Annotated in this window: 102 protein-coding genes and 2 other RNA genes (1 of these 104 running past the window's edge); 60 read left to right on the top strand and 44 right to left on the bottom strand. The window is 57.0% G+C overall.

What is annotated here, in order from left to right:
• A protein-coding gene (hmpA, locus tag ACCW71_RS13605) for an NO-inducible flavohemoprotein (RefSeq protein ID WP_436372161.1) crosses the window boundary here: on the bottom strand, window positions 1-879 show its 5' portion. Its footprint begins 306 nt before the window's first position; the window shows 879 of its 1,185 coding nt (coding positions 1-879); its start codon is at window positions 877-879; the stop codon falls past the left edge of the window.
• A gap of 306 nt (window positions 880-1,185) precedes the next feature.
• On the opposite strand from hmpA, the gene glyA reads away from it, so the two are divergent.
• Both glyA and ACCW71_RS13595 read left to right on the top strand, forming a co-directional pair.
• Window positions 1,186-2,439 carry a serine hydroxymethyltransferase gene (gene glyA / locus ACCW71_RS13600; protein ID WP_436372159.1) on the top strand — a complete coding sequence of 418 codons (1,254 nt, stop codon included), beginning with the start codon at window positions 1,186-1,188 and terminating at the stop codon, window positions 2,437-2,439.
• Between the two features lie 128 nt (window positions 2,440-2,567).
• Window positions 2,568-3,716: a 3-phenylpropionate MFS transporter gene (locus ACCW71_RS13595; protein ID WP_436372157.1), complete on the top strand. Its 1,149-nt coding sequence runs from the start codon at window positions 2,568-2,570 to the stop codon at window positions 3,714-3,716.
• On the opposite strand, the gene csiE is transcribed toward ACCW71_RS13595, so the two are convergent.
• A complete protein-coding gene (gene csiE, locus ACCW71_RS13590; protein ID WP_436372155.1) occupies window positions 3,698-4,966 on the bottom strand; it encodes a stationary phase inducible protein CsiE in 1,269 nt (422 codons plus the stop codon). The two genes, ACCW71_RS13595 and csiE, sit on opposite strands and share 19 nt — an antisense overlap.
• A gap of 155 nt (window positions 4,967-5,121) precedes the next feature.
• Between csiE and ACCW71_RS13585 the strand changes: the two genes are divergently transcribed.
• From ACCW71_RS13585 to ACCW71_RS13575, 3 genes are all read left to right on the top strand, one after another.
• On the top strand, window positions 5,122-5,748 hold the full coding sequence (locus ACCW71_RS13585) for a DUF1007 family protein (protein WP_436372153.1): 627 nt from the start codon (window positions 5,122-5,124) through the stop codon (window positions 5,746-5,748).
• Window positions 5,739-6,725, top strand: a complete 987-nt coding sequence (locus tag ACCW71_RS13580; RefSeq protein ID WP_436372151.1) for a nickel/cobalt transporter — start codon at window positions 5,739-5,741, stop codon at window positions 6,723-6,725. The genes ACCW71_RS13585 and ACCW71_RS13580 overlap by 10 nt, the downstream gene beginning before the upstream one ends.
• 204 nt (window positions 6,726-6,929) lie before the next feature.
• Entirely contained in the window at window positions 6,930-7,943 is a 1,014-nt protein-coding gene (locus ACCW71_RS13575; protein WP_436372149.1) for a TIGR04086 family membrane protein, read from the top strand.
• A 63-nt stretch (window positions 7,944-8,006) separates the two neighbouring features.
• Here the strand turns inward: ACCW71_RS13575 and suhB are convergent, their stop codons facing one another.
• A complete protein-coding gene (gene suhB / locus ACCW71_RS13570) occupies window positions 8,007-8,810 on the bottom strand; it encodes an inositol-1-monophosphatase (RefSeq protein ID WP_436372148.1) in 804 nt (267 codons plus the stop codon).
• 132 nt (window positions 8,811-8,942) lie between these two features.
• Here suhB and trmJ point away from each other — a divergent pair, with 132 nt between their 5' ends.
• The 5 genes from trmJ to sseB all read left to right on the top strand — a co-directional run bounded on the left by trmJ (window position 8,943) and on the right by sseB (window position 13,834).
• Window positions 8,943-9,695, top strand: coding sequence for a tRNA (cytosine(32)/uridine(32)-2'-O)-methyltransferase TrmJ (trmJ, locus tag ACCW71_RS13565; protein WP_436372146.1), 753 nt, complete (start codon window positions 8,943-8,945; stop codon window positions 9,693-9,695).
• 130 nt (window positions 9,696-9,825) lie between these two features.
• Complete coding sequence (iscR, locus tag ACCW71_RS13560; protein ID WP_436372145.1) at window positions 9,826-10,323, top strand: Fe-S cluster assembly transcriptional regulator IscR; 498 nt, start codon at window positions 9,826-9,828, stop codon at window positions 10,321-10,323.
• Between the two features lie 89 nt (window positions 10,324-10,412).
• A complete protein-coding gene (locus ACCW71_RS13555) occupies window positions 10,413-11,573 on the top strand; it encodes an IscS subfamily cysteine desulfurase (protein WP_436372143.1) in 1,161 nt (386 codons plus the stop codon).
• A 163-nt stretch (window positions 11,574-11,736) separates the two neighbouring features.
• Complete coding sequence (gene pepB, locus ACCW71_RS13550) at window positions 11,737-13,023, top strand: aminopeptidase PepB (RefSeq protein ID WP_436372142.1); 1,287 nt, start codon at window positions 11,737-11,739, stop codon at window positions 13,021-13,023.
• 46 nt (window positions 13,024-13,069) lie between these two features.
• The gene (gene sseB, locus ACCW71_RS13545) at window positions 13,070-13,834 is read left to right on the top strand and encodes an enhanced serine sensitivity protein SseB (RefSeq protein ID WP_436372140.1); all 765 of its coding nucleotides are present in this window, start codon (window positions 13,070-13,072) and stop codon (window positions 13,832-13,834) included.
• 41 nt (window positions 13,835-13,875) lie between these two features.
• Here the strand turns inward: sseB and sseA are convergent, their stop codons facing one another.
• Complete coding sequence (gene sseA / locus ACCW71_RS13540; protein ID WP_436372138.1) at window positions 13,876-14,718, bottom strand: 3-mercaptopyruvate sulfurtransferase; 843 nt, start codon at window positions 14,716-14,718, stop codon at window positions 13,876-13,878.
• 389 nt (window positions 14,719-15,107) lie between these two features.
• Between sseA and ndk the strand changes: the two genes are divergently transcribed.
• The 11 genes from ndk (at window position 15,108) to ACCW71_RS13485 (ending at window position 27,802) form a co-directional block, all read left to right on the top strand.
• A complete protein-coding gene (gene ndk, locus ACCW71_RS13535) occupies window positions 15,108-15,539 on the top strand; it encodes a nucleoside-diphosphate kinase (protein ID WP_003848684.1) in 432 nt (143 codons plus the stop codon).
• Window positions 15,540-15,725: 186 nt separating this feature from the next.
• Window positions 15,726-16,895, top strand: coding sequence for a bifunctional tRNA (adenosine(37)-C2)-methyltransferase TrmG/ribosomal RNA large subunit methyltransferase RlmN (locus ACCW71_RS13530; protein WP_436372135.1), 1,170 nt, complete (start codon window positions 15,726-15,728; stop codon window positions 16,893-16,895).
• Window positions 16,896-16,975: 80 nt separating this feature from the next.
• On the top strand, window positions 16,976-17,710 hold the full coding sequence (pilW, locus tag ACCW71_RS13525) for a type IV pilus biogenesis/stability protein PilW (RefSeq protein WP_436372133.1): 735 nt from the start codon (window positions 16,976-16,978) through the stop codon (window positions 17,708-17,710).
• Window positions 17,700-18,716, top strand: a complete 1,017-nt coding sequence (gene rodZ, locus ACCW71_RS13520; RefSeq protein WP_436372131.1) for a cytoskeleton protein RodZ — start codon at window positions 17,700-17,702, stop codon at window positions 18,714-18,716. Before pilW ends, rodZ begins: the two co-directional genes overlap by 11 nt.
• A 37-nt stretch (window positions 18,717-18,753) precedes the next feature.
• On the top strand, window positions 18,754-19,875 hold the full coding sequence (gene ispG / locus ACCW71_RS13515; protein ID WP_436372129.1) for a flavodoxin-dependent (E)-4-hydroxy-3-methylbut-2-enyl-diphosphate synthase: 1,122 nt from the start codon (window positions 18,754-18,756) through the stop codon (window positions 19,873-19,875).
• A 105-nt stretch (window positions 19,876-19,980) separates the two neighbouring features.
• Window positions 19,981-21,255 (top strand): histidine--tRNA ligase, encoded by a 1,275-nt coding sequence (hisS, locus tag ACCW71_RS13510; protein ID WP_436372127.1) that lies wholly within the window; start codon window positions 19,981-19,983, stop codon window positions 21,253-21,255.
• 39 nt (window positions 21,256-21,294) lie between these two features.
• Window positions 21,295-21,912 (top strand): YfgM family protein, encoded by a 618-nt coding sequence (locus tag ACCW71_RS13505; RefSeq protein ID WP_436372125.1) that lies wholly within the window; start codon window positions 21,295-21,297, stop codon window positions 21,910-21,912.
• 19 nt (window positions 21,913-21,931) lie between these two features.
• The gene (bamB, locus tag ACCW71_RS13500; protein WP_436372123.1) at window positions 21,932-23,113 is read left to right on the top strand and encodes an outer membrane protein assembly factor BamB; all 1,182 of its coding nucleotides are present in this window, start codon (window positions 21,932-21,934) and stop codon (window positions 23,111-23,113) included.
• Window positions 23,114-23,287: 174 nt separating this feature from the next.
• Window positions 23,288-24,778 carry a ribosome biogenesis GTPase Der gene (gene der, locus ACCW71_RS13495; protein ID WP_436372121.1) on the top strand — a complete coding sequence of 497 codons (1,491 nt, stop codon included), beginning with the start codon at window positions 23,288-23,290 and terminating at the stop codon, window positions 24,776-24,778.
• A gap of 62 nt (window positions 24,779-24,840) precedes the next feature.
• A complete protein-coding gene (locus ACCW71_RS13490; protein ID WP_436372298.1) occupies window positions 24,841-25,062 on the top strand; it encodes a zinc ribbon domain-containing protein in 222 nt (73 codons plus the stop codon).
• Window positions 25,063-25,360: 298 nt separating this feature from the next.
• Window positions 25,361-27,802 carry a glucose/quinate/shikimate family membrane-bound PQQ-dependent dehydrogenase gene (locus tag ACCW71_RS13485; protein ID WP_436372119.1) on the top strand — a complete coding sequence of 814 codons (2,442 nt, stop codon included), beginning with the start codon at window positions 25,361-25,363 and terminating at the stop codon, window positions 27,800-27,802.
• Between the two features lie 44 nt (window positions 27,803-27,846).
• On the opposite strand, the gene ACCW71_RS13480 is transcribed toward ACCW71_RS13485, so the two are convergent.
• From ACCW71_RS13480 to xseA, 3 genes are all read right to left on the bottom strand, one after another.
• Window positions 27,847-28,179 (bottom strand): protealysin inhibitor emfourin, encoded by a 333-nt coding sequence (locus ACCW71_RS13480; protein WP_436372117.1) that lies wholly within the window; start codon window positions 28,177-28,179, stop codon window positions 27,847-27,849.
• Window positions 28,176-29,189 carry a M4 family metallopeptidase gene (locus ACCW71_RS13475; protein ID WP_436372115.1) on the bottom strand — a complete coding sequence of 338 codons (1,014 nt, stop codon included), beginning with the start codon at window positions 29,187-29,189 and terminating at the stop codon, window positions 28,176-28,178. The genes ACCW71_RS13480 and ACCW71_RS13475 overlap by 4 nt, the downstream gene beginning before the upstream one ends.
• A gap of 114 nt (window positions 29,190-29,303) precedes the next feature.
• Complete coding sequence (gene xseA, locus ACCW71_RS13470; protein WP_436372296.1) at window positions 29,304-30,677, bottom strand: exodeoxyribonuclease VII large subunit; 1,374 nt, start codon at window positions 30,675-30,677, stop codon at window positions 29,304-29,306.
• A gap of 168 nt (window positions 30,678-30,845) precedes the next feature.
• Between xseA and guaB the strand changes: the two genes are divergently transcribed.
• The 3 genes from guaB to ACCW71_RS13455 all read left to right on the top strand — a co-directional run bounded on the left by guaB (window position 30,846) and on the right by ACCW71_RS13455 (window position 35,044).
• Complete coding sequence (gene guaB, locus ACCW71_RS13465; RefSeq protein ID WP_436372113.1) at window positions 30,846-32,312, top strand: IMP dehydrogenase; 1,467 nt, start codon at window positions 30,846-30,848, stop codon at window positions 32,310-32,312.
• Window positions 32,313-32,380: 68 nt separating this feature from the next.
• Window positions 32,381-33,961, top strand: a complete 1,581-nt coding sequence (gene guaA / locus ACCW71_RS13460) for a glutamine-hydrolyzing GMP synthase (protein ID WP_436372111.1) — start codon at window positions 32,381-32,383, stop codon at window positions 33,959-33,961.
• 309 nt (window positions 33,962-34,270) lie between these two features.
• Window positions 34,271-35,044: a DUF3750 domain-containing protein gene (locus tag ACCW71_RS13455; protein ID WP_436372109.1), complete on the top strand. Its 774-nt coding sequence runs from the start codon at window positions 34,271-34,273 to the stop codon at window positions 35,042-35,044.
• A 32-nt stretch (window positions 35,045-35,076) separates the two neighbouring features.
• Here the strand turns inward: ACCW71_RS13455 and ACCW71_RS13450 are convergent, their stop codons facing one another.
• Window positions 35,077-35,256 (bottom strand): DUF2158 domain-containing protein, encoded by a 180-nt coding sequence (locus tag ACCW71_RS13450; RefSeq protein ID WP_436372108.1) that lies wholly within the window; start codon window positions 35,254-35,256, stop codon window positions 35,077-35,079.
• Window positions 35,257-35,449: 193 nt separating this feature from the next.
• Between ACCW71_RS13450 and ACCW71_RS13445 the strand changes: the two genes are divergently transcribed.
• The gene (locus tag ACCW71_RS13445) at window positions 35,450-35,695 is read left to right on the top strand and encodes a hypothetical protein (RefSeq protein ID WP_436372106.1); all 246 of its coding nucleotides are present in this window, start codon (window positions 35,450-35,452) and stop codon (window positions 35,693-35,695) included.
• 20 nt (window positions 35,696-35,715) lie between these two features.
• Window positions 35,716-36,213: a helix-turn-helix transcriptional regulator gene (locus tag ACCW71_RS13440; RefSeq protein WP_436372104.1), complete on the top strand. Its 498-nt coding sequence runs from the start codon at window positions 35,716-35,718 to the stop codon at window positions 36,211-36,213.
• A 3-nt stretch (window positions 36,214-36,216) separates the two neighbouring features.
• Here the strand turns inward: ACCW71_RS13440 and mgtE are convergent, their stop codons facing one another.
• The 5 genes from mgtE to ppk1 all read right to left on the bottom strand — a co-directional run bounded on the left by mgtE (window position 36,217) and on the right by ppk1 (window position 42,299).
• A complete protein-coding gene (gene mgtE, locus ACCW71_RS13435; RefSeq protein WP_436372102.1) occupies window positions 36,217-37,650 on the bottom strand; it encodes a magnesium transporter in 1,434 nt (477 codons plus the stop codon).
• Window positions 37,651-37,771: 121 nt separating this feature from the next.
• Window positions 37,772-37,957, bottom strand: coding sequence for a YfgG family protein (locus tag ACCW71_RS13430; protein ID WP_436372101.1), 186 nt, complete (start codon window positions 37,955-37,957; stop codon window positions 37,772-37,774).
• 99 nt (window positions 37,958-38,056) lie between these two features.
• Window positions 38,057-38,674, bottom strand: coding sequence for a tellurite resistance methyltransferase TehB (tehB, locus tag ACCW71_RS13425; RefSeq protein ID WP_436372099.1), 618 nt, complete (start codon window positions 38,672-38,674; stop codon window positions 38,057-38,059).
• A 35-nt stretch (window positions 38,675-38,709) separates the two neighbouring features.
• The gene (ppx, locus tag ACCW71_RS13420; protein WP_436372097.1) at window positions 38,710-40,233 is read right to left on the bottom strand and encodes an exopolyphosphatase; all 1,524 of its coding nucleotides are present in this window, start codon (window positions 40,231-40,233) and stop codon (window positions 38,710-38,712) included.
• A gap of 5 nt (window positions 40,234-40,238) precedes the next feature.
• Window positions 40,239-42,299, bottom strand: a complete 2,061-nt coding sequence (ppk1, locus tag ACCW71_RS13415; protein WP_436372095.1) for a polyphosphate kinase 1 — start codon at window positions 42,297-42,299, stop codon at window positions 40,239-40,241.
• Window positions 42,300-42,449: 150 nt separating this feature from the next.
• On the opposite strand from ppk1, the gene ACCW71_RS13410 reads away from it, so the two are divergent.
• From ACCW71_RS13410 to pstB, 3 genes are read left to right on the top strand one after another with little or no spacing between them, the layout of a single operon-like run.
• The gene (locus tag ACCW71_RS13410) at window positions 42,450-44,537 is read left to right on the top strand and encodes an ABC transporter permease subunit (protein WP_436372094.1); all 2,088 of its coding nucleotides are present in this window, start codon (window positions 42,450-42,452) and stop codon (window positions 44,535-44,537) included.
• Window positions 44,534-46,168, top strand: coding sequence for a phosphate ABC transporter permease PstA (gene pstA, locus ACCW71_RS13405; protein WP_436372093.1), 1,635 nt, complete (start codon window positions 44,534-44,536; stop codon window positions 46,166-46,168). Before ACCW71_RS13410 ends, pstA begins: the two co-directional genes overlap by 4 nt.
• Before the next feature lie 12 nt (window positions 46,169-46,180).
• A complete protein-coding gene (gene pstB / locus ACCW71_RS13400; RefSeq protein ID WP_436372091.1) occupies window positions 46,181-46,948 on the top strand; it encodes a phosphate ABC transporter ATP-binding protein PstB in 768 nt (255 codons plus the stop codon).
• 99 nt (window positions 46,949-47,047) lie between these two features.
• Here pstB and purN read toward each other — a convergent pair whose 3' ends face one another.
• Window positions 47,048-47,686: a phosphoribosylglycinamide formyltransferase gene (gene purN, locus ACCW71_RS13395; protein WP_436372090.1), complete on the bottom strand. Its 639-nt coding sequence runs from the start codon at window positions 47,684-47,686 to the stop codon at window positions 47,048-47,050.
• Window positions 47,683-48,723: a phosphoribosylformylglycinamidine cyclo-ligase gene (purM, locus tag ACCW71_RS13390; protein WP_436372088.1), complete on the bottom strand. Its 1,041-nt coding sequence runs from the start codon at window positions 48,721-48,723 to the stop codon at window positions 47,683-47,685. Before purM ends, purN begins: the two co-directional genes overlap by 4 nt.
• 231 nt (window positions 48,724-48,954) lie before the next feature.
• Here purM and upp point away from each other — a divergent pair, with 231 nt between their 5' ends.
• The 3 genes from upp to hda all read left to right on the top strand — a co-directional run bounded on the left by upp (window position 48,955) and on the right by hda (window position 51,824).
• Entirely contained in the window at window positions 48,955-49,581 is a 627-nt protein-coding gene (gene upp, locus ACCW71_RS13385; protein ID WP_111139322.1) for a uracil phosphoribosyltransferase, read from the top strand.
• 150 nt (window positions 49,582-49,731) lie between these two features.
• Entirely contained in the window at window positions 49,732-51,030 is a 1,299-nt protein-coding gene (gene uraA, locus ACCW71_RS13380) for a uracil permease (RefSeq protein ID WP_436372294.1), read from the top strand.
• A 92-nt stretch (window positions 51,031-51,122) separates the two neighbouring features.
• The gene (hda, locus tag ACCW71_RS13375) at window positions 51,123-51,824 is read left to right on the top strand and encodes a DnaA inactivator Hda (RefSeq protein WP_436372293.1); all 702 of its coding nucleotides are present in this window, start codon (window positions 51,123-51,125) and stop codon (window positions 51,822-51,824) included.
• Here the strand turns inward: hda and arsC are convergent.
• Window positions 51,821-52,168: an arsenate reductase (glutaredoxin) gene (gene arsC, locus ACCW71_RS13370; RefSeq protein ID WP_436372291.1), complete on the bottom strand. Its 348-nt coding sequence runs from the start codon at window positions 52,166-52,168 to the stop codon at window positions 51,821-51,823. The two genes, hda and arsC, sit on opposite strands and share 4 nt — an antisense overlap.
• Window positions 52,169-52,200: 32 nt before the next feature.
• Window positions 52,201-53,664 carry a beta-barrel assembly-enhancing protease gene (locus ACCW71_RS13365; protein ID WP_436372086.1) on the bottom strand — a complete coding sequence of 488 codons (1,464 nt, stop codon included), beginning with the start codon at window positions 53,662-53,664 and terminating at the stop codon, window positions 52,201-52,203.
• Between the two features lie 754 nt (window positions 53,665-54,418).
• Here ACCW71_RS13365 and ACCW71_RS13360 point away from each other — a divergent pair.
• The 3 genes from ACCW71_RS13360 to ACCW71_RS13350 all read left to right on the top strand — a co-directional run bounded on the left by ACCW71_RS13360 (window position 54,419) and on the right by ACCW71_RS13350 (window position 57,657).
• Window positions 54,419-55,024, top strand: a complete 606-nt coding sequence (locus ACCW71_RS13360; RefSeq protein ID WP_436372084.1) for a DsrE family protein — start codon at window positions 54,419-54,421, stop codon at window positions 55,022-55,024.
• 30 nt (window positions 55,025-55,054) lie between these two features.
• Window positions 55,055-55,663 (top strand): DsrE family protein, encoded by a 609-nt coding sequence (locus ACCW71_RS13355; protein WP_436372082.1) that lies wholly within the window; start codon window positions 55,055-55,057, stop codon window positions 55,661-55,663.
• Between the two features lie 425 nt (window positions 55,664-56,088).
• Window positions 56,089-57,657: a sensor domain-containing diguanylate cyclase gene (locus ACCW71_RS13350; protein ID WP_436372080.1), complete on the top strand. Its 1,569-nt coding sequence runs from the start codon at window positions 56,089-56,091 to the stop codon at window positions 57,655-57,657.
• 105 nt (window positions 57,658-57,762) lie between these two features.
• Here the strand turns inward: ACCW71_RS13350 and bcp are convergent, their stop codons facing one another.
• Together bcp and ACCW71_RS13340 are read right to left on the bottom strand one after the other, a co-directional pair.
• Entirely contained in the window at window positions 57,763-58,230 is a 468-nt protein-coding gene (gene bcp / locus ACCW71_RS13345) for a thioredoxin-dependent thiol peroxidase (RefSeq protein WP_436372079.1), read from the bottom strand.
• Between the two features lie 150 nt (window positions 58,231-58,380).
• Window positions 58,381-58,962 (bottom strand): glycine cleavage system transcriptional repressor, encoded by a 582-nt coding sequence (locus ACCW71_RS13340; RefSeq protein WP_436372077.1) that lies wholly within the window; start codon window positions 58,960-58,962, stop codon window positions 58,381-58,383.
• 143 nt (window positions 58,963-59,105) lie between these two features.
• Here ACCW71_RS13340 and dapA point away from each other — a divergent pair, with 143 nt between their 5' ends.
• The 6 genes from dapA (at window position 59,106) to ypfH (ending at window position 65,592) form a co-directional block, all read left to right on the top strand.
• The gene (gene dapA, locus ACCW71_RS13335; RefSeq protein WP_436372076.1) at window positions 59,106-59,984 is read left to right on the top strand and encodes a 4-hydroxy-tetrahydrodipicolinate synthase; all 879 of its coding nucleotides are present in this window, start codon (window positions 59,106-59,108) and stop codon (window positions 59,982-59,984) included.
• A 14-nt stretch (window positions 59,985-59,998) separates the two neighbouring features.
• On the top strand, window positions 59,999-61,030 hold the full coding sequence (gene bamC, locus ACCW71_RS13330) for an outer membrane protein assembly factor BamC (protein WP_436372074.1): 1,032 nt from the start codon (window positions 59,999-60,001) through the stop codon (window positions 61,028-61,030).
• A 144-nt stretch (window positions 61,031-61,174) separates the two neighbouring features.
• Entirely contained in the window at window positions 61,175-61,888 is a 714-nt protein-coding gene (purC, locus tag ACCW71_RS13325; RefSeq protein WP_436372072.1) for a phosphoribosylaminoimidazolesuccinocarboxamide synthase, read from the top strand.
• A 125-nt stretch (window positions 61,889-62,013) separates the two neighbouring features.
• Complete coding sequence (ypfJ, locus tag ACCW71_RS13320) at window positions 62,014-62,880, top strand: KPN_02809 family neutral zinc metallopeptidase (protein ID WP_436372070.1); 867 nt, start codon at window positions 62,014-62,016, stop codon at window positions 62,878-62,880.
• Window positions 62,880-64,838, top strand: a complete 1,959-nt coding sequence (locus tag ACCW71_RS13315) for a tRNA(Met) cytidine acetyltransferase TmcA (RefSeq protein WP_436372289.1) — start codon at window positions 62,880-62,882, stop codon at window positions 64,836-64,838. Before ypfJ ends, ACCW71_RS13315 begins: the two co-directional genes overlap by 1 nt.
• A gap of 73 nt (window positions 64,839-64,911) precedes the next feature.
• Window positions 64,912-65,592, top strand: a complete 681-nt coding sequence (gene ypfH / locus ACCW71_RS13310) for an esterase (RefSeq protein ID WP_436372069.1) — start codon at window positions 64,912-64,914, stop codon at window positions 65,590-65,592.
• A gap of 42 nt (window positions 65,593-65,634) precedes the next feature.
• Here ypfH and ACCW71_RS13305 read toward each other — a convergent pair whose 3' ends face one another.
• The 6 genes from ACCW71_RS13305 to narQ all read right to left on the bottom strand — a co-directional run bounded on the left by ACCW71_RS13305 (window position 65,635) and on the right by narQ (window position 73,646).
• Entirely contained in the window at window positions 65,635-65,823 is a 189-nt protein-coding gene (locus ACCW71_RS13305) for a YpfN family protein (RefSeq protein WP_436372067.1), read from the bottom strand.
• Window positions 65,824-65,845: 22 nt separating this feature from the next.
• Window positions 65,846-66,973 (bottom strand): succinyl-diaminopimelate desuccinylase, encoded by a 1,128-nt coding sequence (dapE, locus tag ACCW71_RS13300; RefSeq protein ID WP_436372066.1) that lies wholly within the window; start codon window positions 66,971-66,973, stop codon window positions 65,846-65,848.
• 1 nt (window position 66,974) lies between these two features.
• Window positions 66,975-67,343 (bottom strand): ArsC family reductase, encoded by a 369-nt coding sequence (locus ACCW71_RS13295; RefSeq protein WP_436372064.1) that lies wholly within the window; start codon window positions 67,341-67,343, stop codon window positions 66,975-66,977.
• 578 nt (window positions 67,344-67,921) lie between these two features.
• On the bottom strand, window positions 67,922-71,038 hold the full coding sequence (gene acrD, locus ACCW71_RS13290) for a multidrug efflux RND transporter permease AcrD (protein WP_436372063.1): 3,117 nt from the start codon (window positions 71,036-71,038) through the stop codon (window positions 67,922-67,924).
• A gap of 168 nt (window positions 71,039-71,206) precedes the next feature.
• A complete protein-coding gene (locus ACCW71_RS13285; protein ID WP_436372061.1) occupies window positions 71,207-71,833 on the bottom strand; it encodes a response regulator in 627 nt (208 codons plus the stop codon).
• Between the two features lie 124 nt (window positions 71,834-71,957).
• Window positions 71,958-73,646 carry a nitrate/nitrite two-component system sensor histidine kinase NarQ gene (gene narQ / locus ACCW71_RS13280; RefSeq protein WP_436372059.1) on the bottom strand — a complete coding sequence of 563 codons (1,689 nt, stop codon included), beginning with the start codon at window positions 73,644-73,646 and terminating at the stop codon, window positions 71,958-71,960.
• Between the two features lie 253 nt (window positions 73,647-73,899).
• On the opposite strand from narQ, the gene ACCW71_RS13275 reads away from it, so the two are divergent.
• From ACCW71_RS13275 to ACCW71_RS13260, 4 genes are all read left to right on the top strand, one after another.
• Window positions 73,900-74,172: a DUF1471 domain-containing protein gene (locus ACCW71_RS13275; protein WP_436372057.1), complete on the top strand. Its 273-nt coding sequence runs from the start codon at window positions 73,900-73,902 to the stop codon at window positions 74,170-74,172.
• 280 nt (window positions 74,173-74,452) lie between these two features.
• On the top strand, window positions 74,453-75,949 hold the full coding sequence (gene ansP, locus ACCW71_RS13270) for an L-asparagine permease (RefSeq protein WP_436372055.1): 1,497 nt from the start codon (window positions 74,453-74,455) through the stop codon (window positions 75,947-75,949).
• Window positions 75,950-76,093: 144 nt separating this feature from the next.
• Entirely contained in the window at window positions 76,094-76,672 is a 579-nt protein-coding gene (nudK, locus tag ACCW71_RS13265) for a GDP-mannose pyrophosphatase NudK (protein WP_436372053.1), read from the top strand.
• A 167-nt stretch (window positions 76,673-76,839) separates the two neighbouring features.
• Window positions 76,840-77,913: a DUF1176 domain-containing protein gene (locus ACCW71_RS13260; protein ID WP_436372051.1), complete on the top strand. Its 1,074-nt coding sequence runs from the start codon at window positions 76,840-76,842 to the stop codon at window positions 77,911-77,913.
• On the opposite strand, the gene ampH is transcribed toward ACCW71_RS13260, so the two are convergent.
• The 5 genes from ampH to amiA all read right to left on the bottom strand — a co-directional run bounded on the left by ampH (window position 77,910) and on the right by amiA (window position 84,536).
• Complete coding sequence (gene ampH / locus ACCW71_RS13255; RefSeq protein WP_436372049.1) at window positions 77,910-79,073, bottom strand: D-alanyl-D-alanine-carboxypeptidase/endopeptidase AmpH; 1,164 nt, start codon at window positions 79,071-79,073, stop codon at window positions 77,910-77,912. The genes ACCW71_RS13260 and ampH overlap by 4 nt on opposite strands.
• 259 nt (window positions 79,074-79,332) lie before the next feature.
• On the bottom strand, window positions 79,333-81,333 hold the full coding sequence (tkt, locus tag ACCW71_RS13250) for a transketolase (protein WP_436372048.1): 2,001 nt from the start codon (window positions 81,331-81,333) through the stop codon (window positions 79,333-79,335).
• 58 nt (window positions 81,334-81,391) lie between these two features.
• Window positions 81,392-82,342, bottom strand: coding sequence for a transaldolase (gene tal, locus ACCW71_RS13245; protein WP_436372046.1), 951 nt, complete (start codon window positions 82,340-82,342; stop codon window positions 81,392-81,394).
• 342 nt (window positions 82,343-82,684) lie between these two features.
• Complete coding sequence (hemF, locus tag ACCW71_RS13240) at window positions 82,685-83,599, bottom strand: oxygen-dependent coproporphyrinogen oxidase (protein WP_436372044.1); 915 nt, start codon at window positions 83,597-83,599, stop codon at window positions 82,685-82,687.
• An 85-nt stretch (window positions 83,600-83,684) separates the two neighbouring features.
• Window positions 83,685-84,536, bottom strand: a complete 852-nt coding sequence (amiA, locus tag ACCW71_RS13235; RefSeq protein ID WP_436372042.1) for an N-acetylmuramoyl-L-alanine amidase AmiA — start codon at window positions 84,534-84,536, stop codon at window positions 83,685-83,687.
• Window positions 84,537-84,744: 208 nt separating this feature from the next.
• Between amiA and ACCW71_RS13230 the strand changes: the two genes are divergently transcribed.
• The 10 genes from ACCW71_RS13230 to ACCW71_RS13185 all read left to right on the top strand — a co-directional run bounded on the left by ACCW71_RS13230 (window position 84,745) and on the right by ACCW71_RS13185 (window position 93,524).
• Complete coding sequence (locus ACCW71_RS13230) at window positions 84,745-85,170, top strand: GNAT family acetyltransferase (RefSeq protein ID WP_046102342.1); 426 nt, start codon at window positions 84,745-84,747, stop codon at window positions 85,168-85,170.
• Window positions 85,160-85,627 (top strand): DUF2919 family protein, encoded by a 468-nt coding sequence (locus ACCW71_RS13225; RefSeq protein ID WP_436372040.1) that lies wholly within the window; start codon window positions 85,160-85,162, stop codon window positions 85,625-85,627. The genes ACCW71_RS13230 and ACCW71_RS13225 overlap by 11 nt, the downstream gene beginning before the upstream one ends.
• Before the next feature lie 65 nt (window positions 85,628-85,692).
• A complete protein-coding gene (locus ACCW71_RS13220; protein ID WP_436372038.1) occupies window positions 85,693-86,310 on the top strand; it encodes an RpoE-regulated lipoprotein in 618 nt (205 codons plus the stop codon).
• Window positions 86,311-86,562: 252 nt separating this feature from the next.
• Complete coding sequence (locus tag ACCW71_RS13215) at window positions 86,563-87,579, top strand: sulfate ABC transporter substrate-binding protein (RefSeq protein ID WP_436372036.1); 1,017 nt, start codon at window positions 86,563-86,565, stop codon at window positions 87,577-87,579.
• Window positions 87,579-88,412: a sulfate/thiosulfate ABC transporter permease CysT gene (gene cysT, locus ACCW71_RS13210; RefSeq protein ID WP_090958872.1), complete on the top strand. Its 834-nt coding sequence runs from the start codon at window positions 87,579-87,581 to the stop codon at window positions 88,410-88,412. Before ACCW71_RS13215 ends, cysT begins: the two co-directional genes overlap by 1 nt.
• Window positions 88,412-89,287 (top strand): sulfate/thiosulfate ABC transporter permease CysW, encoded by an 876-nt coding sequence (gene cysW / locus ACCW71_RS13205; protein WP_436372034.1) that lies wholly within the window; start codon window positions 88,412-88,414, stop codon window positions 89,285-89,287. The genes cysT and cysW overlap by 1 nt, the downstream gene beginning before the upstream one ends.
• Complete coding sequence (gene cysA, locus ACCW71_RS13200) at window positions 89,277-90,365, top strand: sulfate/thiosulfate ABC transporter ATP-binding protein CysA (protein WP_436372032.1); 1,089 nt, start codon at window positions 89,277-89,279, stop codon at window positions 90,363-90,365. The genes cysW and cysA overlap by 11 nt, the downstream gene beginning before the upstream one ends.
• A gap of 79 nt (window positions 90,366-90,444) precedes the next feature.
• Window positions 90,445-91,329, top strand: a complete 885-nt coding sequence (gene cysM, locus ACCW71_RS13195; RefSeq protein WP_436372030.1) for a cysteine synthase CysM — start codon at window positions 90,445-90,447, stop codon at window positions 91,327-91,329.
• A 171-nt stretch (window positions 91,330-91,500) separates the two neighbouring features.
• The gene (locus ACCW71_RS13190; RefSeq protein WP_436372028.1) at window positions 91,501-92,181 is read left to right on the top strand and encodes a response regulator transcription factor; all 681 of its coding nucleotides are present in this window, start codon (window positions 91,501-91,503) and stop codon (window positions 92,179-92,181) included.
• A complete protein-coding gene (locus ACCW71_RS13185) occupies window positions 92,178-93,524 on the top strand; it encodes an ATP-binding protein (protein WP_436372026.1) in 1,347 nt (448 codons plus the stop codon). The genes ACCW71_RS13190 and ACCW71_RS13185 overlap by 4 nt, the downstream gene beginning before the upstream one ends.
• Window positions 93,525-93,577: 53 nt before the next feature.
• Here ACCW71_RS13185 and crr read toward each other — a convergent pair whose 3' ends face one another.
• The 5 genes from crr to cysZ form a co-directional block, all read right to left on the bottom strand.
• Entirely contained in the window at window positions 93,578-94,078 is a 501-nt protein-coding gene (crr, locus tag ACCW71_RS13180; RefSeq protein WP_436372024.1) for a PTS glucose transporter subunit IIA, read from the bottom strand.
• 42 nt (window positions 94,079-94,120) lie between these two features.
• Window positions 94,121-95,848 (bottom strand): phosphoenolpyruvate-protein phosphotransferase PtsI, encoded by a 1,728-nt coding sequence (gene ptsI, locus ACCW71_RS13175; protein ID WP_436372022.1) that lies wholly within the window; start codon window positions 95,846-95,848, stop codon window positions 94,121-94,123.
• Window positions 95,849-96,009: 161 nt separating this feature from the next.
• On the bottom strand, window positions 96,010-96,267 hold the full coding sequence (ptsH, locus tag ACCW71_RS13170) for a phosphocarrier protein Hpr (RefSeq protein WP_003848868.1): 258 nt from the start codon (window positions 96,265-96,267) through the stop codon (window positions 96,010-96,012).
• A 390-nt stretch (window positions 96,268-96,657) separates the two neighbouring features.
• A complete protein-coding gene (gene cysK / locus ACCW71_RS13165) occupies window positions 96,658-97,626 on the bottom strand; it encodes a cysteine synthase A (RefSeq protein ID WP_436372020.1) in 969 nt (322 codons plus the stop codon).
• A gap of 145 nt (window positions 97,627-97,771) precedes the next feature.
• Window positions 97,772-98,539: a sulfate transporter CysZ gene (gene cysZ, locus ACCW71_RS13160; RefSeq protein WP_436372018.1), complete on the bottom strand. Its 768-nt coding sequence runs from the start codon at window positions 98,537-98,539 to the stop codon at window positions 97,772-97,774.
• Between the two features lie 218 nt (window positions 98,540-98,757).
• Between cysZ and zipA the strand changes: the two genes are divergently transcribed.
• From zipA to ACCW71_RS13145, 3 genes are all read left to right on the top strand, one after another.
• Window positions 98,758-99,762, top strand: coding sequence for a cell division protein ZipA (gene zipA / locus ACCW71_RS13155; RefSeq protein WP_436372017.1), 1,005 nt, complete (start codon window positions 98,758-98,760; stop codon window positions 99,760-99,762).
• 75 nt (window positions 99,763-99,837) lie between these two features.
• Window positions 99,838-101,856 (top strand): NAD-dependent DNA ligase LigA, encoded by a 2,019-nt coding sequence (gene ligA, locus ACCW71_RS13150; RefSeq protein WP_436372015.1) that lies wholly within the window; start codon window positions 99,838-99,840, stop codon window positions 101,854-101,856.
• A gap of 1 nt (window position 101,857) precedes the next feature.
• Window positions 101,858-102,076 (top strand): DUF3820 family protein, encoded by a 219-nt coding sequence (locus ACCW71_RS13145; RefSeq protein ID WP_436372013.1) that lies wholly within the window; start codon window positions 101,858-101,860, stop codon window positions 102,074-102,076.
• Between the two features lie 27 nt (window positions 102,077-102,103).
• Here ACCW71_RS13145 and ACCW71_RS13140 read toward each other — a convergent pair whose 3' ends face one another.
• A complete protein-coding gene (locus tag ACCW71_RS13140; RefSeq protein WP_436372012.1) occupies window positions 102,104-103,114 on the bottom strand; it encodes a bile acid:sodium symporter family protein in 1,011 nt (336 codons plus the stop codon).
• A 95-nt stretch (window positions 103,115-103,209) separates the two neighbouring features.
• On the opposite strand from ACCW71_RS13140, the gene ACCW71_RS13135 reads away from it, so the two are divergent.
• Window positions 103,210-104,130 (top strand): LysR family transcriptional regulator, encoded by a 921-nt coding sequence (locus ACCW71_RS13135; protein ID WP_436372010.1) that lies wholly within the window; start codon window positions 103,210-103,212, stop codon window positions 104,128-104,130.
• On the opposite strand, the gene ACCW71_RS13130 is transcribed toward ACCW71_RS13135, so the two are convergent.
• Window positions 104,127-104,471: a FlxA-like family protein gene (locus ACCW71_RS13130; RefSeq protein ID WP_436372008.1), complete on the bottom strand. Its 345-nt coding sequence runs from the start codon at window positions 104,469-104,471 to the stop codon at window positions 104,127-104,129. The genes ACCW71_RS13135 and ACCW71_RS13130 overlap by 4 nt on opposite strands.
• Window positions 104,472-104,760: 289 nt before the next feature.
• Window positions 104,761-106,461: a sulfatase family protein gene (locus ACCW71_RS13125; RefSeq protein ID WP_436372006.1), complete on the bottom strand. Its 1,701-nt coding sequence runs from the start codon at window positions 106,459-106,461 to the stop codon at window positions 104,761-104,763.
• Between the two features lie 452 nt (window positions 106,462-106,913).
• Between ACCW71_RS13125 and ACCW71_RS13120 the strand changes: the two genes are divergently transcribed.
• Complete coding sequence (locus ACCW71_RS13120; RefSeq protein ID WP_436372004.1) at window positions 106,914-108,155, top strand: anaerobic sulfatase maturase; 1,242 nt, start codon at window positions 106,914-106,916, stop codon at window positions 108,153-108,155.
• A gap of 48 nt (window positions 108,156-108,203) precedes the next feature.
• On the opposite strand, the gene ACCW71_RS13115 is transcribed toward ACCW71_RS13120, so the two are convergent.
• The 6 genes from ACCW71_RS13115 to ACCW71_RS13090 form a co-directional block, all read right to left on the bottom strand.
• The gene (locus tag ACCW71_RS13115) at window positions 108,204-109,829 is read right to left on the bottom strand and encodes a carbohydrate porin (RefSeq protein WP_436372003.1); all 1,626 of its coding nucleotides are present in this window, start codon (window positions 109,827-109,829) and stop codon (window positions 108,204-108,206) included.
• A gap of 254 nt (window positions 109,830-110,083) precedes the next feature.
• A complete protein-coding gene (locus tag ACCW71_RS13110) occupies window positions 110,084-111,484 on the bottom strand; it encodes a glycoside hydrolase family 1 protein (protein WP_436372001.1) in 1,401 nt (466 codons plus the stop codon).
• A 29-nt stretch (window positions 111,485-111,513) separates the two neighbouring features.
• Complete coding sequence (gene bglF / locus ACCW71_RS13105) at window positions 111,514-113,400, bottom strand: PTS beta-glucoside transporter subunit IIABC (RefSeq protein ID WP_436371999.1); 1,887 nt, start codon at window positions 113,398-113,400, stop codon at window positions 111,514-111,516.
• A 262-nt stretch (window positions 113,401-113,662) separates the two neighbouring features.
• Complete coding sequence (gene licT / locus ACCW71_RS13100; RefSeq protein WP_436371997.1) at window positions 113,663-114,514, bottom strand: BglG family transcription antiterminator LicT; 852 nt, start codon at window positions 114,512-114,514, stop codon at window positions 113,663-113,665.
• A 403-nt stretch (window positions 114,515-114,917) separates the two neighbouring features.
• Window positions 114,918-115,051: non-coding RNA, RtT sRNA (locus tag ACCW71_RS13095), on the bottom strand.
• A 43-nt stretch (window positions 115,052-115,094) separates the two neighbouring features.
• Window positions 115,095-115,228, bottom strand: a non-coding RNA gene (locus tag ACCW71_RS13090) — RtT sRNA.
• Between the last annotated feature and the right edge of the window lie 115 nt (window positions 115,229-115,343).

Raw genomic sequence — 115,343 nt, 5'->3', positions numbered from 1 at the left:
CAGCCAGCTGACCGGCGCAGGATGATGGCGGGCCGCCAGCGCATGCAGCATCGCCAGCATCGGCGTCTGGCCTACACCGGCGGAGATCAGCGCCACCGGGGTGGCGGGCTCAACCTGCATGAAAAAGTCGCCGTGCGGAGCGGCCAGTTGCAGCTCATCGCCCACCTTGCCGTGCTGATGCAGCCAGCCGGAGACGGTGCCCTGCGGCTCACGCTTCACCGCGATGCGATAATCCCGGCCGTTGCTGAGCTGTGTAAGCGAATACTGACGGATCTGATGATATTCGAAGTCAGCGGGTTGCAGATGCACCGTCAGATACTGACCCGGCTCAAACGCCGCCACCGGACCGCCATCCACCGGCGTGAAGGTAAAACTTTTGATCACCTCGCTCTGCTGTTCAATGGCGCTGATGCGGAAAGTGCGGGTGTCACGCCAGCCGCCGGTTTGCTGCTCTGACGCCTGATAAATCTCCTCTTCCCGCTGGATAAAAATATCCGCCAGCAGCCCGTAGGCGCGTCCCCAGGCGGCCAGCACCTCTTCGCCCGGATCCAGTAACTCTTTAATGGTCGCCAGCAGATTTTCACCGACGATGGCGTACTGCGCCGGCTGAATATTCAGGCTGGTGTGCTTCTGCGCGATTTTTTCCACCGCCGGCAGCAGCACCGCCAGATTCTCCAGATTCGCGCCATAGGCACAAATCGCATTGAACAGCGCCTCACGCTGGTTGCCGTTGCGCTGGTTATTCATGTTGAAGACATTTTTCAGTTCAGGATGGTGCGACAGCATGCGGTTGTAAAAGTGAGCGGTAAGATTGGGACCGCAGGCCGCAATAGCGGGAAGGGTAGATTTCACCGTGGCGATAGTGTGTGCATCAAGCATAAAAGCGACCTCGTGTTTAAAGTTGTATTTTAAATACATCTTATAGCCGTCCTGCTAACGATGTAAACAGCCTGATAAAGTTTGTGGTTGTCTGAGTGGCAACTTTTCGCGGCAGCCTGAAGAAAAATCCTGGCGGCGCAAGGGGATAAAAAGCGTAAAAAAGCCGTGCCAGCAGCCAGCCAAACGTTTGCGTAAAAAGAGGCGGTTCACCCTACCTTCACCTGTTAAAACGGTTTACACTGTGGGCCTTCGCCCCTGAAGGGGGGTAAAATACCGTTTGAAAGTTAGCTGAGTCAGGAGATGCGGATGTTAAAGCGTGATATGAACATTGCCGATTATGATGCCGAGTTGTGGCAGGCGATGGAGCAGGAGAAAGTGCGTCAGGAAGAGCACATCGAACTGATTGCTTCTGAAAACTACACCAGCCCGCGCGTTATGCAGGCGCAGGGTTCTCAGCTCACCAATAAATACGCTGAAGGCTATCCGGGCAAACGCTATTACGGCGGCTGCGAACATGTGGATGTCGTTGAACAGTTAGCTATCGATCGCGCCAAAGCGCTGTTTGGTGCTGACTACGCCAACGTGCAGCCGCACTCTGGCTCTCAGGCAAACTTTGCTGTCTATACCGCGCTGCTGCAACCGGGTGACACTATCCTCGGTATGAACCTGGCGCACGGCGGACACCTGACTCACGGCTCACCGGTTAACCTGTCCGGCAAACTCTATAACGTGGTCGCTTACGGTATCGATGAAACCGGCAAAATTGACTATGACGAGCTGGCTGAACTGGCGAAAACCCATAAGCCGAAGATGATCGTCGGCGGCTTCTCCGCTTACTCCGGCGTCTGCGACTGGGCGAAGATGCGTGAAATCGCCGATAGCGTCGGTGCCTGGCTGTTTGTGGATATGGCGCACGTGGCTGGTCTGGTGGCCGCAGAGGTCTATCCAAGCCCGATTCCGCACGCGCACATCGTGACCTCAACCACCCACAAAACCCTGGCGGGTCCGCGTGGCGGGATTATCCTGGCGAAAAACGGCGACGAAGATTTCTATAAGAAACTCAACTCCGCGGTCTTCCCTGGCGGGCAGGGCGGTCCTCTGATGCACGTTATCGCCGGTAAAGCGGTCGCTTTCAAAGAGGCGATGGAGCCGGAATTCAAAACCTACCAGCAGCAGGTGGCAAAAAACGCCAAAGCGATGGTCGAGGTGCTGATCGCGCGCGGCTACAACATCGTTTCAGGCGGAACGCACAACCATCTGTTCCTGATCGATCTGGTGAACAAAAACCTGACCGGTAAAGAAGCGGATGCGGCGCTGGGCCGTGCCAACATCACGGTCAACAAAAACAGCGTGCCGAACGATCCAAAAAGCCCGTTTGTCACCTCCGGTATTCGTATCGGTACGCCATCGGTTACGCGCCGCGGCTTCAGTGAAGCGGACGTGCGTGAACTGGCCGGCTGGATCGCCGATGTGCTGGATAACATCAACGACGAAGCGACCATCGAGCGCACCAAACAGAAAGTGCTGGAGATCTGCGCCCGTCTGCCGGTCTATGCTTAAGCATTAACCGGTTGTGCAACAGCAGAAAAAGGATGGCATCCGCCATCCTTTTTTATTGTCTGGCCTGCGGCACTCTGCCAGAGTAGCGGCCACTTAAGCTGTTATGCAGCGCACTTGCTGGAGGGAATATGGCAATCGGCTCCGCCAGATGGCTCGGACTGGGTTACTTCACTTACTTCTTCTGTTACGGCATCTATCTGCCCTTCTGGGGCGTGTGGCTGAAAGGCACCGGCCTGGATGCGGAGAAGATTGGCCTGTTACTCGGCTGTGGCATGGTGGCGCGCTTTGTCGGCAGCCTGCTTATCGCCTCCCAGGTGAAAAATCCCGCTCGTCTGATTACGGCGCTGCGTCTGCTGGCGTTGATGAGCGGTCTGTTCGCCCTCGGTTACTGGGTCGGTGAGCAGTGGATGTGGCTGCTTGCCGTGATGATTGGCTTTAACCTCTTCTTCTCGCCGCTGGTTCCGCTCAGCGATGCGCTGGCCGCCACCTGGACCCAACAGATTGGGCTGGCCTATGGTCCGGTGCGGCTCTGGGGGTCGCTGGCGTTTGTTATCAGCTCCGCCTTAACCGGCGTGCTGGTGAGTGCCTGGTCGTCGCAGGCGATTCTGCTGCTGCTGTCGCTGGGGGTTATCAGTATGCTGGCTGGCATGATGCTGACGCCCGCCACCCAGCCACAGGGTCATGAGCGGCAGGGTGCGGCGGGCGGCGGCTGGGCGGTCTGGCGTGACCTGCTGCGTGAGAATGCGGTGTGGCGCTTTATGCTGTGCGTGACCCTGCTACAGGGCGCGCATGCGGCCTATTACGGCTTCAGTGCTATCTGGTGGCAGGAGAGCGGCTACTCCGCTTCCACGGTGGGCTATCTCTGGTCGCTGGGCGTGGTGGCGGAGATCCTGGTGTTTGCCCTGAGCAACCGCCTGTTCCGCCGCTGGAGTGCGCGCGATCTGCTGCTGCTTTCCGGCATCTGCGCGCTGATCCGCTGGGGCCTGCTGGGGGCCAGCACCGCGCTGCCGCTGCTGATTGTGGCGCAGATCCTGCACTGCGGCAGCTTCACCGTCTGCCATCTGGCGGCGATGCGCTTTATCGCTGCGCGTCAGGGGGCGGAAGTGATCCGGCTGCAATCGCTCTACTCGGCGCTGGCGATGGGCGGCGGTATTGCGGTAATGACCATGATCTGCGGCGTGCTGTTTACCCATTTGCAGGGACATCTGTTCTGGGTGATGGCGCTGGTGGCGCTGCCCGCGCTGTTTCTGCGCCCGCGCTATGACTCCAGCAGATAACGAATGCGCTGCTGATGGTGCAATGTCAGCGGCAGTTCGGCATGCACCAGCGGCGGCGAGAACAGCGGCAGTGAGGTGGCGTAGGGCGAAATGATAATATCCACGTCGCGCGGTGCGCCATCCCGCTGAAAGGTCTTCACATCCTGATAGGTGATATTGATTGGCAGCAGCGTGATCTCGCGGATCTGCTGCTCCACATCCTGCTCCAGCTGCGCATCCTCTCCGGTCAGGATCAGCACCTGCTTCTCCTGAAGGGCATTCCCCTGCATCAGCCAGGCACCAAAAATGATGGTAATTAAGCTCACCTCCTCTGGGGTAAAAGTGAGCTGGTAGTGCTGCTCAAACCGCGCCAGCGCCTGCCGGGTGGTGCGCAGCAGCCGTGGATAGAGGCGGCTGACATCCAGCGCCACGCTGTTGTCGATGCCGATGCGGAAATGGGTGCGCTCCAGCGCCTGCGCCAGATGGGGATAGAGCTGGCAGAGCAGCTCGTCGCGGTCGGCGAACGTCACCCCGGCGCACTGCTCGAAGTCGTCGATCAGCTGCTGGGTCGCGGCCAGTAACTGCTGCTCGGTGGGATGATAAATCGCCTCGACGACCGGCGTATGCAGCTGGCTGAACAGCAGGGTCCAGAAGTCCGTTTCACTTTCCGGTGGCGCAGGGTGGCAGCGTTTGCGCCAGTGATGAATCACATCTTCCGCCGCCTGCCGTTCAGGTTTATGTTGCAGCCAGCTGCGCTGCGCCTCGCTGAACAGCACCGGCTGACGCTGACATAAGCCATACTTCATATAGATCTGTAAAAAGAGCCGGTCGCGCTCGCTGAAATTCCGCCGCAGTCGCAGACTGCAATGCTGGATCAGCGCCTGGAGATTGGTCTCATCACACAGCGCTTTCTCAATCTTCATTACCCTGAGCCGCTGACGCAGCGGCGCGGCGAAGTGCTCACAGACAAACGCCTGCGATAACCGCAGACTGCGTCGCAGGTTGTGCAGCAGGCAGAGACGCCGATCCAGCTCGGTGCCATGAAGGCGAAAGCTGCCATCCACCATCTGGTGCAACTCCAGCTGGTGATACCGCTCTATCTCATTGCCGACTTCCGCAATATCCTGTCGGGCGACGGCAGGATCAACACCATTTAACTGACAGATTTTTTCCAGCGTAAGCACGGGTGTCGGCAGAAACAGCAGCAATAAAAGATGGCACTGACGCTGTGAACGGGAGAAGAGTGGTGCCAAAGGGGTAGCAGAACTCATCAATCAGATTTCCAGCAGGCTAATTTGAGCTAAGAATAGTCAACCCCGCCCACGCCTGGGCGGTTTACGCGGTTTTTTTAGCGGAGGTTTAAGGCGGGTCACAAAATTTTGTTACCCTTGTATTCTTTTTACCAGGAATGTTACTTTATAACATTATGAAACGCGCATGCTTTCTGTTACTGATGGTGCTGAGTCCGGCTGCGCTGGCGCATCCTCACAGCTTTATTGATATGAAAACCGAGCTGGTGGCGCAGGGCGATACCTTCACCGGTTTAAAGATGATCTGGACCATGGATGAGATTACCTCTGCCGATCTGCTGTATGACGCGGGGGAGGCGAAGCCGGGCAGCGTGGTGTGGAAAAAGCTGGCGGCGGGCGTGATGGCCAACGTGCTGGGCCAGCACTACTTTTCTGAAATCTGGCACAACCAACAGCGGGTAAAGTTTTTGAATCTGCCAACCGAATATAACCTTTCACGCAGCGGCCACAAAGCGGTGCTGGAGTTCATTCTGCCGCTGGCGGAACCGCCCGTGCTGACCGGTCAGCGTTTTGAGATCCTCACCTTTGATCCGACCTATTTCGTCGATATGTTCTACGACAACGCCAGCGCTCTGACGCTGCCGCCTGCGTTGCAGGCGCGTTGCCGGTTTACGCTCAACACGCCAAAGCCCAATGATTCGCTGAAGCAGTATGCGCTGTCGCTGGACAAAGCTGACGCACCGGCGGAGGAGCTTGATTTAGGTCGTCAGTTCGCGCAGACGGTGGTCCTGACATGTCACTAATTTCAGCCCCGGCACGGCGCGCGTCTCTCTGGCCCCTGTGGCTGCTGGCAATCTTATTTGTCAGCGGCGGGCTGCTGATCTGGCTCTACTGGTCGCAGATTCTGCTCCAGAGCGTGCTGTGGCAGAAAGATCTGCACCGCCAGATGACGCAGCTGTTGCAGCAGGTGGCGGAGCAGCCTCATCAGGCTGGTCTGTCGCTGGTGCTGTTCAGCCTGCTGTATGGCGTGCTGCATGCGCTCGGTCCGGGCCACGGTAAAGTGGTGATCACCACCTTTCTGGCAACCCATCCCAGCAGAGTAAAAACCAGTATCAGACTGACGCTGCTCGCCTCGCTGTTGCAGGGCTCGGTGGCGATTGGGCTGGTGACGGTGATGCTGCAACTGCTGAAAACCTCGTCGCGCCAGCTGCATCTCAGCAGTTTCTGGCTGGAGAAGGGCAGTTATCTGCTGGTGATCGGGCTGGGCGTGGTGATCGGTTTCCGCGCGCTGCGTGCGCTGTGGCAGGCGCTGCGTCCGCGTCCGGGGCTCACCTTCCGGGCGCTGCATCCTCATCCTCAGCATCAGCACACGGCAGATTGCGGCTGCGGACATGCCCATCTTCCGACTCCGCAGCAGATAAACGGTGATGTGAATATTAAAACCCAGTTGCTGGTGGTGGTGTCGATGGGTTTACGTCCCTGCTCCGGGGCGATAATGATGCTGCTGTTTGCCAAAGTGATTGGCGTCTACGGCTGGGGTGTGCTCTCCGCGGCGGTGATGGCGCTGGGCACGGCGTTAACCATCTCAGCGATTGGCCTGCTGGTTCAGCGGGCGCGCGCGGTCGCCCGGCAGCTGGCGCAGCCACGGTCCACGCCGGGGATCACCCGGCTGTTACTGCCAATAGTGGCATTAGCCGGCAGCCTGATTTTAATTGTCGTGGGGGTCGCATTATGGCAGTCGGCACAGTTCACGCTGGGCGGCGGCATTCGGCCTTTCTGACTAAAAACGCAGCGGGAATAAAATTTCCCTTGTTATTCTTACCTCGCTAATTATCTCTGAATTCATCCCTTTATTTTTTTCTCTGGGTAGTTTAGTGGAGAAATGACTATTCCCTGTCTACGCTGTTAATACCAAAACGGCATGTCGCCGTCGGGATGATAAAAGATCAAGGCCGCTTTCTGTTTATTGCGAGGAGTATATTTCATGGCTGATACCCGTATTAATAATGGCTACACCGAAACGCTGGCAACCGGGCCGGCAGGATTACCGTTAAAACGTATTTCATGGAGCGCGGTCTTTGCCGGTGTTATCTGTGCGTTAATCGTTCATATCATTCTGACGCTGCTGGGAACAGCCATTGGTGCCACCACCATTGATCCGATGAAAGAACAGAATCCGCTGGATGGCCTGGGCACCGGCGCACTGGTCTGGACCGCGATTGAAATGCTGGTCGCGATGGCGGCAGGTAGCTATGTCGCGGGTCGCCTGGCGCAGCGTGAAGGCGCGCTGCACGGTTTACTGATGTTCGGCCTTAGCACAATTTTCACGATTTACCTGGCGATTGCGCTGGCAAGTAGCGTAATGAGCGGTGCGATGAATATTGTCGGTTCAGGTTTCCAGGCGTTAGGTAGCGGTATTTCCGCCGCTGCGCCATCGGTGACGCAAATGGCAAAAGATAAATTGCAGGAAAATAATATCAATTTAGATAACCTGCAAAATGAACTGGAAACCACACTGCGTCAGACTGGTAAGCCAGAATTACAGCCAGAGAATTTAAAGCAGGATGCGAATAAAGAAGCGCAGAATGCAGAAAACCAGGCTAACAACACTGCGAATCATCCGCAAACTGCCGATACCGATCTGGCTAACTGGCTAAAAGGTGTGATGGATCGTCATTCCGATACATTACAGGCCGCCGATCGTGACGCATTGAAAAATATCATCAAAGCGCGTACCGGTAAAAGCGATCAGGAAGTGGATCAGATTGTCGCGCAAACCGAGCAGAGCTATCAGCAGGCGGTTCAGAAGTATCAGGAACTGAAACAGCAGGCAGAACAGAAAGCGCGTGAAGCGGGTGAAAAAGCCGCCGCTGCCACTGCGAAAGCCAGCTGGTATGCCCTGATTCTGCTGATCATCGAAGCCGTACTGGCAGGTGTGATGGGTATGGTCGGTCGTCGTACTCAGCCTCGTCAGGTGCTGGCACACGAACGTCGTTAATCGTTACTGAACGACAGGCAATAAAAAAGGCGGCTGAGAAGCCGCCTTTTTCTGTGCTGAAACTTAGCGTTTTAACGCTTCGCTCAGCTCATCACGCATGGTTGAGAGCATCGCTTTCACCACGCGCGGATTACCGGCAACCAGATTACCGGAGAGCAGGTAGCCGTGGTTTCCGGTGAAGTCAGTGACCAGACCGCCCGCTTCACGCACCAGCAGTTCACCCGCGGCAAAATCCCACGGCTTCAGGCCAATCTCAAAATAGCCATCCACGCGGCCAGCGGCCACATAGGCCAGATCCAGCGCAGCCGAACCGGTGCGGCGGAAGTCAGCACACTGGGTAAAGAGTTTGGTCATGATGTTCATGTAAGCCGGCGCATGCTGCTTCATTTTGAACGGGAAGCCGGTGGCCAGAATGGTGCCATCCAGATCGCGGGCAATGCTGCCACGCAGGCGATAGCCATTGAGCTGAGCGCCCTGGCCGCGTGATGAACTGAACAGTTCGTTACGCATCGGATCGTAAACCACCGCGACTTCTGTGCGGCCTTTGATGCGCACGGCGATAGAGACAGCAAAGTGGGGTAAACGTTTGATGAAGTTGGTGGTGCCATCCAGCGGATCGATAACCCATTGAACGTCCTGATCTTCGCCCGCCAGCTCACCGCTTTCTTCAGTGATGATGGTATGTTTCGGGTAAGATTTACGAATGATTTCGATAATCAGGCGTTCTGCTTCGCGGTCAACATTGGTTACGAAGTCGTTGCTGCCTTTCTGGCTGGCTTCGACGGCGTCCGGGGTTTCATAATACTTGGCAATTAAATTTCCGGCCTTGCGCGCTGCGCGCACGGCAATGTTGAGCATTGGATGCATCGGTATCTCTCGCTGGATGTTAAAGAACGGGGAAAACGGCGCGGAGTATAGCAGTCTGTTCGGTAAATGTCCTGCTTTATGTTAGGATTCTCTCTACTGATTTTACTGACCCGTTTCTGAGTATCCTCAATAATGTTGCAAAATATTCGTATCGTGCTGGTCGAGACCTCTCACACCGGCAACATGGGCTCCGTTGCGCGCGCCATGAAAACCATGGGCTTAACCAACCTCTATCTGGTCAACCCGCTGGTAAAACCTGACTCCCAGGCGATCTCGCTGGCGGCCGGGGCCAGTGATGTCATCGGGGATGCCCGTATCGTCGACACCCTGGATGAGGCGATTGCCGGTTGTAGCCTGGTGGTTGGCACCAGTGCCCGGTCCCGCTCGCTGCCGTGGCCGATGCTGGACGCGCGTGAATGCGGCGTGAAAAGCGTGGAGGAGGGCCAGCAGGCACCGGTGGCGCTGGTATTTGGCCGTGAGCGCGTCGGACTGACCAATGAAGAGTTGCAGAAGTGCCACTATCACGTGGCGATTCAGGCCAACCCGGAATACAGCTCGCTGAACCTGGCGATGGCGGTGCAGATTATCGCCTATGAAGTGCGCATGGCCTGGTTGCAGGCGCAGGAACAGGCCAGCCCGTCGCCACAGTATGAAGAATCACCTTATCCGCTGGTGGATGATCTGGAGCGTTTCTATCAGCATATGGAACAGATGATGCTGAACAGCGGCTTTATCCGTGAAGCCAATCCTGGCCAGGTGATGAGCAAACTGCGTCGTCTCTATACCCGCGCACGCCCGGAACGGGATGAGCTGAACATTCTGCGCGGTATGCTCTCCTCGTTTGAGAAGCGTAAAAACGAGAAAAAAGAAGCGGATAATAGTTGAGTAAATTACCAGGTTAAATAGTTGACTGTTTTACCAGGTTAAATAGTTGACCAATTTACTCGGGAATGTCAGACTTGCGGTTATCTGTTGCTAATCCTCCGATAACCGGACGCTATTGAGGTCGTACGCTATGAGACTGACATCCAAAGGACGTTATGCCGTAACTGCTATGCTGGACGTTGCCCTTCACTCCCATGAAGGTCCGGTCCCGCTGGCGGATATTTCTGAGCGTCAGGGCATTTCGCTGTCGTATCTGGAGCAGCTCTTCTCCCGGTTGCGTAAAAATGGCCTGGTTTCCAGCGTACGCGGTCCGGGCGGCGGTTATCTGTTAGGCAAAGCGTCAGACACCATCTCGGTCGGTGAGGTGATCACCGCCGTTGATGAGTCGGTGGATGCCACCAAATGCCAGGGCAAAGAGGGCTGTCAGGGCGGCGAACGCTGCCTGACCCACGTGCTGTGGCGCGACCTCAGCGTGCGTATCAGCGAGTTCCTGAACAATATTACGCTGGCTGAGCTGGTGAATAATCAGGAGATCCTCGACGTGGCCGATCGTCAGAATGCGATTGATAATCGTCGCTTCCAGAGCCCGCGCTCGCAGGAAATTAACGTTAACCAACGCGCCTCCTGATCCCCCGCCGTTGCGGCCCTTACTGCTAACGCGGTCAGGGCCGAATCTGCTATAAAGACGTATGATTTTCTATACGGAGCTGTAGCGCAATGAAATTACCGATTTACCTGGATTACGCCGCCACCACGCCGGCCGATCCGCGTGTGGCCAGCAAAATGATGCAGTTTCTGACGCTGGATGGCACGTTTGGTAATCCGGCCTCGCGATCGCACCGTTTTGGCTGGCAGGCAGAAGAAGCGGTCGATGTGGCACGTAATCAGATCGCCGAACTGGTGAATGCCGATCCGCGTGAGATCATCTTTACCTCTGGCGCCACCGAATCTGACAATCTTGCCATTAAAGGCGCTGCCCATGCCCACCAGGCGCGCGGCAGACATATCATCACCAGCCAGACTGAACACAAAGCGGTGCTCGACAGTTGCCAGCAACTGGAGCGCGAAGGCTTTGCTGTGACCTATCTGACTCCGGCGGCCAACGGTATTATCTCGCCCGACCAGCTGCGAGCGGCGCTGCGCGACGACACCATTCTGGTGACGCTGATGCAGGTCAACAATGAAACCGGTGTGATTCAGGATATTGCCGCTTTTGGTGAGCTGTGCCGCGAGCGCGGCATTCTGTTTCATGTCGATGCCACCCAGAGCGTGGGCAAACTGCCGATCGATCTCAGCCAGTTACCGGTCGACCTGATGTCATTCTCTGCCCATAAACTCTATGGTCCGAAGGGGATCGGCGCACTCTATGTGCGTCGTAAGCCGCGCGTGCAGATCGCCGCGCAGATCCACGGTGGCGGTCATGAGCGCGGTATGCGCTCCGGGACGCTGCCGGTGCATCAGATTGTCGGCATGGGCGAAGCCTTTCGTATCGCCGCCGAAGAGCGTGAAACCGAGATGGCGCGTCTGCAACGTCTGCGCGACCGCCTGTGGCAGGGCATCAGCAGCCTGCCGGGCGTGACGCTGAATGGCGATCTGCAACAGGGTGCGCCCAACATTGTTAACCTCAGTTTCGCTGAGGTTGAGGGCGAATCGCTGATTATGGCGCTGAAAGATCTGGCACTCTCTTCCGGTTCCGCCTGCACCTCGGCCAGCCTGGAGCCCTCTTATGTGCTGCGCGCGCTGGGAGTGAGCGAAGAGCTGGCGCACAGTTCGCTACGCTTCTCGCTGGGACGCTTCACCACGGAGGAGGAGATCGACTATGCCATCGCGCTGGTGCAGAAGTCGGTGACCCGTCTGCGGGCGCTGATGAACTCCTGATCGCCGCCGGTGATATTCTGAAACTGCGCCAGCGTTCGCACCGGACTGGCATCCCCCGGCAGAATCTGTTATCAGGTCTCTCGTTGCATTACATTTAACATTCTATTAAATCCGCTATAACAATCAGGCTGGATGAAACGAATAACGTCTATGGAGCTTTGTGATGACCACACAACCAATGAACATTACGCTTAGCAGCCAGCCCGCCGATGCGCGCTGGGGCGACAAAGCCATTCTCAGCAGCAACGACAGCGGCATGACGCTGCATCTGACCGGCGCGGACCCGCTGAACACCATTCAGCGTGCGGCGCACAAAATCGACAGCCAGGGCATCCGCCATGTGGCACTGACCGGCGAAGGCTGGCATCTGGAGCAGTGCTGGGCCTTCTGGCAGGGCTTCCGGGGGCCGAAAGGCCAGCGCAAGGTTGAGTGGCCGGCGCTGGGCGACCATGAGCAGGCGGAGTTCGATCGTCGTCTGAAGATTATCGACTGGGTGCGTAACGTGATTAACCTGCCCGCGGACGATCTGGGGCCGGAGCAACTGGCGCATACCGCCATCGATCTGATCAGTGAAGTGGGCGGCAGCGCCGTCAGCTATCGCATCACCAAAGGCGACGATCTGCGGGAGCAGGGCTATATGGGCCTGCATACCGTCGGACGCGGTTCCAGTCGTCCGCCGGTGCTGCTGGCGCTGGATTACAACCCGACCGGTGACGACAGCGCGCCGGTCTACGCCTGTCTGGTGGGTAAAGGGATCACCTTCGATACCGGCGGCTACAGCCTGAAGCAGAGCAGCTTCATGGACTCGATGAAGTCCGATATGGGCGGGGCGGCTACCGTCACCGGTGCGCTGGCGATGGCGATTTCACGCGGTCTTAATAAGCGCGTCAAACTCTATCTCTGCTGCGCGGATAACATGGTCAGCAGCAACGCCTTTAAACTGGGTGACATTATTCGCTATCGCAACGGTAAAACCGTGGAAGTGATGAACACCGACGCGGAAGGCCGCCTGGTGCTGGCCGATGGCCTGATCGACGCCAGCGAGCAGCAGCCGACGCTGCTGATTGATGCCGCCACCCTGACCGGCGCGGCCAAAACCGCGCTGGGCAATGACTACCATGCGCTGTTCACCTTTGATGAGGTGCTGGCGCAGACGCTGATGGGCAGCGCGGTGAGTGAGAACGAACCTTTCTGGCGTCTGCCGCTGGCGGAATTCCACCGCAGCCATCTGCCGTCGAACTTCGCCGATCTCAACAACATCGCCAGCCCCTCCCACGCGGCGGGTGCCAGCAGTGCGGCGGCGTTTCTCTCTTACTTCGTCAGCAACTATCAGCAGGGCTGGCTGCACATCGACTGCTCAGCGACCTATCGCAAAGGCGCGGTCGATCAGTGGGCGGCAGGGGCGACAGGGCTGGGCGTGCGCACTATCGCAAATCTGTTACTGAAATAAGTGTGAATCAGCGGTGGCGCAGGCCGCCGCTTTTCAGAGGGTAACTATGAACCGTCTTGAAGAGGTGCTGAAGCTGGCTGCTACCGAGCCAGCACATCGGCCCGAATTTTTTCAGCTGCTGCTGGAGTCAGATGTCTGGGTGCCGGGCGAGAGCACTCTGCCACAGCTCGATGCCGCCACGCCGGTGGATCTCCAGCACTGGGAGAAAGAGGATGGCAGCAGCGTCATCCCTTTTTTCACGTCAGAAGAGGCGATGAGCGAAGCGGTCAGCGGTGAGCAGTCCTGGCTGCGTCTGCCGGTACGGACGCTGTTTGAGATTACGCGCGGTGAGACGCTGTTCCTGAATCCTAAATTGCCTTCCGGCAAAGAGTTCACCGCGGCAGAGATTACTCATCTGCTGGCGGAGCAGGGCAGTGCGCTGAGCCAGCAAACCGTGCTGGAAGGCGGGCAGTCGCTGCTGCTGTCGGAGCTGGCCGAACCGCCAGCCCAGATGATTGACTCGCTGACTCAGCTGTTCAGCAAGCATAAGCAGGTACGTCGCGCCTTTATCGCCACGATTCGTGAACGGGCCGATGAAGCGTCCAACCTGCTGATTGGCATTGAAGCGGACAGCGACATCGAAGCGATTATTCAGGCGGCGGGCAGCGTGGCGACCGATACGCTGCCGGACGATGCGCCTGTCGACATCTGTGAAGTCACGGCGGAAGATCGCGGCATCAGCCACTTCTTTACCGCGCACATCCCCCCCTTCTATGAGCGTCGCTGGGGCAGTTTCCTGCGCGATTTCAAAGGCAGTGAGCGGATTATCTGAGACAGCAAAGTAAACAGGCGGCTCATGGGCCGCCTGTTTTTTTACTTCGCAATCGGTAAGTCGTCGCGACTGCCCCATTCGCCCCAGGAGCCGTCATAGAGCGTGACATCCCGCGCACCCAGCGCGGTCAGCGCCAGAATCACCACCACCGCGGTCACGCCCGATCCACAACTGGCGACCACCGGTTGAGTGACATCCACCCCCGCCGCGGCAAACAGCTGGCGCAGTTCCGCTTCCGGCTTCAGCTTTCCCTGCTCTGTCAGCGTATTCCACGGCAGGTTCAGGCTGTTGGGTATATGTCCGCGATGCAGACCGGGACGCGGCTCATCCACTTCCGCGTTAAAGCGATTAGCGGCCCGCGCGTCAACAATCTGTGCGCCGCCTTCATGGCTGATCAGCAGCACATCGGTCAGGCGTTTTACCCGGCTCTCATCGGCGTGCGCCTCAAACTCACCCTCTGGCAGCGTGACCTCGCCGGTTGCCAGCGGCAGGCCCGCCTCTTTCCAGCCCTGTAAGCCGCCCGCCAGAATCGACACCTGCGCCACCCCAAAGGTGTTCAGCATCCACCAGGCGCGCGGGGCGGAAAAGAGATTGCCCTCGTCATAAACAATCAGATGCTTATCACTGCTGACACCCAGTTCCCGCATCGCGACGGCAAAACTCTCGGCGCGTGGCAGCATATGGGGATAAGGGCTGGTGTGGTCGGAAAGGGCTTCAATATTGAAAAACGGGGCGTCGGGCAGATGGCCCGCCCGGTATTCAGCCTGAATATCGCGAACCGCTTCCATACCCGGCGGTAGCATGCGGGCATCCAGCACCTGGAGCCCTGCATCGTCGTAATGTTCCTGTAGCCAGTCGGCGGACACAAATAGTGGCGTCGTCATAACAACCTCATCTCAGCATTCTGTCATGCCAGTGTCGGGGAATGTGCGCACCATCTCAAGAGAAGCGTTGCTTAAATGCGAGCATTGAGATGAAAACCCGGACGGCTGTTCAGCATGCTGATGAGGAGCTCGCTGCTGGTCATGGTCGCTGCAACCCTGGCCGCCGCCCCAGAGCAGGGCGCGCTTGCCACCGTCACCTTCAGCCGCGGCTGACGCTTTTTCAGGCTAAATCATAACTGTTCCGGCTCTGCTCCGACTCAGATCAAGAATTTTCAATAAATCAGGGATCTCTGGTAGGCAATGCCAGACTCAACCCCTATAATCGGCGCCGTTTCTTAGCCGGGGGCGTGCGCCTCCGGTTTATTCAGGACGTCAAGACAGAGGACATCATGGCAATCGAACGTACTTTTTCTATCATCAAGCCAAACGCCGTCGCTAAAAACGTGATCGGTGCTATCTACAACCGTTTTGAAAGCGCAGGCTTCAAAATCGTTGGCGCAAAAATGTTACAGCTTAGCAAAGAGCAGGCTGAAGGTTTTTATGCTGAGCACCAGGGCAAGCCATTCTTTGATGGTCTGGTTGAATTCATGACCTCTGGCCCGGTTGTTGTTTCCGTGCTGGAAGGCGAAAATGCCGTTCAGCGTCACCGTGATCTGATGGGCGCCACTAACCCGGCAAACGCTCTGGCTGGCACCCTGCGTGCTGACTACGCTGACAGCTTCACCGAGAACGCCACGCACGGTTCCGATTCTGCTGAATCTGCTGCCCGCGAAATCGCATATTTCTTCGGCGAAAACGAAATCTGCCCGCGCACCCGTTAATCGCTTCGCGATAAACTGTCGGTCGGCTTTACAAAAATCTGCGTAGGGGAGGTCACTCCCGCCTGTTATCAGGCCGCAGATGTTGTACAATATTGCGCCTTCATTGACTCCGCTTAATGAGGGCGCAATTTTTTCACCTATCCCTGAACCGCGCCATAACGTGTAACAACGAGGCCAGAGAATATTATGTCCGAACAGATTGTGACGTCCGCGTCCGCATCCCCTATTGTCGTTTCCCCCAAAAGCCAGAAAATTAACCTGCTGGATCTCAACCGTCAGCAGATGCGTGAATTCTTTCAGTCGCTGGGTGAGAAGCCTTTCCGTGCCGATCAGGTGATGAAGTGGATCTATCACTACTGCTGCGATGACTTCGAGCAGATGACCGACATCAACAAAAAGCTGCGTACCCGCTTGATGGAGCTGACTGAGATTCGCGCGCCAGAAGTGGCGGAGGAGATGCGCTCCACCGATGGCACCATCAAATGGGCGATTCGCGTCGGCGATCAGCTGGTAGAGACGGTCTATATCCCCGAAGGCGACCGCGCCACGCTCTGTGTCTCGTCACAGGTGGGCTGCGCGCTGGAGTGTAAATTCTGTTCGACTGCCCAGCAGGGCTTTAACCGTAACCTGCGGGTGTCGGAAATTATTGGTCAGGTCTGGCGTGCGGCGAAAATTGTCGGCGCAGCCAAAATTACCGGCCAGCGTCCCATCACCAACGTGGTGATGATGGGCATGGGTGAGCCGCTGCTCAACCTGAACAATGTGGTTCCGGCGATGGAGATCATGCTGGATGACTTCGGTTTTGGTTTGTCGAAACGTCGCGTGACCCTCTCCACCTCTGGCGTGGTGCCAGCGCTGGATAAACTGGGCGATATGATTGACGTGGCGCTGGCGATTTCACTGCATGCGCCTAACGACAAGCTGCGTGACGACATCGTGCCGATCAACAAAAAGTACAATATCGAAACCTTCCTGGCGGCGGTGAAACGCTACATTGGTAAATCCAATGCGAATCAGGGACGGGTAACGATTGAGTACGTGTTGCTGGATCACGTTAACGACAGCACAGATGATGCGCATGAACTTGCCGCATTACTGAAAGAAACGCCGTGTAAAATCAACCTGATCCCCTGGAACCCCTTCCCGGGCGCACCTTATGGCCGCAGCTCCAACAGCCGCATCGATCGTTTCTCTAAGGTGCTGATGGACTACGGTTTTACCACCATCGTGCGTAAAACCCGTGGCGACGATATTGACGCCGCCTGCGGTCAGTTAGCCGGGGAAGTCATAGATCGTACCAAACGTACAATGCGCAAAAAAATGGCGGGTGAAGCCATATCTGTGAAGGCTCTCTGAAAGGCTGACAGATAACGTTTCCTGAAAGTGTGAGGCGTGGCAGGCTGCCTGCTGCTCACGTCAACCGGATGGAAACGATTATGCGTAATGGATTACCTGCTCTGCTGCTGGCCCTGTTTGTTGTAAGCGGGTGTGTCAGCCAGCCTGTTCAGCCTGGTGCTGAAGAGGTGCGTTTACAGTTAGGAATGCACTATCTGGCCAGCGGCGACTACACCGCCGCGGAGCGCAATTTCCTGCGTGCGCAGGCGGCGGCGCCGGATGATTACCGGGTCTCGCTGGCCCTGGCGCGACTGGCGCAGAAGCAGGGGAATCAGGCCGCGGCTCAGGTACGGTTTAAACTGGCGCAGCGGCAGGCGCCGGAGAATGGTTTTGTTGCTAACAATTACGGTGCGTTTCTTTGCGCTTTAAGGCAGTATGACGAAGCGCATCAACAGTTTAGTCGGGCAAGAGAAGCAGGGCAGTCTGATGCACGCAACGACGCGCTTGAACTGGCGGGATTTTGTTATCTACAGGCTGGGGATGTTGCCGCAGCCCGCAGGTCACTACGTCAGGCCCTTGAGGCAGACAGGCGCAAAGCTGACGCGCTGCTGGCGGAAGCTGAAAAGCAGATGGCAGATAATCATCTGACGAATGTGCAGATCTTGCTCGACGTTTACCAGCAACAGTTGCCCGAAACGGCACGCAGTCTGGCGTTACACTTACGTTTCGCCGCGCTACAGGGAAATGCCGCAGACGTTTCACGTTATGGCGACCAGTTAGCGCGACGTTTTCCGCAATCGATACAGTACCAGCGTTATTTAGCTAATGAATACTGAAGCCACTCAAGAAAATTCTGCAGTACATTCAACAGGTGCACGCCTGCGTCTGGCCCGTGAGCAGATGGGGCTGACGCAGCAGAACGTCGCTGAACGCCTGTGTCTGAAACTCTCTACCGTGCGTGATATTGAGGAAGACAAATCGCCTGCCGATCTGGCTTCGACATTCCTGCGCGGCTATATCCGTTCCTACGCGCGTCTGGTGCATATTCCTGAAGAGGAACTGCTGCCGATGATGGCGAAGCAGACGCCGGTGCGGGCGGCGAAGATCGAACCGATGCAGAGCTTCTCTCTCGGCAAACGCCGCAAAAAACGCGACGGCTGGTTGATGATTTTCACCTGGCTGGTGCTGTTTGTGGTGGTGGGGCTGACCGGTGCCTGGTGGTGGCAGAATCATAAAGCCTCGCAGGATGATCTGGTGTCAGTGAGCGATCAGAACGGCGCCAGTAGCGATAACAGTCAGTCCATTCCGCTGGGCGACAACAGCGGCGACAGCCCGGCGCCAGCCGCACCGGACGAAAGCAACAGCGCGACCAGCGACAACAGCGCGGCCACTGCGCCAGCCAGCGCAGCGCCCTCTGCCAGCACCACTAACAGCGCCAGCAGCGCTCAGGCTGATAATGGCAACAGCGCGGTAGTTTCGCCGAGCCAGGCGCCGGTGGATAACACCGCCGCGGCACCTGCGGCCACTAACAGCAACAGCAGCACCGCACCGCAGATGCCGGTGGGTGCGGCCGCAGTCAGCGAACCCGCAGCCGATCCAAACGCGGTGGTGATGACCTTCACCGCCGACTGCTGGCTGGAAGTGAGCGATGCCACCGGCAAAAAACTGTTCAGTGGCACACAGCGCAGCGGTGGTAAACTCAGTCTGGCCGGAACGGCTCCGTATCGTCTGAAAATTGGCGCACCATCCGCCGTTCAGGTGCAATATCAGAATCAGCCCGTTGATTTGAGTCGTTTTATCCGTAATAACCAGGTTGCTCGCCTGACGTTGGGTGCGCAATAACGGCGTATCGCGTACCGGGCAATTGTGGAGAGAAAATATGCATAACGAAGCACCCATTATCCGTCGTAAATCCAGACGCATTTACGTCGGCAAGGTGCCGGTCGGTGACGGCGCGCCAATCGCCGTTCAGTCGATGACGAACACCCGCACCACTGACGTTGAGGCAACGGTCAATCAGATCAAAGCCCTTGAGCGAGTCGGTGTTGATATTGTCCGCGTCTCAGTGCCGACGATGGACGCCGCCGAAGCGTTTAAGCTGATCAAGCAGCAGGTGAACGTGCCGCTGGTTGCCGATATTCATTTTGATTACCGCATCGCCCTCAAGGTCGCTGAGTATGGCGTAGACTGCCTGCGCATCAATCCCGGTAACATCGGCAACAATGAGCGTATCCGCATGGTGGTGGACTGCGCTCGCGACAAAAACATTCCGATTCGGATTGGCGTCAACGCCGGTTCGCTGGAAAAAGATTTGCAGGAAAAGTATGGCGAGCCGACGCCGCAGGCGCTGCTGGAATCGGCCATGCGCCATGTCGATCATCTCGATCGCCTCAACTTCGATCAGTTCAAAGTCAGCGTAAAAGCCTCCGACGTCTTCCTGGCAGTGGAATCTTATCGTCTGCTGGCGAAGCAGATCGATCAGCCGCTGCACCTGGGGATTACCGAAGCGGGCGGCGCGCGGGCTGGCGCAGTGAAGTCAGCCATCGGGCTGGGTTTGCTGCTCTCCGAAGGGATTGGTGACACGCTGCGTATTTCGCTGGCGGCCGATCCGGTTGAAGAGGTGAAAGTCGGTTTCGATATTCTTAAGTCACTGCGCATCCGTTCGCGCGGCATCAACTTTATCGCCTGTCCAACCTGCTCACGTCAGGAGTTTGACGTTATCGGCACCGTCAACGCGCTGGAGCAGCGGCTGGAAGATCTGATCACCCCGATGGATGTTTCAATCATCGGTTGTGTGGTCAACGGTCCGGGCGAAGCGACCCTCTCTACGCTGGGCGTCACCGGCGGCAGCAAGAAGAGTGGCTTCTACGAAGATGGCGTGCGTCAGCGCGATCGTCTCGACAATGATGACATGATCGACCAGCTGGAAGCGCGTATTCGTGCCAAAGCGTCGATGCTGGACGCCTCCCGCCGCATTGATGTGCAGCATCTGGAAAAATAATGGCGTACGCGGCCTGCGTGCGTGACTTTTTTGACTGAACCTGTGCGGTTTCATCCTCATAAGGTATGATGCCGGACAGGTTTTTTTGCATTAAGAGATTCTAACGTGGCGAAGAATATTCAGGCGATTCGCGGGATGAACGATTACCTGCCTGCGGATACCGCCATCTGGCAACGGATTGAAGGCGTTCTCAAGCAGACGCTGGCGAGCTACGGTTACAGCGAAATTCGCTTACCGGTGGTGGAGCAAACCCCTCTGTTCAAACGTGCCATCGGGGAAGTCACCGATGTGGTTGAAAAAGAGATGTACACCTTTGAAGACCGCAATGGCGAAAGCCTGACGCTGCGCCCGGAAGGGACCGCAGGCTGTGTGCGCGCCGGTATCGAACATGGTTTGCTCTACAATCAGGAACAGCGTCTGTGGTACATGGGGCCGATGTTCCGCTATGAGCGTCCGCAGAAAGGGCGCTACCGCCAGTTTTACCAGATGGGCGTCGAAGTGTTTGGTTTGCAGGGACCGGACATCGACGCGGAATTGATCATGCTGAACGCGCGCTGGTGGAAAGCGCTGGGCATCGCCGATCACGTTCGCCTTGAACTTAACTCTATCGGTTCTCTGGAAGCGCGCGCCCACTATCGTGATGCGCTGGTGGCATTCCTTGAGCAGCACAAAGAGGTGCTGGATGAGGATTGCAAACGCCGCATGTACAGCAACCCGATGCGCGTGCTCGACAGCAAAAATCCCGATGTTCAGCAGCTGCTGAATGATGCGCCACAGCTTGGCGACTATCTGGATGAGGAGTCACGCGAACATTTCAGCGGCCTCTGTGCCCTGCTGGATGACGCCGGGATTGGCTACACCGTCAATCAGCGTCTGGTGCGCGGCCTCGACTACTACAATCGCACCGTGATTGAGTGGGTCACCGACAGCCTGGGTTCACAGGGCACGGTATGCGGTGGCGGTCGCTACGATGGTCTGGTCGAGCAGCTCGGTGGACGCGCAACGCCCGCCGTCGGCTTCGCGATGGGCATGGAGCGTCTGGTGCTGCTGGTTCAGGCGGTTAATCCTGAATTTGAACCGACGAGCAATGTGGATGTCTATGTTATCGCTTCAGGTCAGGGCGTGCAGTCTGCTGCGATGCAGCTGGCCGAAAAACTGCGTGATGAAGCGCCTGAACTGAGGTTGATGACCAACTTTGGTGGCGGCAACTTCAAAAAACAGTTTGCCCGTGCTGACAAGTGGGGCGCTCGCGTCGCGCTGGTGTTGGGCGAGGATGAGGTGAAAGCCGGTCAGGTCGTGATTAAAGATCTGCGCCGTGGCGAGCAGCAAACGCGGGATCAGGCAGAGGCTGCTGCTGTATTACGCACGCTGTTACAGTAAGCGTGGCACAGCACCAACCATAGAAAGGAGAGGGATTGCGTGGAAGTGTATAGCAATGAGAACGAGCAGACCGAAGTGCTGCGCAACTTTTTTGCCAACAATGGCAAAGCGTTAGTCATTGGTGTGGTGATTGGTATCGCGGCGCTGGGTGGCTGGCGTTACTGGACTTCGCACCAGGATGACGCGGCGAAGTCGGTATCCGCGCAGTATCAGCAGCTGACCAGTGCCATGCAGGCGGACAAGCCAGCGACGCTGGAAGCGGTCGATCGCTTCGCCAGTGAAAACAGCAACACCTACGGTGCCCTGGCGGCGATGGATCTGGCGAAGCGCTATGTTGACGGCGGTCAGCTCGATAAAGCCGCGACGCTGCTGCAAAACGGCCTGAAAGATACCAAAGATGCCAATCTGCAGGCGGTGATTAACCTGCGCCTGGCACGCATTCAACTGCAACAGAATCAAGCGGACGCGGCGCTTAAAACCCTTGACGGTGTGAAGGGTGATGGCTGGACAGCCATTGTGGCCGATATTCGCGGCGAAGCGCTGCTGAGCAAAGGCGACAAGCAGGGCGCGCGCGATGCCTGGAGTAAAGGAGTCGACTCTGACGCCTCTCCGGCATTGAAGCAGATGATGCAGATGAAGATGAATAACTTAAGCTAAGCCAGTCAAGAGAGAGCGCATGGAATTACGTAAATACCTGCTGCCGGGACTGATTTCAGTCACTTTGCTCAGCGGTTGTTCGCTGTTTAGCGGCGAAGAAGATGTAGTAAAAATGGCCCCGTTGCCGAAGGTGGAAAATCAGTTCACGCCACAGAAAGTGTGGAACACCTCGGTGGGCGATGGCGTCGGTGATTTCTACTCTAACCTCCATCCTGCCTGGCAGGAGGGCACCGTTTACGCCGCCGATCGTTTTGGTATCGTAAAAGCGCTGGATGCGACCAACGGTAAAGAGAAATGGAAGGTCGATCTCTCTGAGAAAACCGGTTTCTTCTCGAAAAACCGCTCCGCCCTGTTATCCGGTGGTCTGACCGCGGATGGCGATCGGATCTATGTCGGCAGCGAGCGCGGTCAGGTCTATGCCCTGAACAGCAGTGATGGCAGCCAGGCCTGGCAGACTAAAGTCGCGGGTGAAGCGCTGTCGCGTCCGGTGGTCAGCGACGGTTTAGTGCTGGTTCACACCAGCAACGGCATGTTGCAGGGACTGGATCAGAGCAGCGGCGCGATCAAATGGAGCGTTAACCTGGATATGCCAGCGCTGTCGCTGCGGGGTGAGTCTGCTCCGGCGGTCGCCTTTGGCGGGGCTATCGTCGGCGGCGACAACGGTCGTGTCAGCGCGGTGATCCTGAACCAGGGACAGCTGATCTGGCAGCAGCGTATTTCGCAAATTAGCGGTGCCACCGAAATTGATCGCCTGAACGACGTCGATACCACGCCGGTGATCGTCAATGGCGTGGTTTACGCGCTGGCCTACAACGGCGATTTAACCGCACTGGATCTGCGCTCCGGTCAGATTCTGTGGAAACGTGAAATCGGCGGTGTTAAAGATCTGATTGTCGATGCGGGCCGCATCTACCTGGTCGATCAGGATGACCGCGTGATTGCGCTTAACGCCGACGGCGGTGTCGCCATCTGGCGTCAGAGCGACCTGCTGCACCGTAACCTGACTTCACCGGTGCTCTACAACGGCTATCTGGTGGTGGGTGACAGCGAAGGCTATCTGCACTGGCTGAACACCACGGATGGGCGTTTTGTCGCGCAGCAGAAACTGGATAGCTCTGGCTTCCAGACCGAGCCGGTGGTCGCCAGCGATAAGCTGCTGATCCAGTCGAAAGATGGCGAGGTGTATGCGATTACCCGTTAAGGGGTAAACGTCCGGCAGGTGAAATCCTCCGTTGTGACGGCTCCTGATTTAATCAGGGGCCGTTTCGTTTTTAGTCAGGCATGGTATTCTTTGCGCCTTCAGCCTGAACTTAATGGCCAGAGCCGTTATAATCACGCCATTCGGGCGATTCATTTTTTATTGAGGCATTTTGTTATGGTACCTGTGGTCGCGCTGGTTGGGCGTCCCAATGTGGGAAAATCTACGCTATTTAACCGTTTAACCCGCACTCGTGATGCGCTGGTAGCGGATTTTCCCGGACTGACTCGCGATCGCAAATATGGTCGCGCCGAAGTGGAAGGGCGCGAATTTATTGTTATTGATACCGGTGGTATCGACGGCACCGAAGAGGGTGTTGAAACGCGGATGGCGGAGCAGTCGCTGCTGGCGATTGAAGAAGCGGACGTTGTGCTGTTTATGGTCGATGCGCGCGCCGGCATGATGGCCGCCGATCAGCAAATCGCTAAGCATCTGCGTTCCCGCCAGAAGGCCACTTTCCTGGTGGCGAACAAAACTGACGGACTCGATCCCGATCAGGCGGTGGTCGATTTCTATTCGCTGGGGCTGGGCGAAATCCACGCCATCGCGGCTTCGCATGGTCGCGGTGTGACCAGCCTGATAGAAGAGGCGCTGCTGCCGTGGATGGAGAAGGTTGAGCCGGTCGAACTCACTGAAGAAGAAGAGAACCAGGCTTACTGGGCTTCGCTTGAAGCTGACGAGATTGCTGAGCAGGAAGCCGCAGAGGAAGAAGAAAACTTCGACCCGACCGGTCTGCCGATTAAACTGGCGATCGTGGGCCGTCCCAACGTAGGTAAGTCAACGCTTACTAACCGTATCCTCGGTGAAGACCGCGTCGTGGTCTACGACATGCCGGGCACCACCCGTGACAGCATCTATATCCCGATGGAACGTGATGAGCGTGAATATGTGCTGATCGACACCGCGGGGGTGCGTAAGCGTGCCAAAATCTCCGACACCGTCGAGAAATTCTCAGTCATCAAGACGCTACAGGCGATTGAAGATGCCAACGTGGTGATGCTGGTGATTGATGCCCACGCCGGTATCTCCGATCAGGATCTCTCGCTGCTCGGCTTTATCCTGAACAGCGGTCGTTCGCTGGTGATTGTGGTCAACAAATGGGATGGCCTGTCGCAGGAAGTGCGTGATGAAGTGAAAGAGACGCTGGACTACCGTCTCGGCTTTATCGATTTCGCCCGCATCCACTTTATCTCTGCGCTGCACGGCAGCGGCGTCGGCAACCTGTTTGAGTCGATCACCGAAGCCTATGACTGTTCGACCCGGCGCGTTAACACTTCGCTGCTGACCCGCATCATGAACATGGCGGCCGACGACCATCAGCCACCGCTGGTGCGCGGCCGTCGCGTGAAGCTTAAGTATGCGCACGCGGGGGGCTATAACCCGCCAATCGTGGTGATCCACGGTAATCAGGTTAAAGATCTGCCGGACTCCTACAAGCGCTACCTGATGAACTATTTCCGTAAATCACTCAACGTGATGGGAACGCCGATCCGTATCCAGTTCAAAGAGGGTGATAACCCTTATGAAGGTAAACGTAACCTGCTGACGCCAACCCAGCAGCGTAAACGTAAGCGTCTGATGGCGCATATGAAAAAGAATAAGCGTTAAGCGAATGAGGGCCTTCCGGCCCTCTTTTTTTGCCCTGCCTATCGTCAGCCAGGAGGTGAATGATGAGTCTGAACTGCCCGCAATGTCAGCAACCGCTGTCGCTCAGTGACGGTGAATTGATCTGTAATGGCTGTGGTGCGCGTTACCCGGCGCAGCCGTGCTGCCCGGAGTGCCATCAGCCGCTGGAGGTACTCAAAGCCTGTGGTGCGGTTAACTATTTCTGCGGACAGGGGCATGGCCTGATCTCCACAAAGCGCGTGCTGTTGCTGCCAGCCGGTGGCTGACGACCCTCTGACGACGAAACTTGCGGAGGCTCAGCCTTAGCCGGGCCGAATTTGTAGCAAAAATGCTATTACGCCGTAACAAGTGCGTTGTAAATGTTCACTCCATAATGTACCAGGTGGTACAATCCTGCCGCGTCGTGGGAGGGCCAGCCACATCCATTCTCTTTCGGTTCAGCAATTCTCACGGACGCAGGTCTGTTTATAGTCGGTTTGAAACCGCTCTGCGTGGGCTTTTTACCCCGCCGGAGTTCGGGTGACGCACGCCCGGGCATTCTGTTTACTCAGGAGAGTTACTGTTATGGCTGAAACATCCTCCCGCTCCGCAAAGGGACTGGGAATCGCATCGGTGCTGCTTGGACTGGTGCTGCTTGCCACCGGTCTGTTTTTTGCAATTGGCGGCGGCAAGCTGGTTGCGCTTGGCGGCAGCTGCTACTTTTTGATTGCGGGTATCGTGATTATCCTCTCCGCAATTCAGTTCTTTCGTCGCAAATCCTCGGCCGTGGTGCTGTTCCTGCTGGTCTTTATCGGCACGCTGATCTGGTCACTGTCTGACGCCGGGCTGGAGTTCTGGCCACTGGTATCGCGCCTGATGCTGCCCGCCGGACTGATGTTGCTCGCTTTCCTGCTCTGGCCTGCGCTGCGCAAGCATGAAGGTAAGCGCTCACTGGCAAAACCCGCTTATAGCCTCTCTGCGCTGCTGGCGATAGGCATGGTCGCCACCCTGGTGCAGATGTTCCAGCCGCATCCGACCGTCGCCAGCTCCGGTCAGGAGCTGCCGCTGATCCCGGTCGATAAAGCGCAACAGCAGAAAAACTGGGATAACTACGGCAATACGCCGCAGGGCAGTCGCTTTGTGGCGCTCGATCAAATCACCCGCGACAACGTAAAAGATTTGCAGGTCGCCTGGACCTTCCATACCGGCGATACACCGGTCAGCCCGACCGGTAACGGCGCAGAAGATCAGCAGACGCCGTTGCAGATTGGCAACACGCTCTATCTCTGTACCCCGCACAACAACGTTATTGCGGTTGAAGCGGACAGCGGTAAGCAGATCTGGAAGCGTGAAATTAATGCTCAGGCGGAAGTCTGGCCGCGCTGCCGGGGTCTGGCTTACTTTGACGCCACCCGACCGCTGCAACAGCCTGATAAGCCCGGCTCGACGCCGGTGCCTGCCGCCGTGCTGCCAGCCGGTGACAGCTGTCAGCGTCGTATTCTGATGAACACCATCGACGCGCGCCTGATTGCGATTAACGCTGACAACGGTGAGTTCTGCGAAAACTTCGGCAATCACGGCATCGTTGATTTAAAAGCGGGCATGGGCCAGGCACCGGACCCGCAATATCAGCTGACCTCCGCGCCAACGCTGGCCGGAACCACTGTAGTAGTGGGCGGTCGCGTTGCGGATAACGTACAGACAGATATGCCGGGTGGGGTACTGCGCGGATTTGACGTGATCACCGGCCAGATGCGCTGGGCGTTTGACCCCGGCAATGTCGATCCCAACGCGATTCTGATGCCAGGCAAAGCCTACACCCGCAGTACGCCAAACTCCTGGGCGCCGATGTCTTACGATCCGGCAATGAACACCGTGTTCATTCCGATGGGCAGTTCATCGGTCGATCTCTGGGGTGCGAACCGTACCGCGCTGGATCACAAATATGGTGCCTCGGTGCTGGCGCTGGATGCCACCACCGGTAAAGAGAAGTGGGTTTATCAGACCGTGCATAACGATCTGTGGGATTTCGACCTGCCGATGCAGCCGAGCCTGATCGACTTCCCGCAGAAAGATGGCAGCACTACGCCAGCGGTGGTGATCGGCGGTAAGACCGGCATGATCTTTGTGCTTGATCGCATGACCGGCAAGCCACTGACCAAAGTCGAAGAACTGCCGATGCCGCAGGGTAATATCCCCAACGAGCAGTACACCAAAACCCAGCCACACTCGACCGGGATGCCGCAGATTGGCAACCAGACGCTGAAAGAGTCCGATATGTGGGGCGCGACCGCGTTTGATCAACTGGCGTGTCGTATCGCCTTTAAATCGATGCGTTATGATGGCTTGTTCACCGTGCCGGGTACTGATAAGTCGCTGAGCTTCCCAGGTTCGCTGGGCGGGATGAACTGGGGCAGCATGTCGACCGACCCCAACAATCATCTGCTGTTCGTCAATGACATGCGCTTAGGTCTGTGGGTGCAGATGATCCCGGCGGATACCGGCAACATCGCACGCGGCAGCAACGGCGGCGAAGCAATCAACACCGGTATGGGCGCGGTTCCGCTGAAAGGCACGCCGTATGCGGTGAATAAAAACCGCTTTATGTCACCGCTGGGTATTCCCTGCCAGAAGCCACCGTTCGGGACGCTGTCAGCGATTGATATGAAAACCCAGAAAATCGTCTGGCAGGTGCCGGTCGGTACCGTGCAGGATACCGGACCCTTTGGCATTAAGATGGGCGTGAAAATGCCGATCGGTATGCCAACGCTGGGCGGAACCCTGGCTACGCAGGGCGGACTGGTATTTATTGCCGGTACGCAGGATTACTATCTGCGCGCCTTTGATACCTCAACCGGTAAAGAGGTGTGGAAAGCGCGTCTGCCGGTCGGCAGTCAGGGCGGCCCGATCAGCTACGTCTCACCGAAAAATGGCAAACAGTACATCCTGATTTCGGCGGGTGGCGCACGTCAGTCGCCGGATCGTGGCGATTATGTGATTGCCTACGCGCTGCCAGACAGCAAGTAACAACGTTTAAGGAAAAGGGCCGACATTGTCGACCCTTTTTTTGTTTATTCGCCGTCGCGCCACAGTGCCTGCAACTCCGGCGGGGCCACCTGTTCAGGGATCAGCAGGACGATAGTCCCGGCCTGGCGGCGTGTGGCGTACTGGATCTGAATGCGGAAATAGCGTTGATCGCCACTGCCCACCTGCGCGGCTTTCTCCTCCGGTTCACCCAGCGGCATCGCCTGTTCCAGCGCATGACAGACGCGCTGTTTTTCAGGCGCTGGCAGCTCACCCAGCATAAAGCGTCGTTCGGCGCGTAGCCCCGGAATAAAGGCCATCCCTCCTTCACGCGCCACGATGATGGTGGCATCATCGGTGAGTTCCGGCAGTTGACTCATAGCACGCCAACCTCCTGCCAGGCCTGCTCAATCGCGCTGCCAACCGAGCGATTGAAACGTTTTTCACCATGCTGAACGGTGAAGCGGGCAAAGGTCTTAAAGTCCGCATCCTGCGGCAGTTCATCGTCACACAGGGTGTCGTACCAGGCTTGACCCGCCTGTTCCCACGCATAGCCGCCCAGCGCTTTGGCCGCCAGATAAAACGCGCGATTAGGAATGCCGGAATTAATGTGAACGCCGCCATTATCTTCGCGGGTCTTCACAAAGTGGTCCATATGGGCTGGCTGAGGATCTTTCCCCAGCATCGGGTCGTCATAGGCGGTGCCGGGTTCCGACATCGAACGTAAACCGCGCCCATGAATGCCGCTCGCCAGCAGCCCCTCGCCGATGATCCAGTCCGCCTGATCGGCGCTCTGTTTTTTACTGAACTGTTTCACCAGCGAGCCGAACACATCCGACAGTGACTCATTCAGCGCGCCAGCCTGTTCGAAGTAGATCAGCCCGGCTTCATTTTCTGTCACGCCGTGCGCCAGTTCGTGCGCCACCACGTCAATCGCAATGGTGAAACGGTTGAAGATTTCGCCGTCACCATCACCAAACACCATCTGCTGACCATTCCAGAAGGCGTTCTGATATTTCTCACCATAGTGCACGGTTCCCGCCAGTTTCAGCCCCTGATTATCCAGCGAGTTACGCTGGTAGGCCTGCCAGAAGAAGTCATAGGTGACGCCAAGATAGTCCCAGGCTTCTTCTGCTGCCACATCATCATTGCCAGGCTGACCCTCCTGACGAATCAGCTTACCGGGCAGGGTCTGCTGGCCCTGCGCATCATAAATCTCACGCTCCACATGGCCGCCAGCGGCGGTTTTAGTTACCGTCGGTTTTTGCCAGTGCTGCGCCATCAGATGCTGAACATGCGTCAGGGTGCGACGCGCCTGCTCCTGCTGATGGCCGGAGCCGTGCGCGATAATTTTACGAAGGATATAGGGAGGAATAACACAGTGAGCCATCGGAAACTCCTTGGCAGTAGGAATGTACCAAAAAGTATAGACCCGTCCGGCTGAACAGGCCTCATTCGTGAGGCCAGCGGTAAGTAGAGAGGTATGCGCTGACGGGCAGGGCGGTCAGGAGGCGGTTTTGCGGCGGCGCTTCTTCTCAGGCAATAGCTGAGTCACCTGGCTTTCGACCCAGCCATCATCAAGACGGGTTCGCAGCAGGTCGCCGCTCTGTAGCTGGCCGGTCTTTTTCACCACTTCGCCTGTGGCGTCGGTGGTCACGCTGAAACCGCGCGCCAGGGTCGCTAACGGACTGACCCCTTCCAGCTGTGCCACGCACTGACCAAAGCGCTGTTTCTCCGCGCTCAGCTGTTTTTCCATGCTCTGTTGCAGACGATAGTGCCAGCTTTGTAGCTGCTTCTGCGCCTCGAACAGCCGCTGCTGAGGCTGGCGGGCGTTAAGGCGATAGGCGAGGCGATCCTGCTGGCGCGAAGCCTGACGCAACCGGGTTTCCATCGCGTCCGTCAGGCGCTGTTGCAGGCGGAACAGCGTCGTCTGCTGGCGGGCCAGCCGCAGCTGCGGATGCTGCTGTTGCAGCCGGTGTTCCAGCCGGCTGTACAGGCGCTGCTGACGCGCCAGATAGTAATCCATCGCCATCTCCAGCCGCTGTTGCTGTGACTGCAACTGACGCAGCAGCTCCAGCTGGTTACGGCTGACAATCTCTGCCGCCGCCGAGGGGGTCGGCGCGCGTAAATCGGCGACAAAGTCGGCAATGGTCACGTCAGTTTCATGACCGACCGCGCTGACGACTGGAATGCGGCTGGCAAAAATGGCGCGCGCAACCCGTTCGTCATTAAAGCTCCACAGATCTTCCAGCGAACCGCCGCCGCGTCCGACAATCAGCACGTCACATTCGTTGCGCAGGTTGGCGATTTCAATCGCCCGGACAATAGCCGCCGGGGCATCAACACCCTGCACCACGGTGGGATAGATAACCACCGGCAGAGAGGGATCGCGGCGATGCAGCACGCGCAGCACATCATGCAGCGCCGCGCCGGTGGCCGAGGTGATGACCCCAACCTGACGCGCCGGTTCCGGCAGCGGTTGCTTGTGTTGCGGATCGAACAGCCCTTCGGTCGCCAGCTTCGCCTTCAGCAGTTCAAACTGCTGCTGAAGCAGACCTTCGCCCGCCGGATGCATGCTTTCGGCGATCAGCTGATAGTCACCGCGGGGCTCATAGAGCGTGATGGTGGCGCGCACCAGCACCTGCTGACCATGCTGCGGACGAAAGGTGACGCGACGATTGCTGTTGCGGAACATGGCGCAGCGCACCTGGGCACCATCATCTTTTAGCGTGAAGTACCAGTGACCCGATGCCGGTTGAGTGAAGTTGGAAATCTCGGCACTGATCCATACCAGGCCCATCTCTTTCTCCAGTAGCTGACGCACTGTAGTGTTAAGACGGCTGACGGTAAAAATATTGGCGGTCGGTGGCAGTGACATGTGACGAAGATCAAATTCCAAATCAGCAGGTTAATTCATCGATACTACAGGGCTGCCTGCGCGGATCAAGAGTTTTTCTTAAATAATGCTGGAGGCAAACGGTTACGGCCTGTATAATGCCGCGGCAATATTTTATCTATTCTCAATCACCCGAGGTGGAGTATTGCCATGTTAAGAATCGCTAAAGAAGCACTCACTTTTGACGACGTTCTGCTCGTTCCTGCTCACTCCACCGTCCTGCCGAATACGGCCGATCTCAGCACTCAGCTGACCAAAAACATCCGTTTAAATATTCCGATGCTCTCTGCTGCGATGGACACCGTGACCGAAGCGGGTCTGGCGATTGCGCTGGCGCAGGAAGGCGGCCTGGGCTTCATCCATAAAAACATGTCGATTGAACGCCAGGCGGATGAAGTTCGCAAGGTGAAGAAACATGAAAGCGGCGTGGTCACTGAACCTCAGACCGTGCTGCCTACCACGCCGCTGGCTGAGGTTAAAGCGCTGACCGAGCGTAACGGCTTTGCCGGCTACCCGGTGGTGAACCGCGACAACGAACTGGTGGGTATTATTACCGGTCGTGACGTACGCTTTGTTACCGATCTCTCCCAGCCGGTTTCTGCCGTGATGACCCCGAAAGAGCGTCTGGTGACGGTGAAAGAGGGCGAAGCGCGCGATGTGGTGCTGCACAAAATGCATGAAAAGCGCGTGGAGAAAGCGCTGGTCGTGGACGACAGCTTCCATCTGCTGGGCATGATCACCGTGAAAGATTTCCAGAAAGCCGAACGTAAACCCAACGCCTGTAAAGATGCGCAGGGTCGTCTGCGTGTCGGTGCGGCGGTAGGTGCCGGTGCCGGTAACGAAGAGCGTATCGATGCGCTGGTCGCGGCGGGTGTTGACGTGCTGCTGATTGACTCCTCGCACGGTCACTCGGAAGGGGTGCTGTCGCGTATCCGTGAAACCCGTGCGAAATACCCGGATCTTGAGATCGTCGGCGGCAACGTGGCGACCGGTGCGGGTGCACTGGCGCTGGTTGAAGCGGGCGTGAGCGCGGTTAAAGTGGGTATCGGCCCTGGCTCTATCTGTACCACCCGTATCGTTACCGGCGTTGGTGTACCGCAGATTACCGCGGTTTCTGACGCTGTCGCCGCGCTGGAAGGCACCGGCATTCCGGTGATTGCCGATGGCGGTATCCGTTTCTCTGGCGACATCGCCAAAGCGATCGCCGCCGGTGCTTCCTGCGTGATGGTCGGTTCAATGCTGGCGGGAACCGAAGAGTCGCCGGGTGAAATCGAACTCTATCAGGGTCGTGCGTTTAAATCCTATCGTGGCATGGGTTCACTGGGCGCGATGTCCAAAGGCTCTTCTGACCGTTACTTCCAGACAGATAACGCCGCTGACAAACTGGTGCCGGAAGGGATCGAAGGCCGCGTCGCCTATAAAGGCCGTCTGAAAGAGATCGTCCATCAGCAGATGGGCGGCCTGCGCTCATGCATGGGCCTGACCGGTTGCCCGACCATTGACGATCTGCGCACCAAAGCGGAGTTTGTCCGCATCAGCGGCGCGGGCATCAATGAGAGCCACGTGCATGACGTGACCATCACCAAAGAGTCACCGAACTACCGGATGGGTTCGTAATCCCGATTTCCCGCCCGGCTTCAGCCGGGCGCTTTTATTTATCAAGTCACCGTTCTGGAAACCCCTCAATGACGACGGAAAATATCCATAAGCACCGCATCCTGATCCTCGATTTCGGCTCTCAATATACTCAGCTGGTGGCACGTCGCGTGCGTGAGCTGGGCGTCTACTGTGAACTCTGGGCATGGGACGTCACCGAAGAGCAGATTCGCCAGTTCAATCCGAGCGGCATCATTCTCTCCGGCGGACCGGAAAGCACCACCGAGCTGAACAGCCCGCGTGCACCTGAATATGTCTTCAACGCAGGCGTACCGGTACTGGGTGTCTGCTACGGTATGCAGACCATGGCGATGCAGCTGGGCGGCACTGTCTCTGGCTCTAACGAGCGCGAGTTTGGTTATGCGCAGGTTGAAGTGACCACCCCAAGCGCGCTGGTGCGCGGTATTGAGGACGCCATCAGCGCCACCGGTAAGCCGCTGCTGGATGTCTGGATGAGCCACGGCGATAAAGTCACCGCTATTCCGGCCGACTTCGTAACCGTTGCCAGCACCGAAACCTGTCCGTTCGCCATCATGGCCAACGAAGAGAAGCGTTTCTACGGCGTGCAGTTCCACCCGGAAGTCACCCATACCCGTCAGGGCTTGCGGATGCTTGAGCGTTTCATCATCGACATCTGTGAATGTGAAGCGCTGTGGACGCCCGCCAAAATTATCGAAGATGCGGTTGAGCGCCTGCGTGAGCAGGTAGGCAACGACAAGGTGATCCTCGGCCTGTCGGGTGGCGTGGACTCCTCTGTGACGGCGATGCTGCTGCACCGCGCCATCGGCGATCGTCTGACCTGCGTATTTGTGGACAACGGCCTGCTGCGTCTGAATGAAGCGCAGCAGGTGATGGATATGTTTGGCGATCACTTTGGCCTTAACATCATCCATGTTCCGGCTGAGATGCGCTTCCTGAACGCGCTGGCGGGCATCGACGATCCTGAAGCCAAACGTAAAACCATTGGCCGTGTCTTTGTTGAAGTGTTTGACGAAGAAGCGCTGAAGCTTCAGGACGTGAAGTGGCTGGCGCAGGGCACCATCTATCCTGACGTGATTGAGTCGGCGGCCTCTGCCACCGGTAAAGCGCACGTGATCAAATCGCACCACAACGTCGGTGGCCTGCCGAAAGAGATGAAGATGGGCCTGGTTGAGCCGCTGAAAGAGCTGTTCAAAGACGAAGTGCGTAAGATCGGTCTGGAGCTGGGTCTGCCATACGACATGCTGTATCGTCATCCGTTCCCGGGGCCGGGGCTGGGTGTGCGCGTGCTGGGCGAAGTGAAGAAAGAGTATTGCGACCTGCTGCGCCGGGCCGATGCCATCTTCATCGAAGAGCTGCATAAAGCGGATCTCTACAACAAAGTCAGCCAGGCGTTCACTGTCTTCCTGCCGGTCCGTTCAGTGGGTGTGATGGGCGATGGCCGTAAATATGACTGGGTTGTCTCGCTGCGTGCAGTGGAAACCATCGACTTTATGACCGCCCACTGGGCGCATCTGCCTTATGAGTTCCTCGGTCGTGTCTCTAACCGCATCATCAATGAAGTCAACGGTATCTCCCGCGTGGTGTATGACATCAGCGGTAAGCCACCAGCGACGATTGAGTGGGAATAAACCCGCCTAAGTCTTGATGACTCTGAAGCCCGCCGCATAGCGGGCTTTTTACTGTCTGCTCCTCATCACACTTGCTGGTCTTCCCACCCTTTTAACCTTTCAGCACATTCCCCCCGACGCTGGCGGTTTTCTGTTCACTTTGCTGAAAATTGCGCTATGCTGCCTGGCAGTAAAAGCTTGTTCGCCAGCATCAATGGCTGTCCCGCTTTTACCCGCCGCTTTTACCGATCGCCCGTATCCCAAAGCCGCTTACTGAAACCGCCTGTTAAACAGGCGTTTCATGATTCTTACGTCACCAGGAATGTTGTCATGCTCTCACTGAAAGTGTTCAGCCTGTTTTTTGTTGCCGTACTGCTGTTATCGCTGGGTGCCAGCATCGCGCAGGCGACGCGCCACAGCGAAACCGCAGAGCGGGGCGGCTGGTGGTCGGCCCGGCGCGATTCGGCCGGGATAGCGCCCGATCCACGCGCTGTGGCGAATCTGGCTATCGTGCAGGTCTATGCCGCACCGACCTATGGCTGGAAAGGGGCGGTGGCGGTGCATCCGTGGATCATTTTCAAACGTGCGGGGGAAACCCGTTATACCCGCTATGAGGTGATTAGCTGGGGCAGCGGCGATAAAGTGCGGCGCAACACCAATATCCCGGATGGCTACTGGTATGGCGCGAAGCCCCGACTGCTGGTGGAGCATCGCGGGCCGGAAGCGGAAGCGATGATCCCGCGGATCGAGGCCGCCATTAAATCCTATCCGTGGCCCACGACCTACCACGCCTGGCCGGGGCCGAACAGCAACACCTTCCTGGCACACATTGGCCGTGAAGTGCCGACTTTAAAGCTCGATCTGCCCGCCAATGCGCTGGGTAAAGATTACCGGCCACTGTGGCGTCCGGTCGGACTGCCGCCATCAGGACGTGGCGTGCAGGTGTCGATTCTGGGCGTGGCGGGCGTGACGCTGGGGGCGGAAGAAGGGTTCGAAGTCAATCTGCTGGGGCTGAATATGGGGCTCGATTTTACGCCGTTCCGGCTGCGGCTGCCTTTTATTGGCGGCCTGGGTAATGACAACCTTCAGCAGAATAAACCCTGACACTCAGGCCCCGTTCGCGGGGCCATTTTGTATCAGCAGACGCCAAAATCGCCCTCTTCGTGATAGAGATTGACGCTCTCTGCCTTCACCTCGATCTCTTTCTTCTCTGCATCATCAATGCGGGCGCACCACAGGGTGTCACCTTCGACGCGCAGCACCTGCATCTTCGGCCCACCGGTTTTCGACTGCACAAAATCCTCTGCTTTAAACATATTGCCTCCGTTGTTGAACGATGATCCTGCCATCTGAACTGCGGCGTTGATCGTTTTTTGCGTGACGTTTTCCAGTTTATACCCTGACCGTTTTACCGTGAGAAAAAGAGTGCGCATGCTGTGCCGCACGAGATAAATTTCATTGAGTTGTCAGTTGACAACTTGCGAATTAAACGTCAGGATAGGGACACACATGGGCAGGAAGCGACATCCCAATAAAGAGATCGAAGCGGCGTTACGCTACGCTGAATCCAGGGGCTGGCTGGTGGTGACGGGAGGCCATCACGCCTGGGGAAAAATGTACTGCCCGAAAAATCTGTTGATGTGTCGATGCGGGGAGTTTTGCCTGACCTGTATCTGGAGCACACCGAAAAATGCCCATCAGCATGCCCGTGCGCTGCGGCGCGTGGTCGATCACTGTCACTATCTGCATTCCTGATGCAGCACAAGGAGAGGCGTATGGAATACTGTTTTACATTGCGGTTCAGCCTGCCGGAAGGTCATGCCCCGGTGGATGAGATGCTGGAAACGCTGGCGGCAGCAGGCTGTGACGATGCGCTGATCGGCCTGGGCATGCCTGGCCGGATCGCGCTGGAGTTTACCCGGGAGTCAGACTCCGCTCAGCAGGTACTGAACAGCGCGGAAGAGGATGTGCTGCGCGCGATACCCGGCGCGACGCTGGTTGAAGCGGCACCCGATTTCGTGGGGTTAACCGATGTGGCCGAGATTGTCGGGATGACGCGGCAGAACATGCGCAAACTGATGCTGAGCCACCGCCCGCCGTTTCCGCTGCCGGTTCATGACGGTAAAACCGCCATCTGGCACTTAACGGACGTACTGGAATGGCTGAGCCAGCGGGGGAACTATACGCTGCCTGCGGCGACCCGCGAACTGGCGCAGGTGACGCGCCAGCGTAATCTCAACGGGTCGCTGCAACGCTACGGCCAGCGCGCCTGACGTTCAGTGCGGTATCAGAAACAGCGTGGCCAGGCCCAGAAAGATAAAAAAGCCGCCGGTATCGGTCAGGGCGGTGATCAGTACGCTGGAGCCGACCGCAGGGTCACGCTTCAGCTTGGTCATCACCAGCGGCACCAGCACGCCCATCAGCGCGGCCAGTAGCAGATTAAGCGCCATGGCCAGCATCATGACGCCACCCAGCGCCAGGTTGTCATACATCAGCCAGGTGATGCCGCCCATGATGCTGCCCCAGAACAGGCCATTAATCAGCGCGACGCCGAGTTCACGGACAATCAGAAACGAGAAGTTGCCTGGTTCCACCTGATGCAGCGCCAGCGCCCGCACTATCATGGTGATGGTCTGATTACCGGTGTTGCCGCCAATACCCGCCACGATAGGCATCAGCGTGGCCAGGGCCACAATCTGCGAAATGGTTCCTTCAAACAGGCCGATAACCCGTGAAGCGATAAAGGCGGTACAGAGATTGATCGCCAGCCACGCCCAGCGTTTCCGCACCGATTTACGCACCGGCGCAAAGACATCCTCTTCCTGGCTGATACCGCCCATCTTACGAATGTTGCTTTCGTTCTCGGCGTTTACCAGATCGATAATGTCTTCAATGGTGACGCGGCCAATCAGTTTGCCTTTCGCGTCAGTGACGGCGGCTGAGATCAGGTTATAGCGCTCAAAGGCGCTGGCGGCGTCTTCAGCCTTATCGTTAAGCTGGAAAGTGGTGGGGCGCGCGTTCATGACGTCGCTGACCAGGGTTTTGGGTTTGTTGAGCAGAATATCGGTCAGCATCAACTCGCCCAGCAGCTGGTTGTCTTTGTTGGTAATAAAGAGCTTATCGGTGCCGCCCGGCATGCTTTTGCGCTTGCGCAGGAAACGCTGCACCGTAGCCAGCGTGACATCGTCGCGCACCGTCAGGATATTAAAATCCATCACCCGGCCTACGCGGTCACGGTCGAGCTGCACCATGCTGAGCATGCGGGCGCGCAGGCCCGGCTCGACCGTCGCCAGCAGGCGTCCGGTCAGGTCACGCGGCAGATAGCGCGCCAGCCAGACCTGATCGTCAATATCCAGCGGCTGAATGGCGCTGAGAATATCGCGGTCGCTCATCTTTTCCGTCAGGCTGTCCCAGACGGTTTCAGAAGCTTCAACCAGCACAAGTCCGCGCCGCGCATTGGGCACCAGTTGCCAGAGCGCCTGCCGCTCCTCTTCGGGTAAGGCTTCGAGAATATCGGCAAGGTCAGCCGCATGCAGTTGCAGAAGATCCTGTTCCAGCGCGTCACGCTGGGCCGCATTTTCACGCTGCTGTTCAGGGTTGCGATCGCTGGATTTCTCCAGCAGGGCATCAACCAGATCGTGCTCATTGAGCAGCAGCGTCAGAATACGATGACGTATTTCACTTAAACGTTGTGAGTGTGAGGCAGACACATTGCGTCCCTTTAGTCTGAAAGCACCAGCACGAAGTGTAGCGTTTCGCCTGAAAAAGGGATGCAAAAAAGAGTCCGGTCAGCCGGGCAACATTCAGATTTCAGGCAAAAAAGGCTGTTCGCTAGCGCGTGTCACCAGTAGTAACGGCAACGGGTTCCACAGGGGTTTTCTGTTGCTGATGATGTTCGAAGGCAGCAGGCAGGATAAAAATCAGGCGGCTAAAGAGAATGATAAAACTGATCAACAGCACAATGCGGGTCATGGTGCCGGTTTTTTGACGTCTTCGGGGAGAAATAGCGCTGTTCACGCGGGGTGGTTCCTGTAATGACCCATCTGGGCGACTGCAATATTTAGTCACAGTCGCCTGATGAAATCAATCGCTGTTGAAAAAAACAGCAGATAAAAATCAGTAACTCGCTTTTTGCGCCAGCAGCGTCGCAAAACGGCAGGTAATGCGATTGCCGTTTTCATCTTTGCGGTGCAGCTGACCGGGGTTTTCGTTGTACTTCACGATGTGCCAGTTACGGTAATAGTGGCTCAGCTCACCCGATCGGAAAGCAAAGGCAAAATCGGCCGGGCAGGGCATATCTTCGGTATTCATCGCCGCCACAATCAGGTTGTAGCCGTTCTTCACCGTACAGGCCTGCATATCGGCGATCAGCTGCGGGATCGTCTGCGGTTGCAGGAACATCATCACCACCGTCGACAGCACAAAATCATAGCCGCCATTGAAGCGCGTCTGGTTCAGATCGCGCTGTTCGGTGTGGATGCCGCTCAGTTTTTCCTGGGCAATAATCTCACGCAGACGCGCCAGGCTTTGCGGATTGTGATCCCACGCGGTGACATCAAAACCCTGCTGGTTAAGAAACAGCGTATTTCGTCCCACGCCGCAGCCAAGATCCAGCGCCTTGCCGATAGTGAGCTGAGGCAGAGCCGCAACCACTTCAGAGTGGGGAGGCGTCAGTCCATAGGTTTCGGCGAAATAGTTTTCGCCTGAAAGCGATGCTGTATGTGTCATATTCATCAATTCAGTGAGAAGGGCGCAACGCGCCCGGGTGGTCAGGCTTCTTCAAGGATGAGCTTCCATCCCGTGACATCGTTCCAGTAACTCTGCTCGCGTTCCAGATCGAGTTGCACCAGGTTGTTCTGGCTGAAATAGCCAGTCGGGAACGTCAGCGTCCAGTGGCCATCATCGCACTTCAGGGTTAAGGCATCCGGGCGGGTAGTGGCCTGGCGCTGGTTATTGAGCAGCGTACCCAGGCGCAGCAGGAAAATCAGCGGCACAAACTGCTTTTTCTTAAACAGCGTGACCCGTGGCAGCTCATCAAGTTTTACCGCTTTGCGATGGAACCTGACCAGCGCCGCCAGCAGCATCTGCTGATCCTGATTGAAGCCGGGCAGGTTGGTGTTTTGCAGAATATAGGCTGAGTGGCGTTGCAGGCCACTGTGATTGATGGTCAGGCCCACTTCATGCAGCATCGCCGCCCACTTCAGCAGTGCGCCGAGCTGCGGATTGGCCAGCTTCGGGTTCTGCTTACACCACTGCGTATAGAGCAGCTCGGTGGTTTCCAGCACGCGCCGCGCCTGGTCGCTGTCGATCGCGTAGTGGTTTGCCAGACTTTGGGCGGTGCGACTGCGAATATCCTGATGACGGAAACGGCCCTCCATCTCATAGAGTACCCCTTCACGTAACGCACCGTCAGAGAGACGCAGTTCGCGAATCGCCAGCGCGTCAAACACGCCACACAGAATCGCCAGGCCCGGAACAAACACCCCTTTACGCTCTTCCGACAGCCCCGGCAGGCTGAGAGAGGCGAAGGATTTGTATTTGATCACTTCGTCATAGAGCTTATCGAGGCGCTCAGGCGTAATCAGCTTCTCTTTCTCATCCATCGCCAGCAGCACTTCACAGGCGGCTTTGATGGTGCCTGAAGCGCCGAGCGCATACTGCCAGCCATGCAGGCGATACTGCCACGCCAGGGTTTCCAGCTTCTGTGCCGCCGCTAAGCGGGCGCGACGGAAATTCTCACGGCTGATCTCCCCGTTCGGGAAATAGAGCTGGGCGAAACTGACGCAACCCATGCGGCGGCTCTCAACCAGCTGCGGTTCAAAATCCTCGCCAATCACCAGCTCGGTGGAGCCGCCGCCGATGTCGATCACCAGCTTGCGGCCTTTCTCTGGCTGGGTATGTTCCACCCCCATAAAGATCAGACGAGCCTCTTCATGGCCCGAAATCACCTCGATCGGATAGGGGATCACCTCGGCGGCGCGTTGCAGGAAGGTTTCGGCGTTGACCGCCTCCCGCAGCGTGTGGGTGCCGACAATGGTGACATTGCTCGGACTGAATCCTTGCAGGCGTTCAGCGAACAGCGCCAGACAGGCTAATCCCCGCTCCATCGCCTCCTCGCTCAGATTGTGTTGAGCATCCAGCCCGTCAGCCAGATGGACGCGCTGTTTAAGGCGGCCCAGTACCTGCATCGCACCGTCGACGACCCGCGCAATCACCATATGGAAACTGTTCGAGCCCAGGTCAATCGCCGCAAACTCCTGGGGTTTTGGCGTACTTTTATGAGAAATTGGCATAGGATTTATTCAGGTTGTTCCAGTTTCTTGATGTAATCATAAATGGCCAGCTGCGAGCGCACTTTACGACGGTTGCCGCGCTGGACGTAATGATTACTCAGCTCTTTATCGACGATGCGGGCTTTCACCGTATCACTCAACTGAATAGCGATAATATCGAGTATGCGCTGCCGGATCTGGGGATCGAGAATCGCCACCGCCACTTCGATGCGGTAATCAATATTACGTGTCATCCAGTCAGCGGAGGAGAGGAACACCTTCTTATCGCCGCCATTCTCAAAAATATAGACGCGATCGTGTTCCAGATAGCGGTCAACAATACTGATGACACGAATATTCTCACTGATGCCAGGCAGATCCGGGATCAATGAACACATGCCGCGCACCAGCAGATTGACTTTTACCCCCACGCTGGAGGCTGTATAAAGCCGATCCACCAGCCCTTTGTCCACCAGATTGTTGATTTTCAGAGTAATGCCGCTGGGCTTCTGCTGCTGCGCGTTGGCGATCTCGGTGTCGATCAGCTCATAGAGCATCCGGCGTGAGTTCTGCGGCGAGACCATCAGATGATCGAAGGTCACCGGCCGATAGGGGTTCTCAATAAAGTTGAACACCCGACGCACTTCATTGGTGATGCGTGCATCGGCGGTCAGCAACGAATAGTCGGTATAGAGCCGGGCGGTCTTCTCATTAAAGTTGCCGGTGCCGATATGGGCATAGCGCACGATCTCTTCCCCTTCGCGGCGGGAGATCAGGAACAGCTTGGCGTGGATCTTCAGGCCCGGCGCAGAGAAAATCACATGTACGCCCGCTTCGGTCAGCCGTTTCGCCCAGTAGATATTCGCCTCTTCATCAAAGCGCGCCTGTAGCTCCACCACCACCGTCACCTTTTTGCCGTTATAGGCGGCATGGATCATCGCGTCCATGATGCGCGAATGTTTGGCGACGCGGTAGATGTTGATTTTGATCGCCAGCACGCTGGGGTCAAACGAGGCCTGACGCAGCAGCTCCAGCACATGCTCAAAGGTGTGATAGGGGTAATAGAGCAGCACGTCGCGATCGCGAATGGCGTCAAAGCCGTTGCGGAAGCCATCAAATCCGATATGGCGGATCTGCGGCAGCGGCCGGTTGACCAGGTTGTTTTTGCCGACGTTCGGAAAGCCGATAAAGTCTTTGAAGTTGTGATAACGGCCGCCCGGCAGGATCGAGTCGAAGTTGGAGATAGAGAGTTTGTGGCACAGCAGCTCCACCATCGAATCGGGCATATCGCGCTGGTAGACGAAGCGGACCGGCTCTGCGGTCAGGCGCTGCTTCAGGCTGGAGGACATCAGTTCCAGCAGGCTCGACTCCATCTCTGTCACCAGGTCGTACTCGGCGTCGCGCGTCATTTTCATCGAATAGGCGTTGAGCGCGTCGTAGTCGTAAAAGCCTTTAAAAATATCATCCAGGCAGTAACGCAGAATATTGTCTAGCAGGATCATCGGTTTACGGCGGCGCGGTGGCTCTGCCGGTAAATTAATGAAACGCGGCACTTTATCGGAGGGGATCTCCAGCAGCGCATAACGAATATCCTCACCGCGGATGATCTCGACCGCCAGGTAGGTGTAGTCGTCTTTAAGGAATTCGGTCAGGTCAGTTTCATGGGTGATCAGAATCGGGGAGATGTGCTGACGCAGCTCATGCTTAAAGTAGTGCCGCAGCCACGCCTGCTGATTGGGCGACAGCTGACGTTCGTTGATCAGGAAGATCTGGTTACGCGCCATCTCCAGCAGCAGCTCATTATAGAGCGCGTCAAACTCCTGATCGGACTTCATCACCCGCTGCTGTATTTTTTTAAACAGATGGCGTGGTGTACTGGCGGAACCCTGCTCTTCACCAATCAGAATGCGGCGTTTCAGGTCGGCGAAACGCACCTTATAGAATTCGTCGAGGTTATTGGAGTAGATGCCGAGAAAACGCATCCGCTCAATCAGTGGATTGCTTTTGTCCGCCGCCTCCTGCAAAACCCGTTCATTAAAGGATAACCAGCTTAATTCTTTTTCAATATAAAGCTTTACCTGACCCATTCTCACTCCATATAGCGGTTGCAGGACTGAAGATCCAGTGTCCCGGAACATTATGGCGAGAGTATGGCAGCGTTGTCCAACGCCAGCAGTTGTCTTATCAACCGGCTACGGGCAACATAGCGGCTTATTTTGGCCTGCTACCGGAACCGCATGAGCGTAAACCACATTCCTGTCCAATTCAGCGATCGCAAGCGCCGTGCCGTGGATCGTCTGACGCGGCGGCTGATCACCGGCTGTGGCGTGGCGATCCTGCTGTTAATGCTGCTGCTGTTCTGCTGGCTGATTGGCGTGGTACTGCCGCTGTTTAGTGCACCTGGCCTGAAAATCGCCGACAGTCAGCAGCTCTGGGATCGGGCACCCGCATTAGCCATCGGTAATCAGGGGCGCGTCGGCTGGCGGATCAGCGAACAGGGCGCGGCACGCTTTATTCCGCTGGATGGTCAGCCCGCCGAGCCGGCGCTGGCGCTCTCTCCGCCGCCCGCTGAGGTGGTGCGCAGTGCCGATGGTCAGACGCTGTTGCTGAATATGCAGGGCGCGCTGACGCTGCTGCAACCCAGCGCCGGAGAGCAGTGGCATTTTCCGCTGGGTGATAAGCCATTCCATCTGCCCGAGGGCGCGGTGACAAAAATGGCGCTGGCGACCCGGCATCCCGGTCAGTGGCGGATCGCCGCGCTCACGGACGCCGGGCTGCGGGTGTTGACGCTGGGCACCGATCGCCAGGCGGCGATTTTCTCGCTGCCGCAGCCGCAGCCCGATCTGCTGGCCCTGTCGCCGGCGGGGGATCTGCTCTATACCACCGAAGGCAATCTGCTGCGGGTCTGGCAGCTCGATGAGGATCGGGCGCTGTTGCGGGAAACGCAGACCCTGCCGCAGCGCCCGCAAAGCCTGCATCTGCTGGTGGGCGGGAAAAGCCTGCTGATCCAGGATCAGAGTGGTGTCACCCAGTGGTTTGCCATCGCCAGCGCCCAGGGGCCACGGCTGCAACGCATTCGTACCTTTGCCGACAGCGGCGGAGAGAGCCTTCTTATCACCGAACCACAACGGCAGGTATTCGCCACGCTCAGCAGGCAGGGGATGCTGCGGCTGTTCGCCAGCAAACAGGATGGCCCGATCCTGCAACGCCAGCTGGCACCCGGCATCGTGCAGGCGCAGTTCTCCCCGCGCGGCGACAGCCTGCTGATTGAGCGGGCGGGCAGCTGGCAGACGCTGCGGCTCGACAACCCCTGGCCGGATGTCACCTGGCGCAACTTCTGGCAAAAAATCTGGTATGAAAACTACCCCAAACCTGACTGGGTCTGGCAGTCGACCGCGGCGGGCGACAGCTTTCAGGCCAAGTTCAGCCTGATTCCGATGGTGGCCGGCACGCTGAAAGCGGCCAGTTTAGCTCTGCTGTTCGCCACGCCGCTGGCGCTGGCGGCGGCAATGTACACCGCGTGGTTTATGGCGCCCGGCCTGCGACGCTGGGTTAAACCGGCGATTGAGATGATGGGCGCGCTGCCCAGCGTGGTGGTGGGATTAATCGCCGGGATCTGGCTGGCGCCGCATATTGGTCAGGCGCTGGTGGGCGTGCTGCTGTTACCGCTGACGCTGGCGGGCACGCTGCTGCTGTGTGGCGTATTCAGCGCCCGTCTGCCGGCACGCTGGCGACAGCCGGGCCGCGAAATAATGATATTGCTGCCGCTGTTACTGCTGGTGACGCTGCTGACGCTGTGGCTGCCTACGTTGTTTATACCGGATGCCGGCGACTGGCTGCCGCACTACGAGCAGCGCAATCTGCTGGTGGCCGCGCTGGCGATGGGCTTTGCGCTGGTGCCGTTGATCTTCACCCTCTCTGAAGATGCGCTGTTCAGCGTGCCCGCCGCGCTGGGCCAGGGGTCGCTGGCGCTGGGCGCGACACCGTGGCAGACCCTGACCCGCGTGGTGCTGCCTGGCGCCTCCGCCGGTATCTTTGCCGCCCTGATGATCGGGCTGGGACGTGCCGTGGGCGAGACGATGATTGTGCTGATGGCGACCGGCAACACCCCACAAAGCGAAGGCGGGCTGTTCAGCGGTCTGCGCGCGCTCTCCGCCAACATCGCCATTGAGATGCCGGAGGCGGCGGCGGGCAGCGCGCACTATCGCGTGCTGTTTCTCAGTGCGCTGATGCTGCTGCTGTTTACGCTGGTGATCAATACCGTTGCCGAGCTGATCCGTCAGCGGCTGCGGCAGCGCTATAGCCAGCAGGAGGAGCAGGCATGAAAGTCATGCGGCAAAACGATCGCTGGCGCTGGCTGACCGCCGGTGCCGTCACGGTCTGCCTGTTAGCCTTTACGCTGCTGATTGGCCTGCTGGCCTGGCAGGGCGTACGGGCTTTCTGGCCGCAGCGCGTAGACCTCTACAGTTTCAGCCAGCCCGACGGAGACGAAATCCAACTGCTGGGTGAAACGCTGGCGTATCAGCCGCGCTTTCCGGCCCCGGCGGATGAGCAGGGCAACAGCGGCGGCCTGGTGTATCGTTATCTGATCAAAACCGGCAACCGTGACTGGGACGCGCCCGATTTCCGTACGGTCTACAGCCGGGAAGCGGTGAAGGTGAGTCAGCCTGCGGCCGTGATGGTATTGCAGCGCCGCAGCCACGGCCTGGCCTATGGCTGGTTTGCCGGTCTGCGTGAGGATAATGAAGAGTTAACCGCGCAGGATGTCGACGCACTGCTGCACCAGCGGCTTCAGCAGGTGCAGTCACTGGTGCGCCAGGCCAGTCAGATCCGCCGGGTCGATATGGCGCGCCTTAACAGCCAGCGCGAACAGCTCAATGAGCAGGCCGCGGCCAAACGCACTGCCGGTCATTTCGATCTGGAGGCGCAGTCAGACTATCTGGCAAATCAGGCGGCCTTGCAGCGTCGCTTTAATCAGCTGAGTGAGACGCTGGCGGGTTTACAGCAGCAGAGCCAGCGCGACGCGCTGGTCCTGCGTGACGTACAGGGCACTGAGCATGTTATTCCCCTGACCGAAATCGTGGACAGCTGGCAGCCGAACGCGATGACGCTGACCGCTAAAACGCTGCATTTTCTGCATCAGCTGTGGCGCTTTGTCAGCGACTCCCCGGCCGAGGGTGAAAGTGAGTCGGGCGCTTTCCCGGCGATCTTTGGCACGGTGCTGATGGTGCTGCTGATGTCGGTGGTGGTGATGCCGCTGGGCGTTGTCGCCGCTATCTGGCTGCATGAATATGCCGGGCGCAATGCGTTGACCCGGCTGGTGCGCATCGCCGTAGTCAATCTGGCTGGCGTTCCCTCGATTGTGTATGGGGTGTTTGGCCTGGGGTTCTTTGTCTGGCTGGTGGGCGGCACTATCGACCAGCTCTTCTTCGCCAGCGCGCTGCCCAATCCCACCTTTGGCACGCCGGGCCTGCTGTGGGCGTCGTTAACCCTGGCGCTGCTGACGCTGCCGGTGGTGATTGTGGCGACCGAAGAGGGGTTGTCCCGTATCCCCAATAGCTTACGTCAGGGCTCGCTGGCGCTGGGCGCGACCCAGGCGGAAACCCTGTGGCATGTGGTGCTGCCGATGGCGCTACCGGCGATGCTGACCGGCCTGATCCTGGCTGTGGCGCGCGCCGCGGGCGAAACCGCGCCGCTGATGCTGGTCGGGGTGGTGAAAATGGTGCCGGAGCTGCCGGTCGACGCGGTGTTTCCCTATCTTCATCTGGATCGCAAGTTTATGCATCTGGGCTTCCAGATTTATGACCTGGCGTTTCAGAGTCCGAATATTGAAGCTGACCGGCCGCTGGTGTTCGCCACCGCGCTGCTGCTGGTGCTGATTATTCTGTCGCTTAATCTGCTGGCGATGAGCCTGCGTCACCGTCTGCGTGAACGCTATCGCCTTATGACTCAATAACAGGCTATGACTATGACGCCCGACACGGATATTGCGCTTACCGTTAACCATCTGTCGCTGTGGTATGGCGAGCGCCTGGCACTACAGGATATTTCACTACAGGTGCCAAAAAACCAGATCACCGCGCTGATTGGCCCCTCCGGCTGTGGCAAATCGACGCTGCTGCGCTGCTTTAATCGCATGAACGATGTGATCGATCACTGCCGGATAGAGGGGGAGGTGCTGCTGGGATCGCAGCCGATCCTGCGGCCGGATCAGGATCTCTCGGCGCTGCGTCGTCGCGTGGGCATGGTGTTCCAGCGGCCTAATCCTTTTCCAAAATCGATCTATGAGAATGTGGTCTACGGGCTGCGATTACAGGGCGTGCGCGATCGGCGGGTGCTGAACGAGGCCTGTGAACGTGCGCTGCGCGCTGCGGCACTCTGGAGTGAGGTTAAGGATCAGCTGGGACAGAATGCGCTGACGCTCTCCACCGGCCAGCAGCAGCGTCTGGTGATCGCCCGCGCGATTGCGATTGAGCCGGAGGTGCTGCTGCTTGATGAGCCGACCTCCGCGCTGGACCCGATCTCCACGCTGGTGATTGAAGAGCTGATGACCACGCTGAAGCAGCATTTCACGCTGGTGCTGGTGACGCACAACATGCAGCAGGCGTCGCGCGTGTCAGATTACACCGCGTTTATGCATCAGGGGGCGTTAGTGGAGTTTGATGAGACCGATCGTATCTTTACCGCGCCGAAACAGCGACGAACCGAAGATTACATTACCGGACGCTACGGCTAAGGAAAGGCGGGGGTTTCGGCAGAACGCACATAAGCCCAAAGCGATGGGAGCCTGGGCCCTGCCCGTACTTCATGAGAAGCCAGGGCTTCTCATGAAGAGTCAGTCGTTAGCATAACCCTGCGGCGGCAGTGGTTCGCCATCCAGCCAGGCTTTACCTTCACGCATCACCAGCCGACCTTCGACAAACCAGCCGATCACCAGCGGATAGATCGCGTGCTCCTGATGCTGCACCCGCTCTGTAATCTCCGCTTCACTGTCGTCGGGAAACACCGGCACTTTGGCTTGCAGGATCACCGGGCCGCCATCCAGCTCGTCGGTGACGAAATGCACCGAGGTGCCATGCTCGCTGTCGCCATTCTCCAGCGCCTGACGGTGGGTATGCAGACCCGGATATTTCGGCAGCAGGGAAGGGTGGATATTCAGCAGGCGATCGTGGAAATGGGCCACGAAAGCGCTACTGAGAATCCGCATGTAACCCGCCAGCACTACCAGATCCGGCGCGTAAGCGTCGATCTCAGCGATGAGCTGGCGATCAAAGGCGTCACGATCGGCGAAGTCGCTGGCGGCAAGGGCGTGGGTAGGTACTCCCGCCTCCTGCGCCCGCGTCAGGCCATAGGCGGCGGCACGGTTGCTGAACACGGCAGCCACGCTGCCGTGGATCCGCCCGCTGGCGCAGGCGTCGAGGATGGACTGAAGATTACTTCCGTTGCCGGAAATCAGTACAACCAGCTTTTTCATCCGTTGATGACCACACGCTCTTCGGCATCGGACGCTTTAATCACGCCGAGCTTCCAGGCTTTCTCTCCGGCCGCTTCCATCAGCGCCACCGCTTTGTCCGCTTCTGCCGGGCTCAGGGCGATGATCATCCCGACGCCACAGTTGAAAGTACGGTACATCTCAAAACGGCTGACGTTGCCCGCCTGCTGGAGCCAGCTGAAGACCGCCGGCCACTGCCAGCTCTTCTCGTCGATCACCGCCTGGGTGTTGTCGGGCAGTACGCGCGGAATATTTTCCCAGAAGCCGCCGCCGGTCAGGTGTGCGATAGCGTGCACATCGACCTGCTCGATCAGGCTCAGGATATTTTTCACATAGATGCGGGTTGGTTCCAGCAGGTGATCGGCCAGCGGTTTGCCTTCCAGCTGTTCAGCCAGCGGATCGGTGTTGCTGACTTCCAGAATTTTGCGCACCAGCGAGTAGCCGTTGGAGTGCGGGCCGCTGGAGCCGAGCGCGATCAGTACATCGCCATCCTGCACTTTGCTGCCGTCAATGATCTCTGATTTTTCCACCACGCCGACACAGAAACCGGCCACGTCATAATCTTCGCCGTGATACATGCCAGGCATCTCTGCGGTTTCACCGCCCACCAGCGCACAGCCCGATTGCAGACAGCCTTCGGCGATGCCGGTGATCACCGCGGAGGCGGTATCCACATCCAGCTTGCCGGTGGCGTAGTAGTCGAGGAAGAACAGCGGCTCAGCACCCTGTACCACCAGGTCGTTGACGCACATCGCCACCAGGTCGACGCCAATCGCGTCGTGGCGTTTGAGGTCCATCGCCAGACGCAGCTTGGTGCCCACGCCATCGGTGCCGGAGACCAGCACCGGCTCACGGTATTTTTGCGGCAGCGCACAAAGCGCACCGAAACCGCCCAGTCCACCCATCACTTCGGGGCGACGGGTCTTTTTCACTACGCCTTTAATACGGTCAACCAGGGCGTTACCAGCATCAATATCAACACCGGCGTCTTTGTAACTGAGAGAGGTCTTGTCGGTCACTGCGAGGTCCCCACGCGAGTTGCGGTTGGTGGTTTTAAAATAGAGCGCGGCAATTCTATCAGTGCAGGCAAACGTTTGCGAGTCTGGGATTGCGCATCAGGTGATTTTCATTAATCCTTATTTTGGGCTGGTTAACGCGGTGGCTTTGCGCAAGGACAGGTGGCGCAACGTCGAAAAGGCGGTATAATCCCGCGATTTTTTTTTAGCTCAACTCATTCCGGGAGAACACCAATGAAGATCGTGGAAGTCAGACACCCGCTGGTCAAACATAAACTGGGCCTGATGCGTGAGCATGATATCAGTACAAAGCGTTTTCGCGAGCTGGCCTCTGAAGTGGGCAGCCTGCTGACCTACGAAGCGACCGCCGATCTGGAAACAGAGCGCGTCACCATTGAGGGCTGGAACGGCCCGGTAGAGATCGATCAGATCAAAGGCAAAAAAATCACCGTGGTGCCGATTCTGCGTGCCGGCCTCGGCATGATGGAAGGGGTACTGGAGCATGTTCCCAGCGCCCGTATCAGCGTGGTGGGGGTTTACCGTGATGAAGAGACACTGGAGCCGGTTCCCTACTTCCAGAAGCTGGTCTCTAACATTGAAGAGCGGCTGGCGCTGGTGGTCGACCCGATGCTGGCCACCGGGGGCTCGATGATTGCCACTATCGACCTGCTGAAAAAAGCGGGTTGTAGCAGCATCAAAGTGCTGGTGCTGGTGGCGGCCCCGGAAGGGATTGCCGCGCTGGAGAAAGCACACCCGGACGTTGAGCTTTACACCGCGTCAGTGGATCAGGGACTGAATGAGAAGGGTTATATCATTCCCGGACTCGGTGACGCCGGGGATAAGATTTTCGGAACCAAATAAATCGCATAGCCGACCAGAGAGTCGGCTTTTTTTTGGCAAAAAAGCACTGTCTCTGACCGCGGATCGGTTTGCCTTACGGCTTACCGGTGCGCATCCTGCTGTCGCGGCTGCGTGAACCGGGAGGAGATGAAAACAATAAGGGGATAAATGATGACTCGTCGCGCCATTGGCGTCAGTGAACGACCGCCGTTACTGCAAACCATTCCACTCAGCCTGCAACACCTGTTCGCCATGTTTGGCGCCACGGTCCTGGTGCCGATTCTGTTCCACATCAACCCGGCGACGGTGCTGTTGTTTAACGGCGTCGGCACGCTGATCTATCTCTTTATCTGTAAGGGAAAAATCCCCGCTTACCTCGGTTCCAGCTTTGCCTTTATCTCGCCGGTGCTGCTGCTGTTGCCACTCGGTTATGAGGTGGCGCTGGGCGGCTTTATCCTGTGCGGCGTGCTGTTCTGTATCGTGGCGCTGATTGTCAAACGGGCGGGCACCGGCTGGCTCGACGTGATGTTTCCGCCCGCGGCGATGGGCGCGATTGTCGCGGTAATCGGTCTGGAGCTGGCGGGGGTGGCCGCCAATATGGCGGGTCTGCTGCCCGCTGAAGGCAGCGCGCCCGACAGTAAAACGGTGCTGATCTCGCTGGTGACGCTGGCGGTGACGGTGTTCGGTTCGGTGCTGTTCCGTGGCTTCCTGGCGATCATCCCGATTCTGGTCGGCGTCGTGGCCGGTTATCTGCTCTCCGCCTTTATGGGCATCGTCGACTGGAGCGGCGTGGTCAAAGCGCCGTGGTTTGCACTGCCGACCTTCTACACCCCGCGCTTTGAGTGGGTAGCGATGCTGACGATCCTGCCCGCGGCGCTGGTGGTGATTGCCGAGCATATCGGTCATCTGGTGGTTACCGCCAATATCGTGAAGAAAGATCTGATCCGCGATCCGGGTCTGCATCGTTCGATGTTCGCTAATGGCTTGTCCACAGTGATCTCCGGCTTCTTTGGGTCGACGCCGAATACCACTTACGGGGAAAACATCGGGGTGATGGCGATTACCCGCGTTTACAGTACCTGGGTGATTGGCGGCGCGGCGATTCTGGCGATCCTGCTCTCCTGCGTCGGTAAGCTCGCCGCAGTGATTCAGGCGATCCCGGTCCCGGTGATGGGCGGCGTGTCGCTGCTGCTGTATGGCGTAATTGGCGCATCCGGTATCCGGGTGCTGATCGAATCGAAAGTGGACTACAACAAAGCGCAGAACCTGATCCTCACCTCGGTGATCCTGATCATCGGCGTCAGCGGCGCGAAAGTGCATATCGGCGCGGCAGAGCTGAAAGGCATGGCGCTGGCGACCATCGTCGGCGTGGGACTGGCGCTGATCTTCCGCGTGATCTCGTGGCTCAGACCGGAAGAAGTGGTGCTGGAGGCGGAAGATTCGCGCGAGCCGCGATCGCCGGACGCCTGACAGGATCGGGGCAGGGATGCCCCATTCATCTCTTTCTGAAAACTGTGTTAGACTTCCCCCGATTTTTTGCTTGTTCTCTTGCTGAGGTGCTTCTGAACACGCCGGCACAATTGTCATTGCCACTCTATTTACCTGACGATGAAACCTTCGCCAGCTTCTGGCCGGGGGAGAACCCGTCGCTGATTGCCGCGCTGAAAGGTGCTCTCAACCAACAACATGGCAGCTATCTCTACTTCTGGTCCCGCGAAGGCGGAGGGCGGAGCCATCTGCTGCACGCCGCCTGCGCAGAGATGTCTGCGCGCAGTGAGGCGGTTGGTTACGTTCCGCTGGATAAGCGCACCTGGTTTGTCCCGGAGGTGCTGGAAGGGATGGAGCAGCTGTCACTGGTCTGCATCGATAACATCGAATGCATTGCGGGCGAGCCGGAGTGGGAGATGGCGATCTTCGATCTCTATAACCGCATTCTGGAAACCGGCAACACGCGGCTGTTTATCAGCGGCGATCGTCCGCCCCGCCAGCTGAATCTGCAACTGCCCGATCTCGCGTCGCGTCTCGACTGGGGGCAGATCTATCGCCTGCAACCGCTCTCCGACGAAGACAAACTACAGGCGTTGCAGCTGCGCGCCGGGTTACGCGGCTTTGAGCTGCCGGAAGATGTGGGTCGATTCCTGCTGAAACGGCTGGATCGTGAAATGCGCACCCTGTTCGATACGCTGGATCGGCTCGATCGCGCCTCGATCAGCGCCCAGCGTAAGCTCACCATTCCCTTTGTGAAAGAGACGCTCGGCCTTTAAAGAATCTCGAGCACCGCTTCTGGCGGACGCCCGATCCGTGCCCGATCGCCGTTGATCACTATCGGTCTCTCAATCAGCAGCGGATGGGCCACCAGCGCATCCAGCAGCGCGTTTTCGCTTTTATTCTCCGCCGCCAGCGCCAGTTCTTTGTAGATCGCTTCCCCGCTGCGCATCAGCTGGCGCGCACTCCGCATCCCCAGTTTCTGCAACAGAATGTGCAGCGTTTCGCGATCGGGCGGCGTTTGCAGATAGAGCACCACCTCCGGCTCAATGCCGCGCGCCTGGAGCAGCGCCAGGGTTTCACGGCTCTTACTGCATCGTGGGTTGTGGTAAATCGTCACCATTTCACACTCTCCGCTTGAATTGCCCTGCATCCTTATCCTTTCTGATACTGCTTAAAGCGCTGTTGCAGCTGACGCAGCTGATCGATACGGGCGTCGTAGCGCGCCTGTTTCAGACTGCCGAGCGGCACCTGCGCGCTGGCGCTGCTGAGTGTGCTAATCGCCTGATCGAGCTGACCATTGAGCGCCAGGCTCTCTGCCCGCGCTGACAGCTCTTCATCGTGCAATCCCTGCTGCGCAGAGGCCTGGGCCAGTAAATCCCAGCCGTTGGGATCATCTTTATTCGACCAGGTATAGCGATTCAGGATACGGCTGGCGTTGGCATACTGCTTTGCTTCCACGTAGGCATTGGCCAGATTGAGCTGTACCACCGGGCTGTTTTTAGCACCGCTGGCTGCGCTGAGCAGGGCGATCGCCTGCTGCGGCTGGTTCAGGCCGATGTCGATGTCAGACATAATGTCGAGAAACCAGACGTTGTTGGGCTGCTTCGCCAGCAGCGGGGTGATAATCCGTTTCGCATCGGCATAGCTTTTCGCCTGGAGAAACTGCACCGCTTTGCCATATTGTGACGCCAGCTGCTCACGGCTGTTGCCGCTGGCGTACTGATTCAGCAGGTCATCGGTCAGCTGATTACGCCCGGTAGAGTACATCCCCAGCGCGCGCACCTTCGCCAGATAGAAATCTTCGGTAGACTGCACCACCACCGGCCGCATCTGGTTGGCGCGGTTACGGGCATCCGCCAGGCGGCTGTCGGGCAGCGGGTGCGTCAGCAGAATTTCGGGGGGCTTCGACGAGAAGCGGCTCTGATCGGCCAGCTTCTGTAAAAAGTTGGGCATCGCCTGCGGATCAAAACCGGCGCGTTGCAGCACCTGAATGCCGATACGGTCCGCCTCCTGCTCATTGCCCTGGGTAAAGCTGATAATGCCCTGCTGGGTGCCTGCCAGCGTGCCGGTCAGGGCCGCCATGCCCGCCTGCGGACTGGCCATCGCCAGCAGAATCGAGCCCAGCGCACCGACCCAGGTCAGCGGCGCGTTGCGTTTCTGATCTTCCATCGCTCGCGCCAGGTGGCGCTGGGTGACGTGCGAAATTTCGTGCGCCATCACCGACGCCAGCTGGCTCTCATTATCGGTAAAGCGAAACAGCGCCGAGTGCAGCACCACGTTGCCGCCAAAAAAGGCGAAGGCGTTGAGTTCATCATTCTGGATCAGAAAGAAATGGAACGGGGTTCTGACCGAATCTGCGTGGGCGACCAGGCGCTGGCCCAGTTGATTAATGTATTGATTCAGCAGCGGATCGTTGATCAGCGGCGCGCTGGCACGCAGCTGGCGCACATAGAAGTCGCCCATCTGCAATTCCTGATTAATCGACAGCGTCGAACCGGCCGTCGTGCCAATATCGGGCAGGGAATCACTGATGTCGGCTCTGGCGGGTGTCAGAGCGCTAAAGATAAGCGTCGGAAGGAGCGCGGCGATCAGCGTTTTTTTTAACCGGTTCAGCATGCCTTAATCCTGTAGAGAGGCCCTGACAATGGACAGGTGCGCAGCGGGAACGTTCCATTTTTTGCAGATAACGACGGGTCGCGACTATCTTAACCAGAGCCAGAAAAGAAAGAAATGATGTTTTCTGGCGGACGTCCGGCGGAATTTGTGCAAGATCAGCGATTATGCCGAAAAAAATTGAACATCATTGCCGGTTAAACCGCAGTTAAACGAACACACAAGCAGGCGGTTAACTCCCTGATGCTGAGCCTCGTCAGCTGGCTTATTCATCGCTTCCGGCTAAGGAGGCGGTGAATAAAGCAGAATCTGCTGATGAAGAGTGAGCAGGATTACCGTTCATTTTTTAAAGTTATGTAAATTCACTCAAAAAAATTGAATGTGGCACAACTTTTTCCAGGCATACTCTGAAAAAAACGGGCGTCCGGCGCTCTCATTTCACCCGGCTTCATTGATAAATTAAATCGTCTCGCGCTCTGGTGCCGATCTTTCTCCACTAATAGCTGGCTGCATAATTTAAAAATAAACGCAGCGCTGCTTCAGATATAAAGCCTGTTCAGGTCCGGTAAAACAGAGAATCCCTGAAAATCATGATGAAACTTTTCGATTAATTCCCCGGTTCGATAATCCCCCTGGTCATCAGATTGGCGTTGACCTGAATTTACACATTCAATAAATAAAGCTCTGCTGTGATATAGATATTCGGGCTGATTCAGGAAGTGGATCGGTAATACATTATTTGCCGGAGAGAAGTGTTATGCGTTCAGCAGTTTCTTACGTGTTAATCGCCATTATCGGGGGTGTGGTTGGCGCGGCTGTCACGCAGAGTGGCAATATTTATGACAAAGTGGCACGCCATTTTTCAGCCGAACCCCAGGAGCCTGCCGGATTCTGGAGTACCCCGGCGATTGAAGGTTACGGCAAAATTCATTATGAACCCGACGCGGCTTTTAAGCCGGTGGCGGGCCTGAGTAATAAAATTGTCTTCCAGATTACCCGCAGCGATGGGGCGATGACCGACCCTAATCTGGGGCTGGAGCGGGTCGCGCGGGTCGTGAATTTATACATCGCCTCCGGTATCCCGGCGGATCAGCTGAAATTTGTGGTGTCAGTTACCGGTGATGCGACGCCCGCCATGCTGGATAACGCCCATTTTAAAAAGTTTTATGGCATCGATAACCCAAACCTGAAGCTGATTAATGAGCTGAATCAGGCTGGGGTGAAAGTGTCGGTGTGCGATCAGTCGGTGGCATTCCATCACTATCCCAATAACTGGATTGATAAATCGGTTGTGCATGCGCTTTCGAGTCCAACCACCGTTTCAACCTTGCAAAACCAGGGTTACGCCTGGCTGGCAATGTAATTAATATTTAAGCGATCAGGAGAATAAGCAATGCGTCCAGCAGCCTTTGTTGTGGTGGCAGCCGTAGCGGGATTTATAGGGGGCAATGTTTTACAATTGCCCGCGTTATTCGATAAAGTCAGCGGAAAAGTGGCGGATAATAAAACCCAGCCCGCGGATTTCTGGAGTACGCCAGCGATTGAAGGCTACGGCAAAATACACTATGTCGATACGCCTGCGTTTAAACCCGGCACCAATAATGGTCTGAGCAATAAAATTGTTTTCCAGATCAACCGCAGTGAAGGGGATATTCGCCAGCCTAATCTGGGTCTGGAGCGGGTCGCCCGCGTCACCAACCTCTATTATGCGGCAGGCGTACCGCTCAACCAGTTGAAGTTTGTGGTGTCGATTAACAGCGACGCGGTTCCAGCGGCCTTAAATAATGAGCAGTTCCATAAAGCTTATGGCGTCGATAACCCGAACCTTAAACTGATCAGCGAGCTGAAAAAAGCGGGCGTTGAAGTCTCTATCTGCGACCAGTCAGTGGCGTTTCATCAGCTTGAGCGCAACTGGATCGACCCGATGGTCACCCACACCATCTCCAGCGGGACCACCGTTGCTACCCTGCAAAACGCCGGTTACGCCTTCCTGATGCTTTAATCTGCCACAGCGGCGTCACGGCCGCTGTCACCTGCACGACCTGCCATGTCCTTTCTGTTTACCAGCTTAAGCCTGGCTTATGGGTTGCACCCGCGCTTTTAGCGCGGGTGCGCTCAGTCAGCAGCGCCGCCTCGGTTATTAACGGCCCTGAGAGGTTCACTTCTGCTGCGCTGAAGCGAAACGGCCAGCAGGCTCAGCGGCCTGCCACGGGTGCGCTTTTATCGGAGGGCGCAGCGGACCATCAAGCAGACCTGATGAATCAGGTCCAGATAAATTTGAACTTAGTCGCGGATCGGGAGGCCTTAAAGCTGCTCAAAACTTTCGCCAGGGTGTAGACTTAGCTGCAAATCCTCCAGGCTTCTGGCGAACGTGATAAACCATCGGGCATTTTAATCCATGACTTTCTCCTCTGAGGCGGCGACGCCATGCTAGAGCATCTGCGGCCCCGGACCGATTTACGTAATTTGATCGCCTTGCTGGTGATAGTCAGTATTGTTATCACGCTCGCTAACACCCTCTACGCGACCTGGCGGGTCCAGCGTCAGGTACTGATCGACACCACGCTGGAGGCTAACCGCGCCTACGCCGCCAAACTGGCCTCCACCAGTGAAATTTTCTTTCAGCTGGCGCAGTCGCAACTGCACTACAGCGCCAATCAGCTCGGCACGAATTTTGATAACGAGGCGCTGCTGAAAAGTGAAGTGAACCGTCTGCGTGAACAGACCAGCAGTTTTAACTCGGTTGCGGTGGTGGATGTGCAGGGCGTAGTAAAAGCGATTTCCCCTGAGTCGCTGACGCTGAAGGGGATGCACCTCACCAGCGAAGCCTCCCGTGAAGCGCTGACCCTGCGGCAGCCGCTGGTCAGCCGACCGGTGCTTTCAGCCGCCAATAATCTGCTGGTGTTTGTCTCCTGGCCAATCTGGAGTGGAGAGGGTGACTATCTGGGCTATATCGGCGGCACCATCTATCTGAAGAAAAAAAGCATCCTCAACGCCCTGCTGGGGGAGCAATTTTATCGCGATGGCACCACTGTCTACGTGCTCGACAGTAACAATGAGGTGCTCTATCACCCGAATCGCCAGCTGATAGGCAAAATCCTGCCCGCCATCGTCAGTTCGCGCGAGGAGCAGAACAACGGTTCGCTGATGCTCACCGGACCGGGTAAAGCGACCCAGCTGGCGGGCTACGCGGTAGTGCCGACCACCGGCTGGACCGTGGTGGCGCTTAAACCGATCAGCGTCACGCTCGATCCGCTTTCCGGGCTGTTACTGAACGTCCTGAAAAACTCGGTGCCCTTTGCGCTGCTGACGTTGCTGGTGGCGGTGATACTGGCACGGCTGATTGCCCGGCCACTGTTTCAGCTGGCCCGCAAAGCCAGCCGGATGGATGCGCAGGGTGTCTCCAGAGAGATTGGTGGCATCAGCGCCTGGTACTTTGAAGCGGCGCAGGTCAAGCGAGCGCTGCTGACGGGCATCGGGCTGGTGCAGGATAAAATTGGCCGGCTTAACTCCGAAGTCCAGACCGATCCGCTGACCCAACTGCTCAACCGCCGTGGCCTTAACGCGGTGCTGGATTTCTACCGTACGCTGCACCAGCCTTTCGCGATACTGGCGCTGGATATTGATCATTTCAAAAGCGTTAACGATAACTGGGGGCACGATGTTGGCGACCGGGTGATTCAGCAGGTGGCGAGCACGCTGCGCGCCAGCGCGCGTCAGTCAGATGTGGTCTGCCGTAACGGGGGCGAAGAGTTTCTGATGCTGCTGCCCGATACGCCTCAGGAGGAAGCGCTGATCATTGCGGAGCGCGTGCGGCTCAGTATTGCCGAAGCCTGGCATACGGATGTCGGACGCATCACGCTCTCCATCGGGGTGGGATCATGGAGCGCGAAGCCGGATACGTTGCTGGAGAAGAGCTTAAAACAGGCAGATGCTGCCCTGTATGAGGCGAAAAAAGCGGGACGTAACTGCGTGATAGCGGCGGCAACCTCTTAGTCGGGCGCGGTGTTACGCTGGCGGACAGGGAAGGGGAAACCGTGATTCAGCGGCGGATAAAGGAATAAGCAGAGCGCGGCGCCAGGGCTACCGCGCTCCTGAACATCAGGCGGACTTCAGATAGTCCAGCACGATGTCATGGTGATTCGAGGTCTTGAAGTTATCGAACACTTTCTCAACCTTACCTTCGGCATCGACCAGGAAGCTGATGCGATGGATGCCATCATAGGTTTTGCCCATAAAGGTTTTCTCACCCCAGACGCCAAACGCCTTGCAGACCTCATGATCTTCATCGGAGAGCAGGGTGAAGTTCAGCAGCTCTTTTTCGACAAACTTCGACAGCTTTTCTGGTTTATCGGTGCTGATGCCCAGCACTTCCACGCCCGCTTTCTTTAAATCATCCATGTTGTCGCGCAGACCGCACGCCTGTACGGTGCAGCCTGGCGTCATCGCTTTCGGATAGAAGTACACCAGAACGCGCTGTCCCTGGAAGTCGGCCAGATTCACTTGTTCGCCGTCCTGATCGGGCAAGCTAAATGTTGGTGCGGTATCACCGGCTTTCAGTGGATTCATCACATCTCTCCATTTTTTATTTATGCTGTGGGTAATCACCTTCCGCCGAAAAAGGCAGAGGGAAAATTACCATCAGGGGGTATTTCACCACATAGCCGGGCTCGCAGGCGGTAGTCATGTGGAGAAATAACTCCGGGTTACCTTAACAGTTTAGCGTACTGTATTAACGGATTCGCTGCTGTCAGCGTCTGACATACTATAGAGGCGCAGTGTCCCCTGTGCATTCAGTTCCTGACACAGCGCATTAAATGCCTGTTCAAAGGAGGTGCCTTCGGTGCGCGTCGGACTATGGGCGGTCATCTGAATATAGAGCGTGGGTGACAGCGTGTGCTGTGCCGGCTGGATGCGTGATACCAGTTCGGCCACGTTCATCTGGTGCTTATCGATCAGATCGGTAAAACGCTCAATGATGTGTGGCGAATCCGCCACCTCGACCTGAATAAAGGCGGTGTCCGGCATCGGCGGCCGTATCCGGGCGTTGGTCCGTTTCATCACAATCAGCAGCTCCAGTTCGGCCCCTTTCAGCGGCAGCGTCGACTCAATCAGCGTGATGGCGTTCCAGCTCCCGGAGAGCAGCATAATAAAGGTGAACTCATCCCCAAGCATGGCGAGACGACTATCTTCGATATTACAACCGCAGCTGCTGACGTGTCGGGTAATGGTATTGACGATACCCGGACGGTCAACACCAAGCGCGGTGATCACCAGATGGTGGGGCTGAGATGGCGGCAAAATGGCTTTTCCTCTGCTTTCGCTAATAACCATAAGGTAAACATAAAAAAAACTGCTGACAAGCGCGGGAATGGCGTGCCTTGCTTGCTTTTCCCTAAGTGTAAAACGTACCATGAAGCACTTGTTTGTCGAGGGGATCGCCAATGTTTACGGGAAGTATTGTTGCACTCGTTACGCCAATGGATGACAGCGGTAATGTCTGCCGGTCGAGTCTGAAAAAACTGATTGATTATCATGTCGCCAGCGGCACCGCGGCGATCGTTTCTGTCGGCACCACCGGTGAATCTGCCACCCTGAGCCATGAGGAACATGGTGATGTGGTGATGCTGACCCTCGAGCTGGCCGATGGCCGTATTCCGGTGATTGCCGGAACCGGTGCCAACGCCACTGCCGAAGGGATCTCCCTGACCCGACGGTTTGAAAATTCCGGCGTGGTGGGCTGTCTGACCGTGACCCCTTATTACAACCGTCCGACTCAGGAAGGGTTGTTCCAGCACTTTAAAGCGATCGCCAACAGCACCAGCCTGCCGCAGATGCTGTATAACGTTCCCTCGCGTACCGGTTGCGATATGCTGCCGGAGACCGTCGCCCGCCTGGCTGAAATAAAAAATATTATCGGAATCAAAGAGGCAACCGGGAACTTATCGCGGGTTAGTCAGATCCAAGAGCTGGTTAATGAAGATTTCATTCTGGTGAGTGGCGATGACGCCACTGCGCTGGACTTTATGCAACTGGGCGGCAAGGGTGTCATTTCGGTGACCGCGAATGTGGCTGCGCGTGAAATGGCTGAACTGTGCACACTGGCACAGCAGGGCAATTTCGTCGAGGCACGCCGCCTGAATCAGCGTCTGATGCATCTGCACCAGACGCTTTTCTGTGAACCCAATCCTATCCCGGTGAAATGGGCTGCGAAACAGCTAGGATTAATCGCTAACGACACGCTGCGTCTGCCAATGACGCCACTGACAGCCGCCGGCCAGCCGAAGGTTGAGCAGGCGCTGGTAAAAGCGGGTTTGCGATAATTTAGGGAGTTTGAATGAATTACTCAGTAAAGCGGTCAACGGTGGCCACGGTGGTGGGGCTTTCCACCCTGATGCTGCTGTCGGCCTGTTCGAGCGATCAGCGTTATAAGCGCCAGGTCAGTGGTGATGAATCTTATCTGCAAGCCAGTGAACTCCATGAGCTGAAAGCGCCTGCCGGTATGATCCTGCCGGTACAGCGCGGTGACTACGATGTGCCGCGCACCAGCAGCCAGGCACCGACCGGCAAGCAACTCGACATCCGTCCGCCTGCGCAGCCGCTGGCGCTGATGAACGGTACCCGCGCCCAGTACAGCAACAACACCGGCGCGCTGATGATTGATAGCAGCCGGGGTTCCGTCTGGTCGCAGGTCGTCAACGTGGTGCAGTCTTACAAATTCCCCATCGCGTCACGTAACGACGCGGGTCAGCAGCTGACCACCGACTGGGTGCAGTGGAATCGCGCGGATGAAGATCAGCAGTACCGCGGCCGCTATCAGATCAGCGTGCAGTCGCAGGGCTATCAGCAGCTGTTAACCGTGCGTCTGCTTGAGCTTCAGCAGGATGGCAAAACCATCAATTCACCGGCGCAGATCCAGCGTTATACTGCGCAGATGCTGAATGACATCAGTACCGGCATGGACAAGATCGACACGGCCAGTGAAAACGCCGCCGCCGGTCGGGTCAATGGCGCGGTGGATGTGCAGAGCGGCGCGGATGACACCGGCCTGCCGCTGCTGATCCTGCGTACCCCGTTCAACGTGGCGTGGCAGCGTCTGCCAGCGGCGATGAAGCGTGTCGGTATGGAAGTGAGCGACAGCACCCGCTCCACCGGCAGCATGAAGGTGACCTACAAATCACCGGGCAGCAGCAGCTGGGATGAGATCGGTGCTAAAGATCCTGAACTGCCAAACGGTGATTACAAAGTGCAGGTCGGCGATCTCGACAACCGCACCAGCCTGCAATTCATCGACCCGAAAGGGCACGTGCTGACCCAGGCGCAAAACGATGCGCTGGTCGCGGTGTTCCAGGCGGCGCTCAACAAATAAAGTTGCCTCAGGCCGGAGATTCTCCGGCCTTTTTATTTTGTTTTTGGCATAATAGCGCGCGGCGAAGTAAACGATTGCGTCACGCAATCGCCGCGGCGGCACTGGCCGCTGACCACCCGTTATTTCAAGTCTGGAGTGAACAAGATGCAAAAGCGAGCTGAGCTGTATCGCGGTAAAGCGAAAACTGTATACAGCACCGACAACCCGGATCTGCTGATACTCGAATTCCGCAATGATACGTCAGCAGGTGACGGGGCCAGAATCGAGCAGTTCGATCGTAAGGGAATGGTTAACAACAAATTTAACCATTTCATTATGACCAAATTGCAGCAGGCCGGTATCCCGACCCAGATGGAAGCGCTGCTCTCTGATACCGAAGCGCTGGTGAAGAAGCTGGAGATGGTGCCGGTGGAGTGCGTGGTGCGTAACCGTGCCGCCGGTTCGCTGGTGAAACGTCTGGGTGTGGAAGAGGGCATGGTACTCAATCCGCCGCTGTTTGATCTCTTCCTGAAAGATGATGCCAAACATGACCCGATGGTCAACGAATCCTACTGCGAGACCTTTGGCTGGGTCAGCAAACAGAACCTGGCGCGGATGCAGGAGCTGACCTTCAAAGCCAACGAGGTGCTGAGCAAACTGTTCGACGACGCGGGTCTGATCCTGGTCGACTTCAAACTGGAATTTGGCCTGTTTAACGGCGAAGTGACGCTGGGCGATGAGTTCTCGCCAGATGGCGCGCGCCTGTGGGACAAAGAGACGCTGGATAAAATGGACAAAGACCGTTTCCGTCAGAGCCTCGGCGGCGTGGTGGAAGCCTATGAAGCGGTGGCCCAGCGGCTGGGCGTGCAACTCGACTGAGTCATCCTGCTGCGCAGAAAAAGGAGAGCCCCGGCTCTCCTTTTTTCATTTTGGCGTAAAGCTGGTGATTGCACTCGCCCGCAACTAAAATCATCCCATCTGAAAAACCGCTAAGGGAGTACAGCATGCGCTGGCAAGGGCGTCGCGAAAGCGACAATGTAGAGGACCGTCGCGATCAATCGTCCGGTTTTGGAGGAGGAGGCCGCCAGATCCGTCTGCCGCGCGGCAAAGGCGGAATTGTGCTGCTGATTGTGGTGGCGGTAGCCGGTTATTACGGTTACGACCTGACCGGACTGTTGACCGGGGGTGACGTGGCACCGACCAGCCAGCAGCAATCGCGCAGCGTCAGCGCCAATGATGACGAGGCGGCAAAATTCACGAAGGTGATCCTGGCCACCACTGAAGATACCTGGGGCAAACTGTTTCAGCAGATGCATAAACAGTATGTGGCCCCGAAGCTGGTGATGTATCGCGGCGCTACCCGCACCGGCTGCGGCACCGGCCAGTCGGTGATGGGGCCGTTCTACTGTCCGGCCGACCAGACCGTCTATATCGACCTCTCTTTCTATGACGAGATGAAAACCAAACTCGGTGCCGGTGGCGACTTTGCCCAGGGCTACGTTGTTGCGCATGAAGTCGGCCACCACGTGCAGAAGCTGCTGGGCATTGAACCGAAAGTGCGTGAAATGCAGCAGGGTGCCAGCCAGACGCAGGTTAACCAGCTTTCAGTCAAAATGGAGTTACAGGCTGACTGCTTCGCCGGTGTCTGGGGACACTATATGCAGCAGGAAAATATCCTTGAAGCGGGGGATTTGCAGGAGGCGCTGAACGCGGCCGAGGCGATTGGTGATGACCGCCTGCAACAGAAAAGTCAGGGGCGCGTGGTGCCGGATAGCTTTACCCACGGCACCTCTGAGCAGCGTTACAGCTGGTTCAAACGCGGTTTCGATGGCGGCGATCCGGGACAGTGCAACACCTTCGCCAGCAACTGATGGCGCTTACGCAGCAAATGCAGCAGGCCGGTGTGCGTCGTCTGGCGGTGATCAGCGGCGACCCGGCCTGGTGTTTAGCGCGTGCCGCGGCGTGGCGTGAGACGCTGGCGGGCGAATGGCTGGAGCTGGCACCGGCGCCGCTCTTTTCAGGCCCGCACACACTGCCGGGCGCGGTACGCACGCTGCTGGGGCGTGAATTTCATCATGCTATCTTCGACGCCCGGCGCGGGTTTCATGCTGAAGCCTTCGCCGTGCTGACCGGTACGCTCACCGCGGGCAGCTGGCTGCTGCTGCTGGTGCCGCCCTGGGATCGCTGGCCGCAGCAGCCGGACGAGGATAGCGTGCGCTGGGCGGATGTCGCTGACCCCATTGCCACTCCCGTTTTTATTCAACATCTGCAACAGCTGATCATGGCCGATCCGCAGGTGCTGCTGGAACGGCAGCATCAGCCATGCCGTTTTCCCGCCGATGCCCGCTGGCCAGCGTGGCACTGTCAGGCACCGCAGCAGCAACAGAAGATACTCGACCAGCTGCTGGCGCTGCCATCAGGTGTTGCGGTACTCACCGCCGCACGCGGCCGCGGCAAGTCAGCGCTGGCTGGCATGCTGGCGCGGCAGAATCGCCACGCGCTGGTGACGGCCCCCGCTAAAGCCTCAACGGCGGTGCTGGCCGCCTTCGCCGGGGAGCATTTTCACTTTATCGCCCCTGACGCGCTGCTGGCGCTGGCGACGCCGCCGCAGGCGGAGTGGCTGATTGTCGATGAAGCCGCGGCGATCCCTGCGCCGCTGTTGCAGGCGTTGATCGACCGCTTCCCGCGCGTCTTACTGACCACCACCGTGCAGGGCTACGAAGGAAGCGGGCGCGGTTTTATCCTGAAGTTTTGTGCCGGGCTGACAGACGTTCACACTTTTACGCTGGATGAGCCACTGCGCTGGTCGCGCTGCGATCCGCTGGAGCAGTGGCTGAATCAGGCGCTGCTGTTTGACGATGCCAGCGCCGTCACGCCGCGTCCAGCGCCGACTCTCCATCTGGTGTCCCGTCAGGATTTCAGCGCCGTGCAGGCCGCTTACCGGCTGCTGACCAGTGCGCACTATCGCACCTCCCCGCTCGATCTGCGCCGCCTGCTGGATGCTCCCGGTATGCAGCTGTGGCTGGCTGGTGACATCCAGCAATTACAGGGGGCGCTGTGGCTGGTGGAGGAGGGCGGCCTGGATGCTGCGCTGGCGCAGGCGGTATGGGCGGGGACCCGGCGGCCACGCGGCAATCTGGTGGCTCAGTCGCTGGCGGCCCATGCCGGTCTGGTGGAGGCGGCGACCCTGCGATCGCTGCGCATCAGCCGGATTGCCGTGGCGGCTGAGAGCCGTCGGCTGGGCATAGGTCGCCAGCTGGTTGCCGCCGCCGCCCGCGCCGCCGCCGGTCACGACTACCTCTCAGTGAGCTTCGGCTACACTGAATCACTCTGGGCTTTCTGGCGCAGCTGTGGTTTTACGCTGGTGCGAATCGGCAGTCAGCGCGAAGCGAGCAGTGGCTGTTACGCGGCGATGGCTGTCCGGGCCTGTTCTGCGGCCGGCGAGGCGTTACTGCGCCGTGCCGCCCGCCAGCTGGCGCGTGACTGGCCGCGGCTGCGTCAGCATATCGCGCTGGCGTTACAGTTTGATGAGCCTGACGACGACAGTTTCAGCGCGCAGGATGCCCGCCTGGCCGCCGGTTTTGCCTGGGCGCAGCGGCCACTGGAAGCGAGCCTGCCGGTATTGCAGCGGCTGGTTGAGGCCAGCGTGGTGGCATTACCGCTGCTGGCCGCGGCGGTCGCCGCTCCCGATGCGTTAAGCGGGCTGGCGCAACAGGCGGGGCTGAGCGGACGCAAAGCCCTGATCGCCGCACTACGTCAGCAGACCGCCGTCGCGCTTGACGCGCTGACGGGTTCAGAGGCGGAATCGCTGCGCCTGCTCGTCAAATAATTCGACCCGCTGGTTCAAATAATCCCCGTATCATTTTGTGCCTGGTGGCGTAGAGTGAACACAGGAGGTCAATATGACACTGAAATATATTATTGTTCAGCAGCCTGCTACGGCAGCTCAGCTGTTTCTGCTTTACCACGGGGTAGGGGATAATCCCGATTCGATGGGCGAGATTGGTCACTGGTTCGCCCGGACCTTTCCTGAGGCGCTGGTGGTGTCAGTCGGCTCACCCGCGGCGGGCCGGCAGTGGTTCAGCGAAGCGGACCTGCACGATCAGACACTCCAGCAGCGGGTTGATGTCGCGATGCCGCTGTTTGTGGAGTCGGTGCGCCACTGGCAAAAAAAGAGCGGCGTCAGGCCGGAAGCCACGGCGTTAATCGGGTTTTCCCAGGGCGGCAGTATGGTGCTGGAAGGGATCAAAGCGCATGCCGATCTGGCGGGGCGCGCGGTGGTGTTTAACGGCCGGTTTATTACCCTGCCGGAGAAGGCCAGCACCCGCACCACGGTTCATCTGATCCACGGTGATTACGATGAGCAGATCCCGATGTACCACGCCCAGCAGGCTGAGCAGCGGCTGACGGCGTCAGGCGGTGACGCAACGCTGGATATTGTCGACGATCTGGCGCACGCCATCGATCACCGCAGTATGGCGCTGGCGCTGAACCATCTGCGCTACACCGTGCCGAAACGCTACTTTGACGAAGCGTTAAGCGGGGCAAAACCCGGTGACGATGACGTTATCGTGATGATGTAAAAATGCCCTCGCAGAGCGGGGGCATTCAGCAGTAAGCCGTGATTACTTCTTCTTCGGCCAGTCGTCGTCATCGTCCCATTTATCGTTGAAATCACGATGCGGCGGCAGGTCCGGTTTGTTATCCATATATTTTTTATGATCGATGCGTTTCAGATCTTTATAGACGTTCATCAGCACGCCAACCATCAGCAGGATCACCAGGATCCACCAGTAATCTTTAATAAATTCCATTTGCTGCTCCTTAACACCGCCGTCAGGCGATCAGTTGTTCCATGATGCGTTGGTACATCCGGCTCAGCATTTGCAGGTCGGAGGCTTTCACACACTCATTGATCTTATGTATGGTGGCATTCACCGGCCCCAGCTCCACCACCTGCGCCCCCATCCGGGCAATAAAGCGGCCATCGGAGGTGCCGCCGGTGGTCAGCAGCTGCGGCTTAATTTCATTATAGTGCGCGACGGCTTTTACGACGGCGTCAACCAGCTTACCGCGTGAGGTCAGGAAGGGCTGGCCAGAGAGCTTCCACTCAATGGTGTAGCGCAGCTGATGGCGATCCAGCAGCTCCGCCACCCGCTGGCGGATCATCTCATCGGTCAGTTCGGTACTGAAGCGGAAGTTAAACTGCACGAACAGCTCGCCAGGGATCACATTGTTGCTGCCGGTGCCGGCCTGGATATTGGCGATCTGCATGCTGGTCGCCGGGAAGAACTCATTCCCCTGATCCCACTCCACCGCCACCAGCTCATTCAGCGCGGGCATCGCCCGATGCACCGGATTATCTGCCAGATGGGGATAGGCGACGTGGCCCTGCACACCGTGCACCGTGAGGTTAGCGGTGATCGAACCGCGACGACCATTCTTCACCACGTCGCCGACCACTTCCGTGCTGGAGGGCTCACCCACCAGGCAGTAATCGAGTCGCTCACGGCGCGCCATCAGTCGTTCAACCACCTTTACCGTGCCGTTGGCACCGCTGGCCTCTTCGTCGGAGGTAATCATAAAGGCGAGCCGCCCTCTGTGATGAGGACGTACCGCGACAAACCGTTCCGCCGCGACCACCATCGCCGCCAGCGATCCCTTCATGTCAGCCGCACCGCGGCCAAACAGCATGCCGTCGCGGATGGTCGGCTCAAAGGGTGGGTTGATCCAGCGGCTGACATCGCCCGCTGGCACCACATCGGTGTGGCCGGCAAACGCCAGGGTTTCACCTTCGCCACGGGTGGCCCAGAAATTCAGGGTGTCGTCGATGTTCATCGTCTCAATCTTAAAGCCAATGGCTTCAAGGCGGGCGATCAGCAGCGCCTGACATCCGGCATCATCGGGGCTGAGAGAGGGGCGACGAATAAGCTGCTGCGTCAGCTCAATGACCGGGCAAAACATATTATGGCTTCTCCTGGATAGCATTCTGATAGGTGGCTTCACTGAAACCGGCAAGCAAGGTGCCATTCGGAGTGCGCAACAGTGGACGTTTAATGAGGGCAGGCTGCGCCAGCATCAGCGCTTTGGCGCTGTCGGCATCGGTGATCGCCTCGCGTTCAGCCTCAGGCAGTTTGCGCCAGGTGGTGCCGCGGGTGTTAAGCAGCGTGGTGTATCCCAGCGCATCGATAAACTCCTGCAACTGCGCATCACTCAGGCCATCGGCACGGTAGTCATGAAAGTGATAGTCGACGCCCGCGTCGGTTAAAAAGCGCCGGGCTTTTTTTATGGTGTCGCAATTTTTAATGCCGAACATCACCCACTGCGTGCTCATTGCCAGTCCTTATTGTCATGTGAAGAGGTGAGGCTGAAAAAGCAGCCAAAGCGCGAGTTTAGCATAGTGTGATCCGTTGCGGCATCTGGCCCGATCGGCCAGACGTCCCCCCGCCAGCACGCTGGGACGATCGCCGGGTAACCGTTATCAATTCGTTTAGCAATCATTACTACGCTCATCATTATGCTATTAAGAATTTCGCTATGCGGGTAAAATAAGCTACCGCTGGGCTTATCGGAAATTATTTTCAACCAGACCAGGCAGTTGCTGAAATGTGCGTCAGCTACCAGATCCGATAAAACTCAGCTTTTTATCGATGTTGCCGATAGTGATAACAGGTGTAAACGTATTCACCTGTACGAAAAAAGCGCGTAACATCGCTATTACAATAAGAGAGGGCATTATGATTGACACTGAAATGGGAACCTGGAAAGAATTTATCGAAGCGATGTTACGCAACAAGTAACAGGCGGAGAAAAAAGCAGGACATTCCCTCTTGCTGGAATTCTTACCACACACAGAAAATAAGGCGGTCACTGAGTTCAGTGGCCGCTTTTTTATGGCTTCGGTTTGGGGTCTTAGTCGTGCGGCTTCTCTTTGAGCGGAAAGCGACGGCGGATCAGTACAAAGAACAGCGGCACAAACAGAATTGCCAGCAGCGTGGCGGAGATCATACCGCCCATCACGCCGGTTCCCACCGCGTGCTGGCTGCCGGAGCCGGCACCGCTGCTGATCGCCATCGGCAGCACCCCGAAGATAAACGCCAGCGAGGTCATCAGAATCGGTCGCAGGCGCTGACGTGACGCTTCCAGCGTCGACTCCACCAGCTCACGTCCTTTGCTGTTAATCTCGTTGGCAAACTCGACAATCAGAATGGCGTTTTTGGCCGATAATCCCACCACCGTCAGCAGGCCGACCTGGAAGTAGACATCATTCTCCAGCCCGCGCAGCCAGGTGGCGATCAGCGCCCCCAGCACGCCAAGCGGCACCACCAGCATCACCGAGAAGGGAATCGACCAGCTCTCATAGAGGGCGGCGAGGCAGAGAAACACCACCAGCAGCGAAATGGCATACAGCGCCGGGGCCTGCGAGCCGGAGAGCCGCTCCTGATAAGAGGCGCCGCTCCACTGAAAACCGATGCCCAGCGGCAGCGCGTTGACCAGTTTTTCCATCTCATCCATCGCCGCACCGCTGCTGACGCCGCTGGCGGCCTCGCCGACAATTTCCAGTGATGAGTAGCCGTTGTAACGCTCAAGGCGGGGTGAACCGGTCTCCCAGCGGCTGGTGGCAAAGGCGGAGAAGGGCACCATTTTGCCGCTGCTGTTGCGCACGTACCATTTGTTGATGTCATCCGGCAGCATGCGGAACGGCGCGGCGGCCTGCACATAGACCTTTTTCACCCGGCCCCGATCCAGGAAGTCATTCACATAGCTGGAGCCCCACGCGGTGGTCAGGGTGTCGTTGATGGTATCGAGCGACACGCCCAGCGCCAGCGCTTTGCGTTCGTCAACGTCGATCTGCAACTGCGGGCTATCATCGAGTCCATTGTGCCGTACCCGCGACAGCGCTTTGTCATTGCCCGCCATCTCCAGCAGCTTATCGCGCATCGCCATCAGCTGCGTATGCCCGACCCCGGCATGATCCTGGAGTTGCAGGTCAAAACCAGAGGAGCTGCCCATACCGGTGATCGCTGGCGGGCTGCTGGCAATCACCCGCGCCTCTTTGATCTTCTTAAACGCCTGGGTGGCGCGATCGATAATCGCGAACGAGGTACGATCGCTGCCAGGCCGCTCCTCCCAGTTCTTCAGCCGCACAAACAGGCGCGCCACGTTCTGGCCATTGCCGCCCGGTCCGGCACCGATGGTGGAGAAGACCGAGAGCACATTGGCTTTTTCTTCGGTCAGATAGTAGTGCTCGACTTTCGCCACCACGCGGGCGGTCTGCTCCAGCGTCGATCCCGCCGGCAGCTGAACCTGGGTCAGAAAGACGCCGCGATCCTCCAGCGGCAGAAACGAGGTCGGCAGCCGCAGAAACAGAAAGGCCATCAGGCCGATGATCGCCAGATAGATCACCAGCCAGCGGCCGCCGCGCTGCAAAATCGACGCCACACCGCGCTCATAGCGGCGGGTATTGGCCTCGAAGTGGTGGTTAAACCAGCCGAAGAAGCCGCGACGCTGATGCGCCTCACCCTGCGCCACCGGCTTTAACAGCGTGGCGCACAGCGCGGGCGTCAGGATCATCGCTACCAGCACCGACAGCACCATCGCCGATACAATGGTGATGGAGAACTGGCGGTAAATCGCGCCGACGGTACCGCCAAAAAAGGCCATCGGCACAAACACCGCCGAGAGCACCAGCGTAATCCCCACCAGCGCCCCCTGAATCTGACCCATCGATTTTCGCGTGGCGGCGCGCGGCGACAATCCCTCGTCGCGCATAATCCGTTCGACGTTTTCCACCACCACGATGGCGTCATCCACCAGCAGCCCAATCGCCAGCACCATCGCGAACATCGTCAGGGTGTTAATGCTGAAGCCGCAGGCGTAGAGCACGCTGAAGGTGCCGAACAGCACCACCGGCACCGCAATGGTGGGGATAAGGGTGGCGCGGAAATTCTGCATAAACAGGTACATCACGCCAAACACCAGCACAATCGCTTCCAGCAGTGTCTTCACCACATCGGTGATCGACGCTTTAACAAAAGGGGAGGTTTCATAGGCGATTTTGGCTTCCAGGCCGTGCGGGAAGTAGTGCGACAGCTCTTCAATCCGCGCCCGCACCAGCTTGTCGGTGTTCATCTCATTGGCACCGGAGGCGAGTTTCACCCCCAGACCAGAGGCGGGCTGGCCGTTGTAGCGGCTGAGGTAATCATATTTCTCCGCGCCGAGCGCCACGCTGGCGACATCCCCCAGCGTCACCACCGACCCATCAGGATTGTTCTTCAGGGTAATCGCCCGGAACTGTTCCGGGGTCTGCAACATCGACTGGGCATTGACCGTGGCGTTAAGCGCCTGTTTCTCCACCGACGGCAGGCCACCCACCTGGCCCACCGCAACCTGGCTGTTCTGCGACTGGATCGCGCTGACCACATCCTCTGTGGTCAGCGCGTAGGCGATCAGTTTGTTGGGATCGAGCCAGATGCGCATCGCATATTGCGAGCCGTAGGCGTCAACCTGGCCGACGCCATCAATCCGGCTCAGTGGGTCCTGAATATTACTGGCGACATAGTCTGCAATATCCTGCTTATCCATACTGCCGTCGGTAGAGACAAAGGCGACCATCAGAATATTGCTGTCGCCGGTTTTGTTGACCGTCACGCCCTGCGACTGCACCGCCTGCGGCAACTTGCGCAGCGCCGACTGCAACTGGTTCTGCACCTGCTGACGGGCCTCATCGGGATTGGTTCCGGCGGTAAAGGTGAGGGTGATCTGCGCCTGACCGGTGTTGCTGCTGTTGGAGGAGATGTACATCAGATTGTCGATGCCGGTCAGGTTCTGCTCAATTACCTGCGTCACGGTGTTTTCCAGCGTCTGGGCGGATGCGCCGGGATAGTTAGCCGTGATACGGACGTTGGGCGGGGCCAGATCGGGATACTGTTCAATCGGCAGCGAAATAATCGCAAGTATGCCGCACAGAGACAGCAGAATCGCCAGAACCCAGGCAAAGATGGGACGGTCGATAAAGAAATTCGACATTAAACCGACACTCCTCAGCGCTTGATATACTCAGTCAGACCCACCAGCACAGGGCGCATTGACGGGGATAGTGGAGGATTAAGGCTAGCACCCTCCGCCGACATTTACTCTACGTGCGGCAGGAGGGGAAATCGTGGAGAAATTGAGGAGAAAGTGTAAATTCGTTGGCTATTTGCGGCTTTCCAGCCACAGCACGGTGGCGGCGACGCGCGAACGGACGTTCAGCTTACGCAGCAGATTGCGGATGTGCACTTTTACCGTCTCTTCAGAGATATGCAGAATGGTGGCAATCTCTTTATTCGACAGGCCCCGCGCCACCTCCTGCAACACATCCTGCTCCCGATCGGTGAGCTGCCGCAGCGGATCGGCGCTGTACTGGCGATTGGCGAGATAGCTGGCGACGCTTTCACTGAACACCTTTTCCCCCTGCGAAGCCTGAAGGATATGCCCCAGCAGGATCTCCGGCTCGCTGTCTTTCAGCAGATAGCCATCGGCACCGGCATCCACCATCGCGAAAATGTCACTGCGGGCGTCGGAGACGGTCAGCACCAGAATGCGTGAGCTGATACCTTCATGGCGCAGCGCTTTCAGCGTATCCAGCCCGGACATCCCTTTCATATTCAGGTCGAGCAGAATGATGTCAGGCTCCAGCCGGCGCGCTTCCGCCAGCGCTTCGGTGCCGTTATTGGCTTCGGCCACCACTTCCAGCCGGGGATCCAGCGCCAGCAGCTGGCGAACGCCACGCCGCATCAGCGGGTGGTCATCCACAATCATCAGGGTTAAGGCTTGTTGCATATTTTCTTCCTTTATCTGGCCGGTTTCAGCGGGCTGTAAGGCGGTCCGCTGCCCGGCGTGCGGCTGACAGTGGGCTGAAGCCGATCAATTCGCTGTTCAGGGGCGGGTTAGCCTGTTCAGCGCGTTATGAATAGGGGCGCGCGGGTTGTGGGGGAAAACGCAGCAGCACCTGGGTTCCGCGCGGCTGAGCCCGGATGCTCAGATTGCCACTCAGACGCTGGGCGCGTTCCGCCATAATCGTCAGACCATAATGGCCTGGAGGTTCTTCACTGCTGTTGATACCGACACCATCATCGGTAATCGTCAGTAAGTGCTCACCTTCTTCACTGTGCTGATAATCTACCCGGATCAGCCGGGCGCTGGCGTGACGGATGGCGTTCAGCAGGGCCTCACGCGCAATCTGCAACACATGCACCTGCTGCTGGGCCGCCAGGCTTTGCAGGCCGCTCTGGTAATTAAACTCTATCTTCGCCTCACTCTTCTCCTGGAGCGAGGCGATCATCGCCTGCATCGCGGCCACCAGGTCCGCCTGCTCAATGGTCAGACGGAAGGTGGTCAGCAGTTCCCGCAGCTGGCGATAGGCGTCAGCCAGCGCCTGGTCAAAGTCAGCGATAATCGCGTGCGCGGCGCTGTCGTTTTTATCCACGGTGCGGCGCAGCAGGGTCAGCTGAATACGCAGAAAGGAGAGCGACTGTGCCAGCGAGTCGTGTAGCTCACGGGCGATGGTGGTGCGCTCCTCAATCAGCAGCATCTGCTGATAGTGCTGCTGCGCCTGCCAGATCCAGATCGCCCGGCCCAGCATCGCCGCCAGGCTGCGCATCAGTTCATCCGGCGGCGCAGCGCCAGGCGTCTGCCAGCGCAGTTCGCCAATCTGCTGATCGTCCTGCTGGAGCGGCAGACGCTGCCATACGCCTTCCGCCCGGTCGTGACCGGCGCTGAACTGAAACTGATCGCTGTCGAGCCGGATAGCGGTCAGCTTTTCGCGCGTCAGCACATTGGTCAGCACCGCTTCAAACAGCGCGGGATGCAGCGGACTGGCGGTCAGCATCTGTGAACTGTCATAAAGCAGGGACAGCGTATGGTTCGCCTGGGTTAAATCTTCGGTTTTCGCCCGTACCGTGCTCTCCAGCAGCTGATAGTGCGAATGCAGCCGCGCCGCCATGCCGCTGAAGGTCTGCGACAGCACCCGCAGCTCATTCTGCTGCTCAACCCGCAGCGGCGGAAAATCGAAATTGCCGTTCTCGACGTAGCGGCTGGCGGTGACCAGCGCATTCAGCGGTCGCACCACCTGCAAACGGGTAAAGCGAATGGTCATCAGCGCCAGCGCCACAATCGCAATCACGCCGACCAGACTGCTGGCGGCCACCAGATGCATTTTTAATTCAGTGTAGCGCTGCAAACCCAGCACGAAGCGGTCGATTTCACCCACGTAGATTGGCACCTGCTGCTGATAAGCCACGGTATCGCCCTGTTGCAGCCGCTGCTGTAGCGAGGGCCAGACGGCGCGTAACCGCTGGTAGCGAACGCTCACTTCTCTGGGCACCCAGGGCCGATCCAGCTTTTGCAGCACCGGCGCATCCAGCGTTTGCTGATAGAGCGCCAGATGGTGCGCCAGATTCTGCGGCTGACGGCTGGCATCCCACGCCATGCGATAGCTCTGCATCCGCAATGAGCCCGCCAGATTGATCGCTTCCGCGTCGCGCTGACTGCTCAGCAGCGTCACTAACGCCAGGCTGGTGGTTAACAGCGACAGCAGGACAATCGCGATCAGCGCCTGCGCGATACTTTGAGTAACGGAACGTTTTACAATCACATGAATGGCCCTGTTGAGAGTGCGGGATTATAAGAGAGCGGTGACGTAACACAAATGATCCCTCTCCTGTTTATGGCACAGCGGGTTACATATCGTACCTAAAATGACCGCAGCTGACAGTTCCCAGGAAGCGTTGCGCTTTCACGGTTAAAAAATAAACAGCTTTACGCCAGCCTGATGTTGCCTTTCATTGCAGCGCTAATAATTCATTCCGTCATTACTCGTTTCTATTCCCGGAATTGAGGAGCTTCTGATGAAAAAAGTGAATGCTGTCGTGGCTGGCGTGCTGCTGGCGACCGCCTCTTTTGCCACCTTCGCCGCTGTGCCGGTTGACCGTTCCCAGGCGCAGGATATGCAGAGTCTGGGCAGCGTCTCAGTCTCCAGCGTGCGTGGCTCGCTGGATGACGCCAGCCGCCAGCTGTCGCAAAAAGCGGCTGAGAGCGGTGCCAGCCACTACCGGATTATCGGTGTCGATAACCCAGGTGACTCCAGTCTCTGGAGCGGCACCGCAGAGATCTACCGCTAACCCGCTCCACCCATTACCCTCCCTGTAGCTTTTACCGGCCTGATAATGGCCGGTTTTTTTGTTTTTGTGCATCAGGATGGATTCTTACAAATCAGCCTGTGCATCTGCCCGGTATATTTTGCTTCGTTCCTGCATAACGGGTAGGATTCATCGCCGTAAATTCCCGCGCTGCCTGCTCACTCACTCCCAGGCAGACGCACAGAGGAAACCACCCCATTTCGCCGGGCATACGCCTGCGCAGGGGATGCGACGACTGATGGTCAGGACAAACAGGAATGCTATGAAATCTAAAAAGAAAACCCCAGATGAGATGCGCGCTGCGAAAAGACGCTGGCTGAATTCTCATGACTCCGGCTACCAGAAAGCGATGGGTAACCGTCATGTTCAGATGATTGCGATCGGTGGTGCTATCGGCACCGGTTTGTTCCTCGGCGCAGGTGGCCGTTTACAGGCAGCCGGACCCGCGCTGGCCATCATCTATCTGGTGTGTGGCATCTTCTCTTTCTTTATTCTGCGTGCGCTGGGCGAGCTGGTATTACACCGTCCCAGCAGCGGCAGCTTCGTCTCCTATGCCCGTGAGTTCCTCGGTGAGAAAGCCTCCTATGTGGCGGGCTGGATGTACTTCGTTAACTGGGCGATGACCGGTATCGTCGACATTACCGCCGTGGCGCTCTATATGCACTACTGGGGCGCGTTTGGCGACGTCCCGCAGTGGGTCTTCGCGCTGGGCGCGCTGGCGATTGTCGGCACCATGAACATGATCGGCGTTAAGTGGTTTGCCGAGATGGAGTTCTGGTTCGCGCTGGTGAAAGTGCTGGCGATTGTGGTGTTCCTGGTTGTCGGGGTCGTGTTCCTCGGCACCGGCAAACCGCTCGATGGCAACAATACCGGCTTCCATCTGATCACCGATAACGGTGGCATGTTCCCGCATGGCTTACTGCCAGCGCTGGTGCTGATTCAGGGGGTGGTGTTCGCCTTTGCCTCTATCGAGCTGGTAGGCACCGCCGCCGGGGAATGCAAAGACCCGAAAACCATGCTGCCGAAAGCGATCAACAGCGTGATCTGGCGTATCGGCCTGTTTTATGTCGGCTCTGTGGTGCTGCTGGTGCTGCTGCTGCCGTGGAACGCCTATCAGGCGGGTCAGAGTCCGTTTGTCACCTTCTTCTCAAAACTGGGTGTGCCTTACATTGGCAGCATCATGAATATCGTGGTGCTGAGCGCGGCGCTCTCCAGCCTCAACTCCGGTCTCTACTCCACCGGCCGCATCCTGCGCTCGATGTCGATGGGCGGCTCGGCACCAAAGTTCATGTCGAAGATGAGCGGTCAGCAGGTGCCTTATGCCGGGATTCTGGTCACCATCTGCGTCTATGTGATTGGGGTGGTGCTTAACTACTATGTGCCGTCTCAGGTGTTTGAGATCGTACTGAACATCGCCTCGCTCGGCATTATCTCCTCCTGGGCCTTTATCGTGGTCTGCCAGCTGCGTCTGCGCAAAGCGATCAAAGAGGGCAAGGCGGATGATGTCAGCTTCAAGCTGCCGGGCGCGCCGTTTACCTCCTGGCTGACGCTGCTGTTTCTGTTCAGCGTGCTGGTGCTGATGGCGTTCGACTATCCGAACGGCACCTATACCATCGCCTCGATTCCGCTGATTGCGCTGGTACTGGTGCTGGGATGGTTTGGCGTACGTAAGCGGGTGCACGCTATCGCGCAAACCGAGCACGATCACCATGAAGAGGAGCCAAAGCCGACCCGGCTGGCTGACGAAACCTCACGCTAATCTCTGCTGATAGTGATAAAGCCAGCCTTCGGGCTGGCTTTTTTATGGGCGCGCCGCTCCCTGATCCCGCACGAATTCAGATAGTGTTTCACCCGGCTTGTCCCTATGATGAGTGGCATCTTATATGGCTGTCATGGAGGGGTTATGTCTTTTAAGATCAATATCATCAAAGATAAGTTGCTGTCTGAAAACTGGTTTGTGCTGCGCAACGTAACTTATGAAATCACCGACCGCCAGGGCGAGGTGATCCGTCATAAACGTGAAGTTTACGATCGCGGCAACGGCGCGACCATCCTGCTCTACAACCGCGAAAAGAACAGCGTGGTGCTGACCCGTCAGTTCCGTATCGCCACCTATGTCAACGGTAACGAAGATGGCATGCTGATTGAAGCCTGTGCCGGCTTACTGGATGACGACTCGCCGGAAGATTGCATCCGTAAAGAGGCAATTGAGGAGACCGGCTACGCGGTGGGCAAGGTGGAAAAACTCTATGCCTGCTATATGTCACCGGGTGGCGTCACCGAGCTGATTCACTTTTTCGCCGCGGAGTATAATGAATCGCTGCGCGACAACGCGGGCGGCGGCGTCGACGATGAGGCGATTGATGTGCTGGAACTGCCTTTTCCTGACGCGATGGCGATGGTAGCGGATGGCCGCATCCGCGACGGTAAAACCATCATGTTGTTACAACATGCATGCATCGCTGGCTGGCTCAAGCCCTGAGTGCGAGGCCGCGTCAGCCTGAAACGTCCCCAGGCGACGTGGCGCGCTATGCCTGTTTTTTCAGCAGTTAACCGCGCTTTCTGGACCGGTTCACAGAATGCGGCCTTCGCCAGGGCGATTGATGCGCTATCATCTCCACTCTGAGTCTCTGGGGATCGATCTTCTTAATGTCGTATTGGATGAAATCGCTGTGGCTGTTGTCTTCGTTATGGGTTGCCTCGGCAGAGGCCGAACCGTTACAGAAGTCATTCAATGACTGGCAGATAACCTGCAACAATGTGGCCTTCTGCGTGGCACGTAATACGCCGGGTGATAAAGGGTTAGTGATGACCCTTTCGCGCCATGCGGGCGTCAACGATCGCCCGCTGCTGCGTATCGACTACGGCAGCGCCTACAGCGGCAATCTGCCCGGTGGGCCGCTGCGCGAGAACCTGCTGCTCGATCAGCGCCGCCTCCAGCCTGACCTCAAACACTGGACTGTTGAACCCCATCATCTGGCTACCAGCAATGCCATCGCCATTAATGAGTTTCTTGATCTGGTGATGGAAGCCAAAACGCTGCAACTCACCTACGACGCTAACGCGCTGATTTCACTGCGCGGCATGAAAGCGGCGCTGCTGCTGATGGATGACGTGCAGGGCAGGGTCAATGGCATGAGCGCCTGGGTCAGACGCGGCGATCGCCCCAGCTGGGATGTGCCGCCCGCGCCTGAGGTAAAGCCGCTGCCGCCCGCGCTGCCGCAGCCTGCGGCGTTAACCCATGATGAGATGAGTGGCTTAATCGACTACGGCACCTGGCGCGTCAACAGCGACTCCTGTTCACTCGATCCGCTGCGGCGTGAAGTCAGCGTGGCGCCGCTGACCGATCAGCGGGCGCTGCTGCTGGTGAGTTGTGAAATGGGCGCGTATAACGTCATCGATCTCGCTTTTGAAGTGACGCGCACCGCCCCCTATGTGGCGCGCGGCGTGACCTTAACCCTGCCGTTTACCCCGCCGGGTGCCAGCGACCGGCAGCTTGAACTGATCAACGCCGAATATGACGCCGCTACCGGTCAGCTCTATACCTTTGGCAAGGGGCGGGGATTAGGTGACTGCGGCAGGGCGACGCGCTGGCAGTTCGATGGCAAAGGTTTTGTACTGGCGGAGTATGCGGAAGAGTCAACCTGCGACGCCTGGCACAGCAGTGACGACTGGCCAACCCTGTGGGTCAGCCAGCCTGACAACGGCGTGCAGCCGCGTTAACGAATCACCTGCACCATCATGGAGGAGCCGGACTGATTGCCCGCCAGCTCGGCCAGCAAGTCATTCACGCCGTCGCTCATCGGGGTAAAGCGGGTCAGCGGCGAGCGCGTCACCACCACAAACACCCCGATGTTCTGCTGTGGCACCATGGCGATATAGGTGATAAAGCCGCCACCGCCACCGGTTTTCTGAATGATGCCGGGATGGCCCTTTTTCGGCCCCATAAAGACCCAGCCCATACCCAGCGCGTCCGCCTTGCCGGGCACATCCATGCCTTCCACTTTATTCAGCTGATCGCGGCGGTAGATTAGCGTTTGCAGCCGATCGATCTGTGGCGTGCGCTGATTCACCGACGAGTTAAGAAACTGCTGCATCCAGCGGCCCATATCATCCGGCGTCGAGTAGACGCCACCGCTGCCAATCGCCGCCAGCGTGTTGTTGCACGGGCTGGCCCCTTTTTCCGCCACCATCAGCCGCCCGCACTGCTCGGGTGACGGGGTAAAGGTGGTGTCCTTCATGCCGAGCGGACGGGTGATCAGCTGCTGAAACAGCGCCGGATAGGGTTTCCCCGCCGCGCGCGACAGCGCATCGCCCAGCAGATCGTACGCCAGGTTGGAGTAGGCGGCATTGCTGCCCGGCGCGGCCTTGAGGCTGGCGCGCGACAGCCATGACCAGCGTTCATCGCGCGTCGGCCAGACAAAAACCGGACGATGCGGCTTTCCGCCGGGCTGCTCACGCGGCAGGCCGCTGGTATGGGTAGAGAGATTAATCAGGCGAATGGGCTGGCCGTTGAAAGCGGGCACCCGCGCGCCCGGCGGCGCATATTTGCTCAGGGGATCGTCGAGGCGGATCTGACCACGCTCAGCCATTTTGACCATCACTTCACTGGTCATCAGCTTGCTCAGTGAGGCGATGCGGATCAGGGAATCTTTCTGCGGCCGCACATTGTTGCCAGGCCGTGTCTCACCAAAGCTGGTGAAGACGCGCTGATTGCCATCAATCGCAATCAGCGCCATGCCGGTCGCACCGCTGCCATAGAAAATGTGTTCTGCGTAACGATCGACAATCTGTGATGCCAGCAGCGGATCGGGCGCGACCTGCGCCATGCTTTTTAAAGGAAGCAGAGAAACCATCAGGGCCAGTAAATAGGGGGTACGCATGTTCAACGGAAGTGGCTTCGCTATAACAATCGGAAGAAAGCTACCTTAAATAATCAGGATGCATTAAGGCGGCGAACCGTACTATCCCGGCAGAAAAGATGCAGAGAGCGGCGGGCGGCCCACGCACAGGCAGCGTAAAGTATGACGGCTCTATAGTAATGGGTTTGCGCAGGGCGTGAAGAGGGGGAGGGAGATTTTTTTCTGTTGCCAGCTACAGGCTGAACTGGCCCTTCCCGTCAGGACGGGAAGGGCCAACGTCTTAGGCTGGCTGAAGCAGGGCTTCAGCGTGGCTGACGATGTTTTCAACGGTGAAACCAAACTCCGGGAAGAGCTGGCTGGCCGGGGCCGATTCACCAAAAGTGGTCATGCCGACAATCGCGCCGTCCAGACCAACATACTTGAACCAGTAGTCGGCAATACCGGCTTCGACCGCCACACGCGCTTTCACGCCGCTCGGCAGGACAGATTCGCGGTAAGCCTTATCCTGGGCATCAAACAGGTCGGTCGAGGGCAGAGAGACCACCCGCACCTTGTGACCGCCGCTGGTCAGCTTCTCAGCGGCGCCCAGAGTGATCTCAACCTCGGAACCGGTGGCGATCAGAATCACCTCCGGGGTGCCGTCACAATCTTTCAGCACATAACCGCCGCGCTTGATGTTTTCGATCTGCTCCGGGGTACGTTCCGGCTGCATCAGATTCTGGCGCGACAGGATCAGCGCGGTCGGACCGTGATGACGTTCGATGGCGGCTTTCCACGCCACCGCCGTCTCCACCTGGTCGCATGGACGCCAGACGCTCATGTTAGGGGTCAGACGCAGGCTGGCGGTCTGCTCAACCGGCTGGTGGGTCGGACCATCTTCGCCCAGACCGATGGAGTCATGGGTGTAGACCAGGATCTGGCGCGCTTTCATCAGGGCGGCCATACGCGCGGCGTTACGCGCATATTCGACAAACATCAGGAAGGTCGCGGTGTAGGGCACGAAGCCGCCGTGGTGGGCGATACCGTTACCGATCGCTGTCATCCCGAACTCACGCACGCCGTAGTGGATATAGTTACCGGCCGCGTCCTCTTTGATCGATTTGGAGCCGGACCACATGGTGAGGTTACTGGGTGCCAGGTCAGCAGAACCGCCGAGGAACTCCGGCAGCAGTTTGCCGTAGGCTTCCAGCGCGTTTTGTGACGCTTTGCGGCTGGCAATTTTCTGCGGGTTAGCCTGAAGATCCTGAATAAAGCGGCTGGTTTCCGCTTCCCACGCCGACGGCATGCCGCCGTTCATGCGGCGCTCATACTCCTGCGCCAGCTCAGGGTAAGCCTGCTTATAGGCGGCAAATTTGGCATCCCAGGCTTTTTCGCGCTCAGCGCCCGCGGCTTTGGCATCCCACTGCTGATAGATCTCCGCCGGGATTTCAAACGCCGGGTAGTTCCAGCCCAGCTGTTTGCGGGTCAGAGCCACCTCTTCCTCACCCAGCGCCGCGCCGTGCGACTCCTCTTTACCGGCTTTATTCGGTGAACCGAACCCGATAATGGTGCGGCAGATAATCAGTGACGGCTTATCGGTGACGCTTTGCGCCTCTTCGATCGCCGCGCGGATCGCGTCAGCATCATGGCCGTCAATATCGCCAATCACATGCCAGTTGTAAGACTCAAAACGCTTATGGGTGTCGTCGGTAAACCAGCCTTCAGTTTCACCGTCGATCGAAATGCCGTTGTGGTCGTAGAAGCCAATCAGCTTGCCGAGACCCAGCGTGCCAGCCAGCGAGCAGACCTCGTGCGAGATCCCCTCCATCAGACAGCCATCACCCATAAAAACATAGGTGTGATGATCGACGATGTCGTGATCCGGGCGGTTAAACTGCGCCGCCAGCGTCCGCTCGGCAATCGCTAAGCCGACCGCGTTAGCCAGACCCTGACCCAGCGGGCCGGTGGTGGTCTCTACGCCTGGGGTATAACCGATTTCCGGGTGACCCGGCGTTTTCGAGTGCAGCTGACGGAAGTTTTTCAGCTCTTCAATCGGCAGGTCATAACCGCTGAGGTGCAACAGGCTATAGAGCAGCATTGAGCCGTGGCCGTTGGAGAGGATAAAGCGGTCGCGATCGAGCCAGGCGGGATTGGTCGGGTTGTGCTGGAGGAAGTCGCGCCACAACACTTCGGCGATGTCGGCCATGCCCATCGGCGCACCGGGGTGACCTGAATTTGCCTTCTGAACCGCATCCATGCTCAGTGCACGAATCGCGTTTGCCAACTCTCTGCGTGAGGACATAAAGTTCTCCCTTGTTAAGCATCAGGGCGGGAAAGTCCCGCCCGACTAAAATTGAAGACTACAGGCGTGCGGCGAGCACATCTTCCAGCTTCTGCTGATCCACCGCGAACTGGCGGATACCGTCAGACAGTTTTTCCACCGCCATTGGGTCCTGATTGTGCTCCCAGCGGAACTCCGCCTCGGAGAGCGGCGACGGCTGATGGAAGCCTTCGGTTGACGGCTCCAGTTTGCGCTCCAGCGGCGCATCGCTGTTCTGCAACTCTTCCAGCAGGTTCGGCGACAGGGTCAGACGGTCGCAGCCTGCCAGCGCCACAATCTGCTCCACTTTACGGAAGCTGGCGCCCATGATGATGGTGCTGTAACGGTGCTTTTTGTAGTAGTCATAGATACGACGTACCGATTTCACGCCGGGATCTTCATCGGCGACGTAGGGTTCCATCGGTTTGCGTGAGTTGTACCAGTCGTAAATACGGCCAACAAACGGCGAAATCAGGAAGACGCCCGCTTCGGCACAGGCGCGCGCCTGGGCAAAGGAGAACAGCAGCGTCAGGTTACAGTGGATGCCGTTCTTCTCCAGCTCTTCCGCCGCGCGGATGCCTTCCCAGGTGGAGGCGAGCTTGATCAGAATACGCGAGCGGTCAATGCCATGCTCTTCATACATCCGTACCAGTTTTTCCGCTTTGGTCACACACATGCCACGATCGAAAGAGAGGCGCGCATCCACTTCGGTCGAAACACGGCCCGGTATGCTCTTCAGGATCTCCATACCGAGGTTAATCGCCACTTTGTCACTGGCGTTGATAATCTGCGTCTCTTTGCTGCCGCCCTGTTTTCTGGCGTACTCAATCGCATCGTCCATCAGATGTTTGTAGGCGTCGAGACTGGAGGCTTTGAGAATCAGTGAGGGGTTGGTGGTGGCATCTTCCGGGTTGTAATGTCGAATTGATTCAATATCACCACTATCCGCCACCACGGTGGTGAACTGTTTTAACGCTTCTAGCTGGTTCATCTCTGAACTCCTTGAAAAGAAAAGTGAAAGCGAACAGGGAGCACCTCAGGCCTCGCAGCCGGTCTGTGGCATACTCTGCTACCGGTAACGCGAACCCATAACATTGCAACAGACATTTTCGAATGAAAATGCGGTTTCTCTGATTGTTGCGCTGCGAGGCGGTGCGAAGGAGCCGTCATGCGGTGTTAACCGTGGGATGCGCCATATTCCATCCTTAAGCATAGCAGTCAGGACAAATGACGCAGGTAACACTGTAGCAATCCGTGCCCTGCTGGCGTGAAGGGCGGCAAAACGGGGAAGTGACCGCGCGACAGCGGGGCCGCGCGGCGGGCAGGGCAGGGACTACTCCGGCAGGTTCAGCCAGTTTTTTACCGGCAGGAAATCGCGATAGAGCGCCGCCTCCGGGGAGTCGGGCTCAGGCTGATAATCATATTCCCAGCGCACCAGCGGCGGCATCGACATCAGAATCGATTCGGTGCGTCCCCCGGTTTGCAGACCAAACAGCGTGCCACGGTCCCACACCAGGTTGAACTCCACATAGCGACCGCGGCGATAGAGCTGGAACTGGCGCTCGCGCTCGCCCCACGGGTGATCTTTACGCCGCGCCACAATCGGCCGATAGGCATCAATAAAGCCACGGCCCACCGCCTGCATAAAGCGGAAGCAGTGCTCGAAGTCAGGCGTGTTGAGATCGTCAAAAAACAGGCCGCCGATGCCGCGCTGTTCATCGCGATGTTTCAGATAGAAGTAGTCGTCGCACCACTTTTTGTAGCGCGGATAGAGATCCTCGCCAAACGGCTGACAGAGGTCAGCGGCGGTCTGATGCCAGTGCAGCGCATCTTCTTCAAAACCGTAGAACGGCGTCAGGTCAAAGCCGCCGCCAAACCACCAGACCGGATCGGCACCGGGTTTTTCAGCGATGAAGAAGCGCACGTTGGCGTGGCTGGTCGGTACATAAGGGTTGTTCGGGTGAATAACCAGCGAAACCCCCATCGCTTCAAAGCTGCGGCCCGCCAGCTCCGGCCGGTGAGCGGTGGCGGAGGCGGGCATCTGGTCGCCATGCACGTGGGAAAAATTGACGCCCGCCTGTTCAAATACCGCCCCGTTACGCAGCACCCGGCTCTGGCCGCCGCCGCCGCCAGCACGCTGCCAGCTATCTTCCGCAAACTGCGCGCCGCCATCTTCAGCCGCCAGCTGGTTACAAATCTCATCCTGCAAGCTGAGCAGGAACGCTTTAACGCGGGAAATATCAGCCATCTTTTCGCTTATCGTTGTTCAGAGTCTGAGGCGATTATACGCAAAAGCTGGCCGCTTGCATGAGTGCGGCGTCCGGCGTCCGGCGTCAGGCATTACGCCGGTCAGACTCTTCAAAGAAATTGACGATGCCGCTGGCAATCGCGGCGGCGATTTTCTGGCGAAACGCATGGGTGCCGAGTAACTGCTCTTCATGCGGATTGGTAATAAAGGAGGTTTCGACCAGCACCGAGGGAATCGACGGTGACTTCAGCACCGCGAAGGCGGCCTGCTCGGTGTGCTGACTGTGCAGATGGTGCACCGGCCGGATCTGGTCCAGTACGTGTTTACCCAGCGTCAGGCTGTTCCTGATGGTGTCGGTCTGCACCAGATCGAACAGGATCTGTTGCAGGTAGTGATCCTGCTGCTGCGCCTTTACGCCGCCCAGTTTGTCGGCATCGTTCTCACGCTGCGACAGATAACGCGCCATGCTGCTGCTGGCGCCGCGATTGGAGAGAGCAAACACCGAGGCACCGCTGGCGTCAGGGCTGGTAAAGCCGTCGGCATGGATCGACATAAACAGATGCGCGCCGTGCTGATGAGCGATCTCCACGCGCTGATAAAGCGGAATAAAGTGGTCGCTGTCGCGGGTCAGGCGCACTTCAATGCGCGGATGATTCTCTAACTGGCGCTGCACATTACCGGCAATCTCCAGCACGATGTGCTTCTCCTCGGAGCCCGCTTCACCCACCGCACCTGAGTCGATGCCGCCGTGGCCGGGATCGAGCATCACGATGCGTTTGCCGTTATCGGCGGGGGGCGCAGGCCGGGCATGACGACCGGAACCGGGGAGAAGGGCGGACTGCTCTTTTGCCTGAACCGCGCGCGGCGATAAAATAGCCAGAGCCAGCCCGGAAAGCAGTAACTGACGACGATGAATCAAACGTTTAAGCAGGTGCATGTACGGGTCCGGTAACAGTAATCCTGCCGGTGTTATAGCGTAAGGGGCTGCCGCCCGCGATCACAGAACCATTTCAGGGCATTACTTTGTATTGCAGGCCGCGAACAGAAATATTGCGCTTTTTTATTTGTCGCCAGCCCGACGAGGGTTGCGTGCGCCAGAGAATGCGTGATAATCAGCAAATTGTGCTTATTTGCAGGTAAAGAAGATGGAAATCCGCGCCTTCCGCCAGGAAGATTTTGAAGAAGTGATCACCTTATGGGAACGTTGCGATTTGTTACGGCCATGGAACGATCCTGAGCTGGATATTGAACGTAAAATGCATCACGACCCCGATCTCTTTCTGGTGGCTGAAGTCGGTGGCGTGGTGGTGGGCACCCTGATGGGTGGCTACGACGGTCATCGCGGCGCGGCCTACTATCTGGCGGTGCACCCTGATTATCAGGGACGCGGCTTCGCCAATGCGCTGATGAACCGGCTGGAGAAGAAGCTGATCGCGCGCGGCTGCCCGAAGCTGCATCTGATGATCCGCGAAGAGAACGATCAGGTGGTGGCGTTTTATGAGAAGCTCGATTATGAGCCGGTGGACGCGCTGCTGTTTGGCAAACGTCTGATTGAAGATCGTGAGTACTAATCCGTTGCCTGGCTATCAGCCGGAGGAGTATGACGCCAGAGGGCAGCTGCGGCTGCCGTTTCTTTTCTGGCTGATCCTGCTGCTCCAGGCGCGGACCTGGCTGCTGCTGGTGATGGCCGGGGCCTCACGGCAGCAGGGCAACGATCTGCTGGCGCTCTTCTACCCGGATCGCCAGGCGTTCTGGATCGGCCTGGCGCTGGGATTACCGGCGCTGGCCGGCCTGCTGCTGACCGGCTACCGCACCCGCCTGCCGCGACTCTGGCAGCAGTGGCGCGGCGTGCTGGCGCTCTCTCTGCTGGTCAACCTGCTCTGGCAGGCGGTGCAGTTTGTGCAGGGCGATCTGCTCAGTTCGCCGCTGCTGTTGCTGCTGACGCTGTTCGACCTGCTGGCGCTGATCTGGCTGCAAACCAGTCGCCGCTGCCGTGACTGCTTTCTGCCTGAACATCATCTTCACTAAACTTTTTGGCGCTTTGCGACTCCAATCAGTTCCGCCTTTCCGGCCTCGTATTAACAGGAGTTTTCATGAAAGCTGTTCGTTCCACGTTACTGATCGCCGCCGTTATGCTGAGCGGCTGCGCCAGTTCGGGTTCCGGCGCTGACAGCAGCCAGCAGGTAAGCTGGTGGAATCCGCTGAGTTATCACTGGTCTTCGGCGCTGCCGTGGAACTGGTTTGGATCGTCGCTGAGCGTGACCGAGCAGGGCGTTGGCGGCCTGACGGCCTCGACCGCCATGAGCGAGAGCGCGATCAACGCCGGGCTTAATGGGGACTACAGCCTGCGCCAGGGCATGCGCAGTCAGAACGGTCAGGTGATCTCATTCTGGCAGGCGCTGGATGACGGCAAAGTCAGCCTGGTGGTGTATGGCCAGTCGCAGGTCGAGCGCATCGAAGTGATGGACAGCCGCGTCGTCAGTAGCGACGGCAGCAAAGTCGGCGATGCCTTCAGCAATAAATTCACTAAAGCCTTTAACAACTGCGAGTTAGCCAGCGGGGCGGATGCGCGCAGCGTCGCCTGTCGTGCGCCCGGCAGTCAGCACCTGACCTATCTCTATCAGGGAGAGTGGCATGGCCCGGAAGGATTGATGCCCTCTGACGATACGCTGAAGAACTGGAAAATCAGCAAGATTGTCTGGCAGCGCTGACCGCTGCTTAAACGTGCGCCGCGTCAGGCGGCCACGATACCGGGTTCAACAGCCTGCCAGCCCGCGTGGGACGGGATTCTCCGTCCCGATCGGCTTTTGCTGAATTCTGCATAAATTCTGCCGCCGTCTTATGCTTTTTTCGACTTTGAAATCATCAAACGATATATAAAACCGTTACTGGTTTTCACTGAGTTATAAATAAACTGGTGCCTCAGCGGGTGAGATCCGCATCAAACTTTTTCAGGGTGCCAAATGACATTACAAGCGATGAAAAAAATCGTGAGCGGACTCGCGTTGTCGCTGAGCCTGGCCGGCGCAGCCAATGCCACTGAACTGCTTAATAGCTCCTACGATGTGTCACGCGAGCTGTTTGTTGCCCTGAACGCCCCCTTTGTTAAACAGTGGGATGCCGCCCATCCCGGCGATCCACTGACCATCAGAATGTCTCATGCCGGTTCCTCGAAGCAGGCGCTGGCTATCCTTCAGGGGTTGCGCGCCGATGTGGTCACCTACAACCAGGTGACCGATGTGCAGGTGTTGCACGATAAAGGCAATCTGATCGCCGCTGACTGGAAAAGTCGTCTGCCGAACAACAGTTCGCCCTTCTACTCCACCATGGCGTTTCTGGTGCGCAAAGGGAATCCAAAGCAGATCCATGACTGGTCAGATTTGACCCGCAGCGACGTAAAGCTGATCTTCCCCAACCCGAAAACCTCCGGCAATGGCCGCTACACCTATCTGGCCGCCTGGGGCGCAGCGGATAAAGCGGACGGCGGCGATCAGGCCAAAACCCGTGCCTTTATGACGCAGTTTCTGAAAAACGTTGAAGTCTTCGATACCGGCGGTCGCGGCGCGACCACGACCTTTGCTGAGCGCGGTCTGGGCGACGTACTGATTAGCTTTGAGTCAGAAGTAAATAACATCCGCAACCAGTACGGCAAAGATGAGTACGAAGTGGTGGTGCCGAAAACCGATATTCTGGCGGAATTTCCGGTGGCATGGGTGGATAAGAATGTCGCCACCAATAAAACCGCGGAGGCGGCCAGTGCTTACCTGAATTTCCTCTACACCCCTGAAGCGCAGAATATTATTACGCACTACTACTATCGCGTGAACAATCCACAGCTGATGGCGGAGCAGAAAGATCGCTTCCCGCAGACCAGCCTGTTCCGGGTAGAAGAGGCCTTTGGCGGCTGGGATAAGGTGATGAAGACCCATTTCGCCAGCGGCGGTGAGCTTGACAAGCTGTTAGCGGCGGGGCGCGGATAATGTTTGCAGCCAGCCAGAAACGTGTATTGCCCGGCTTTGGACTGAGCCTCGGCACCAGCCTGCTGTTTACCTGCCTGATTCTGCTGCTGCCGATTAGCGCAGTGATCATGCAGTTGTCGCAGATGACGCTGCAACAGTACTGGGATGTGGTGACCAATCCGCAGCTGATTGCCGCCTATAAAGTGACGCTGCTCTCCGCCGGTGTCGCTTCGCTGTTTAACGCGGTGTTCGGCATGCTGATGGCATGGATCCTGACCCGTTACCGTTTTCCGGGTCGGGCGCTGCTGGATGGCCTGATGGATCTGCCGTTTGCGCTGCCGACAGCGGTGGCCGGTTTAACCCTGGCTGGCCTGTTCTCAGTCAATGGCTGGTACGGACAGTGGTTCGCTCATTTCGACATCAAAATTTCCTACACATGGATAGGTATCGCCATTGCCATGGCCTTTACCAGCATCCCGTTTGTGGTGCGTACCGTACAGCCGGTGCTGGAAGAGTTAGGCCCGGAGTATGAAGAGGCGGCCGAAACCCTGGGCGCGACGCCGTGGCAGAGCTTTCGCCGCGTGGTGTTACCGGAAGTGGCCCCTGCGCTGCTGGCGGGCACCGCGCTCTCTTTCACCCGCAGCCTGGGTGAGTTTGGCGCGGTGATTTTTATCGCCGGTAACATCGCCTGGAAAACCGAAGTGACCTCGCTGATGATTTTTGTCCGGCTACAGGAGTTTGACTATCCGGCAGCCAGCGCCATCGCCTCGGTGATTCTGGCGGCCTCGCTGATTCTGCTGTTCGCGATTAACACCCTACAGAGCCGCTTTGGCCGTCGTCTGGGAGGACACTAATGGCTGAGGTTTCGCAACTTAATCACGCCGCGCGCCAGCCGGTGAACTGGAGTAAATGGCTGCTGATCGGGATCGGCGTGCTGGTCTCGGTTCTGCTGCTGGTGGTGCCGATGGCCTCCATCTTCTGGGAGGCGCTGAATCAGGGCCTGTTCGTGGCGCTCGGTAATCTTACCGATGGGGACATGCTGCACGCCATCTGGCTGACGGTGCTGGTGGCGCTGATCACCGTGCCGGTGAACCTGGTGTTTGGCACGCTGCTCGCCTGGCTGGTGACGCGCTTTACCTTTCCCGGCCGTCAGCTGCTGCTGACGATGTTTGATATTCCGTTCGCGGTCTCGCCGGTGGTGGCGGGCCTGATGTATCTGCTGTTCTGGGGCGTCAATGGTCCGGCAGGCGGCTGGCTGGATGCGCATAACATCCAGATTATGTTTGCCTGGCCTGGCATGGTGCTGGCAACGGTGTTTGTCACCTGTCCGTTTGTGGTGCGCGAGCTGGTGCCGGTGATGCTGAGTCAGGGCAGTCATGAAGATGAAGCCGCGGTGCTGCTGGGCGCGTCCGGCTGGCAGATGTTCCGCCGGGTGACGCTGCCGAATATTCGCTGGGCGCTGCTCTATGGCGTGGTGCTGACCAACGCCCGCGCGATTGGTGAGTTTGGTGCGGTCTCGGTGGTATCGGGATCGATTCGCGGTGAGACCTATACCTTACCGCTTCAGGTTGAATTATTGCATCAGGACTACAACACGGTGGGCGCGTTTACCGCCGCCGCCCTGTTAACCCTGATGGCAATTGTGACGCTGTTTCTGAAAAGCATTGTGCAGTGGCGTTTAGAGCAGCAGCACAAGCGCCTGCAACAGGAGGGAAATCATGAGCATTGAGATTAACAAGATCAACAAGTCCTTTGGTCGCACCTCGGTGCTGAACGATATTTCTCTGGATATTGCCTCGGGTGAGATGGTGGCGCTGCTGGGGCCATCCGGCTCAGGTAAAACCACGCTGCTGCGCATTATTGCCGGGCTGGAGCATCAGAACAGCGGTCAGATCCGTTTTCATGGAAATGATGTCAGCCGCCTGCACGCGCGCGATCGTCAGGTCGGTTTTGTCTTCCAGCACTATGCGCTGTTTCGCCATATGACGGTGTTCGACAATATCGCCTTTGGCCTGACGGTGCTGCCGCGTCGTGAACGTCCTTCAACGGCGGAGATCAAACAGCGTGTCACCCGCTTGCTGGAGATGGTGCAGCTGGCCCATCTGGCCAATCGCTTTCCGGCGCAGCTGTCGGGCGGTCAGAAACAGCGCGTGGCGCTGGCGCGTGCCCTGGCGGTAGAGCCGCAAATCCTGCTGCTGGATGAACCTTTCGGCGCGCTGGATGCCCAGGTGCGTAAAGAGCTGCGCCGCTGGCTGCGTCAGCTGCATGAAGAGATTAAATTTACCAGCGTGTTTGTCACCCATGACCAGGAAGAGGCGATGGAAGTGGCGGACCGGGTGGTGGTGATGAGTCAGGGTAACATCGAACAGGTCGGCACGCCCGACGAGGTCTGGCGCGATCCGGCAACCCGTTTTGTGCTGGAGTTCCTCGGCGAAGTAAATCGCTTTGATGGCGAAGTTCAGGGATCGCAGTTCCACGTCGGCGCTCACCACTGGCCGCTGGGGTATACCTCGGCGCATCAGGGCGCGGTAGAACTCTTCCTGCGCCCGTGGGAAGTGGATGTCTCGCGCCGCAGCAGCCTGGAAACCCCGCTGCCGGTACAGGTGCTGGAGGTCAGCCCGCGCGGACATTTCTGGCAGTTGGTGGTGCAACCCAGCGGCTGGCAGAGCGAGCCGTTCTCGCTGGTATTTGAAGGCGAGCAGACCGCCCCGATTCGCGGCGAACGCCTGTTTGTCGGCTTGCAGCAGGCGCGCCTCTATCAGGGCGACACGCCGTTGCGCGCGGTTGCCTTTGCCCGGAGCGCCTGATATTTTCTCATCCACCCGGGCGGGAGCGTGACTTCCGCCCATTTTTGCTGCTCGTGTGTCAGACGCCAGGAATCGCACCGTGACAACTCTCGAAAATACCATCGGCAATACCCCGCTGATCAAATTGCAGCGCCTGACGCCAGCCAATGGCAGTGAGGTCTGGCTCAAGCTGGAAGGCAATAATCCGGCGGGTTCGGTAAAAGATCGGGCGGCCTGGTCGATGATCCATCAGGCGGAGCTGCGCGGTGAGATCGCGCCGGGCGATCGGCTGATTGAAGCCACCAGCGGCAACACCGGCATTGCGCTGGCGATGATCGCCGCGATGAAGGGCTACTCTCTGCGCCTGCTGATGCCGGACAACATGAGTCAGGAGCGCCAGGATGCGATGCGCGCCTACGGGGCGGAGCTGATTCTGGTGCCGCGTGAGCAGGGCATGGAAGGCGCGCGCGATCTGGCGCAGACGATGGCGGCGCGCGGCGAAGGCCGGGTGCTGGATCAGTTTAATAACCCGGACAACCCGCTGGGCCACTATCAGACCACCGGCCCGGAGCTGTGGCAGCAGTCGAACCAGCGTATGACCCATTTCGTCTCCAGCATGGGCACCACCGGCACCATTACCGGCGTGGGGCGCTACCTGAAAGAGCAGAACAGCGGCGTGAAGATCATCGGTTTGCAGCCGAGTGAAGGCAGCAGCATTCCCGGCATTCGTCGCTGGCCGCTGGCCTATCTGCCGGGCATCTACCGACCCGATCTGGTGGATGACGTCATGGATATGAGCCAGCAGGAAGCCGAAGAGACGATGCGGGCGCTGGCACGCCGTGAAGGCATCTTCTGTGGCGTCAGCTCAGGCGGCGCGGTGGCGGGTGCGCTGCGCATTGCCCAGGCTCATCCGGGCAGCGTGGTGGTGGCGATTGCCTGCGATCGCGGCGACCGCTATCTCTCTACCGGGCTCTATCATCAGTAACTTCTGCGGATGCGGAAACCAGGCCTGTGCGCGCATTTGCTGCCCACGGGCCTTTTTTTTAGCCACTTTCGACCGGGCCGGGCATACTGAATCTGTAAGGATCACGTAAATCAGGCTGCGCGATTGCCCGGCTCAGGACAGAATAGCGGCAATTTTGTACGAGAGACACCCATGAAAATTCTGCTTGTTGATGATGATGTAGAGTTAGGCACCATGTTAAGTCAGTACCTGATCGGGGAAGGGTTTGATGCTCAGCTGGTACTGACCGGCAGCGCCGGCATTGAGGGCGCGCTGTCAGGCCACTACACCGCGATGATTCTGGACATCATGCTGCCCGATATGAGCGGCATTGATGTGCTGCGGCAGGTGCGCCAGAACAGCCGGATACCGGTGATCATGCTGACCGCCAAAGGGGACAATATCGATCGCGTTATCGGGCTGGAGATGGGGGCGGATGACTATATGCCCAAACCCTGCTATCCGCGCGAACTGGTTGCCCGCCTGCGCGCGGTGCTGCGGCGCTTCGAAGAGCAGGTGCCACAGCCAGACGCGAAAGAGCCGCTCAGCTGGGGCGGGCTGACGCTCAACCCGGCCACCCGCATCAGCGAATGGCAGGGCAAAGCCTTTGATCTGACCGCCTCGGAGTTCAACCTGCTGGATCTGCTGCTGCGCGCGCCGGATCGGGTGGTGTCGAAAGATGAGCTGTCTGAAAAGGGGCTGGGCAGACCGCGTGAAGCCTACGACCGTAGTGTGGATGTGCATATCAGCAATATCCGCCAGAAGCTCAGCGCGTTAACCGCCGACAGTATCAACATCGAAACCGTTCGCAGCATTGGTTATCGTATTCGATGAAGCGGAGTTATCGCGGACGGATGTTCTGGAAGATCCTGATAGGCTTCTGGATCGTTTTCGTCATTATGAGCCAGCTGATCTGGCTCGGCTTCTCTCTCTCCGGCAAACGGCATGAGCCGCCTGAACTAACTGCTATCCGCCGGATTGTCGATCTGCAAATGACCTCCGCCGTCTCGCTGCTGGAGCGGGGCGGGCCGCAGGCGCTGGATGATATGCTGGCGGGCTGGGATGACAGCGATCGTCAGTTTTTCCACATCTCTCAGCAAGCCAGACCGCCACAGGCCCGGACTCAGCCTCAGCCTGACGCAGAGCCCGACCACACCATTCCTGAAGAGGTTGTTCGCTGGGTGCACGGCGCAGATGGCAAAGAGTATCAGCTGCGTTACAACATTGATGGTATGCGCAAAGAGAGCATGCTGAGCATGCGACCGCGCAAGTTTCTGAATATCCCTGAGCCGATGTTCCTGTTTGCCGGTTCAGTCGGGCTGTTGTTTAGTCTGCTGCTCGCCTGGAACCTGACGCGGCCGATGCGCCAGTTGCGCGAAGGGTTTTTACGGGTAGCGGAAGGGGACTTAAGCGTGCGGCTCTTTCCGGTGATGCGTCAGCGTCACGATGAGCTGTCTACCGTCGCGGAAGCCTTCGATGCGATGGTTGAACGGCTGGAGACGCTGGTACGGGCGCGCGAAGAGTTGCTGCACGATATTTCTCATGAGCTGCGTTCCCCGCTGGCCCGCCTGCAACTGGCGACCGGACTGGCGAGACAGACGCCAGAAAGTGTTAACAGCTCGCTTGATCGCATCGATGAAGAGGCACGGCGGCTCGACAAGATGATTGGCGAACTGCTGACGCTGTCGCGGGCTGAGCATGAAAGCATCCCGGATGAGCAATATTTTGACCTGACGGGCTTACTGGAGGCGGTCGTGACCGATGTGCGCTACGAGGCGCAGATCCCCGGCGTTCAGATCGCCCTGCTGGTCGACGAGCAGGCGGACTATACCGTGCGTGGCAACGCGGAACTGATACGACGCGGGGTTGAGAACGTGTTACGAAACGCGCTGCGCTTTTCGCTGAAAGGCCAGCTGATCGAGGTAGGTCTGCATACGGAACAGCAGTGGCTTGAGATTCAGGTGCGCGATCAGGGACCGGGCGTGGAAGAGGATAAGCTCTCCAGCATCTTTGACCCCTTTGTGCGGGTCAATTCGCCGCTGATGGGCAAGGGCTATGGCCTGGGGCTGGCGATCGTGCGTAAAGTGGTGCTGGCGCATCATGGTGAAGTGGAGGCGCGCAACCGGCCTGAGGGCGGATTTGAACTGACGCTGCGGCTGCCACGCTGGCAACCCTGAAATTCAGAAACAATAACGGCACCCGCAGGTGCCGTTATGTTATGGGGTAATGCTTACTTGCGGATGCGGATCACCGGCGTTTCGCCGACAACTACCTGGCCTGAGAGCTTAACCAGCTCCTTGATTTCATCCATGTTAGAAATCACCACCGGTGTCAGGGTCGATTTTGCTTTCTCTTCCAGCAACGGCAGATCGAACTCGATAACCACATCGCCTTTTTTAACCTTCTGGCCTTCTTCAGCGATACGTTTGAAGCCTTCACCTTTCAGTTCAACTGTATCGATGCCGAAATGGACAAACAGCTCAATGCCGTTGTCTGATTCGATCGAAAAAGCGTGATTGGTTTCAAAAATCTTGCCGATAGTGCCATCAACCGGTGCGACCATTTTGTTGCCGCTCGGTTTGATTGCAATACCGTCGCCCACGATTTTCTCTGCAAACACTACATCTGGTACGTCTTCAATGTTCACGATTTCGCCTGACAGAGGCGCTACGATATCGATTGTCCCAGCGCTATCCGTTTTTTCGCCAAAAAGTTTAGAAAACAAACCCATGATCTTCTCCTAAGCAGTAATTTGGGGCCAGCATCATGCAGATTAGCAGAGCGTTTTCTCTTTAATAAACTTGTTTACCACGTTCATTAAATCTTCCGCTGTGGGTTGCGCCAGTGCCTGCTCTGCTAATGCCTTCGCATCTTCAAAATTAGTATTACGAATGATTTTCTTGATGCCAGGGATAGAAATGGCACTCATGCTGAACTCGTCCAGCCCCATTCCCAGTAACAGTAGTGTAGCACGTTCATCACCTGCCAGCTCACCACACATACCGGTCCATTTACCCGCAGCGTGAGATGCATCAATGACTTGCTTAATTAAATTCAGCACTGAGGGTGACATGGGGTTGTAAAGGTGTGAAATCAGATCATTACCACGGTCAACCGCCAGAGTATACTGCGTCAGGTCGTTTGTCCCAATACTGAAGAAGTCCACTTCCTTCGCCAGATGATGGGCGATAACCGCTGAGGCCGGGGTTTCCACCATGATGCCGACTTCGATGCTCTCATCAAAGGCTTTGCCTTCTTCACGCAACTGCGCTTTCAGCAATTCCAGTTCCGCTTTCAGGCTACGAACTTCTTCAACCGAAATGATCATCGGGAACATAATGCGCAGCTTGCCAAAGGAGGAGGCGCGCAGAATGGCGCGCAGCTGCGCATGGAGGATCTCTTTACGGTCCATCGCGATACGAATGGCGCGCCAGCCGAGGAACGGGTTCTCTTCTTTCGGCAGGTTCATGTAAGGCAGATCTTTGTCACCGCCGATGTCCATGGTACGCACGATCACCGCCTGTGAGCCCATCGCTTCAGCGACCGCTTTGTAGGCCTGGAACTGCTCTTCTTCCGTTGGCAGCGAGTCGCGGTCCATAAACAGGAACTCAGTGCGGTAGAGACCCACACCTTCCGCGCCGTTGCGCTCAGCGCCGGCAATATCACGCACGGTGCCGATATTGGCGCACACTTCAACCTGATGTCCATCCAGCGTGATAGCGGGCAGATCTTTCAGCTTGGCGAGTTCATGTTTTTCCGACAGATACTGGCTCTGTACGGCTTTCAGCTCTTCCTGGATCGCTTCAGAAGGATTGACGTAAATCGCGTTGTTAACGCCATCCAGAATCAGGAAGTCGCCGTTTTTAATCGTGGTGGTCACATTGCCGGTGCCGACAATGGCTGGGATCTCCAGCGAACGCGCCATGATTGAGGTATGTGAGGTACGTCCACCCAGATCGGTAATAAAGCCCAGCACCTTTTTCAGGTTCAGCTGCGCGGTTTCTGATGGGGTTAAATCTTTCGCCACCAGAATCGATTCGTCCTGGATCGCGCTCAGGTCGACAATGTGCAGACCCAGAATGTTCTGCAACAGACGCTTACCGATGTCACGCACGTCAGCCGCACGCTCTTTCAGGTATTCATCATCTAACTCTTCCAGCGCTTTCGCCTGGCCATCAATGACCGAGTAAGCAGCCGCGTCGGCAGAAGCGTGATCTTTTTTGATCAGGTCGATGATTTCCTGCTCCAGCTCTTCATCTTCCAGCAACATAATGTGGCCTTCGAAGATGGCGGCTTTCTCTTCACCGAGGGTTTCACCCGCTTTGACGCGAATCGCTTCCAGTTGTTCTGCCGCTTTACTGCGGCCATCGAGGAAGCGCTGAACTTCCTGCTCAACCTGGTCATCAGTAATTTTTTTACGGTTGATGACGATCTCGTCTTCTTTCAGCAGCAGTGCCTTGCCGAAAGCGATACCTGGTGATGCTAAAATGCCTGAAATCATAACGCTACCTTTTAATCACGATGGCTGATTAGACTCTTTGCGGTGCCATTGTCGCGGGACACGTACTCTACGAAAGCGATAACGCGGACAGATTGTCCGCGATCAAGATGTTTGCACTCAATGGCGCAGAGGAGTCGATTTGCTGGAAAGCTGAGCGGAGATTACTCCAGTTCAGCCATCAGTTTGACCAGATGCTCAACTGCTTTTTGCTCGTCTTCACCTTCAGCAGAAAGGGTAACAACCGTTCCCTGGGTCAAGCCCAGTGTCTGCAATTTGAACAGGCTTTTCGCGCTCGCGGATTTACCATTGGAAGTCACGGTAATTTCTGACTGGAAAGCTTTGGCTTCTTTAACGAATTGCGCAGCTGGGCGAGTATGAAGACCGTTTGGTGCGGTAATGGTAACTTCTTGCTGGAACATTCTATTTCCCCAACGTTATCAGGATGAGTGTTATGGATCTAAAGTCTAGCCTGGAGCCTTCACTTTAGCCTGTGTAGGTGCGCGGGTATAGCATCATGCTGACCTAAGATGCGCTTGCGTGAAATCTGCAATCCATTGCGGTGTCAAAACCGATTCTACACGTCACCGGTTAATTATGCCGTGATTCGCCGTTTCACTAAATCTGTAAATCGATTCAGCTTGATCCACTTCAAACGTGGATTAATTTCAGGCATCGAAATAATTGGCAGTCTAAATACCAGAGCCGCGTCACTGAAATCAATCTGCCGGGTGGTCAAAGTGAGATCTGCGCCACAAAAAAGCACCCATTCGGGTGCTTTTTTCGGAATTTTCAGCCTGCTTACCGGGGGACTATTGCAGCTCTTTTTCGGTAAACAGATCGGCAAACAGGGCGGTGCTGAGATAACGCTCGCCTGAGGAGGGCAGAATCACCACGATATTTTTATTGGCGAAAGCTTCCTCTTCCTGCAACTTCAGCGCGGCGGCGACCGCCGCCCCGGATGAGATACCGGCCAGAATACCTTCCTCTTCCATCAGCTGACGCGCGGTGCTGATCGCCTCTTCATTGCTGATCGCCACCACCCGATCCACCAGGTTCAGGTCAAGGTTGCCGGGAATAAAGCCCGCGCCGATACCCTGAATTTTGTGCGGACCCGGCTTGATCTCTTCGCCAGACATCGCCTGAGCAATCACCGGCGAATCGGTTGGCTCTACCGCCACGGTGATCAGATCTTTTTTGCCCTGGGTATTTTTGATGTAGCGGCTGACGCCGGTCAGCGTGCCGCCGGTGCCGACACCGGCAATAAACACATCCACTTCGCCATCGGTATCTTCCCAGATCTCCGGGCCGGTGGTTTTTTCATGGATTTCCGGGTTGGCCGGATTGCTGAACTGTTGCAGCAGCACATATCTGTCGGGGTCGCTGGCGACAATCTCTTCAGCTTTGCCGATAGCGCCTTTCATGCCTTTCGCGCCCTCGGTCAGCACCAGCTGCGCGCCCAGCGCTTTCAGCAGCTTACGACGTTCTACCGACATGGTTTCCGGCATTGTCAGCGTCAGCTTATAGCCACGGGCCGCAGCCACGTAGGCAAGGGCGATACCGGTGTTACCGCTGGTCGGTTCAACCAGCTCAACGCCGGGTTTCAGAATACCGCGTTTCTCTGCGTCCCAAATCATATTGGCACCGATACGGCATTTTACGCTGAAGCTCGGGTTGCGGGATTCAACTTTCGCAAGGATGCGGCCGTTACCGATGCGGTTCAGTCGAACCAGTGGCGTATGACCAATAGTCAAAGAGTTGTCTTCGTAGATCTTACTCATGGCCTGTCCTTAACTGTATGAATTAATTATTGGGAACCCACTGAGCATACCTGTTCTGCCTGGGTGCGGAAGGAAAGAAATCGCATATCTATATGTCACCCGGCAATAAGCCTTACCGAAAAGAGCATAAGGCTGAGTAATGATTTCAGCGCAGACTCTCACGCGCCAGCTGCTGCCGGTAGCGATCGACCCACATGGCGGTGGCCCCGCAGACGGCAACCGGCATGATGGCGAGGTTCAGAATGGGGATCATGGTGAACAGGCTGATCAATGCACCAAACTGCATATTCGCGGTTTTATGCTGACGCAGGGCGGTGCGCATCTGCTGAAAGGAGACTTTGTGGTTGTCGAACGGGTAGTCGCAATACTGCACGGAGAGCATCCAGGCGCTGAACAGGAACCACAGCACCGGCGCGACCGTCTGACCAAAGCCCGGAACAAAATAGAGCAGCAGCAGGCCCAGGGCGCGCGGCAGGTAGTAGCCCAGCTTTTGCAGTTCTCGCTTCATAATCCGCGGCACATCTTTGATCAGCGCGGCCCAGCCGCTGTCGGGCAGCGGTTTGCCGGTGAGGCGGCCTTCGAGCTGCTCCGCCAGCAGACCACAAAAGGGCGCGGCGATTAAGTTGGCCAGCGTGGAAAAGAAGTAGCTGAACACCAGCACAATCGCAATTACCGAGAGCGGCCACAGCAGATAGCTCAGCCATTGCAGCCAGTCGGGAATGTGGGCCATCAGGCGGGGGATCCAGTCGCCCAGACGGTAAAACAGCCAGATAAACGCGCCACCCAGCATCACGAAATTGATCAATAACGGCATCACCACAAAGCGGCGGATACCAGGCAGGCGGACCAGTTTCCAGCCCTGGCTAAAGTAGTGCACGCCATTAAAATCTGAGACGGAATTCTCACGGGCCATAAAGCCAATTCTCCTGAAGGTGTTAAGGCGCGCTCACTATAACCTGGCTTTTTCTGCTGGCCAGGTGCCGTTTGGGTAAAAAAACAGCGAAAAAGCGTGGGGCGCCTATCTTATTTGTCAGAAAATAGTGCACAGACTTGCACTTGTGTAGCAGGGCAAATACAGTTAGAGGATAAAGTTTGCCGCGGTGGCAAGGTATTGGAACAACAGAGAATACAATGATGCAGGATTTGCGTCTGATATTAATCGTTGTTGGCGCGATCGCCATTATAGCGCTCCTTCTTCACGGGCTGTGGACCAGCCGTAAAGAGCGTTCGTCAGTGTTCCGCGATCGCCCGCACAAACGTCTGAAGCAGCGTGATGAAGATGAGCCGGACCTGACAGACGAAGACGATGATGTCGTCGGCGAGGTGCGTGTTCGCCCTGAGCGCAACGCGCATCAGGAACCCCGGTTTGATGACATTCGCGAGCCACAGCCAGAAGCGCCGCGTAAGCAAGCGCCCGCTGCGCCTGAGCGTCAGCCTGCGCCACGACCCGCACCGCAACCAGAACCGGAAAGCGACCCGCTGTTTAGCCCGGCGCCACAGCCTGAGCCGCAGCCGCGTCCCGAACCGGCGCGTCGGCAGCAGCCCGCTGCGCCTGCGTTTGTCGCCCCGCCAGTTCAGGCCGATCCGTTACTGGATCTCGATCCGCTTGAATCGGTGCAGCCCGCACCAGAGTATCAGGCGGAACCAGAGTACCACCCTGAACCTGAGCCCGCGCCAGAAGTCACCGCCGCGCCTGCCGCCAAAGCGCCCGCTGAGAAGCCTAAAGAAGCGGTGCTGGTGTTGCACGTCGCAGCTCATTCGGGTGGCGAACTGAATGGCGAAGCGCTGTTGCAGGGAATTTTGCAGGCGGGCTTCCAGTTTGGCGAAATGAACATTTTCCATCGTCATCTCAGTCCGGCAGGCAGTGGCCCGGTGCTGTTCAGTCTGGCCAACATGGTTAAGCCTGGATCGTTTAACCCGGATCTGATGACTGATTTCACCACCCCAGGGGTCTCGATCTTTATGATGGTGCCTTCTTATGGTGATGCGAATCAGAACTTCAAGCTGATGCTGCAATCCGCGCAGCGTATCGCTGACGATGTGGGTGGCGTGGTGCTGGATGATGAGCGCCGCATGATGACGCCACAGAAGCTGGAAACCTACAAAGCGCGTATCCGCGATGTGGTTGGCGTCTGAGAACTGCGCTGACCGCACTCTGAATCACCAAATCAAACCCCCGCCTGTCGGGGGTTTTTTATCTGATGGGGCTTTATGAAATCCGTCCAGGATCACATCACCGAACTGCGCACCACGTTGCGCCATCACGAATACCTCTACCACGTCATGGATGCGCCGGAAGTGCCGGACGCCGAATACGATCGCCTGATGCGTGAACTGCGTCAGCTGGAGGAGGAACATCCCGATCTGATTACCCCTGACTCGCCGACGCAACGTGTCGGCGCAGCGCCACTGACGGTGTTTGAACAGGTTCGCCATGAAGTGCCAATGCTGTCGCTGGATAACGCCTTCGATGAAGCGACCTTTATGGCGTTTAACAAGCGGGTGCAGGATCGGCTGAAAAGCAGTGAAGAGATCACCTACTGCTGTGAGCTTAAACTCGATGGTGCCGCGGTCAGCCTGCTGTATGAAAACGGTTTGCTGGTCCGGGCGGCGACGCGCGGCGACGGCACCACCGGTGAGAATATCACCGCTAACGTCCGCACCATCCGTGCCATTCCGCTGCGCCTCAAGGGCGAAAATATCCCGGCCCGGCTGGAAGTGCGCGGCGAAGTGTTTATGACCCAGCGCGGCTTTGAGAAGCTGAATGAGGAAGCGCGCCGCACAGACGGCAAAGTCTTTGCCAACCCGCGTAACGCCGCAGCGGGCTCACTGCGTCAGCTTGATCCGCGTATCACCGCGAAACGCCCGCTGACCTTCTTCTGCTACGGCTTCGGCCTGCTGGAAGGGGGCGAAATCCCGCATAGCCATATGGCGCGCCTGCAACAGTTTAAAGCCTGGGGTCTGCCGGTCAGTGACCGCATTAAGCTGGTTAATAACGCTGAGGATGCGCTGGCTTTCTATCGTGACATTGAGCAACAGCGTCCACAGCTCGGTTTTGATATTGACGGTGTGGTGATCAAAGTCGATTCCCAGGCGCTACAGGAGCAGCTTGGCTTTGTGGCACGTGCGCCTCGCTGGGCGATCGCCTTTAAATTCCCGGCGCAGGAGCAGCTGACCTGGGTGCGTGACGTTGAGTTTCAGGTTGGCCGGACCGGGGCAATCACCCCGGTTGCCCGGCTGGAACCGGTCCAGGTGGCGGGCGTGATTGTCAGCAATGCCACCCTGCACAACGCCGATGAAATTGAGCGGCTGGGATTACGCATCGGCGACCGGGTGGTGATCCGTCGCGCGGGTGATGTGATCCCGCAGGTGGTCAACGTGGTGGTGGCCGATCGTCCCGAAGGGGCGCGGGAAGTGGTGTTTCCTGCCCATTGCCCGGTGTGCGGTTCCGACGTGGAACGGGTCGAAGGGGAATCAGTAACGCGCTGCACCGGCGGTCTGATTTGTGGCGCGCAGCGTAAAGAGGCGCTAAAGCATTTCGTCTCGCGCCGGGCGATGGATGTTGACGGTATGGGCGATAAGATCATCGACCAGCTGGTAGAGAAAGAGTATGTCGCGACGCCCGCCGACCTGTTTCGCCTGACGGCGGGCAAGCTGACCGGACTGGATCGTATGGGGCCGAAATCGGCGCAGAACGTGGTGGATGCGCTGGAGAAGGCGAAGTCGACCACGCTGGCGCGCTTCCTCTATGCGCTCGGCATCCGTGAGGTGGGGGAAGCCACCGCCGCCAATCTGGCTAACCACTTTGGTGAGCTGCAAAAAGTGATGGATGCCGACCTCGACGCGCTGATTGCCGTGCCGGACGTCGGCAAGGTGGTCGCTACCCACGTGCGCAACTTTATGGAAGAGGAGAGCAACCGCGACGTCATCCGCCAGCTGACCGAGGAGATCGGGATTCACTGGCCGGAAGTGGTGGTGGTGCGGGCCGAAGAGATCGACAGTCCGTTCGCCGGTAAAACGGTGGTGCTGACCGGCTCGCTGTCGCAGATGAATCGGGATGATGCTAAAGCGCAGCTGATCGCCCTGGGTGCAAAAGTCAGCGGCAGCGTATCAAAGAAAACCGATCTGCTGATTGCTGGTGAAGCCGCCGGATCGAAGCTGGCGAAAGCGCAGGAGCTGGGCATTGAGGTGATTGACGAGGCGGAAATGATCCGGCTGCTGGGTGCCTGACATGGAACAACATCAGCTGGTGGCCATCGCCAACACCCCGATGCCGTTTGGCAAATATAAGGGGCGGATGCTGATCGATCTGCCAGAGCCTTATCTGCTCTGGTTTGCCCGCAGCGGAGACTTTCCGGCGGGCATGCTGGGCGATCTGATGCAGCTGACGCTGACGATTAAAATCGAGGGTCTGGAGGGTCTGGTAAAACCACTCCAGACCCAAAAATGAATCTGCCCGCGCGGGCGGGCAGGTTCGCTATTTCTGTGACTCCATTACGCGGGTTTTAACCTGCTGAGCCTGCTGCTGCTCATTGGTCCGCTTATAGCGTCCGGCGATAAATGAGCAGACCATCAACTGCACCTGATGGAAAATCATCAGCGGCAGCACGATGATCCCGACGGTACTGGCCGGGAACAGAATATTCGCCATCGGCACACCATTCGCCAGACTCTTCTTCGAGCCACAGAACAGCACCACAATTTCATCCGCGCGTTTAAAGCGGAACAGGCGCGAAGCCAGCAGATTGATCAGCAGCACCACGGTGAGCAGAACGATGCTTCCCGCCAGAATCCACAGCAGCGTCTTTACCCCCACACGATGCCAGATGCCATTGACCACTGCTTCACTGAAGGCGGAATAGACCACCAGCAGAATCGAGGTCTGGTCGGTTTTGCCAATCAGGCTGCGGTGTTTCTCGACCCAGGCCCCAATCCAGCGACGGGAGAGATGACCGATCATAAAGGGCACCATCAGTTGCAGCATAATTTTGCCAATCTGCTCCAGGCCATCGCTGGGGGCGCTGCTGTGAATGTCCATCACCAGATTGACCAGCAGCGGCGAAATAAACACGCCCAGCAGGCTGGATGCGGAGGCGCTGCATACGGCGGCGGCGACGTTGCCGCCCGCCATCGAGGTAAACGCGATAGCGGACTGGACAGTGGCGGGCAGAATACAGAGATAGATAAAACCGGTATAAATTTCCGGGCTGACATCCGCCGGATGCCACCAGACCAGCAGCAGGCCTAACGCCGGGAACAGTACAAAGGTGCTGAACATAATCCACAGATGCTGCTGCCAGTGGCTGCTGCCCGCAATAATCTTTTCACGGGAGAGTTTGGCACCGTGCATAAAGAACAGCAGCGCGATGGCGGCGGTGGCAAGATAGCTGAAAATATCGACGTAGATCCCTTTAGCCGGCAGGAAAGTAGCCAGCAGTACGGTGATGATGAGTTTAACCATCATCGGATCGAGCTTTAAAAATCCCATTGTTAAAATCCGGTAAATTTTTCAATAGCGCGATTGTGCGCGAATCGGTTTTAGAAATAAAATTGATTTATTGCATCAATCTATGAGCGTATTCGATGAATTACACCCTGCGTCAGTTACGCACCTTTATTGCCGTCGCCCATTACGGCGGATTCAGTCAGGCGGGGCAGGCGATAGGGCTGAGCCAGTCGGCGGTCAGCCACAGTATCAAAGAGCTGGAAGCGGAGACCGGCGTTCGTCTGCTTGACCGGACCACCCGCGAAGTCATGCTGACGGAAGCAGGAAAACAGCTGGCCTCGCGAATGGAACGGCTACTGGAAGAGATACACACCACGCTGCTGGATATTCGCAGCTTTGGTGAGCAGCGCAGCGGCACGGTAAGGGTAGCCGCCAGCCAGACCATCTCGGCGCATCTGATGCCGCAATGCCTGGCGGCCAGCCAGCTGCACTTTCCCGATATTAAAGTGATACTACATGATCGGGCTCAGCAGTGGGTGCTGCAAAGTGTGCGTAATGCCGAGGTGGATTTCGGAATCGTCATCGGACCGCTCAGCGATGCGGATTTCGACAGTATCGCGATTCTGGACGAGCCTTTTCTGCTGTTGTGCCGCGACGACGATCCGCTGGCGCGGGTGGAAAGGGCAGAATGGTCGATGCTGGATGGCCGTACTATGGTATTGCAGGATTACGCTTCCGGCAGCCGGGTACTGATTGACGCGGCGATGCAGCAGCAGAATATAAAGACTGAAGTGGTGCAGGAGATTGGTCATCCCGCCACGCTGTTTCCGATGGTGCAGGTGGGGATCGGCATCAGTATCTTACCGGCGCTGGCGTTGCCGTTACCGGCGAATCGCGCGTTAACGGTGCGGCGTCTTTACCCGGAAATCAATCGCAGCCTGACGCTGATCAAACGTAAGAACCGCTCGCTGACGCCCGCTGCCGAAGCGATCTGGCAGGAAGTGCGCCAGCAGGCACTCTTACTGGCGCAGCAGCGCGCTGCTGCACCGGCATTTTAAATATAGACATCAACCTGATGGGTGTCGGTAGGGCGATTAACCCCATCCGCCCGGGCTGCGCTACTCTGCTGGACGCTGTCACTGTTCTGCTCAGCCTTTTCAGCCTGCTTCTGTTGCAGCTGAGCAATCTGTGCCTCCAGCATCGTGATCTGCGACTGATACATCTGCTGCATCTCAGCTTTTTCATCTTCCGTCAGATCACTGTTACCAGAAAGCTCTTTAAGCTGCTTCATGATGTTCTGGATCTGCTTGTTCAGCGCCGTGATCTGCGAGGTCATGCTGCCGCCGCCGCTCTCACCGCTGCTGATTGCCGTGCTTAAAATGCCGGATATTGAAGACATCATCTTCTCCCTGCGTTACTCATTATGATTATGGTTAGGTAACAGGGGCTGGAGGAGACCCTCAGCCCCTGTTATTGCTCTGCTCTGCTACTATACCTGAGCATCGGCGACCGGTAATAGCAGGATTTACACCGGTCAGCAGGCGCTGACCGGACAGGGGAATGGGCTGGCAGGCGGGAGGTCGGTCCCGCGCTATACAGAGCAAACCGGCGGGCTCGCGATGCAACATGCCAGCCACATAGCAGGTTCTGCTCCTGCGGGATGAACCGCCCGAAGGTGCCTGCTGCGGCTATTGTGCGGGTTGCTCTGTCTTATCCTTTTTCTCCATCATCTGTTTAATCAGCGCCTCGGTTTTTTCCGTTGACTCGAAAGCGTTCTCTACCGTCTGTTTTTTATCCAGCGCGTCAGGGATCAGCCCGGAATATTTATCGCGCGGGTTATCGCCACGCAACCAGTTGGCCGGGAAGTCCGCCATTTTTTCACCGCCAGGTTTAAAGCGGAAGACCTGACCCGCTTCGGTGCGGCGGTTGTAAGGGATAATATTATCGCCATGATGATCTTTCAGGTTTTCATATAATTTCTCACGTAGCGCAATTTTGGTTTCAATCAGATTTTTATCTTCTGAATTGATGAGGTTATGCTTTTCGTGAGGATCTTTCTGGATGTCATATAACTCTTCGGTATCCCATACGCCGTAATACTGAATGTATTTATACTGTGGCGTACGGATGGCAAAGGTGGTTGGCGTATAGGGGAAGTTATATTCCCAGAAATATTCGTAGACAAAGTAATCTTTACGTTTGGGCTGGTCAGGCCGATCGGTGCCTAATCCCAGGAAGCTGGCACCATCGTAATTGGCAGGTTTAGCGATGCCAGCGGCATCGAGAAACGTCGGGGCGATGTCGATATTTGCCACCACGTCATCAACAACTTTGCCTTTAGCAAAGCCGGGACCAGAGGCAATCAGCGGCACACGCATTGACTCTTCGTAAGCGGTACGTTTATCAATCAGCCCGTGTTCACCAAACATAAAGCCATTATCGCCCATCACCATAATGATGGTATTTTTGTCGAGGCCATTTTTTTTCAGCCAGTCCTGAACCCGACCTACACTGTCATCGACAGAACGCAGCGTTTCGTAGTAATCGCGCTGGAACTGCTGCATATCCATCTTTTTATTATAGGGATAATCTACACCGTGCCAGCTATTACGCTGGTTTTTGACCCACATCGGTTTACCTTCGTAGTTCTCCGGCGTATTGGCATAGGTATCAGGTAACGGGAAGGTCACCTTACTCATGCTTCCTTTATATTTAATTGCTGGATAAAAGTCGGCATGTACCCCTTTATGAGAGAGATAGACCATAAAAGGTTTATTTTTGTCGATATGATTCAGCCAGTCTACGGTATAGTCTGTCAGTTCATCGGTAATATAGCCTTTCTGCGGGGTCAGCTTACCGTCAATATTGAGCATCGCCGGTTTACCAAACATATCGATGGGATAATAGTCCCCCTGTCCGAGCAGCCCAACCCAGCGATCGAATCCGGCAAAGCCTGCCTTCGCCGTTTTATCCGCTCCGCCAAAGTGCCATTTGCCAAAGAAGGCTGTCTGATAACCGTTTTTACGCAGCTCTTCCGGGAAGTAATGCAGGCGCGAGAGGTCGGTAGGATTGTTATCCACCACCCCATGATTATGCGCATACATGCCGGTCAGAATGCTGGCCCTGCTGGGTGAACAGAGAGAGGTCGTCACAAACGCATTTTTGAAATAGGTGCCGTTGCGCGCGATTTCGTCCATGTGCGGCGTTTTGATCCGCGGGTTAAGAAAGCCAAACGCATCGTAACGCTGATCGTCAAGCAGGATATAGACGATATTGGGATGCTGAGCGGTGGCCTGAGTCGCTGGCTGATCGACCTCTGCCGCGTGGGTCATCGGCAGAAACGCCTGGCTACAACAGAGCGCCAGGGCACTGAGTGTAAATTTATACATTATTATTCTCCTTTTAAATCTGAATAAAATCCTGACAGGAGCAACGGGCAGATCGCAGAAAAGAAAAAACCCGACAGCAAAGTGAGAATAGACCTCTCGCTTTGCTGCCGGGTTTCGCCTTTAATGAGTCACGATCCGCTGATGATTAGCATGATAATTTCATAATTTTATTCAACCCTTATCCGACTATTTTATGATTTTAATCATAAAAAAAGCGGGCGAAGAGTCTCGCCGGGCGGCCATATTCTCCATCATGATGAGCAATTTAATATAACGTGATAACCGTCACGATATTCTCTCTCACTCATTGCCTCGTTACCATCAGCTGCGTACCTTTTCAACAGGATCGTTACCAGAATAAGGGCGAAACCCATAGCGCAAATGATTACCGTTTGCCTGTGGGTTTTTTTTCGCCCGGAAATGACTATGCAGGCTGCGCCTGAGGGGAAATCATGTCTGACACTATTAAAAACTTTCAGCTGATGGCAAAACCATCCGGGTCGGTGTGCAATATTGATTGCTCCTACTGCTTTTACCTTGAAAAATATCATCTCTACCCGGAAAGAAAGAGTCACTGGAAAATGGATGGCTCAACGCTGGAAAATTATATTATTAAATATATCGCCGCACAGGATGCGGACGTGGTGGATTTCATCTGGCAGGGCGGTGAACCCACGCTGGCCGGTATCGATTTTTACCGCGAAGCGCTTCGGCTGCAAAATCACTACCGGGGTCATAAAAAAATTAATAATTTCTTCCAGACTAACGGCATTAATATCGATGACGAATGGGCCATTTTCCTGAAAGAGAATCATTTTCTGGTTGGGGTATCTATTGATGGGGATCGTATCAGCAACGATGCTCATCGGGTTAGCCGTGCCGGAAAAAGTACTTTTGATGCGGTCATGCGGGGAATGGACGCTCTGAAACGTCATAAAGTGGAATTTAATACCCTGACCGTTATCAATGCTGAAAATGTTAAACGACCCAAAGATGTTTATCATTTTCTGAAACGGGCGGGAAGTCGTTACATGCAGTTTATTCCGCTGGTGGAACGACGCGCGGCGGCCGCTGACGAACATGGCCTGACGCTAATCCAGCCTGATTTTACCGGTCAGTGCGCGGTCACCGAGTGGTCCGTTCCGGCGAAGGCGTATGGCCATTTCCTCAATACGCTTTTTGATCACTGGATCACGCACGATCTCGGCACCGTTTTCGTCATGAATTTTGAGGATACGCTGGCGAAGCTGGTCGGTCAGCACAGCAGCTGTGTGATGAGTGAAACCTGTGGCGGCAATCTGATTGTGGAAGCCAATGGTGACCTCTACTCCTGCGATCATTTTGTCTATCCCGAACACCGGCTGGGTAATATTAATCATGATGATCTGCATGCCGTGGTTAATTCCCCCCGACATCTCGCCTTCGGCCAGAATAAACGCAACAATCTGAGCAGTGAATGTCAGCAATGCTCTGTCCGGCCGGTCTGCAACGGCGGTTGCCAGAAGCACCGCTTTAACCTTTCGCAGGATGGCCGCCCCAATAAAAACTACTTCTGTGAGGGACTTTCCCTGCACCTGAATCACGCGCTGCCGGTGATGCAGGACCTGCTGCAACTGATGCGGCAGGGCGTTTCACTCGTTAAAGCCCGTAAGATTATCAGGGCGGCGCTGTCATCAGCCAGACAGACGCATTAATAGCGACTGTCTGGCTGAGATTTTCAGCAGCGGTCCGGGCGACTCCCTTTATTTCCACCACACCTCAGCCTGTACGCCGAGAGTAAACTGGTCGCTCTTTTCATCGGCAAATTCAAAATGGCTGATCTCGTTATCCTGAACTTTAAGGTAGGTCGCGTAAAAACGGATCTCCGGTCGTGAGGTCAGAATACTGGTGTCTACCTTAAATGCATGATAAAGGGTGGTTTTATAGCCTGACTCTGTATAAACCTCGCCGCTGGCCCGGTTTTTCTGTCTGAACCAGCCCAGCTCCACCCCGGTCTGATTATTTTTATCCCAGATATAGGCCGGGCGCACCACTGCACGCAGTGAATCGAAATCATTATGTGCGCCGGTATCATAGCTGTAGAGATCGTTACCCTGCGCATAAACCAGAGTATGAGCCATGATGATATGCGGATTCAGGTAGTTTTCTCCCTGGGATATTAAGCGGAATGCCGTGCCATTGGTATGCTCGCCATAATAGTCACCGGAAGCGTTATTGCTGAATGAGGGATTGGCTCCGGTAAGCCGGGTAAAGCCACTGGCTATCGAGTTATTGGCTCCCTGTAACGTTAATTCATTAAAGCCACCGTCCGAAAAATTCTGGCGTAATATCACACCGGTGAGCCAGGACTCTTTCACCTGATAATAGCTGTCATCATTTTCATTCTTATGATTGGTATGGGTTTTATTCGGCATAATATAACGCCCGGATAGCTCCAGCGAGGCCCGGTCCCACAGCGGCAGATCCCGGTAGCGAATCTCGACGCTGTTGGTGTTGACCTGCTGATACCTGCCAGAGGTGGGGTAATCCACCGCATGCGCGTTAATATCTTCACGGATCAATGCCAGATTCAGCTTACCGGCACCCAGCTGCCAGTTCTCAATCCCGACACCGGAACCGGCATCGGTACGGTGACTTTTCCAGTCCAGCATCTGGATCTCATATTTTTTTAACGCATGTTTACCTACCCAGAAATCTGCCTCAGGAGCGAGCGGCAGAAATCCACGGGTGGTGAGATAAATATCGGAGAACTGCAAAACGTTCTCGGAATCTTTGTCAAACCAGCCGTTGTTATACTGCTGCCCGACGTTACCATCGAGCATGATCACGGCCTTCGCCACTTTACCCTGGTGATCGTCATACACTTTCTGTGACAGCTGCAAATCATACCAGGCGCCATTTTCCTGCCCGAAGCGTCCCAGCGAGCCAATCGCATATGACTTCGGCGCGCCACGAGTGCCGGTCGACCAGCCACTGCGGAAATAGCCGGAATAGCTGAAGCCAATATCATCCCGGATATATTGACTTAACTGATCCAGCGTCATATCCCCTACTGCCGCCGAACGGCCAGCTCCGGTTTGTGGTGCTGAGGCGACGCTGACCGGGGTGCTGCTTTTAGCGGTTAGTTTTTCTTTGCTGTCTGGCTTCCGGTTATTGCTCGCTGTCTGTTCAGGTGCTTTGTCAAAATAGGCCTTATAGTGCTGTAATTCTCTTCGGGTGGAGTCCAGTTCCTGATTATTTCTCTCTAAGGCTTTCTCCAGCAATGCCACCCTCTGTTCCAGGGAAAGTTTTGCGGCTTCGCTGTTCTGGGGAGTCAGTGCGGTATAAATGAACAGGGCTAAAATTGTTAACGTCTGTTTTTTGTCCATGAGAGGCATCTCTTGCATAAAGTATTAAGCGCGTCATGAAAGCAGGCGGTCTGACTTTTAGCGGATCGATCGCTGATCCCTGTTGTCAGTTATTTTTTTCAGGTTTTAATTTCTCAGGCGCACAGCGGTAATGGGTAAAAGGTCGGATATAACGGCGCGAGCTGCTGATTTACCAGCAGCACAGCTTGAGCGGTGTTATTTGCCACATAAGAGAAAGGGCTATTCACCACTGACGAATAGCCCAGGCGGCGGCTCTATTTCAGCGTATCGCCGCGACTTTTAATCACCCCAGCGTACCAGCTGAAGCTTTTTTTACGCCGACGCGCCAGTGAGCCATTGCCCGTGTCGTCACGATCGACGTAGATAAAGCCATAGCGTTTCGACATTTCAGCTTTTGATGCGCTGACCATGTCGATAGGGGCCCAGCTGGTATACCCCCATATTTCCACACCATCTTTCAGCGCCTCCGCCACCTGCAACAGATGGCTGTTCAGATACTGGATGCGGTAATCATCATTGATTGTCCCGTCAGCTTCCGGTACATCCCTGGCACCCAATCCATTCTCAACAATAAAAAGTGGCTTCTGGTAGCGGTCATAGAGCACGTTAAGCAGATAACGTAATCCCTCCGGGTCGATCTGCCAGCCCCATTCAGAACTGTCGAGATGCGGGTTAGGGACCATATCAAGAATGTTTCCCCGCGCTTTAAGCGCGTCTGCCTGGGCTTTGTCGGCGGTGACGCAACCACTCATGTAGTAACTGAAAGAGACGAAATCGACGGTTGCTTTCAGATCCTCACGGTCCTGGTCGGTGACTGACAGCGCAATATTCTGCTCTGCGAAAAAACGCTGCATATAGGCCGGATAAGCGCCGCGTACCTGAACGTCGCCAAAGAACTGCCATTCACGGTTCTGGTGCAGGCTTTCCATCACATCCGCCGGTTTGCAGCTCAGCGGATAGAGTATTGAGCCCAGCAACATATTACCGATACGGGCATCAGGGATGATTTCATGACAGGCTTTGACCGCTCTGGCGCTGGCGACTAACTGATGATGTATCGCCTGGTAGATCTGCTGCCGCGAGCTGTCACGCGGGAGTCCGACGCCGGTGAAGGGTTCATGCAGAGACATATTGATCTCATTAAACGTCAGCCAGTATTTGACTTTGTCGCGGTAACGGCGGAAAACCGTGCGGGCGTAGTGTTCAAAATATTCAATGGTTTTGCGGCTGCCCCAGCCCCCCTCATTTTTCACCAGCGCATAAGGCATTTCATAGTGCGACAGGGTAACCAGCGGCTGAATGCCATATTTTGCCAGTTCGTCAAACAGCCGATCGTAGAAGGCCAGTCCCGCCTCGTTGGGCGTTTTTTCATCGCCATTGGGAAAAATCCGCGTCCAGCCGATAGAAAGACGCAGTACGGTAAAGCCCATCTCCGCAAACAGCGCAATGTCCTGCGGATAGCGGTGGTAAAAGTCGATGGCAATATCTTTAATGCTGCTGCTGTTCGCCGTTCTCTCAACAATAGGGCCGAACACGCCCTGCGGCGTCAGGTCTGAAGTAGAGAGCCCTTTGCCATCGGTCGCGTAGGCTCCTTCAACCTGATTAGCGGCGATTGCGCCACCCCATAAAAAATCTTCAGGAAAACGATGTTTCATTGTTCTTCTCCTTTTTAAACACGGTTAACTCAACGTATCAGTTTCAGTAAGGGTGCCCCTTCCCTGGTCGTTCCTGTAGCGACGGGCAGGATGTCGATGTAATCGTCGCTATTGGTGACAATAATCGGCGTGGTGGTTTCATAACCGGCGGCTTCAATCGCCTGCTGGTCAAATTCCAGCAGCACTTCGCCCGCTTTGACGGCGTCGCCCACGCTGACGCGCGGCGTGAAATGTTCGCCGTTCAGCCTGACCGTATCGATACCAACGTGGATCAGAATTTCCGCGCCCTGGTCCGCCGCCACGCCGATGGCGTGATGGGTCTGGAACAGCGACGCCACGGTTCCGTCAACGGGGGAGACTACCCGCCCCGTCAGCGGTTTAATCGCGATACCTTTACCCAGCAACCCGCTGGCGAAAGTGGGATCATTCACCTGCTCCAGCGGCACGATCTCACCGTGAATCGGGGCATTAACGGTCTGCTGACGTTGGGCCGCGTCTGCCGGGGCCGCGGCGGGGGCGGAAGCGGCATCTTTGGTCGGTTTTATGCCGAACAGCAGGGTAGTGAGCATGGCGAACAGAAACGCGACCACCGTGCCGGTAATGCCGCCCCACACGGTACTGTCGATTCCGCTGGGGGGAATGATCTGGGTGAAGGTAAAGATACTGGCCAGGCCAAACGAGTATTGTGTCGTGCCGAAATAGCCAGCGATCCCGCCGCCGATGGCACCACCGATGCAGCCCAGAATGAAAGGGCGCTGCAATGGCAGGTTGACGCCATAGACCGAGGGTTCGGTGATGCCGAAGATCCCCGCCGGAAAAGCCATGCCAGCGACCCCTTTCAGTTTCATATCTTTGGTGCGCAGAAAGACGCCCAGCGCCGCGCCTGCCTGTGCCAGCACCGAGGGCGTCAGGACCGCCATCAGGTTGTCATGGCCGAGCGCGCTGAAGTTATTAATGATTAACGGTATAAACCCCCAGTGCAGACCAAAGATAACCAGTACCTGCCACATCGCACCGGCAAAACCGCCAGCGATAGTCGGACTGGCACCGTAAATCACCTGATAGCCGTGGGCCAGGGTATGACTCAGCCAGGTTGCCACCGGGCCCAGCAGTAAAAACGTCAGCGGCACGGTAATCAGCAGACACAGCGCCGGTGTGAAAAAGTTACGGATATTGATGTGCAGCACGGCGTTTAACGGTTTTTCAAGCCAGCAGGAGATCCAGGAGGCGAAAATAATCGGAATCACCGAGGAGGAGTAGTTGATAAAAGTAATGGGTATACCGAGAAAATGCAGTGGCTGATAATCGGCGGCTGAGGCTGCATTGAACGCCTCAATGATGGCTGGATGCACCAGCGCGCCGCCAATGCACATAGTAATAAAGGTATTGCCGCCAAACTTTTTACCGGCGGTGTACCCCAGAATAATGGGGAAGAAGTAGAAGAGTGAATCGCTGGCCGCGAATAAAATGATGTAAGTTCCGCTGTCGGCGGTCAGCCAGTGGCAGGCCAGAGAGAGGGCTAAAAACCCTTTTAACACCCCGGACGCCGCCATGATCCCCATCAGCGGCGTAAAGATGCCGGATATAATATCGATAAACTGCGACAGAATGTTCGCCCGTTTTTTGCTATCACCCTGTGCGCGGTTCTCCTCACGGGTGAGTTGTCCGCTCAGGCCGGAAACGTCGAGCAGATCCTGATAGACTTCACCGACATGATTACCAATCACCACCTGAAACTGACCGCCACTCTCCAGCACCATAATGATGGCTGGATTTTCTTTCAGAGCTTCTATGTTTGCTTTGGTATGATCTTGCAGGTTAAAGCGTAAGCGGGTCGCACAGTGGACGACGCTGTTGATATTCTCCCGCCCGCCCACACCCTCCAGAATCTCGCTGGCTAATGTCTTATATTTCATTCGCTATCCTTAAATCACGCTCAGTCACCGCTCAGTCGATTCACTCTGGCAGCTGCCTGATGTTGTTTTAGAGACGAAAAAAAACCTGAATTATTCTCCGCAGCATTAGCCATGCGAAAAATAATTCAGGTTTTGCCCATCTCAGTTTTTACTGAGACGGTAACAATCCGGTTTGCTCTCTGACAGACCACTTTTTAGCTGGCGAGCCTCAGGCCAGAATACAGCTACTTTTTGTGGCTAAAGCGGCCGGCCAGCAATGATATTATGGCTCCTGCTTTTCTTTCAGTTCAGTTCTCACCCGTTCGATATGTATCGTTAAAAACATCAGTTCTTCTTTTGACAGAATGTAATGATATTGCCCGGCAATGAAATGCTGAATTTTTATCGCACAGCCATAGGCGAGTGGATATTTTTCTTTGACCACATCGTGCAATGATTCATCACTGCTGAACACCCCATTCTGGTTCAGCAGACGCTGAGAGAAGAACTTAAGGTGCGTTACAAACCGATGGTAACTCAATGTTTTTTCGTCATAATCCAGACTCAGGTGATATTTGACAATGTTGAGTATTTCCTGCATCACCTGCGTAATCTGTATGACCTCTGGCATATGACTATCCAGCTGGGCATTGACCAGATGCAACGCAATAAAACCCGCTTCATCTTCCGGTAACTGCACCCCCAGCCGCTGGTCAATAATCTCCAGCGCTTCCAGCCCGACAGTAAACTCCTGCGGATATAACCGCTTAATCTCCCAAAGGAGAACGTTACGTATATCAACGCCCTGGCGATGGCGCTCAATAGCGAAATGGCAGTGGTCGGTTAAGGAAATATAGAGGCTGTCCTGGAGTTTTCCCGGCAGCCGCTGTCTGGCGAGCCCGATAATTTTATCCGCCAGGGCCACTATTTCCGGGGGAATATTGCTCAGCAGTTCACTCAGTCGCGAAGTCAGCTCATTGCTACGCAGCTCAAACACTTTTTCGATCAGCGTCTCGTCAATTTCATCCCCGGTTACTTTTTTGAATCCCAGACCACGGCCCATTATGATCTGTTCTTTATGGTGCTCATCACAGGTAGTAACCACATTATTATTCAGTACTTTATTAATCTTCATGTTCTGAGCCCTGAAAACAAAAAAACCAGACGCTCGCGACAGGTGGCGAAAGTCTGGTTTTGCCTGCTAAAGTGCAGTAACAATCCGTTGCAGCTAAGCATACAGATCGCACTCGCAGCCTCAATATTCACGATGCCAAAACGTGACAGGGATCGATTTATGCCTGGCAATGGGGGCGGGACAGGTTTAACCAGCGCCACGGACCGAAATTACAGGTCAGGGATTAAGACCCCGCTTTCGCGGTTGCAGGCAACGGCTGCAATCGATGTGGATGTTACCGCGCAGGCGTGAAAGAGAAAGAGAAAGGTAAAGAGAGAAGAGGGCAGGGCAGGTTCTCATCCTGCACGGTTGAGTCTGTGCCGCAGAAACGAAAAAAGCGCCCAAAAGGCGCTTTATTCTGAATTGGTGGGTCGTGCAGGATTGCCTTCGGCCCGTCCGGGCCTCGCCCTGCGGGTGATGCTGGCGCATCAGCCTGAATCGCTTTGCGATTCAGTCGAACCTGCGGCAGCTTCTCATCCTGCACGGTTGAGTCTGTGCCGCAGAAACGAAAAAAGCGCCCAAAAGGCGCTTTGTTCTGAATTGGTGGGTCGTGCAGGATTGCCTTCGGCCCATTCGTGCCTCGCCCTGTGGGTGATGCTGGCGCATCAGCCTGAATCGCTTTGCGATTCAGTCGAACCTGCGGCAGGTTCTCATCCTGCACGGTTGAGTCTGTGCCGGAAACGAATAAAGCGCCTTAAAGGCGCTTTATTCTGAATTGGTGGGTCGTGCAGGATTCGAACCTGCGACCAATTGATTAAAAGTCAACTGCTCTACCAACTGAGCTAACGAC

This window comes from Pantoea sp. C2G6, assembly GCF_051336815.1.
Classification (GTDB): Bacteria; Pseudomonadota; Gammaproteobacteria; order Enterobacterales; family Enterobacteriaceae; genus Pantoea.
This window is presented reverse-complemented; position numbering and strand designations above follow the sequence as displayed.

Bases quoted from the DNA above. Each gene is read 5' to 3' on its own strand.
- ACCW71_RS13360 (WP_436372084.1), top strand. From the start codon at position 54,419: ATGCGTTCAGCAGTTTCTTACGTGTTAATCGCCATTATCGGGGGTGTG.
- uraA (WP_436372294.1), top strand. From the start codon at position 49,732: ATGACTCGTCGCGCCATTGGCGTCAGTGAACGACCGCCGTTACTGCAA.
- rodZ (WP_436372131.1), top strand. From the start codon at position 17,700: ATGAATACTGAAGCCACTCAAGAAAATTCTGCAGTACATTCAACAGGT.
- ndk (WP_003848684.1), top strand. From the start codon at position 15,108: ATGGCAATCGAACGTACTTTTTCTATCATCAAGCCAAACGCCGTCGCT.
- arsC (WP_436372291.1), bottom strand. From the start codon at position 52,168: ATGGTGACGATTTACCACAACCCACGATGCAGTAAGAGCCGTGAAACC.
- ACCW71_RS13480 (WP_436372117.1), bottom strand. From the start codon at position 28,179: ATGAGTCAACTGCCGGAACTCACCGATGATGCCACCATCATCGTGGCG.
- ACCW71_RS13295 (WP_436372064.1), bottom strand. From the start codon at position 67,343: ATGAGCACGCAGTGGGTGATGTTCGGCATTAAAAATTGCGACACCATA.
- bamC (WP_436372074.1), top strand. From the start codon at position 59,999: ATGAATTACTCAGTAAAGCGGTCAACGGTGGCCACGGTGGTGGGGCTT.
- ACCW71_RS13215 (WP_436372036.1), top strand. From the start codon at position 86,563: ATGACATTACAAGCGATGAAAAAAATCGTGAGCGGACTCGCGTTGTCG.
- guaA (WP_436372111.1), top strand. From the start codon at position 32,381: ATGACGACGGAAAATATCCATAAGCACCGCATCCTGATCCTCGATTTC.
- zipA (WP_436372017.1), top strand. From the start codon at position 98,758: ATGATGCAGGATTTGCGTCTGATATTAATCGTTGTTGGCGCGATCGCC.
- ypfH (WP_436372069.1), top strand. From the start codon at position 64,912: ATGACACTGAAATATATTATTGTTCAGCAGCCTGCTACGGCAGCTCAG.
- trmJ (WP_436372146.1), top strand. From the start codon at position 8,943: ATGTTGCAAAATATTCGTATCGTGCTGGTCGAGACCTCTCACACCGGC.
- iscR (WP_436372145.1), top strand. From the start codon at position 9,826: ATGAGACTGACATCCAAAGGACGTTATGCCGTAACTGCTATGCTGGAC.
- nudK (WP_436372053.1), top strand. From the start codon at position 76,094: ATGTCTTTTAAGATCAATATCATCAAAGATAAGTTGCTGTCTGAAAAC.
- der (WP_436372121.1), top strand. From the start codon at position 23,288: ATGGTACCTGTGGTCGCGCTGGTTGGGCGTCCCAATGTGGGAAAATCT.
- licT (WP_436371997.1), bottom strand. From the start codon at position 114,514: ATGAAGATTAATAAAGTACTGAATAATAATGTGGTTACTACCTGTGAT.
- ispG (WP_436372129.1), top strand. From the start codon at position 18,754: ATGCATAACGAAGCACCCATTATCCGTCGTAAATCCAGACGCATTTAC.
- pstB (WP_436372091.1), top strand. From the start codon at position 46,181: ATGACGCCCGACACGGATATTGCGCTTACCGTTAACCATCTGTCGCTG.
- pilW (WP_436372133.1), top strand. From the start codon at position 16,976: ATGCGTAATGGATTACCTGCTCTGCTGCTGGCCCTGTTTGTTGTAAGC.
- ACCW71_RS13490 (WP_436372298.1), top strand. From the start codon at position 24,841: ATGAGTCTGAACTGCCCGCAATGTCAGCAACCGCTGTCGCTCAGTGAC.
- ppk1 (WP_436372095.1), bottom strand. From the start codon at position 42,299: ATGGGTCAGGTAAAGCTTTATATTGAAAAAGAATTAAGCTGGTTATCC.
- ligA (WP_436372015.1), top strand. From the start codon at position 99,838: ATGAAATCCGTCCAGGATCACATCACCGAACTGCGCACCACGTTGCGC.
- cysA (WP_436372032.1), top strand. From the start codon at position 89,277: ATGAGCATTGAGATTAACAAGATCAACAAGTCCTTTGGTCGCACCTCG.
- ACCW71_RS13595 (WP_436372157.1), top strand. From the start codon at position 2,568: ATGGCAATCGGCTCCGCCAGATGGCTCGGACTGGGTTACTTCACTTAC.
- ACCW71_RS13185 (WP_436372026.1), top strand. From the start codon at position 92,178: ATGAAGCGGAGTTATCGCGGACGGATGTTCTGGAAGATCCTGATAGGC.
- ACCW71_RS13110 (WP_436372001.1), bottom strand. From the start codon at position 111,484: ATGAAACATCGTTTTCCTGAAGATTTTTTATGGGGTGGCGCAATCGCC.
- pepB (WP_436372142.1), top strand. From the start codon at position 11,737: ATGACCACACAACCAATGAACATTACGCTTAGCAGCCAGCCCGCCGAT.
- xseA (WP_436372296.1), bottom strand. From the start codon at position 30,677: ATGTCACTGCCACCGACCGCCAATATTTTTACCGTCAGCCGTCTTAAC.
- ptsH (WP_003848868.1), bottom strand. From the start codon at position 96,267: ATGTTCCAGCAAGAAGTTACCATTACCGCACCAAACGGTCTTCATACT.
- cysZ (WP_436372018.1), bottom strand. From the start codon at position 98,539: ATGGCCCGTGAGAATTCCGTCTCAGATTTTAATGGCGTGCACTACTTT.
- ACCW71_RS13450 (WP_436372108.1), bottom strand. From the start codon at position 35,256: ATGTTTAAAGCAGAGGATTTTGTGCAGTCGAAAACCGGTGGGCCGAAG.
- ptsI (WP_436372022.1), bottom strand. From the start codon at position 95,848: ATGATTTCAGGCATTTTAGCATCACCAGGTATCGCTTTCGGCAAGGCA.
- hemF (WP_436372044.1), bottom strand. From the start codon at position 83,599: ATGGCTGATATTTCCCGCGTTAAAGCGTTCCTGCTCAGCTTGCAGGAT.
- amiA (WP_436372042.1), bottom strand. From the start codon at position 84,536: ATGCACCTGCTTAAACGTTTGATTCATCGTCGTCAGTTACTGCTTTCC.
- guaB (WP_436372113.1), top strand. From the start codon at position 30,846: ATGTTAAGAATCGCTAAAGAAGCACTCACTTTTGACGACGTTCTGCTC.
- ACCW71_RS13130 (WP_436372008.1), bottom strand. From the start codon at position 104,471: ATGTCTTCAATATCCGGCATTTTAAGCACGGCAATCAGCAGCGGTGAG.
- ACCW71_RS13350 (WP_436372080.1), top strand. From the start codon at position 56,089: ATGCTAGAGCATCTGCGGCCCCGGACCGATTTACGTAATTTGATCGCC.
- ACCW71_RS13260 (WP_436372051.1), top strand. From the start codon at position 76,840: ATGTCGTATTGGATGAAATCGCTGTGGCTGTTGTCTTCGTTATGGGTT.
- crr (WP_436372024.1), bottom strand. From the start codon at position 94,078: ATGGGTTTGTTTTCTAAACTTTTTGGCGAAAAAACGGATAGCGCTGGG.
- ACCW71_RS13485 (WP_436372119.1), top strand. From the start codon at position 25,361: ATGGCTGAAACATCCTCCCGCTCCGCAAAGGGACTGGGAATCGCATCG.
- ACCW71_RS13115 (WP_436372003.1), bottom strand. From the start codon at position 109,829: ATGGACAAAAAACAGACGTTAACAATTTTAGCCCTGTTCATTTATACC.
- ACCW71_RS13315 (WP_436372289.1), top strand. From the start codon at position 62,880: ATGGCGCTTACGCAGCAAATGCAGCAGGCCGGTGTGCGTCGTCTGGCG.
- suhB (WP_436372148.1), bottom strand. From the start codon at position 8,810: ATGCATCCAATGCTCAACATTGCCGTGCGCGCAGCGCGCAAGGCCGGA.
- glyA (WP_436372159.1), top strand. From the start codon at position 1,186: ATGTTAAAGCGTGATATGAACATTGCCGATTATGATGCCGAGTTGTGG.
- sseA (WP_436372138.1), bottom strand. From the start codon at position 14,718: ATGACGACGCCACTATTTGTGTCCGCCGACTGGCTACAGGAACATTAC.
- sseB (WP_436372140.1), top strand. From the start codon at position 13,070: ATGAACCGTCTTGAAGAGGTGCTGAAGCTGGCTGCTACCGAGCCAGCA.
- ansP (WP_436372055.1), top strand. From the start codon at position 74,453: ATGAAATCTAAAAAGAAAACCCCAGATGAGATGCGCGCTGCGAAAAGA.
- ppx (WP_436372097.1), bottom strand. From the start codon at position 40,233: ATGCCAATTTCTCATAAAAGTACGCCAAAACCCCAGGAGTTTGCGGCG.
- ACCW71_RS13190 (WP_436372028.1), top strand. From the start codon at position 91,501: ATGAAAATTCTGCTTGTTGATGATGATGTAGAGTTAGGCACCATGTTA.
- ACCW71_RS13125 (WP_436372006.1), bottom strand. From the start codon at position 106,461: ATGTATAAATTTACACTCAGTGCCCTGGCGCTCTGTTGTAGCCAGGCG.
- ACCW71_RS13120 (WP_436372004.1), top strand. From the start codon at position 106,914: ATGTCTGACACTATTAAAAACTTTCAGCTGATGGCAAAACCATCCGGG.
- ACCW71_RS13220 (WP_436372038.1), top strand. From the start codon at position 85,693: ATGAAAGCTGTTCGTTCCACGTTACTGATCGCCGCCGTTATGCTGAGC.
- ACCW71_RS13145 (WP_436372013.1), top strand. From the start codon at position 101,858: ATGGAACAACATCAGCTGGTGGCCATCGCCAACACCCCGATGCCGTTT.
- ACCW71_RS13585 (WP_436372153.1), top strand. From the start codon at position 5,122: ATGAAACGCGCATGCTTTCTGTTACTGATGGTGCTGAGTCCGGCTGCG.
- acrD (WP_436372063.1), bottom strand. From the start codon at position 71,038: ATGTCGAATTTCTTTATCGACCGTCCCATCTTTGCCTGGGTTCTGGCG.
- dapE (WP_436372066.1), bottom strand. From the start codon at position 66,973: ATGTTTTGCCCGGTCATTGAGCTGACGCAGCAGCTTATTCGTCGCCCC.
- ACCW71_RS13140 (WP_436372012.1), bottom strand. From the start codon at position 103,114: ATGGGATTTTTAAAGCTCGATCCGATGATGGTTAAACTCATCATCACC.
- ACCW71_RS13555 (WP_436372143.1), top strand. From the start codon at position 10,413: ATGAAATTACCGATTTACCTGGATTACGCCGCCACCACGCCGGCCGAT.
- ampH (WP_436372049.1), bottom strand. From the start codon at position 79,073: ATGCGTACCCCCTATTTACTGGCCCTGATGGTTTCTCTGCTTCCTTTA.
- tehB (WP_436372099.1), bottom strand. From the start codon at position 38,674: ATGAATATGACACATACAGCATCGCTTTCAGGCGAAAACTATTTCGCC.
- ypfJ (WP_436372070.1), top strand. From the start codon at position 62,014: ATGCGCTGGCAAGGGCGTCGCGAAAGCGACAATGTAGAGGACCGTCGC.
- csiE (WP_436372155.1), bottom strand. From the start codon at position 4,966: ATGAGTTCTGCTACCCCTTTGGCACCACTCTTCTCCCGTTCACAGCGT.
- ACCW71_RS13355 (WP_436372082.1), top strand. From the start codon at position 55,055: ATGCGTCCAGCAGCCTTTGTTGTGGTGGCAGCCGTAGCGGGATTTATA.
- dapA (WP_436372076.1), top strand. From the start codon at position 59,106: ATGTTTACGGGAAGTATTGTTGCACTCGTTACGCCAATGGATGACAGC.
- ACCW71_RS13580 (WP_436372151.1), top strand. From the start codon at position 5,739: ATGTCACTAATTTCAGCCCCGGCACGGCGCGCGTCTCTCTGGCCCCTG.
- bglF (WP_436371999.1), bottom strand. From the start codon at position 113,400: ATGAAATATAAGACATTAGCCAGCGAGATTCTGGAGGGTGTGGGCGGG.
- pstA (WP_436372093.1), top strand. From the start codon at position 44,534: ATGAAAGTCATGCGGCAAAACGATCGCTGGCGCTGGCTGACCGCCGGT.
- bcp (WP_436372079.1), bottom strand. From the start codon at position 58,230: ATGAATCCACTGAAAGCCGGTGATACCGCACCAACATTTAGCTTGCCC.
- bamB (WP_436372123.1), top strand. From the start codon at position 21,932: ATGGAATTACGTAAATACCTGCTGCCGGGACTGATTTCAGTCACTTTG.
- ACCW71_RS13475 (WP_436372115.1), bottom strand. From the start codon at position 29,189: ATGGCTCACTGTGTTATTCCTCCCTATATCCTTCGTAAAATTATCGCG.
- tkt (WP_436372048.1), bottom strand. From the start codon at position 81,333: ATGTCCTCACGCAGAGAGTTGGCAAACGCGATTCGTGCACTGAGCATG.
- ACCW71_RS13135 (WP_436372010.1), top strand. From the start codon at position 103,210: ATGAATTACACCCTGCGTCAGTTACGCACCTTTATTGCCGTCGCCCAT.
- ACCW71_RS13530 (WP_436372135.1), top strand. From the start codon at position 15,726: ATGTCCGAACAGATTGTGACGTCCGCGTCCGCATCCCCTATTGTCGTT.
- ACCW71_RS13305 (WP_436372067.1), bottom strand. From the start codon at position 65,823: ATGGAATTTATTAAAGATTACTGGTGGATCCTGGTGATCCTGCTGATG.
- tal (WP_436372046.1), bottom strand. From the start codon at position 82,342: ATGAACCAGCTAGAAGCGTTAAAACAGTTCACCACCGTGGTGGCGGAT.
- ACCW71_RS13440 (WP_436372104.1), top strand. From the start codon at position 35,716: ATGGAATACTGTTTTACATTGCGGTTCAGCCTGCCGGAAGGTCATGCC.
- ACCW71_RS13410 (WP_436372094.1), top strand. From the start codon at position 42,450: ATGAGCGTAAACCACATTCCTGTCCAATTCAGCGATCGCAAGCGCCGT.
- ACCW71_RS13285 (WP_436372061.1), bottom strand. From the start codon at position 71,833: ATGCAACAAGCCTTAACCCTGATGATTGTGGATGACCACCCGCTGATG.
- purC (WP_436372072.1), top strand. From the start codon at position 61,175: ATGCAAAAGCGAGCTGAGCTGTATCGCGGTAAAGCGAAAACTGTATAC.
- upp (WP_111139322.1), top strand. From the start codon at position 48,955: ATGAAGATCGTGGAAGTCAGACACCCGCTGGTCAAACATAAACTGGGC.
- ACCW71_RS13230 (WP_046102342.1), top strand. From the start codon at position 84,745: ATGGAAATCCGCGCCTTCCGCCAGGAAGATTTTGAAGAAGTGATCACC.
- cysK (WP_436372020.1), bottom strand. From the start codon at position 97,626: ATGAGTAAGATCTACGAAGACAACTCTTTGACTATTGGTCATACGCCA.
- ACCW71_RS13445 (WP_436372106.1), top strand. From the start codon at position 35,450: ATGGGCAGGAAGCGACATCCCAATAAAGAGATCGAAGCGGCGTTACGC.
- ACCW71_RS13575 (WP_436372149.1), top strand. From the start codon at position 6,930: ATGGCTGATACCCGTATTAATAATGGCTACACCGAAACGCTGGCAACC.
- cysT (WP_090958872.1), top strand. From the start codon at position 87,579: ATGTTTGCAGCCAGCCAGAAACGTGTATTGCCCGGCTTTGGACTGAGC.
- cysW (WP_436372034.1), top strand. From the start codon at position 88,412: ATGGCTGAGGTTTCGCAACTTAATCACGCCGCGCGCCAGCCGGTGAAC.
- ACCW71_RS13455 (WP_436372109.1), top strand. From the start codon at position 34,271: ATGCTCTCACTGAAAGTGTTCAGCCTGTTTTTTGTTGCCGTACTGCTG.
- purN (WP_436372090.1), bottom strand. From the start codon at position 47,686: ATGAAAAAGCTGGTTGTACTGATTTCCGGCAACGGAAGTAATCTTCAG.
- ACCW71_RS13275 (WP_436372057.1), top strand. From the start codon at position 73,900: ATGAAAAAAGTGAATGCTGTCGTGGCTGGCGTGCTGCTGGCGACCGCC.
- ACCW71_RS13365 (WP_436372086.1), bottom strand. From the start codon at position 53,664: ATGCTGAACCGGTTAAAAAAAACGCTGATCGCCGCGCTCCTTCCGACG.